Below are 115343 nucleotides of genomic sequence, written 5' to 3' on the forward strand. Positions count from 1 at the left end.
GGCGCCTACTATTCTCGCGATACGCAGGACGGCGCTTACCTTGACCTGGTGACGCAGGGAACCTACTACCGCAACGAGTACAGCAGCGACCACGACGCCAAGCAAACCGGCTACGGCGCGGTGCTGTCCGTCGAAGTGGGCAAAGCCTTCCCATTAGGCAACGGCTGGAGCGTCGAACCGCAGGCGCAGCTGATGTATCAGTATCTGAACCTCGACGCTTTCCATGACGACGTCAGCGACGTCGAGGGCGTGTCCCACAGCAGCGCCCGCGCTCGCGGCGGGCTGCGCATCATCAAGGATATGGAAACCGTGAAGCCGTATGTGACGATGGACGTGGTTCACAGCCTGAACGACGCGCCGGACGTGAAAGTCGGCTCCACTAAGATGAGCTCCGGGTTTACCGAAACCTGGTGGCGCATGGGGACGGGTATCAGCGTGAAGGTGGCGGACAAGGTATCGGTTTATGGCGACGTTAAATATCAGAAGGACTTCTCATCAGACGTTGACGGCTATAGCGGCAACGTGGGCGTGAAGGTGAGCTTCTAACGACTTTTCGGCTAAGAACGCTGGTTTTGCGACGACGCCCGGTGAATTCCACCGGGCGGGGGATCTTGGCAATAACGCCGAACGTTTTTTTGGTCATCGTTCCTGAAGTAAGTGGGAGGGGAACGTAACTATTTACGCTATTTTTATCGCGAAGTTTTGTTTAATTAGATACATGGAATGTTTATATGAATACAACCTGTCATTATCTTGTAGAAAATGCATTGGTTGCTCAGCCGGCCTCTGATGGTTCCCGAGCAAAGAAAAGCAAATCCCCCCAACTCATGCGCTATAGCGCAATGGCGTTAGCCGTCGCGAGCGTCATTTCTTTTTATTCAACGAATGCCAAAGCGGCGACGGAATACAACACCAAACTGGTTGTCGGCGCAGGCCAAACCCTGACGTTGTCTCCTGGAGACCGCGTTGTTCCTACCGCGATCGGAGACAAACAGGGCGCCATAAGCGTATCGGGCGCAGGCGCCGTATTGAATACAAACGGCGCGACGATTATTGCTAACGGTAGTACTGCGCAGGGCATTTTGCTTCAAAACGGAGGGGCGTTGAATTTTGTCGATACCGATATCTCTTCCGTTGATTATGCGATTAATGCTGTCAGCAGCGTTGTTAACCTGTCTGGAGGTACCATTACCACTGGTACTAGCAGTAAAGCCGGGGCCATTACCGTTTATTTTTCTACGCTAGGCATTACGGGGACCAAGGTTTCTGCGACCGGGAGTCAGGCTACCGGCGTTTTTGGTTCCCATTCCACTATAACGCTGGAAGACGTTGATATTTTCGTCAACAGCGCCGGTGGGATAGGCTTCGATGCCAATGTAAAAACCAACAGCACCGTTAAAAATTCAGTCATTAAGACTGAGGGTAACGATACCACTGGCGTCACTATGTACGGTGACTCACTGTCGCTCTTGAACGTCGATATTACCACTTCCGGCAGTACTGCAAACGGTATTAACGTGTATGGTGGCGCAGTCGATATGATCGACAGCGATATATCGACAGAAGGCAAGGAGGCGCACGGTATTAGACTATATGGTTCTTCCTCCTCCTCTGTCACTGCCAATGACGTGCGAGTGACGGTAAAAGGCGAAAACGCAGCGGCGCTTCTACTCGACACCAACAGCGCAGAGCAGCGCGCCACGTTGCAAAACAGCCGCATCAGCAGCGTGCAGTCTGACGGTATCAGACTATACAGGGCCATCGGCACCGTGAATTTGACCGGCAGTTCGGTGACCGGCGGCAACGGTGTTGCCATGAACGTGACGCTCGGATCAACCGGCACGCTGGTTGCCGACGATTCCACGCTAAACGGCGATCTAGTGGTTTCTGCTGACAGTACGGCAGACGTCACGCTAAAAAATTCCTCCGTGTTTAACGGTGCGGCCGATAGCGTAACGACGTTAGATATGGACAACAGCCGGTGGAATTTGAGCCGAGATTCCAACGTGGACGTGTTCAAAGCCGTTGGTTCTACCGTGGCTTTCAATGCCCCTGAGGGCGGCGCGTTCAAGACACTAACGCTAGGCTCGCTTGGCGGAAGTAATACGACCTTCGTATTAAACACCGTACTTGACGAAGGCGGCGCCAATGCGCAAAGCGATAAAATCCACATTACGGGAGACGCCAGCGGCGACCATACGCTGGTGATTAATCAGGCCGGCGGTCTGGGCGCGTTGACCGAAGGGGACGGCATTCAGGTGGTCGCTATCGACGGCAACGCTACCGGCAGCTTTAAACTGGGCAACAGGGTCAGCGCGGACGCATACGAATACCTGCTGTATCAGGGCGGCGAAAGCGATGCCAACGACTGGTACCTGCGTTCTTATGTGCAGCTCCCCGCAGAGCCGACGGATGAAGGCGAAAGCGGCAGCGAGGGTGCGAGCGGAAGTGCGAGTGGCGGTAGTGGTGAAGGCGCGAAGCTGGTGTTGTATCGCCCGGAAGTGGCCAACTACGTTGCCGCGCCGTACCTGAACGAACAGTACGGCTTTGACGCGATTGGCACTCGTCACGAGCGCATCGGCGACGACGTTAGCCGCTCGGCGAACGGCGCGTGGGGTCGCATCAGCGGCCAGCACGTAGAGAACGAATCGGGCAGCTTTAGCTATACGACCAACACCTGGTTTGCTCAGCTGGGCATGGACCTGTATCAGGCCCAAAACGATGCCGACACGAAAACTATCGCAGGCGTGATGATGACCCTTGGCCGCCAGACGACGGACGCCAAGGATAGCGTGCGCAGCCTGATGCCCGATATGTCCACGTCGGTGGGCAATATTGACAGCGATATGTACAGCCTGGGCGCCTACTATTCTCGCGATACGCAGGACGGCGCTTACCTTGACCTGGTGACGCAGGGAACCTACTACCGCAACGAGTACAGCAGCGACCACGATGCCAAGCAAACCGGCTACGGCGCGGTACTGTCCGCCGAAGTGGGCAAAGCCTTCCCGCTAGGCAACGGCTGGAGCGTCGAGCCTCAGGCGCAGCTGATGTATCAGTATCTGAACCTGGACGCCTTCCATGACGACGTTAGCGATGTCGAGGGCGTGTCCCACAGCAGCGTCCGCGCTCGCGGCGGGCTGCGCATCACCAAGGACATGGAAACCGTGAAGCCGTACGTGACGATGGACGTAGTGCACAGCCTGAACGACGCGCCGGACGTGAAAGTCGGCTCCACCAAGATGAACTCCGGGTTTACCGAAACCTGGTGGCGCATGGGTACGGGCGTCAGCGTGAAGGTGGCGGACCGCGTGTCGGTCTACGGCGACGTGAAATACCAGAAGGACTTCTCATCAGACGTTGACGGCTACAGCGGCAACGTGGGCGTGAAGGTGAGCTTCTGATAGTAGCCTGACTGCAACGGCAGGACTTTGTGATAACGCCCGGTGGAGACACCGGGCGTTTTATTTTAAGTGAGTTTTGAGGGGTAAAAAAAAGCCATCTGCACGGCAGATGGCTTTTACGTTTGCTTTTATTACCAGTTGATTCTTAAACCGACATCCCCGGTAACGCCGTGCATGTCGCCATCAAACCCTTGCTTGTACTTAAGGGTGGTATAGAAGGTGACGTTTTTGGTCATGTCGCCGGTAACGCCGCCGCCCACTTCACCCCACTGGCTGCTATAGTCCTGGTTAAACGTCGTGCCGCTGACGGTGACGTCCGGCGAACGGCCAATGACGCTAATCACGTCTGCGGTGACGTAAGGATGAATGTTAGAGGTTGCCGCGCTGTCATACCCGGCGCGCGCGCCTAATCGTGCCAATCCCGAATTATCGCGAGTGCTGGATACAGCGGCAACGCCGTCGTTCATGGCGTCCAAATGCAGGTACTGATACATGATTTGGGCCTGAGGCTCAATAAACCAGCCGTTGGCGTTCTTAAACGGTTTTCCAACCTCGACCGATAGCGTTACGCCGTCGCCGCCCTGGCTTGCATCGTCACCGTAAACGCTGTTATAGCTATTGTGGTAATGGGTATATTGCGCCACGGTATCGATATAGGCGCTGTTTGCCGCATAGCGAGTGTAGTAAGCGCCAACGCCGTAGCCTCTGGAATTTACGCTGCCCGTTTTTTCTGAGCGGCCCTTATACAGCGGACGTAAGGCGTCTTTGGCGTTAGCCGTTACTTGCCCCAGCGTTGCAATGACGCCCGCGTGGGTTCTGGCGCCTGAGTCATCGTAGGACTGATAGAGATCGCCGCCAAACTGTGCAAACCAGGTTTCAGCATCGTAAGTGAATCTATCCTTGTAGGATTTGGTTTGTCCGCCGTGGATGCGGCCCCATACGCCCTGATTGAATTCCTGATTTTTACGCAGGTTTTCCTGATCGCCCACGCGCTCGTGCAGCGTTCCAATCGTATCAAAACCATACATTCGGTTCAGGTAAGGGCCAATGACATAGCCCGGCACCGAGGGATTGTATGACTGAGAGGGGGTAGGCGACGGGCTTGCCAGCTGTGAACGCAGGTACCAGTCGTTGGCGTCGCTTTCGCCGCCCTGATAAAGCAGATACTCATACTCGCCTGCGGTGACGGGCCTTCCCAGCGCTACGGCGGTACCTACGCTGTCGCCGTCCAGCTGAGCGACCCGAATGCCGTCCTCCACCGTTTGCGCGCCGGCGCCGACGGTATTGTTCACAATAAGCAGGTAGCTACCGCTAGTTTTTCCGGTCATGTGCAGCAGGTCTGAACGGGTATTCGATCCGCCGTCGTTCAACTCGGTATTCAGCGCAAACGTTCCGCTACCGCTTAATGCGCTGACGGTTAAGGTTTTATAATTTTGCCCGTCGGATACCAAGTTGACGTAGCCATTGTCAAGCTGCAAACCGCTCGTCGGCTGGCCCGATAGCCCGGTAATGGTTGAAGACGCCGTCATGTTCCACTGTGAATTGCTCAGGCTGGTGGCACTGACGTCCGTCATGCTGCCGGTTACGGTAGAACCGTTGGCCGCGCTAACGGACAGCGCGTCGAAATTAGTATTCCCCAGTCTGGAAATGATATCGCCATTTAGCGTTGAGCTATTAAGAGCGATATCCAGGCTGCCGGAGGCGTCAACGTTGCCCTGGATCTCGGAGCCATTGGTCGCGCTGAACGACATGCTGCCCGTTGATGCGGTCACGATGGCGGCCTCTTTGCCCGACAGCCGGCTGCGGTCGAGGGAAACGGCGCTATCCCCCAACTTGGCGTAAACGCCGCTTCCGCTATCGCTCTTTAGCGTACTGTTATTTAGCGATAAAGAGGCGGTGTGGCCATTGAGCGAGCCGCCAACGATGCGCGCGCCGTCGGCCTGGTCTCCGTGCGCTTCAATTTGGCTATCCGCGATGGCGATCTCGCCGCCGCGAAGGATGGCGATCGCGTGAGCGGATTCGCCTGAGGTGTTGACGGTCAGGCCCGATGCGTCGATTTTTGCATCCTGGCTGACGGCATACAGGCCGTACGCATTCTGACCGGAAGTGGTGACCGTCGCTTTGTTGACGTTGACCATCGCTTTGCTGCTGGTTGCGGTATCGGCCGTGCCGATGTTGTCCTGCAAGCTGTTGGCGCACTCGAGGCCTTCGCCGTGCAGCGAGCATGCTTCTATGCCGAAACCGCTGGCTCCGGTGGTGTTAATGCTGAGGAGGCTGCTGCCGTCGCCGGCGTTAATTACGGTATCGGGCAGGCCGCTTCCGCTCACCTGAGACAACAGCCCAATACCGTTGGCGCCAGAGGTGTTAATCGTGCTTTCGCCGATCAGGTTGATGACGCCGCCAAACTCCGCCACTACGGCGGAAGAGGTGGTGCCCGTAGGTTCCATATTGCCGAACGTCGTGACGCTCACGCTGTCTGCATTAAGGACGCTGCCCGCGTTAATCGCATCCAGCCCGTAAGCGCCGTCGCCGCGGGTCGTGATTTTCGAACGTTGGACGGTTGCTGTGCTGCCATCGTTTCTTACGCCGCCAGAAAGCAGGCCTTGGGTCTCTATGGTAGCGCGGTCGATATTCAGCGTGGCGCCTGAGGCTACGTGCGCACCGTCGCTATTGTCGCCTTCGGTGGCGACGTTTCCGTTAAGAAACGAAATGCGCCCGTTCTGCTTAGCGTAAATACCAAAAGCGATATCACCGGACGTCGCTACGTTAATGCCGTCTGTTAAGACGACAGCGTTAGACGCCGCGTGCAAAGCATGGCTGTAGCCGCTTTTGGTATTAATGCTGCCGTTTTTTAAATTAACGCTGCTGTCGTTTCCCTGAGCGAACACGCCGTTGGCATTAAAGCCGTGAGTATTTGCTTCTATTCCGTTGATCTCAACGGCTCCGCTTTGTACTTCGATTGCCGTAGAAACGTCACCAAACGTATTGATTAAAAGATTCCCGCTGGTAAGAGTTGCGGAACTACCGGCGCCGTTAACGGTAATGCCGTTAGCATTTCGCCCTTCGGTTGATAGCGAAAGATCGCCATCGGTAATGAAGCTGCCGTTATTAAGTATGTTGACGGCCGGGGTATAGTCCGTCGTTCCCATATTTTCTAACGTCCCTGCGGGAGAATGAACCGTAACGCCGTCAACGACGATCTGTGATGATGCGCTGTGAGTACCTGCTATCATGAGGCCAAGCGCTGCCGAAATTTTTAATAAGGTACTGTTAACCTTAAAGTTATTAACTAAATCCATTTATTAGACTCTGAGTTTGCTGTTTTTGAATTAACTAATTGTATTTATTTACTATCTTGGTGGTTAGACGTGGAGGGATTATTGATGACCTTTAATTCCCTCGTTTAAAGAACGAGTAATTGTACAGGATAGCGGTAGCTATAAGTAAAGTCCTAATGTGGACTTTTATGTTTTTTTATTAAAATAAATTTTTTGTTTTTTAATGTTTTTTACATAAGATATGGGTGTTATTTATTGTTTTCTTTATTTTTTTGTTATTTATCATTTTGATTTGTATTGATATTTTTTATTTATTGATTGTTTTGATTGTGGGGGTGTAATTTTCTGTATTATTTGTCACTCATCGTAATCATTAGTCTTCTATAAAACTTTATTGACGATCATATTTAATCTTTTTTATTGCCGATTTATATAATTACAATTTGTTTTTATTACAGGGTGTAAAATTGATGAAAATGAGGTTTTTTATTGATGTTCATTAGTTGATTTTGAAATTATCTATTAATAATGATTTTTCACGCCGTTTTCTTTGTTACCGATATTTATCTTTTTAGAATGATATATTTTACCGTTGCCCCTGATAGTAATCACATTAACTTTGAATGAGTGCTCTGGCCCGCGTTGCTTTGGAATATGGCGGCGTCCATAGCATCAAGCAGGGGAATAATGCTTGATGCTATTGTTGATAGAATATTGGCGATGGGAAGCTTCCGTATCGCAGGCACAACGCGTTTGATGGTTTCGTCGCTCGCTGGTTGAAGAGGGGCGCTTTGAGAGAGAAAAACGCATTTGTTAGGGCGAGGCTATTTTTGCCACACAATCTTGCCGTCAACCATCGTCATCAGCACCTCGCTTGCGCCGATGTCCTCATGTGCCACAGAGAAAATATCGCGATCCAGTACCTGAAAGTCAGCCACTTTTCCGACTTCGATAGAGCCGCGAACGTGTTCCTGAAACTCCTGCCAGGCCGCATTGATGGTGTACATACGAACGCCGTCCTCGACGCTTATCGCCAGCTCCGGTCTGATAACTTTACCGCTGGACGCCGATTTGCGCGTGACCGCCGCCTGAACCATCTGCCGCCAGTTGACCAGGTCCATAATGCCGTCGGAGCCGCCGGCGACCACCACGCCGAGGTCAATAATATCTTTTAACCCTTTACAGATTTCGCCTTTGATCCCACAGGTCTGCGCCCGGCGCTCATAGTCATACGCCGAGCCGCTGGGGGAGGGCTGTTCGGACAGCAGGAGACGGTATTTGGCAGCCTTGACGAAATCTTCCCGATCGCCCATTGAGCCGTGCAACACGTAGTGGCGCCGGTCCGGACCGGGGCAGGTCTGGATCGCGTTGACGAACCCGTTAATGGTCTCTTTTACCGCTCTGTCGCCGACGGCATGAACGGCCAACTGAAAGCCGCGCTCATGCGCCAGCAGGATCATCTTGTGCAGCTCCTGAACCTGTTCCTCCTGCGTGGCCGTCGGGCCGCAAAATACCGAGCGCCCGGAGCAGCCGGGCCTGTCGGCGTAGTCCTGATTCATCCACGCCGTATGCGACATAGGGACACCGTCGCAAAAAATTTTGACCGTGTGGCAGTCGAACCAGTTTCGGTCGGGGAAGGCCGGGAAGGTGTAATTGTCCAGATCGCGTTTTAAGATTTCATATGACTGGACGCCCTTATCGGCACAGTAGAAGGCGACGGACACGCGGGCGGTCAGCTTCCCCTCATCCTGAAGCTGGCGATAGGCAGTAATACCAAGCTCCCCGGCGGCGCCGACCTCGCGGGTATTTTCCCCCGGCCCCATCGCGCCTTCGGTATAGCTGGCGTAGCCTTCGCGGTTCATAAACCGCTGGGCGGCGATGAAGTTTTGCTTAAGCTGCTCCACCGTCAGGCGCGGCATGTTCTGAGTGACCAACTGCAGCGCCGGAATATCAAGGAAGTTGCCGTCCGGTTCGCCGTTTGAATCTTTGCCAATGTGGCCGCCAATCGGATCGGGCGTGGCGCAGGTAATACCGGCATTGGCCAGCGCGTTACCGTTGACCACGCAGGAGTGGCCGTCCCACAGCACCAGAATTGCCGGGTGTTCCGGCGTGACCGGATCGATATCCTGACGCGTCAGCGAGCGGTTCTGCGCCGCGCATTCCGCGATGACGGCAGGGTTTAATCCGCAGGCGCGGATCCATTCGCCGGGCGGCGTTGCCGCCGCGCGCTCGCGCAGCCGCTGATGCAGCTCGCTTAGGGTGCGCACCGCGCTGCAGTTGAGGCACTGCCAGCTGTCCGAAAGCCAACCGATGTGAACGTGAGAATCGTGGGCGGCGGGCAGAATCAGCTTCCCGCGCAGGTCAATGACCTGCGTTTGAGGGCCAATGTGGGCGGCTATCTCTTCGTCTTCGCCGACGTCGATAATCCAGCCGTTTTTCACCGCGATCGCGCGTTTAAAGCTAAAGTGCCTGTCTACCGTCGCGACTTTGCCGTTAATGAATACCGTATCTGCAGCTGCCATAAACTCTCTCCCTATTCCGCTTATGATAGAAAATGCGCTTCCTCCGGTACGGCCGGGGAATGATAATCAAAAGGGTTTTTTTATCGTTGGTTGAAACGACTGAACCGCAATGCTCTAGGGACTCAACGCCCGTAGAAATGTACGGTAAGACTATCGGCGCATTTATTGGCTGCGGGTATTTTACACCCTAAATAATTCGGCTTATATGACAAAGCGTGAGGGATGTTTTAAACAGCGCCGCCAACGCACGGGCCGCTTGAAGTCGGCCGAGCATATGGCGTGATGCCATTTATTGCATTGAATACTCGGCCCAATAAGCGCTATTGGGCCTTGTGGAAAGCGTAAATTAGTCCAAATACTCAAAAACGCCGTCAAAATTACTCTTTATGCCGTCTCTGACGGGCTGCGATCTCAATCCTTCCGCCAGCGTTTTTGCCCACGGTTTATCGACGTTGGATTGAAGCACCACAAGCCCCATCGGGAATTCGCGCGCGTTCTTATCTCTTATCAGAAACGAACGGAAGTCCTTATTTGCATTACGCATATGGGTAAAGAAAACCACCGAGGCGTCGACGTCCGATAGCGCTCTGACCGTCTGGATTTGGTCCATATCCACAAACTTAAAGTTTTTAGGGTTCTCTGTGATATCAAGCAGGCTGACGTCGTCTTTTTTATTGGGATCCAGCTTAATTAAATTCGCATCCTGCAGCATGCGTAGGCCACGATCCATATTCATCGCATCGTTCATGATGGCAATGGTTGCGCCCTGCGGTAAATCCGCGAGCGTTTTATAACGCTCAGAGTAGAGGCCGATACCGGTAGTAAAGGGGTAGGGTTTTACCATCGCCAGCTGGCCGCTATTTTTTTGATTAAAGCTGTCCATAAACTTAATGTGTACGCCCAGCCCGGCGTCAACGCTGCCGTCATTGACGGATCTAAGGACATTGACGTTGTTATCCACGATAACGAGCTCGACGTTTAGCCCCTGTTCTTTCAGCAGGGGCAGCGCCGGGGAAAAAATGGACTCGGAGATTTCCGTGCATGCGACCTTAATCGTTGCCTCTTTTGAACTGTCCGCGCTTTTTTGTTCATCACAGCCCGTTAACGCCGACGTCGCGAATAGGGACAGAGCTAACAACAGTATTTTCTTCATCATATGGTCCTTTCGGGAAACTTATTTTTGATTATTGGCCTGTTTTCGTTTGTGATATTCAATGGTGCCGTAGCCGCCCGTGTAGTAGTTGCTGCCTAGCTGAATATCTACCTGCTCTTCAACGCCGTGTTTTTCGGCTTTGCTTTTTATACTCTTTTTGGTCTTATTATTGTCCATCGGATTGGACGTCTGGCGAATGCCGTCAACGATTTTATCCAACTGATTAAAGGGAATGCCGATACCCATTTCATCGTCATCCCACTTTGATACCTGACGCGTACCTGAACATAGTAATGAGATATTGACCTGATTCATTTCAAACGGGTAAGAGGTACATTCCTGACAGATTGCCTGATTGCCCGTAATCTTGACGTTTTTCAGCTGCCCATAGTGGTATGAATAGCCCTGAATCAAACGCATGGCGTTGGCGGCATTGGCGATGACAATCACCAAGTCGGGGTTGTAATCCGTATAGAGCGCGAGTTCGGCGATTTCTATGCCGTAAACGTGATGGTCGCAGTAGACCATGTCTTTGGCTATCTGGCGGCTGATGGCGTAGTCCGCGTATAGCCCCATTTTATGGTGGCGTTTACCGGAGAGAATATCGTTTGGATTAACGATATCATCCTCCGGTTTTAACAAGCCTAACGCTCTGGCCCCCGACAGGCAGGCCGTTTGTTCCAGGCTCAGCTTACAGGGGATACCGGATGCCGCATTTTTTACCGCTGCACAGTAGGGGAGCGGACCTGATAATTCAGGCGTCGGGCATGAGTCATATTCGGACTTATCGTATAAAAAGCGAATTCCAACCGGAGCTCGCTTTAGCTCCAGCATCACGCTGAGCCAAAGAGCATCATTTCTCACAGAGCACCTCATCTACTCGTACTATTTTATTAATCGATAAACGATTCTTCCGGCATATTGAATGACGAGAACAATGACGGACAGGATACAGACCACTGCGTACGTCATGGCGTCATCAAACCGCTGATAGCCATAGGTTAGGGCCACGGCCCCCAAACCTCCCGCACCCACGGCGCCGGCTAAGGCGGTATTGGCAAGAAGCTGGATGGAAGCAAACGTCATACTGGAAACAATGGTCGGCATAGCTTCAAAAAACATCACTTTACCGATAATTTGCGCATTGCTGGCGCCAAAGGATCTGGCGGCTAAAATCACGCTCTTATCCACTTCAGACAGGGCATTTTCTATTAATCGGGCAATAACCGGAAAGGCAACGATGGTTAAGGGAATGATTGCCGCAACCCAGCCAACGGAGGTGCCGACAATCCATCGCGTTAGCGGCGTGAAGACCACGATTAATATGATGGCGGGAAATGAGCGAATAGCGTCAATGAGCGTGTTCAAAAAGCGATAAACGTACCGGTTGGGCGACAGCCCCTCTTCGCGGGTTAGGGTTAGAACGACGGCGATGCCGATACCAATAACCGTGCTTAAAAGCAGCGAAATCAGGAGCATTGCAAAGGTAGCGTAGCAGGCGGGCCAGATAACCTTGGGTAAATATTCAAACACGCGGGTTTGAGAAAAATCGACGAACATAGCTTATTCCTGTTAAGTAGCATGACATGCCAACTCAGACATCAAGCAACTAGCTTTTGAAACTGAATGTTATTTTGGGTCAGGCAAGCGGTTATTTTCGTATAGTCAGCCTGATTCACTGCTATCGTGTAGTGCGCAATAGTACCAGCTTTACAGCCGTCGGTTCGAGTAAATAATATCCTGAGCTTTTCGCTGGCGAGCTTTGACAGCTGCAGCAGGACGTCCGCACTTTGCTCGATATCGGCAAGCGTCATGTTAAAGCCGACTTCGCCATCCTTCAGAACGATGTCAATATTGCTTGAAAGCTCAGAGAGCGCATCGGGCCTGCGGGAAAACATGTTCTTGACCGTATCGGTTAACGTCAGCTTGCCATGCTCAATAACGGACAGCCTGTCACAGGCATATTTAACGACGTCCATCTGATGGGTAACCATCACGATGGTAATGCCTGATTCTTCGTTAATGCGCTTAAGCAAATCCAGAATAGACTTCGCGGTTGTCGGGTCTAGTGCCGAGGTGGCTTCATCGCATAGCAAAACTTTAGGCCGTAGCGCCAGCGCCCTGGCAATGGCGACGCGCTGCTTTTGCCCGCCGGACAGTTCCGCTATGCGGCTGCCGGCTTTATCTTCCATGCCGACCGACCGCAAGAGGCGCTCGGCGCGAAATCTCATCTCCTGGCTAAACATATTCCAGCACGACATGGGCAGCATCACGTTTTCTATTGCCGTTTTCCTTTCCAGCAAGGCGAAGTTCTGGAAGATCATGCCAATATTCTTACGAAAGGCCCGCAGTTCGGACGGCGACAGGCGCTGTATCTCGGTGTTATCAACCCGGACGCTGCCATTATCGCTAAACTGTTCAATACCGTTGATGCAGCGTAGCAGCGTCGATTTGCCCGCGCCGCTAACCCCAAGGAGGCCGTGGATCTCCCCCTGAGCGACGTCCAGATTAATATTATCCAGGATGGTATTCCCGAAATAGGATTTGCTTAAGTTACGTATTCTGATCAAAATGAAACGCTCTCGGCGTACTGCATTGATTTTAATGGCTAAATGTTATCGTTGGGCGAGTATCAAAACATTTTTGCTGGAGCCCGCCAGTATAAGTAGGGTGGGTGGGTTTATCAATATGGTTGGGGGGCTTGCCCGCGCTGTGATTGTAATAATGAATGTATTCGCCCATGGCTGCCCGTCATTACCGATATTCCCGCGTGTTTCAAGATAAAGGTATTTCGATTTCAGGGGGCACCTATAAGGGGGCTTTTTGTACCTAAAACGCCTTGAGTTTCATTAGGTTTGCGAGCATGATCGCAAAACTGACTCCCGCCGGAAGCGAGCCGCATGAATACGGAAAAGGCGCTACAAGATGCACTTTCTCACCTAAGCGTTTGGCGCAAGGGCGACCAGCGCGCGCCGCATAAGCCTCTGCTGCTGCTGTACGTTCTCTCTGAATACCGTAAAGGGCACGAGCGGCTGTTTAACTACGGTGAAGAAGTCTATTCCCAACTGCTTGAGTTGCTCACGAGCTTCGGCCCGCAGCGGCGGAGCCACTATCCGTCCATGCCGTTTTGGCGACTGCGCGGCGACGGCTTTTGGCAACTGCAAAACGACGAGCTTTGCACGCCGCAGAAGGGCAGCAAAGAGCCGCCCAACCGGGAGTTGATTGAGCACGGCGTGATGGGCGGATTCGATGCGGAAACCTATCGGCTGATCCTCAAAAAACCGGCCCTTATCGATAAGCTGGCCCAGCAAATTCTCAGCGAGCACTTTCCCGAAAGCGTTCAGGAGCTTATCGCCAACCGGTTAGGATTTTCTCTCGTCGACGTTCGCAAGGCCCGCGATCCTCACTTCCGGCAGACGATACTGCGCGCCTACAACTACCGGTGCGCGGTATGCGGCTACGATCTTCGGCACGACAGCACCGTCGTCGGGCTGGAAGCCGCCCACATCAAGTGGAAGCAGTACGGCGGCCCCTGTACGGTAACCAACGGCCTGGCGCTGTGCTCGCTGCACCATTCGGCGTTTGATATGGGGGTGATTAGCCTGGACGGCGACATGAAGCTGCTGGTGTCGGAAGGGGTGAACGGGAGCCAGATCGTTGAGAGACTGTTTTGGGATTTTGCCGGGCGTCAGATTGGGCTACCGAAGAGCGCGGAGAGCTATCCGCTGGAAGGGTTTGTGGCGTGGCATCGGGGGGAAGTGTTTAAAGGAGAAATGAGAAAGTAGCTGTCTGATATCGGCTATACGCAGTATGCGTTCGATAAGGCGCGATCGCCGCCAGGACGGGCAGATGCGGTTGCGCAAACATAAACAGCCCCCACTGTTTTATTAGGAATGAGCACCCTGCTGGTTGGTTAATGCATTCTGTTTTTGCTACTCGGTTCGTGACGTATTGGCGTTTTCTCCGCAGGTATCAATAGGTATCGGAAGCGGCAGCCTCGGCGCCCGCTTTTGCCTTGCTTTGGCATACCTGCTGGGCCAAATCTTTTCAGGGTGAACCCCCAGCGCCGCTGCAATCAGCCACTCGCCCTTCGGCCATGCGCGCGCCAGCGCGTTTGCAAGCGTAGAAGATGCCAAACCGGCCTCCCGCGAGAGCTTTGCCAGGCTGGTACCCCGCTTCTTTAGCGCCGCGATGATGTCGGCAGAGTGCCAGTCTGTGGTTGTCTGTTTATTCATGTTTTCTCCTTGTTAAACCGTGAGGAAGTTTGTTCTCCTATGTAAACATCTTGATTTTTATTGAGTTTGCGAGCATGATCGCAAAAATGATTCCCGCCGGGAGTGAGCCAATGAATATGAAAAAGGCGCTGCAAGTTACACTTGTTCATCTTAGCGTTTGGTGCAAAAGTGATCCGTGTCGGCCACATAATTTTTTGTTATGTAATGGGAAGATCCGATTGTATAACTGGGAGTTGATCGAACATGGCGTGATGGGCGGATTCGATCTCTAAGAAAGCACTTGCCTGAAAGCATTAGGGCATTGCTCGCCAATCGGATGAGAGTCTACCCTTGTCGATATCCGCAATGTTTGCAATTCTCCATTTTGGGAGACAATATTGCGTGCTTACAACTACCGGTAAGTGGCATGTGGTTACGATCTTCGACACAGTAACATTGGCTGTTGTCCTGAAGGTCACTTATGTCACTTGAAACAATATGGAGGCTCCCGTGTGGTAATTAGCGACTTGGCGCAGTGCTCACTGTACTGCTTGATATTTGATATGGAGATTATCAATCTTTTATATTACTTTGTTAACTAAATGTAATGTAAATTATTTTCAGTTTGCTTTTAACGTTTTTTGAAGGGAATGCCATGCTGTCAGTTACTAGCCCAAATGATCTCGTTACAACGAAAGAAGATAGAGTCCAAGGTTTTTCATGGCAAGCTATAGAAAAAGTTAATAGAGCACATACTTTTATTGAGTGTGCTAAGTATTTTAGAGAACATTGTCATACAATAAAAAGTGTAGAATGTATTAGAAATGATTTAATGTTGACTGAATACATTATTGCTTCATGTATGTTATCTCGAAAGAGCCTGAATCACTTACCTATTAATATTCAAAATGAAATTATTGAGAGTTTGGTTGATTTCTCAAAATTGACAGACTCTCAATATTTATTAGAGTTAGAACGTCGATACTTTCTTACTTGTGGCGATTCCCTCGGCGGAACAATGCGTAATGTTGTTGGACAACATGCCCAAGAAATCCTTACAGAGAGTATATTTAATAAGTTAGTTTTATATAAAAAAAATCCAGAGAGAGTGAGGAATAAAGCTGGTAAAACAACTCAAATAATATGGGAAGATAGGAGGGTTTTTTTTGATCAAAAACCTAGATTTATTAATAATTCAATAGATATTATTGTTGTTAGAGGGAAATCAGCTATTTCAGGATTACTAGAGGCGCCAGAAGATTATGTTTGCTGTGGGGAACTTAAAGGAGGAATAGACCCCGCAGGTGCTGATGAGCATTGGAAAACAGCAAAAACAGCATTGCAACGCATTAGTGATGTATTTGATAGGATAAATATTCCAAAGCCTAATCTTGTTTTTTTAGGTGCAGCAATAGAGATGGCAATGGCTAATGAAATATTTTTTTTACTCCAAAAAAATTGGTTAGCTGGAGCTGCAAATATAACTAATGCGCCCCAACTTAATGAAGTTATAGATATTATTATCAAATAACTAAGTTAGGCATAGTTTTCTATGCCTTTTTCCATATATATATACATTTTCTTAGTTCTGATCTCCCATGTTTTTTCATTTGCTGAGAACTATTTCCTTTGCCTTTTGGTAATACCCATATTTTCTCTGTTTTGAGTCCAAATTCAAAAGCTATTTCTGATAGCAAAAGATCTACAGGAATATCTAACCCATTATACTTTACGTTATCGTTTATCATTATATAATAGCTACCAGATTTCATTTTGCTGGCTGCTTGGGATAAGTGAACAGCGCTATCATAAAAGTAGCCTTTAACCATAGTCTGAATCCCTTTATTGTTTAATTTGCCTAACTCAGCTTCACTTTTTAAGAAATTAATTACGTCTTGTAAGCATTTTTGTTTGGAAAATATAATGTCAATGTTTTCAATTGTTTTTCTTTCTATCCATTCAAATTCCTTGGGTTTATTTTCTACTGTACACGTCAACAGTGTCTGTCTTAGTGATCTTATTTTTTCTTCAGTTACACCTAAATATGCCAGTTCTAGTGCATAAGTTCTTGTGTAATCATATCTATTACAATATGGAGGTGATGTGATAATTACATCAATTGATTCGTTATCTATATTATTTATTTCCTTTAAAACTGTACCTTCAATAATATCAATTTTATTATTTTTGGGTTGAGCATCATCGTTACTATTTTTCTCAAGATCATCTATAATAAATATAAGTTTTTCTTTTAAAGCTGAATAAAAATTAAGAATCTCTCCCTTGTCAAATTTTTTCTTTTTATCTGATTTCTCAAATCTAGGTGAACGATGGTCCCATCTTAAATATTGTCCATCTTTTCTTGTAAAACTAAATTTTTCTAAAATGGTAAAGGCTACAAAGTTGAGAAAAACTTTATAGTTTTCATCTTGTAATGATGAAATCCATGTTTTGAATTGACATAGTTCATACTCGCAACTTTCAGAAAATGCACCTTCAGTGATTTTTAAATGATTAAATTTCCAAGATGGTTTTATATTTTTCCATATATCTCTATTAGAGATTGTTTCCTTTGCAAATTTTATTACTTCTTTGCTGGGTAAGCTAGAGAAGGCATTTCTACATTGCATAAAGAATACACCTACAGGCATTAATTCAATAGCAATACCTCTCATATTATTGATATTTGATGCTACAAATGGAGCAACACCAGTGCCTGCAAATGGATCCAGTAGTTGGCCGCCCTGTGGAATGTTTAGTGTATCTATAATATATTCAATTAATTGTTTTGAAAATCCTTCTCGATAGTGAAACCATCGGAAGATAGGTTCGCTCTTATTTGCCTGGAAGCTGACTAAACTTCTATCTAGCGCAGGATTAATCTCTAATATTTCTTTATATTTTTCCTCTAATACTCTGATGCTTTCTTCTGCAAGAATATGCTGTGGACTTTTCTCTTGTAATCCGATACTACTCATAGAGACTTTACCTTGGTTAGGTTAATATATATAAAATGCATAATACGCACTGAGTGCGTCTTTGTCAATAGGATAATGGCTAGTTTATGATTATAAACTTTGTAGAAGAACTAAAGAATGCTCAATTGCGATTAAATCTTACACAAGTAAAGATGTGTGAAGTCTTATATGGTGTTCCATTAAGAACATATCAAAGTTGGTTACTTGGTGAGAAGTTACCTCCTATCTATTATCAGCACCTTATTTTATATCGGCTATCGAATTGTTTTTAAATGAAAATATTGATTTATTGATTTTTATGGTGTTTTTTACAAATGAAATTTATCTGTTTTTTACTATGATTGTGTCTTTTTAACTATAATCATGATAAAAAACATACTGAATTATAAATACGAAACTACCTGTCTATAGTATCTATAGCTATATGAGTTAACTGAATCATATTAGGCTTTTTATAATAAAAAAACCGCAACTCAACGAGTTAGCGGTTTTTGGGTGGATCTTTAGAACTTAATTTGGTGGACCTGGCGGGAGTTGAACCCGCGTCCGAAATTTCTACGCCGTCGGTACTACATGCTTAGTCAGTCTTTACATTCGCACGCCAGCTGCGGACAGACACGCCACTAACGAACTAGCCTGATTAGTTTTAACGTTTCAACCCCAGGCAGGGCATCCGCGCGATCTCTTTTGGGTTTGACCTCTCTTTGATCCCCGTCTTAAGAGCGGAAGCTAGGGAGAGAGGGCTCTAAGCAGGTTATTAAGCTGCTAGTGCGTAGTTTTCGTCGTTTGCGACTATTTTTTTGCGGTTTGTTAACGAGGCCTACCGCACCTCGGCATGCACCTTGGGTTTCGCAAATCCCGTCGAATCCAGAATCAGGCCCAGAGTGTTAAAACAAGTATATCAGAATTTCACACCGTTACGCCAGCGGCTTAGCGGTTGGCGTGCTTCATAATGCGCGCTTTGTCCAGCTGCCACTCGCGCTCTTTGATGTCCGTGCGCTTGTCGTGCACCTGCTTGCCCTTGGCGACGCCGATTTTAACCTTCGCCCAGGCGTTCTTCCAGTACAGGGAGAGGGCGACTATAGTGTAGCCGTCGCGGTTGGCCAGGCCGAACAGCTTGTCGAGCTCTTTGCGGCTCAGCAGCAGCTTGCGGGTGCGGGTTGGGTCGCAGACGATGTGCGAAGAGGCCACGTTCAGCGGAATGATGCTGGCGCCGAACAGGTAAGCTTCGCCGTTGCGGAAAACGACATAGCTGTCGCCGATGTTGGCTTTACCGGCGCGCATGGATTTGACTTCCCACCCCTGTAGGGAGAGGCCGGCCTCGATTTCTTCTTCAATGAAGTATTCGTGGCGCGCGCGTTTGTTCATCGCAATGGTTGCGGAACCGGGTTTGTAGGCTTTTTTCTTAGTCATAGTGGTTTTTATTATACTGAATGATGAGCCGAAAGATATCCCTCGCGCCCGTCGGCCGCGCGATTTTTTACGCGCCAAAGGAAGTGCGGCTACCCCGGATAGGGGAGGGCGTGGCGCATGGAAGGCGTTTGGGCCGGCGGGCGTTAGGTGGTATGATTTGCGGCGTTTTTGTTTTTGCCTTAACTCTTTTTCAAACCCGATTTAGTCAGGAAGTGTCATGCAGCGTATCAAGCGTTCGGCTCTGGTCAACTATAGCGCCGGGCAGATGTATCATTTAGCTAACGACGTGCTCTCTTATCCGCAGTTTTTGCCGGGCTGCGTCGGCAGCCGGATCCACGAGCAGACCGAAACGACCATGGTGGCCTCTATCGACGTGGCGAAAGTAGGGATACGCAAAACCTTCACGACCAGCAACCGCATGGTGGTGGACTCCGTTATCGACATGACGCTGGTGGACGGGCCGTTTAAGACGCTACAGGGCGGCTGGCACTTTACCCCGCTGGGAGACGACGCCTGTAAAATCGAGTTTGCGCTGGAGTTTGAGTTCAGCAGCCGCCTGGTAGAAATTGCCTTTGGGCGCATCTTCAACGAGCTGACGCAAAACATGGTTCAGGCCTTTATCAAGCGGGCGAAGGAGGTGTACGTTGTCGGACGTTAACATCGAGGTCGTTTACGCGCTACCGGAAAAGCAGTTCCTGAAGCCGCTGCGTGTGCCGCAGGGAACGACGGTCGAAGAGGCCATCCGCATGTCGGGCCTGCTGGAGACCAGGCAGGATATCGACCTGGCGGTTAATAAGGTCGGTATCTTTAGCCGAGCTGCCAAGCTTACGGACGAAGTGAAAGAGGGCGACCGGGTGGAGATTTACCGGCCGCTGATTGCCGATCCGAAGGAGCTGCGGCGAATGCGGGCGGAGAAGTCAAAAAACAGGGCCTCATAGAGGCCCTGTTTTTTTAATTCATCGCGACCGCGCTAAAGAAGATCAGTTTTCCTGCTTCGTCATCGAGGTGTCGTTAGTCATGCTGGTCAGCGTACCGCCGCTGTCAAAGGTCAGCGTCAGGGTCTGCTGAGAAACGTCCTGATGCCCCGGCTGTTGGCGGAAAACGTAATACCAGGTTTCAGAGCCAAACGGGTCGTGCAGCATCGGCGTGCCGAGAATATAGGCCACCTGCTGTTTGCTCATGCCCTTTTGCACTTTCGCGACGTCATCGGGCGTTAAGTAGTTGCCCTGGTTGATGTCCGGACGATAGACCACCTTCTCTAACGTAGAGCATCCGGTTGTTACTAGTCCAATCGCCATGACGACGGCAGTCAGCAGTTTGCAGCGCATAGTATACTTTCCTTTAGAACGTAGGCTGACGATGATAATAGACCTTGCGGCATTTGGAAACCTTCATCGTACTGTTTATCAGTCCATTATATAAAAAAACGCACCGGCAGGGCGATGCGTTTATTTTTGACTGCGCTTTTACCAAAAAGTTGGGGCGGGCGACGTTTATTTTTTCAGGCCGCCAGCAGCTCTTTGGCGTTGGCCAGCGTGTTGCGGGTGATTTCGCTGCCGCCCAGCAGGCGGGCCAGCTCCTGCAGACGGGCCGCTTTGTCTAATAGCGTCATGTCGGTTTCCGTCTGCGCGCCGTCGGTGCGCTTGTTGACGTAGAAGTGGTGGTGCCCGCTGCCGGCGACCTGCGGCAGGTGGGTGACGCACATTACCTGCGTTGATTCCCCCAGCTGGCGAAGCAGCCTGCCGACGGTGGCGGCGGTTGGGCCGCTGATGCCGACGTCCACTTCGTCGAAAATCAGCGCCGGCGTTTCCATCTTCTGCGCCGTGATCACCTGAACGGCCAGCGCGATGCGCGACAGTTCGCCGCCGGAGGCGACCTTGGCGAGCGGAGCCTGAGGCTGACCGGGGTTGGTGCTAACCAGAAACTCGATGCGATCGGCCCCTTCAACGCTGAGGTGCTCCGGCTGCCACTTGACCTCAACGGTCAGCTGGCCGTGCGGCATGGCGAGGGCGTGGATGCTGTCAGTAATTAGCGACGCCAGTTCGCCTGCGGATTCGATGCGCAACAGGTGCAGGCGCTTTGCCACTTCCAGCGCGAACCGGTGGTGGCGTTCGACGTCCTGAACCAGCGCTTCGTAGTTTTCCTCATGGCGGCTGATTTGCGCGAACTCGTCCAGCAGCTGTTGGTGCAGCTCCGGCAGCTGTTCGGGCGCAATGTGGTGCTTGCGGGCCAGCGCGATTTGGCGCGAGAGGCGCTGCTCCAGTTCGTAAAGGCGAACGGGATCGATTTCCATCCTCTCTGCATAGTGGCGAAGCTCTTCGCTGGTTTCGCTGACCTGAATAGAGGCCTCTTCCAGCATGTTCAACAGTTCGCCCATTTTGCCGTCGATGGCGGCCAGCTCCTGCAGGCTGTGCTTGGCGTGGTTGAGCATGCTCAACACGTTTTGCTCGTCGTTTTCCACCAGCAGCTGGAGGGCGTCCTGACTGAGGGAAAGCAGCTGACCGCCGTTGGACAACCGCTTGTGCTCTTCGTCGATTTGCTCATATTCCCCGGCCTGAGGGGCGAAGTCGTTCAGCTCTTTTAGCTGGTACTGCAAAAGCTGCAGGCGGGACTCCTGCTCCAGGCTTTGCTGCTGATACTGCGCGAGCTCGGCGCAGCTTTGGTGCCACTGGCGGTAGGCCTGCTTCATCTCGGCCATCAGGTCGGTTTGATGGGCGTAGGCGTCGAGCAGGCGCTTTTGATGATCGGGCTTTAGCAGCAGCTGGTGGGCGTGCTGGCCGTGGATTTGAATCAGCAGTTGGCCAAGCTCGCGCAGCTGGGAGACCGGCACGGCGGTGCCGTTGATAAAGCCCCGCGAGCGGCCGTCGGCGCTGACAACCCGGCGCAGGATGCACTCCTGCTGGTCGTCCAGCTGGTTTTCCTCCAGCCACGTGCGGGCGGCGGGCGCGTCTTTCAGGGAGAAGCGGGCGCTGACGTCGGCCCGGCCGGCGCCTGCGCGCACCATAGCGGCTTCAGATCGGCCGCCAAGGCAGAGCCCCAGCGCGTCGATGGCGATAGACTTACCCGCGCCGGTTTCGCCGGTGATTGCCGTCATGCCGGCGTGAAAGTCGATTTCCAGCTCGCGGACGATGGCGAAGTTGCTAATGGTTAACTGTGCCAGCATGATCCTATTCCCGTATTAATAAAAACAAAAAACCAGCCACTGTAATTACGTACAGTATAAACTGGTTTTTTATACAGTAAAGCGGATCGTGCGCTTTTAGAACAATTTTTTCGACCAGCCAAGCTTGGTGCTTAGCGTATTGTAATAGCTGTAGTTTTTAGGGTGGATCAGGTGTAGCTGGGCTTCGCTTCGCTTAATAATGACGTGCTCATCCTTTTGGATGGGCAGGGCGATTTGGCTGTCGCAGCTGATTTCCAGATCCCTGCTGTAATGGGCAAAGCGCAAATTAATGGTGCTGGTGCCGTTAATCACCAGCGGGCGCGACGTCAGCGTATGGGGGAACATCGGTACCAGCGCGATGGCGTCCAGCGTCGGCGTAAGGATAGGGCCGCCGGCGGAAAGGGAATAGGCGGTAGAGCCGGTCGGCGTAGAAATAATCAGGCCGTCGGAGCGCTGGGAGAAGGCAAAGTTATCGTCAATATAGACCTCAAACTCGATCATGTGAGCCACTTTGCCGGGGTGCAGCACCACTTCGTTTATCGCCGTGCTGGTGCGGGTTGGCTGATTGGCCCGGTGAAGCTGGGCTTCGAGCAGAAAGCGCGTTTCGCTGATGTAGTCGCCTTCCAGCACCTCGGCCAGCTGCTGCTGAACGTTGTCCGGGTTTAAATCGGTTAAAAAGCCGAGGTTGCCGCGGTTTACGCCGATCACTTTGATATCGTAGCGCGAAAGAATGCGCGCCGCGCCCAGCATGTTGCCGTCGCCGCCGATAACGACCGCTAAATCCGCCTCTTGGCCGATTTCCGACAGGCTGCCGGTGGTTGCGCCCTGAAGCTCGAGCTCACCGGCGATCTGCTGCTCGACGATAACCTCGTAGCCTCGCGTGGTAAGCCACTGGTAGAGCGCCTTGTGGGTGGCTAACGCCGCCGGGTGGCGGGGATGTCCAACTAATCCAATGCAACTGAACGCGTTATGATTCATTTATTGTTTCCAGGAGAATATGAACGACTTCCTTGATTCGTCGTTTTTCATCCCCATAATATACAAAAATAAGCAAGCGTAATGCCAAACTGCGGAGATAGACATGAGTAGTAAAGAACAAAACACCCCTAATGAGCAAGTCTCAGAAGAGATAAATGACGAGCATCAGCAAGTGGACGCCGCTGAGCCGGCCGCAGAGACAGATATCGCCAGCCAGTACCTTGAGCGTATTGAAAACCTGGAGGCTCAGCTGGCTCTGGCTCAGCAGCAGGAAAAAGAGAGCGCGCTTCGCGCCCGCGCCGAAGTTGAGAACGCCCGCCGCCGCGCCGAGCAGGACGTTGAAAAGGCCCACAAGTTCGCGTTGGAAAAGTTTGCCGCCGAGCTGCTGCCGGTTATCGATAACCTCGAGCGCGCCTTGAGCTCAACCGATAAAGAAAACCCGGACATGGCGACCTTTACTGAAGGCGTTGAGCTGACGTTGAAATCGCTTTTGGGCGCGGTGCGCAAGTTTGGCGTTGAGCCGGTAGAAGAGGTTAACGTGCCGTTTAACCCCGAGCTGCATCAGGCCATGACGATGCTTGAGTCCGCCGACCATGCGCCTAATCACGTGATGATGGTGATGCAGAAGGGCTACACCCTGAACGGTCGCCTGATTCGCCCGGCGATGGTCGCCGTATCTAAGTAAGTCTTGCTATAAAAAGGCGGCGTTGTGTGAAACGTCGCCTTTTACCGCTTTTCCATCCCGTTTGAAGGGGTGATTCGTTTCAGTAGCCCCTTAAACAACTCATTGAATATAAATAATTTATTGATAGCCCCCTCCTATTCTAACGATAGGTACGACTGCCGGTTGTAATTGATCCCTATCAATTCGCATTTTGCGTCAGCGCCGATAATTTCCCCGCTTTTCTTTTTTCTTCATGAGAGGGATTTTTCTCATAGCACTTATTAAAACGAAGCAGGATGTGGGGTATCTATGATAAAGAAGCTCTTCATAGGCGCGTGTGCCGTCGGCATTATCGGTTACCTGGGAACCGCCGCTTATATTTACAATTATGACAACGATCGAAGCGCTCGACTGATCGCCACCGCAACGCCGAAAGGCGATGCGAAGGTGCGAGAGATCTTCTACCAGCGCGGCTGTGAGTATTGCCACACGGCGAACGCCGATATGCCTTTTTATGCGTCATTTCCCATCGCGAAACAGCTGATGACCCATGACGTCAAGATGGGCTACGTTCACTTTAACCTGCAGGCTACGATGGATAGCCTGGTTGACGGAACGGCCGCGCCGGAGTCCGATCTGGCCAAGATTGAACGCGTTGTTAAAGACGACAATATGCCGCCAACCCGCTATACCGCCGTACATTGGAACGGCAGTATGAGCACGGAAGACCGTGATGCCGTTCTCAACTGGGCAAAAGCGCAGCGGGCCACCTACTACGTCACGAAAGGGGTGAGGGACGAGTTTAAGAACGAAGCCGTTCAGCCTCTGCCTGAGCCGATGAAGGTGAACGTCGAAAAGGTGGTATTGGGTTCAATCCTTTATCACGACAATCGCCTGTCGGGGGATGACACGCTGTCTTGTGAAACCTGTCACCGCCTCTCTTCCGGCGGCGTAGACAACATGGTGACGTCTAAGGGGATCAGGGGCCAAATGGGGCCGATCAACGCGCCGACCGTGTTTAACTCTGTCTATAACGTCGAGCAGTTCTGGGACGGCCGGGCGAAAAACCTGCAAGAGCAGGCCGGCGGGCCGCCGCTGAATCCGATTGAGATGGGCTCAGAGTCTTGGGATCAGATTATCGGTAAATTGGCGAAAGACCCGGCGTTGAGCGCCGAGTTTACCAAAGTGTATCCGGAAGGCTTTACGGCGGGCACCATCACCGACGCCATCGCCGAGTTTGAAAAGACGCTGGTAACGCCAAACTCGCCTTTCGACCGCTATATGAAAGGGGACGATGCCGCCCTGACGGCGCAGCAAAAGCGCGGCTTCCAGCTATTTAAAGACAACAAGTGCGACACCTGCCACGTGGGTAAAAACCTGGGCGGCCAGTCGTTTGAAATGATGGGCCTGAAGGAAGACTACTTCGCCGCGCGCGGCAACGCCATTACCGACGCCGACCTGGGCCGCTTTAACTTCACCACCTTCGACCGCGATCGCTTCCGCTTCAAGGTGCCGACGCTGCGTAACGTCGAACTGACGGCGCCTTACTTGCACGACGGCAGCATTAACTCGCTGCAGGGCGCGGTTGAAATGATGCTGAAGTTCCAGCTGGAAAACGAGCTGCCGAAGAAAGACGTCGACGACATCGTCGCCTTCCTGACCTCCCTGACCGGCGAATACAAGCGCGAATATCCGATGAAGCTGGAATAATCGTTTAGGCGCGAAGTATAAAGCTATAAACAGAAAGAGCCGCAAATGCGGCTCTTTCTAATCCTGAGAGGGATGAAAAGGGTTTTGAATAAAGCTTACAGAGTTCAACGGAGGGAGAGGGTTACTCGCTTCGCTCGCCCTACGGGCCAACACGTTGTGTTGTTCAACGCCTAAAGGCGTTGTCCGTTGGGGTCGACTTGGCGTAAGCCAACGACAAACCGGCAAAGCCGGTTTGAACAGCGCTTGCGCTGGCCCTTTAGGGTGGAGCCCGAAGGGCTCCATAACGGCCCGTAGGAAGGCTATGCCCGACGCTCTCCCAAAGCTAATAAAGGCGCCCTCCCGACCGAGCACCATGCCCATATCGGCACATTGTATTTTCGGTCGGAATATCCTCTGAAGCTTATTTAACAGATTCTCTACCCATCAAAGATCTGGCAACTGCCAATCTATCGGCGTCAGCCCCTGCTTCTCCAGCAGCGCGTTGGCCTGTGAAAAGTGGCGGCAGCCCAGAAACCCTCGGTGGGCGGACAGCGGGGAAGGGTGCGGCGCCGTCAGCACGTGGTGGCGGCTGCGGTCGATAATGCGCCCTTTTTTCTGCGCGTGGGAGCCCCACAGCAGGAAGACGATGCCGTCGCGATGGTCGTTGAGGGCGGCGATCACTTTATCCGTGAAGGTTTCCCAGCCCAGGCTTGCGTGAGAGTGGGCCTGGCCGCGCTCCACCGTCAGCACCGTATTGAGCAGCATCACGCCCTGATCGGCCCAGCTTTGCAGATAGCCGTGGTTAGGAATATGAAAGCCCGGAATGTCTTGGCTTAGCTCTTTATACATGTTGACCAGCGAGGGCGGTGGCTGGATGCCCGGCAGTACGGAAAATGAAAGCCCGTGGGCCTGATTGGGGCCGTGGTATGGGTCTTGCCCCAAAATGACGACCTTAACGTCCGCCAGTTCCGTTGAACTGAAGGCGTTAAAGACGTCCTTCTGAGGGGGATAGATAGCCTTGCCCGCCGCGCGTTCGCAGGCGACGAACTTCAGCGTGTCTTGAAAATAGGGCTGGGTTTTCTCCTGACCAATCACGTCTTTCCACGTCAGTTTATCGCTCATCAGCGTCTCCTTTACTTTTGGGAGCGGAAGTTACCGAAATCATACCGTAAGGCCAAAATAATGATGAGCTTTTTTATCAATTTCCCCACCGTACGGCGCCGGGTTATAAAAAAATTTGAAAATTTACAAAAATAATTAAAGGGGTTAAAATGGTAAAAATTGATGCAAAACAAAAAATTGTAGAAATTGGATGAATTTACGATTTTTTAAAATTGATTTTTATCAAAGAATTCCTCTAATTTCACTGTTATATAAGAGGATATAGCAAGCTGGTTGGTCCTACAGGTGCGCTGCAAAAGAGAGTTTGTTGTTTCCCAGCGCTCAGAGGACGTCGATTTTAAATACTGATGGAGGCACCAAATGATTACTGGTATTCAAATTACTAAAGCAGACAACGCCGCACTGTTGAACTCTTTCTGGCTGTTAGACAACGAAGCGTCAGAAGCTCGCTGCGTTTGTGCTAAGGCTGACTATGTGGAAGATCAGGTTGTGCCTGTGAGCCAACTGGGCCAGTTCGAATATCGTGAAGTTCCGATGGAAGTCAAGCCGACCGTTCGCGTTGAGGGCGGTCAGCACCTGAACGTTAACGTTCTGAGCCGCGAAACTCTGGAAGACGCGGTAAACAACCCGGAAAAATATCCGCAGCTGACCATCCGCGTTTCAGGCTATGCGGTACGCTTCAACTCTCTGACGCCGGAGCAGCAGCGCGACGTCATTACCCGTACTTTCACCGAAAGCCTGTAATTTACTGCGCTTAGGATATGAAAAGGCCGCTTTCGCAAGCGGCCTTTTTTATGCGGTGAGAAAGCGTTAGCTTTGGCTTGACTCAGCGTCCGCGGACGGCTTGCGGCGTTTGCCGACGTTCTTGCTGTCGCGATGGCGAACCTTCACCTTCTTCTCTTTGCTCTTTTCTTTACGCTTCTCCGCCGCTTTGGCCTTGGCCTTTTTAGACGGCTTGTGGTCGCCGGGCTTTGGCGTTTTGGTCGTGGGCCGAAGCTCGTCGATGACCCGCATTTTGACCGGCTCTTTCAGGTAGCGTTCTATCTTTTCCAGCAGCGGGTGGTCGTGCGCTTCAACAAAAGAGACGGCGACGCCCTTTTTCCCCGCCCGGCCGGTGCGGCCAATGCGGTGTAAATAGGTATCGGCAGTGCGTGGCATGTCGTAGTTGAAGACGTGGCTGATGTCCTGAATGTCCAGCCCGCGAGCGGCGACGTCGGTTGCAACCAGCACTCGCACCGTACCGTCCTGCAGGCGCTTGATGGCCTCGTTGCGCTTGGCCTGCACCATCTCGCCTTCTATATAGAAGCACTTGATGTCGGCCTCTCGCAGCCAGCGGACCAGCTCGTGCAGCCTTTCGCGCTTGCGCACGAAGACTATCGACTTGCTGACTTCCGGCTGCTTGAGCCAGTGGCTGAGCAGGGCGGTTTTGTGGGTCAGATCGTCGGCGCGATAGTACCACTGGTGGATTTTGTTTTTCTCGCGGCGAGACGACTCGGCCTCTACGCGAACGGGATCTTTGAGCAGGCGCTCGGCGAAGTCGTTAATCGCTTCCCCTTCCAGCGTCGCGGAAAAGAGCATCGTCTGCTCGCGCCAGCGGGTTTCTCCGGCAATGTGTTCGATGTCCTGAGCAAAGCCCATGTCCAGCATGCGGTCCGCTTCGTCCAGAATAAGGATCTCAACCGCGCGGCAGTCAAAGTTCTCTTCCTTTATATACTGCAAAAGCCGCCCCGTGGTGGCGACCACGATGTCCTGATTTTCGCTGAACACTTCGGCGTGGTTCATATAAGCGACGCCGCCGGTAATAGTCGCGATGTCCAGATGGGTGTGGGCAGCCAGCTCGCGGGCCTGGTCGGCAACCTGCATGGCGAGCTCGCGGGTCGGCGTCAGGATTAAAACGCGCGGCGGGCCCGACTTTTTACGCGGCGAGTCGAGCAGGTGCTGAAGCGCCGGAAGCAGGTACGCGGCGGTTTTACCCGTGCCGGTCGGCGCGGAGCCGAGGACGTCGCGTCCTTCCATTGCGGGCGGAATTGCCACTGCCTGGATCGCCGTAGGGCGAGCGTAGCCTTTGTCGCTGAGGGCGTCTAACAGCGGCTGGTCGAGTTCTAGTGCGGAAAAGTCTAATACGGTCATGGTCTACCTCTGCTTGGGGCGCCGATTATAGATGTATTATGCGGGATCTTCACCCGTTATTGTCGATCTTCCTCTCTTCTTTCTTCGGCATAGGGCCGCCAGAGGCGACGGCGCTTTTATTTAAGCCGCTTGCATATGGCGCATTCGCCCCCATTTTTGGTTAAAATCGACCTTTTACCGCGTTGACGACGGACGATAAAAAGCGAACATTCCGCTGGGCAGAGAGATGAAGACAGAAAAAGGGGCGATAGCGCATCGCCGAGGCGGCTTTACGTTCAAACGCTTTTTTGTTGCACACGACAGGTGCGGCATGAGGGTGACGACCGACGGCATTCTTTTGGGAAGCTGGACGGCGATCGGCGGCTCGTGTCGTCGCGTTCTGGATATTGGAACCGGAACCGGGCTGCTGGCATTGATGCTGGCGCAGCGCAGCGGGGACGACGTCGTACTGGACGCGGTTGAAATCGACGCCGCCGCCGCCCTACAGGCGCAAGAAAACGCGGCGGCGTCGCCTTGGCCGCAGCGCATTCGCGTATTTCGGGAGGATATAAAAGCGTTCGGGCAGGAAAACCTCGGCGGCTACGAGGTGATTGTCAGCAATCCTCCCTACTTTGAACAAGGGTGTGAATGTCGCGATACGCCAAGGGCAAAGGCGCGCTATACGGCGGCGCTCAGCCATCGCGACCTTCTTTGCTGCGCCGACGCGCTGCTGGCGCCGCAAGGGGCGTTTTCTCTGATCCTACCGGTCGCGCAGGCGGCGTCGCTGCAGGAAACCGCGCGAGAGTTCGGATGGTTTGTTCGACGCCGGGCCTGGGTAAGCCATCGCGAAGGGCGTTCGCCCTACGTTACGCTGCTGGAACTGGTGAAAACGCCGTGCTCAACCGATGAGACGCACCTGTTTATACGGGAACCGGACGGGCGCAGCTATACGGAAGCCTTTAAGCACTTAACGCGGGATTTCTACTTATCTTTTTAAGCCGTTGAGCGGGAAGGTTCCAAAATAAATTGAAATAGACTCTAAAATTAATAAAGAAGCGCGAATCCTCTGTGTCAAGACAAGTAAGTTTGCGGTTTAATGGTAAACTTTGTGTTAATCTATAACGCCTTAGGCTGCGGCCTGGCGGGTAAAATGAAAAGTGAAATAGCGGCGCTGGCTGGTTGAATAATTAGTAAACAATAACAGTATCGCGTAACGCTATGGAACTTATTGCAATAATGGGTTTCTAACGATTGCTTGCTCAAAGTGAAGATAAAAAACGGGTCAGCAATAAGTACGCATCGAGATAGTTGAGGAGCATTACCTCGGATGAGCGAGCAAGTAACCGACCAAGCGTTGGTTGAACGAGTCCAAAGAGGAGACAAGGCGGCATTTAATATTCTGGTTGTCCGTTACCAGAGTAAAGTTGCGGGCCTCGTTTCCCGCTATGTGCCGCAGGCGGACGTTTCCGACGTGGCGCAGGAGTCGTTTATTAAAGCTTACAGGGCGTTGGCCTCTTTCCGTGGAGACAGCGCGTTCTATACCTGGCTATACCGCATTGCGGTGAACACGGCAAAGAATTACCTGGTTGCCCAGGGGCGCCGCCCGCCGTCCAGCGATGTAGACGCGGGGGACGCAGAAAATTTTGAAAATGCGAGCGCATTGAAAGAAATTTCGAACCCTGAGAACTTAATGTTGTCTGAGGAACTGAAGAGAATCGTTTTTAGCACCATCGAGGCGTTGCCGGAAGACCTGAAAATGGCAATCACCCTGCGGGAAATCGATGGTTTGAGCTACGAAGAGATTGCGGAAATCATGGACTGTCCGGTAGGCACCGTTCGCTCCCGCATCTTCAGAGCTCGAGAGGCGATTGATAATAAAGTACAACCGTTGATACAGCGTTAGCTGTGTTTTTAGGCAATTGGGATGTTGTAAAAAAGAAAAAGGGTATAAGGCATGCAAAAAGAAAAGCTTTCCGCTCTGATGGACGGGGAATCGATCGACAGTGAAACGATCGAACAACTGTCTCAAGATAGAACGCTTCAACAAAGCTGGCATCGCTACCACCTGATTCGCGATACGATGCGCGGGGATATCGGCGACGTAGTCCATTTGGATATTGCCGATAAAGTGTCCGCTGCACTCGCTCTTGAGCCTGAGCTCTCTGATGTCTCCCAACCCGAGATTTCACAGCCGCATCCGTCAACCTGGCAGAAAATGCCGTTTTGGCATAAGGTTCGCCCGTGGTTTTCCCAGATGGGGCAAGTGGCCGTCGCCGCCTGCGTATCTCTAGCCGTGATCGTCGGCGTGCAGCAGTTTAATCAGCACGGCGAAGAGGGCGCTCCGGATGCTCCCGTCTTCAATACGGTGCCTTTAAGCGGCCAGGCGTCGCCGGTCAGCTTTGATGTTGCGACCGAAGGCGCGCAAAACATTAATCAGCAGGCATCGGAACAGCGTAAGCGCATTAACGCTATTTTGCAGGACTATGAACTGCAGCGCCGTTTGCATGCTGAACAGTTAAAAACGGTACAGCCGTCCGCAAGCTCTAGCGCTAACAACGGTCAGTCTGCACAACAAGGGTTATCCCAGTAGTCGATGAAGTCAGCTGCTTTTATTCTCTGTAGTTTGCTGGGGGGATTAGTCTCCCCGGCATTTGCTAATCCGCAAGGCTCAACCGAAGCGCTGCTTGAGGAAATGACCTCCGCCAGCCGGGCGATGAGCTATGAGCTTTCCTATATCAACGTCAGCAAGATGGGCGTTGAGTCTCTCCAGTACAGCCACTCTTTGCAAAACGGTCAGCCGCTGGTCCAGATGATTAACATGGACGGCCCGCAGCGCGAAGCCATCATGCGCGGATCCGAAGTCAGCTATTTTGAACCGGGCATGGAGCCGTTCAGCATTCGCGGCGATCACATCGTTGATTCGCTGCCGGCGCTGGTGTTTGCCGATATCGCTCGCCTTGAGCGCTACTATGACTTCGTTAAAGTCGGGCGCTCGCGCATTGCCAACCGCCTGTGCGACGTGGTGAGAGTCGTTCCTCGAGACGGACTGCGCTATAGCTACGCGGTATGGCTGGATACGGAAACCAGGCTGCCGCTGCGGGCGGATCTTATCGATCGCGACGGCGACACGCTGGAGCAGTTTCGCGTTATCGCCTTTACTGCCGGCGACAGCGTGCGTGAGAAGATGGCAAGCGGCGCTTTACCCGATATGCCGCCGCTGCTCTCTATCCCTTCCGGCGACAAGCTTTCCCTCAACTGGAAGGCCGGCTGGCTGCCGGTCGGATTTACCGAATCGTCCCGCAGCCGCCACGGCGTACCTAATTTAAACACGGTCGTTGAGTCGCGCCTGTTTTCCGACGGCCTGTTCAGCTTCTCTTTAAGCATTACGCCGACCGGCTATCAGTCCGGCGAGCACCAGCTGCGGCAGGGACGGCGGACAATTCATACCGAAACTCGCAATAACGTCGAAATTACCGTTATCGGCGAGCTTCCTCCCGCTACGGCAAAACGCATTGCCGACGGCGTCGTTTTTAACTAGAGCGCGCCAGATATGCTGAGCGAATGGGCTACCGTCGTCGACTGGCAGCAAGGGGTGGCGACGCTGCGCTGCGAGCAGCGCTCCGGATGCAGCGGCTGCCGTTCCTCCGCCAGCTGCGGAACGCGAGCTTTGAGCAAGCTTGGGCCTAACGGCATCCACGAACTGAAGGTCGACTATGCCCAGCCGCTGCTTCCGGGGCAGCGCGTGGAGCTGGCGATTCCCGAATCCAGCCTGATTGCTTCCGCTCTACTGGTCTATATGGTGCCGCTTTTAGGCATCCTGCTGTTTTCTTCCCTGCTTTATTTTGGGGCCGGAACCGATCTGGCCGCCGTGGTTGGCGCTGCGTTTGGCGCGGCCGCCGGATTTGGCGTCGCGCGCTTTTACGCCGTCAGGCTGGCGAAAAGGCCGACGATGCGTCTGACCATCGTCCGGGTGGCGCTGCCCGGCGTTAACCTGGACGAAGATGCAGTTTAGAAAAGAGAGAATAAAAAACACTCCGCGTGAGCGGAGTGAAAGACAGGAAGTACAGAAAATGATGAAACGTCGTAATGAGGGAAGAGAGTTACGGGACACGCCCTAGGCGTTACTTGTAGATAATCGCCGTGCCGCTGACCCTGTTGTTACCGGAAGCGGAAACGATGTAGTAATAGCTGGCGCCCTGGGCGTCCGCCTTTGCGGCAAGCTGGCTCTCCAGTGCGGTCAGGCTGATAGCGCTGCTGGCGGAAACGGTGCCAATCTTATCCAAATTTTCTGTCTTAGTTCTGTCAACCTGCTCTGCGGCAAAAGAGCTGAAGGATAAAGCGGACAGTACGGCGGCGGCAGCGATTAATTTAACGTTTTTCATGGTAATTAACTCCAGTTGGTTTAAGGAAGAGAGAAGATGTTCTCTCGATGTGTGTCATTATAGGCGTCTGACTCACGATGGATAGCGGAGTAAATTGACAATTTTATTCAATTTTTTTGACTGTTTGTCAGCGAATTTAAGAAATAAGAGGACGGTCGGTAAGGGGCATTCATCGCGTATGTCGCTATGTTTTAACCATCCCGACGTGTAGAATGTCCGCCAGTTTAATATTGACGTAAAATTTTTCGGGGCGCGGTGGGCATGGAGTTTACTGCGTACTCGTGTGTTTCTGTATCAGCCGGATTTAGGTAAATGACTGATAATAAAGTTATCGCAAACAAGAACATAAGAAACTTTTCGATTATTGCCCACATTGACCACGGCAAGTCGACGCTGTCTGACCGCATTATTCAACTCTGCGGCGGCTTGAGCGATCGTGAAATGGCGGAACAGGTTCTGGACTCTATGGATTTAGAGCGGGAGCGCGGCATTACGATCAAGGCGCACAGCGTGACGCTGGACTACAAGGCTAAAGACGGCGAAACCTACCAGCTAAACTTTATCGACACGCCGGGGCACGTTGACTTTTCTTATGAGGTTTCTCGCTCGCTGGCGGCCTGTGAAGGGGCGCTGCTGGTGGTGGACGCGGGTCAGGGCGTAGAAGCCCAGACGCTGGCCAACTGCTATACCGCCATTGAAATGGATCTGGAAGTCGTGCCGGTGTTGAACAAAATTGACCTGCCGGCGGCCGATCCCGATCGCGCGGCGCAGGAAATCGAGGACATCGTCGGCATCGATGCGACCGACGCCGTGCGCTGCTCGGCGAAGACCGGCGTCGGTGTGCCGGACGTGCTGGAGCGCCTGGTAAGGGACATCCCGCCGCCTGAAGGCTCCGCTGACGCGCCGCTGCAGGCGCTGATCATCGATTCCTGGTTTGACAACTATCTGGGCGTTGTGTCGCTGGTGCGGATTAAAAACGGCGTGCTGCGTAAAAACGACAAGATTAAGGTAATGAGCACCGGCCAAACCTACGGCGTAGACCGCCTGGGCGTGTTCACCCCAAAACGTATTGATACCGAGAAGCTGGGCTGCGGCGAAGTAGGCTGGGTTGTTTGCGCGATCAAGGACATCCTGGGCGCGCCGGTGGGGGATACGCTGACCGGCGCCCACCATCCGGCCGACAGGCCGCTGCCGGGCTTTAAAAAGGTGAAGCCGCAGGTGTATGCGGGCCTGTTCCCGGTGAGTTCCGACGACTATGACGCCTTCCGCGACGCGCTGGGCAAGCTGAGCCTGAACGACTCTTCCCTCTTCTATGAGCCGGAAAACTCTACCGCGCTGGGCTTCGGCTTCCGCTGCGGCTTCCTCGGCCTGCTGCACATGGAGATCATTCAGGAGCGTTTGGAGCGCGAATACGATCTCGACCTGATTACCACCGCGCCGACGGTCGTTTACGAAGTGATTACGACCGCCGGAGAAACGGTGTACGTCGACAGCCCCGCCAAGCTGCCGCCGCTGAACAATATTGAAGAGCTTCGCGAACCGATAGCGGAATGCCACATGCTGCTGCCTCAGGAATATCTGGGCAACGTCATCACGCTGTGCGTAGAAAAGCGCGGTGTGCAGACCAACATGGTGTATCACGGCAATCAGGTCGCGTTGAGCTATGACATCCCGATGGCGGAAGTGGTGCTGGACTTCTTCGACCGCCTGAAGTCGACCTCTCGCGGCTATGCGTCTCTCGACTACGGCTTTAAGCGCTTCCAGGCGTCGGACATGGTGCGCGTTGACGTCATGATCAACGGCGATCGCGTGGACGCGCTGGCGCTGATTACCCACCGCGATAACTCGCAGACTCGCGGTCGCGAGCTGGTGGAAAAGATGCGTGAGCTCATTCCTCGCCAGCAGTTCGACATTGCTATTCAGGCCGCGATCGGCAACCACATTATCGCCCGCTCGACGGTAAAACAGCTGCGTAAAAACGTGCTGGCGAAGTGCTACGGCGGTGACGTAAGCCGTAAGAAGAAGCTGTTACAGAAGCAAAAAGAAGGTAAGAAGCGCATGAAGCAGGTGGGGAACGTCGAAGTTCCGCAAGAAGCGTTTTTGGCCATTCTTCACGTTGGTAAGTCCTAAGGAGTTCGCATGGCGAATATGTTTGCCTTGATTTTGGCCGTGGCTACGCTGTTAACCGGCGTATTTTGGTGCCTTGAGCGCTTTAAGTGGGCGCCGGCTCGTCGTCTCAAGATTGAGGCGCTCAGAGTGGAAAACGACGGCAAAATCGACCGCCAGGCGCTAGAAAAAATTGTCGGCGGTTTGGGGTGGAAGGAGTCGCTTGGCTCTCTGTTTCCCGTTTTAGCCGTTGTGTTTATTTTGCGTTCTTTCCTTTATGAACCGTTTCAAATTCCCTCCGGCTCCATGATGCCGACGCTGCTTATCGGCGATTTTATTCTGGTGGAGAAGTTTGCTTACGGCGTTAAAGACCCGATTACCCAGACGACGCTGATTGAAACCGGTAAGCCCCAGCGCGGCGACATCGCGGTATTTAAATATCCTCTGGATAAAAACGTGGACTACATCAAGCGGGTGGTTGGACTGCCGGGCGATACGGTGCACTACGATCCGACCTCGAAAAAGCTGACGATTACGCCAGCCTGCCCAACGGATAAGGACTGTGAGCCGGCGCAGGAGTTAGAGTATTCAGCGCTGGAAAAGAGCAACTGGTTTATTGGCTCTGAGCCCGTAGAAGGGCACTTCGGCCAAATGAGAAACCGCTTCTTCGATCTGGAAACCGAGGCGGAGCGCGCCAGGGGGCTGATTGGCGTAGATATGCAGCAGCGTGAAGAAAAGCTGGGCGACGTGGTTCACCAGACGTTGACCATCCCCAACGTGGTTGCCCGCGCCGGAGAGTACTATCAGCAGCCCGGCTCGCCGGCGAATACCTGGATTGTACCTCAGGGGAAATATTTCATGATGGGCGACAACCGCGACAACAGCGCGGACAGCCGCTACTGGGGCTTTGTGCCGGAAGAAAACTTCGTCGGTAAGGCCACGGGCATCTGGATGAGCTTTGAAAAGCAGGAAGGCGAATGGCCAACCGGAGTGCGTTTAAGCCGCATCGGTGGGATTCACTAGTTTATTTAGGTTATACTGAGCCGCGTATGGTGACACTGCGCGGCGTCTCTACTTCGCTAAAATGCGTGGTAGGGCCGAAGGACGCGGCCTGAACGTCTATTAAAAGACGAGCATCCGGATTTGAGCCCGACTTAAATCCGGATTTTGCTATTAGGCGGGATACAGCCTAACGGGATGCCTCGGCCCACAAAATAAACCGAGCGCTTTTTTTGATTTGAACTAGTTATTGGAAATGCATGAACCCTATCATTATTGAAAGGCTACAGCGAAAGCTGGGGTATACGTTCCAACAGCAATCGCTTTTACAGCAGGCTCTGACGCACCGAAGCGCCAGCAGCAAACATAACGAACGTCTGGAGTTTTTAGGCGATTCCATTTTGAGTTTCGTGATCGCCGATGAGTTGTACCGACGCTTTCCTCGCGTAGACGAAGGCGATATGAGCCGCATGCGGGCCACACTGGTGCGCGGAAATACGCTGGCGGAGATCGGTCGCGAATTTGATTTAGGCGAATGTTTACGCTTAGGGCCGGGTGAACTAAAAAGCGGCGGCTATCGCCGTGAGTCCATTTTGGCCGATACGGTAGAGGCGCTGATCGGCGCCGTCTTCCTGGACAGCGACATTCACCAGGTCCAGACGCTGATTTTAGCCTGGTACCATTCTCGCCTGGAGTCCATTAGCCCCGGCGACAAGCAAAAAGATCCCAAGACCCGGCTGCAGGAGTTCCTGCAGGGGCGCCATCTTCCGCTGCCAACCTATCTGGTGACGCAGGTCAGAGGCGAGGCGCACGATCAGGAATTTACCATTCAGTGCCGGGTCAGCGGTATTAACGACGATATCGTCGGCATCGGCGCAAGCCGCCGCAAGGCGGAGCAGGCTGCGGCCGAGCAGGCGCTTAAGCACTTAGGATTAGAATGACGACAGAAAATCAAACGCCGGAGCAGGAAGCTAACCGCTGCGGCTTTATCGCCATCGTTGGCCGACCCAACGTGGGCAAATCGACGCTGCTGAATCAGCTTTTGGGGCAGAAAGTGTCCATCACTTCCCGCAAGCCGCAGACTACGCGCCACCGCATCATGGGCATTCATACCGAAGGGGCCTATCAGGCGATTTACGTCGATACCCCGGGGCTGCACATCGAAGAAAAGCGGACGATTAACCGCCTGATGAACCGAGCGGCGAGCAGCGCGATAGGCGACGTCGAGCTGGTGATTTTCGTCGTGGAGGGCACCCACTGGACGCCGGACGACGAAATGGTGCTCAACAAGCTGCGCAGCGTCAGGTGCCCGGTGATCCTGGCTATCAATAAAGTGGACAACGTGACGGATAAAGATTCGCTGCTGCCGCACATCGCATTTTTAAGCCAGCAGATGAACTTTATGGAGATCGTGCCCATCGCAGCGGAAGAGGGCATGAACGTAGACGCGATTGCCAAAATTGTGCGCAGCCAGCTGCCGATCGCTGAGCACCACTTCCCCGAAGACTACGTGACCGATCGTTCGCAGCGCTTTATGGCGGCGGAGATTATCCGCGAAAAGCTGATGCGCTTTTTAGGCGACGAGCTGCCTTATTCCGTGACGGTGGAGATTGAGCGCTTCGTCGCCAACGAGCGCGGCGGCTACGACATCAACGGCCTGATCCTGGTTGAGCGCGACGGTCAGAAGAAAATGGTGATCGGCAATAAAGGGCAAAAGATCAAGACTATCGGCATTGAAGCGCGCCGGGACATGGAAGAGATGTTCGAAGCGCGGGTTCACCTGGAGCTTTGGGTGAAAGTGAAATCGGGCTGGGCGGACGACGAGCGCGCGCTGCGAAGCCTGGGCTACACGGACGACCTCTAAGGCGCCCCCGTGGACGGCTGGCAACGCGCTTTTGTGCTGCACGGGCGGCCTTACAGTGAGACCAGCCTGATGCTGGACCTGTTTACCGAAAGCCATGGCCGCATTAAGGCGCTGGCGAAAGGGGCGCGGGGCCGCCGCTCTCAGCTTAAAGGCTGCCTACAGCCCTTTACGCCGCTGCTGGTGCGCTGGGGCGGGAAGGGTGGCGTGAAAACGCTGCGCGGCGCCGAAGCGGTTTCTCTGGCGCTGCCGCTGTCCGGCATTACGCTTTATAGCGGCCTGTACGTCAACGAAGTGCTCTCCCGAGTGCTGGAAGACGAAACGCCATATTCCTCCCTGTTCTTTGACTATCTGGCCTGTATCCAGCAGCTTGCCGGCGAATCAGGCTCGCCGGAGCGCGTCCTGCGGCGCTTTGAGCTGGCCTTGCTGGAGCACCTTGGCTACGGCATCGATTTTCTCCACTGCGCAGGCAGCGGCGAACCGGTCAGCGAAACGATGACCTACCGCTATCGCGAAGAGAAGGGCTTTATCGCAAGCCTGGTGATAGACCACCATACCTTTACGGGGCGCGATCTGGTGGCGCTGTCAAACCGCGAGTTTCCCGATGACGAAACGCTGCGTTCGGCCAAGCGCTTCACCCGCATGGCGCTTAAGCCCTATCTGGGCGGCAAGCCGCTAAAAAGCCGAGAGCTGTTTCGCCAGTTCACTCCGCGCACGCCGGAATCTAAGGCTGACCGTTAGATTGACAGCCTGGTAGCGTCTTCTTTACGTTGATAAATTTCCGACATGCCCTCGGTTTGATTTTCTTTTGCCTCGAAATCCGGTAAAAGGGATACACTGTTTTCAGACTGCTGCGACGGTGCGCGCGGCGGCTAACTTTTCACTTTTGTACGCTCGAGGTAGAAGTCATGTCGGACTTATTGTTAGGCGTTAATATCGACCACATTGCCACTTTACGCAACGCGCGCGGAACCGCGTATCCCGATCCGGTTCAGGCGGCGTTTATTGCCGAACAGGCCGGCGCGGACGGCATTACCGTGCACCTGCGGGAAGACCGCCGCCACATTACCGACCGAGACGTGCGCCTGCTGCGGGAAACTATCCAGACGCGCATGAATCTGGAAATGGCGGTAACCGACGAGATGGTCGGCATCGCCTGCGAGGTTAAGCCCGCGTTCTGCTGCCTGGTGCCGGAAAAGCGTCAGGAGGTGACGACCGAAGGCGGGCTGGACGTTGCCGGGCAGCTGGACAAAATGACGGTTGCCGTAGAGCGCCTGATGGATGCGGGCATCGCCGTTTCGCTGTTTATCGATGCCGACGTTCGCCAAATTGATGCGGCGGTGGCGTCGGGGGCGACCTTTATCGAAATTCATACCGGCCACTATGCCGATGCGACAACGGAAATCGCCCGCGCGGCGGAGCTTAAAAGAATTGCGCACGCGGCCAGCTATGCCAAAGACAAGGGGCTTTTTGTCAACGCGGGCCACGGCCTGACCTACCACAACGTGCAGGCTATCGCCGCGCTGCCGGAAATGTACGAGCTGAACATCGGCCACGCCATTATCGGGCGGGCAGTGATGTCAGGCCTGAAGGACGCGGTAGCGGACATGAAGTCGCTGATGCTGGCGGCGAGAAGGGCGTAGGGAAGAGAAACAAAGCGTCTTTAATAAGGCTGTACTGCATCCCAAAGGTTGAACATCAACTTAGTAAGGTGCAGCTTTTTTATGGAAATATCGGACGAATACTAAGGCAGAGTTTTAGTGTACGTTTGAAATATTAACGCTCTTCTTTTGTATGCCAAACGTCAACGATGAAAATGGCGTTATCTTTGACTTCGTAGTGAATTTCGTAGTCGTCTGGCAAAAATTTCCTGACCTCGCGAGGAGCATATCGCGATTGAGGCGTGCCGATTGCCGGATACGTTGTAAAGAGGGTACTTCCGGTTATCAGACGATCTAAAATATCCTCAGCGTGCAGGTGAGTGTATTGAAGGGCAAAGAGATAGATACGCTCCAGGTCGCTCTGAGCCTTAAGCGTCCAGTAAATCTCCATTTATCAGGCTTTCTTTAGGCGTTCAGCAAAATCCACCATGTCTGAATGGCTCATTACACGGCCCGCATCGACGTCAGCCAGCCCCTCCAGCACGCTTTGATGGCGGCGTTCTCGCTCAGCCAACATGGAAAGCAATGCTTCTTTTATAATCCAGCTTTTTGAACGATCCAGTTCTACTGCCAGATTTTCAACGGCAAGGGCCAGCTCAACGGGGATTTGAGCGCTGATGGTTTGCTTAGCTGAAGAGCCCATAGGAATTACCTCGTTTAATAACTCCTATTAAGTTTAGCATGTGGGTACCTATACAAGTATCGTTTTCATTGCATTATGGATGATGAAAAGCGCGTTGCTAAAAAACTGTCTGCATTATGCGGCGAGTAAAAAAGGAGAAAAGCGAGAAGCAATAAACTAGGAAGATAGCTCGTAGGAAATTACACAGAGTTGCGCTTATTTCATTATAAGTGCGCGTTTTCTCCCAAAATCTGTAACAGCCCACCAAGCAGTGGGCGTTGATAATAAATGGATGCATACGGGACTTGCCTGGAGGGTATGTCAAAATCGCCCAAGCCTCTGGCCTTCTGTACGAAGGTGTTTCTTGATGAATTAATCAATATATTCGCCCGCTTCCTGCCGCACGTTCTCAAACTCGTCCAGCATTTCAAGCCACTCAGGCTCCAGGTCGGTCGCGCTGACGCCGTTTCTCAGCTGGCTTTCCAGATAGTGGCACAGCTGCTTTAACCGCGGCACGCCGCTATAGCTGCAGCTGCCGTGCAGCTTGTGGATGAGGTTGACCATATCGTCGTCCTGCTGCCCGTCCAGTACGTTTTGTATCCGTTCTTCGACTTCGGATAAAAATTCTATCAGGCTTTTTAGCAGGTCTTTCGCCAGATCTTCCTTATTGGCTGCCTGCGTTAGCGCCAGCTGCCAGTCTAAAGAGCGGGGCGATTCAACCACGGCGTCCTGGGTGAGGGCAGGGGCTGATACGGGTTCTTCAATAACGGGCTTTGTCACGGGCTTTTTGGCCTGCGGTGAGACTTTGCACTGCGCCTGCAGGACGTTAATCAGCATTTCCTCATTAATCGGCTTTGCCAAATAGTCGTCCATGCCGCAGCCGATGAGGCGCTCGCGTTCGCCGATCGCCGCGTGGGCCGTCACGGCGACGATCGGCGTTATCAGATGGTTTGGCAATCGATGAATGATTTCGGCTGCCTTGATGCCGTCAATTTCCGGCATCTGAATGTCCATCAGGATAATGTCGAGGTCGTTTTTCTTGGCAAACTCGATGGCTTCTTCGCCGCTGTTGCACAGGATAACGCGGGAAACGATGTCGCTAAGCAAAACGCCGATAAGCTTCAGGTTGGCCGGGTTATCGTCTACCGCCATGACGGTCAGCGGCATCTGAAGCGTATGGGCCTGCACCGGCGCGGGAAGGCTGGCGTCGGAGCGGGCGCTCAACAGCGCGTCAAACAGGCGATTGCGGGAAAGCGGTTTACACAGGGTGGCCTGAGCGCCGACCTGTTTTAACGCTTCCACGTCGATATTCGGGCGGTTAGGGATGGCTAATATCAGGCGAGAGGAGATTTCCAGTGCCCACTTCATCACGGTGTCTTGATAGCGCTGAACGTCGGCCAGATCGACCGGTAGTCCAAGCAGGACAATGTCGTATTCTTGATGACGCTTAGGGACAAGCTCAAAGTTGGAATAGGGGATAACTTCGACCGGCTCATCCCTTAAGATTTCGAGCGTCGCCTGCATGGCGCCTTCATTCTCTTCAATATAGAGGATGCGCTGGCCGGATATTTTCTCAAGGTTAGGCACGTGATGAACGATGCCGCTGCCTTCCAGCTCCAGATTGATATAAAACCAGAAGGTCGACCCTTCGTGCAGCTTGCTCTGGAAGCTGATGTCGCCCCCCATCTCCCGGATCAGGCGCTGGGTGATAACCAGGCCAAGGCCGGTGCCGCCATGGCGGCGAGAGATGCTGGCGTCGGCCTGCCGGAAGGCCTGGAACAGCTGCGACTGCTGGCGTTCGGAAATGCCGATGCCGGTGTCCTTCACCTGCACTTCGATATCCGCACTGTTGTCATACTGATGGCGCAGGGTAATGTAGATGTCGATATTGCCCCGTTCGGTAAACTTGATGGCGTTACCCAGCAGGTTCATTATCACCTGCTGGAGGCGAAGCGGATCGCCGATAACGTTATCCGGCACGTCGCTTGCGATGTGCATCGTCAGCTCAAGCGACTTCTCGTGCGCGCTATGGGCCAGCAGGATCACCGTTTCATCAATCGTGCCGCGCAGAGAGAATTCGGTATGTTCCAGCACCAGCTTGCCCGCTTCCAGCTTCGAGAAGTCGAGAACGTCGTTGATGATGTTCAGCAGGTTGCTGGCGGAACGTTCGATAGTTTGCAGGTAGTCGGTCTGGGTCGGCGTGAGGGTGGTTTTCAGCGTCTGACGGGTAAAGCCTATCACGCCGTTGAGCGGCGTGCGCAGCTCGTGGGACATATTGGCCAAAAACTCCGACTTGATTCGTGCCGCTTCCTGAGCGCGCTTTTTCGCCAGATCCAGCTCGACGTTTTGGATTTCCATCTGCTCCAGCGTTTCGCGCAGATCGGAGGTGGCCTGATCGATATTCTGCTGCATCTCTTCATGGTAGGCGGCGAGCGACATGGCCATCGAGTTGATGCCGTTTTTCAGCATGTCGAGCTCGCCGAGCATGTAGCCCTCAACCCGGCTATCCAACTGGCCGCGCCGGATGCGGTCTACGGTGTTGACCATGTTGCGAATAGGGCCGGTCACGTCGCGCATCAGCCGATAGGCGAACAGCATTGCGATGCACAGGCAGAGGCTGAGCAGCAGGGTAGCGATAAAAATTTCTTTGTACTGCTGTAGGCGAACGGTGCGAAGATCGAGCTCAATGGCGATGTAGCCCAGCGTTCTGTGTCCCGGCTCCAGGCTGACGTCCATATCCGGCAGCTGGTTTTCCGAAACGATAGGCGTGCGCAGAATCAGCGAGTCGCCTTTTGTTGTGACCGTCAGGTCGTCGGGCACCGGCGCGCCTTTCGGTAGCTGCAATAGGGCGTAGTTCTGATGAAAGTTGGAGGTGACCAACAGGTGATTCTGCGTGTCGAAAACGGCAATTGACCGTACAATATTGGAATGGCGGCGGTGCAGCATGCTGACCAGCTGGCGCACCCCTTCGCGGTTGCTAAAGGTCATTCCGTACTCGCTGGCGATAGCGAGAGGTTCAATGATGCTTGAGCCCGAGTCGACCAGTTGGTCTTGCAGCTCGTTGTAGCGGTGTACCACGAAAAATGTGCTGATAAGAAGCCCGATAAGGAGCGTCGGAGCCAGAATCAGAATCATCATTCGGGCGCGAAGGCTATATTTGGTCATAAGGATCCAATATGGGACAATCAACTATCGATAGCGAATCAGGCTATTCAATAACGCAGTGACGGATACTTTTAAATCATCATGGTGCAATTCTACTCGCCCAGCCGCCGGAAGGCGATACAGCAGAAACTTATTGTTACCCCTTACGAGCTTGATACACAAGGTCAGGGCGTCGCTCGTCATGAAGGGAAAACGATTTTTGTGACCGACGCACTACCGCAAGAGCGCGTCGAGGTCAAAATTTACGAAGATAAGCGCAGCTATGCCAGAGCGAAAGCCGTGCGTCGCCTCTCGTCGAGCGAACATCGCCTCGCGCCGCCGTGTCCTCACTACGGCGTATGCGGCGGCTGCAACCAGCAGCACGTCGCGTCAGCGTTGCAGCATAGTAGCAAATCCCATGCTCTGGATCAGCTGTTTGTCAGGGAAGCCGGTCTGAGCGTCTCGCAGGGCGAACCGATCTTTACGGCGGGCTACGGCTACCGGCGCCGAGCGCGCCTTGGCCTACAGTATGTGGCTAAAGACAAGCGCCTGAGCATGGGCTTTCGTCAGCAGATGTCCAACTCTCTGGTTGATATAACGACCTGCCCGGTTTTGGAGCCAGAACTGGACGCGCTGTTGGCGCCGCTTTATCGCTGCCTTTCTTCCCTTCAGTGCGTTAAAAAGCTGGGGCATGCCGAGCTGGTGAAGGCCGATAACGGCCCGCTGTTGGCGCTTCGGCACCTGGCGCCGCTATCCGACGGCGATCGCCAGCGGCTGGTTGCGTTTTCCGAGTCCCACGGCGTCGCCGTTTGGCTTGCGGGCGAGGAGGGCGCGCTGGAGCGCCTGACGGGAGAAGATCCTTTTTATCTCCTTGATGACCTGACGTTAGGCTTTAATCCTCGCGATTTTATTCAGGTGAACGCCGGCGTAAACCGGCTGATGGTTGAACAGGCGCTGGCGTGGCTGGAGCTTCAGCCGACGGACCGCGTGTTGGATCTGTTCTGCGGTATGGGAAACTTTACGCTGCCGATGGCGAAAAGGGCCCAAGAGGTCGTCGGCGTGGAGGGCGTAGAGGCGCTGGTTGCCCGAGGGCAAAAGAACGCGCTTGCTAACGGTCTGGATAATGCGATTTTTTTACACCACAATCTGGAAGAGGACGTCAGTAAACAGTCGTGGGCGAGTCAGGGATTTGATAAAGTGTTGCTAGACCCGGCTCGCGCCGGCGCCGCAGAGGCAATGGCGCAGATAGTCAGGCTGGCGCCCAAGCGCATCGTGTACGTCTCCTGCAACCCGCAAACGCTGGTCAGAGACAGCAAGGCGCTGCTGGCCGGCGGCTATGCTCTCGGGGGCCTGCGCATACTGGATATGTTCCCGCAGACCGGGCATATTGAGTCAATGGCGTTGTTTATTAGTCTCAAATAGTTAAGCTGTGAGGAAGCGTTATGGTTGCGGTAAGAAGTGCCCATTTAAACACGGCCGGTGAGTTTGAGCTGGATAAATGGATTGCCAGCCTGGGAATAACCCATTCTGAGCAGAGTGAGCGTTTAGCCGCGACCTGGCGATATTGCGAACAGCGGGTGAAAGACAATCCCGACGCTTCCCTCTTGCTGTGGCGGGGGCTGGAGGTGGTGGAAATTCTGGCCACCCTCAGCATGGATATCGATAGCATGCGCGCCGCGCTGCTGTTTCCGCTGGCGGACGCCGACATTCTTGATGAAGAGACGCTAAAAGAGCAGTTCGGCAACGAAGTGGCCTATCTGGTGCGCGGCGTGCTTGAAATGGACGCTATCCGCCAGCTAAAGGCCACCCACAGCGGCAATAACGCCTCCGTTCAGGTGGACAACGTCCGCCGCATGCTGCTGGCGATGGTGGAAGACTTCCGCTGCGTGGTTATCAAGCTGGCGGAGCGTATTGCCCACCTGCGGGAAGTGAAGGACGAAGCGGAAGAGGTCCGCGTTCTGGCGGCCAAAGAGTGCTTTAACATCTATGCGCCGCTGGCCAACCGCTTAGGGATAGGCCAACTGAAGTGGGAAATGGAGGACTTCTGTTTCCGCTACCTGCATCCGGACGAATACAAGAAAATAGCCAACCTGCTGCATGAGCGCCGCATCGACCGCGAAGTGTATATCGACAACTTCGTGAAGACCCTTCGTGAATCGATGGCGGAAGAGGGCATCAAGGGCGAAATCTACGGCCGCCCGAAGCATATCTACAGCATCTGGCGCAAAATGCAGAAAAAGTCGCTGGCGTTTGAAGAGCTCTACGACGTACGCGCCGTGCGCATCGTGGTTGAACGCCTGCAGGACTGCTACGCCGCGCTGGGGGTGGTGCATACGCACTTTCGCCATTTGCCGAGCGAATTTGACGACTACGTCGCCAACCCCAAGCCGAATGGCTATCAGTCTATTCATACCGTGGTGTTTGGCCCTAAAGGGCAGGCGGTAGAAATTCAGATCCGCACCCGCCAGATGCACGAAGACGCCGAACTCGGCGTAGCGGCGCACTGGAAGTATAAAGAGGGGGCGGTCTCCGGCCGTTCCGGCTATGAAGAGCGCATCGCCTGGCTGCGTAAGCTCATCGCCTGGCAGGAAGAGATGTCCGACAGCGGTGAAATGCTGGACGAAGTCAGAAGCCAAGTGTTTGACGACCGCGTTTACGTGTTCACGCCCAAGGGCGACGTTATCGATTTACCCGCCGGCTCAACGCCGCTGGACTTTGCCTACCACATTCATAGCGACGTCGGCCACCGCTGCATCGGCGCTAAGATCGGCGGCCGCATCGTGCCGTTCACCTATCAGCTGCAGATGGGCGATCAGATTGAAATTATCACCCAAAAGCAGCCTAACCCGAGCCGCGACTGGCTGAACCCTAATCTGGGATTCGTCAACAGCAGCCGGGCGCGCGCCAAGATCCAGGCCTGGTTTAAGAAGCAGGATCGCGATAAGAACGTGCTTGCCGGCAGGCAGATCCTGGACGAAGAGCTTGAGCGGCTGAATATCAGCTTCAAGGACGCCGAGAAGCTGCTGGTGCCGCGCTATAACGTCCATTCGTTTGATGAAGTGCTGGCCGGCATCGGCGGCGGCGACATTCGCCTCAATCAGCTGGTGAACTTCCTGCAAAGCAAGTTTAACCAACCGACGGCGGAGGAGGCCGATCGCGAAGCGCTGCGTCAGCTTAATCAGAAGACGGCCGCCGCGGCCCAGCGTAACGCCAAAAGCAACAGCCAGATCGTAGTGGAAGGCGTCGGCAACCTGATGCACCACATTGCCCGCTGCTGCCAGCCTATTCCCGGCGATGACATCGTCGGCTTTATCACGCAGGGCAGGGGGATCTCTATCCACCGCGCGGACTGCGATCAGCTGCAGGAGCTGAAAAACCACGCGCCGGAGCGCCTGGTGGAGGCGGTGTGGGGCGACTGTTACTCCAGCGGCTATTCGCTGGTGGTGAGGGTTATCGCCAACGACCGCAGCGGCCTGCTGCGGGACATCACCACCATTTTGGCTAACGAAAAGGTGAACGTGCTCAGCGTGTCGAGCCGCAGCGACGTGAAAAAGCAGATGGCGACCATCGACATGGAAATCGAGCTTTACAACCTTCAGGCGCTGTCGCGCGTGTTGACCCGCGTAAGCCAGCTGCCGGACGTCATTGAAGCGAAGCGACTGGGCAGCAAGTAGCCCGCGCTTCAACCGCTCTTGGCCCTGCCGATAAAGGCGGGGCTAGATTTTAAATCTACCGTAAAGACAGAATAAACAGACATGAGTGAAGCCACCGCAATCGACCGCCTGCTGGGCATTATGGAGACCCTGAGGGCGCCTGAAGGAGGCTGCCCGTGGGATAAGGCGCAGACCTTTGACACCATCGCCCCCTACACGCTGGAAGAAACCTACGAGGTGCTGGACGCTATCGCCCGCGGCGACCTTGACGACCTTCGCGACGAGCTGGGGGACCTGCTCTATCAAATCGTTTTCTACGCCCGCATGGCGCAGGAGCAGGGGCGCTTTGATTTTAACGACGTATGCAACGCCATCAGCGACAAGCTGGTGCGGCGGCATCCGCACGTGTTCAGCGACGGAAGCGCCGCCAATGAAGGGGAAGTGAGCGCCGAGTGGGAAAAGCGTAAAAGCGCCGAGCGAGAGAAAAAGGCGCAGCACTCCGTGCTGGACGATATCCCCGACGCGCTGCCGGCGCTGATGAAGGCTCATAAAATCCAAAAGCGCTGCGCGAACGTAGGGTTTGACTGGACGACGCTGGGCCCGGTGGTGGATAAGGTGCATGAAGAGCTGGAAGAAGTGATGCACGAAGCCAGGCAGGCGGTGGTTGACCAGTCTAAACTGGAAGAAGAGCTGGGAGACTTGCTGTTTGCGACGGTCAATCTCTCTCGCCATCTGGGCCATAAGGCGGAAAGCGCGCTGCAGGCCGCCAACCGCAAGTTTGAACGTCGCTTCCGCCGAGTGGAGGAGATAGTCAAAAGTTCGGGCAAAACGCTGGAACAGGCTTCGCTGCACGAGATGGATATGGTGTGGCATCAGGTGAAAGAGGAAGAGAGCTAAATAAAAAATTAGGGTGCCGCTAGTCCAGCAGCGACGGGGCATACGCACTAATTTTTCGTAGGTTTGGCTTTCATTAATTGTTGTGGCGGGAAGGCTCTGGTATACTGCTTTCCCGTCCTAGTACTCCCTTTTCGTCTTTATAAACCTAACCTTCAGGTTCAGCATGGCAACTAATTATATATTCGTAACAGGTGGGGTTGTATCCTCACTCGGCAAAGGCATTGCAGCCGCTTCTCTTGCCGCTATTCTTGAGGCTCGTGGCCTAAACGTCACAATGATGAAGTTGGATCCCTACATTAACCTCGATCCGGGTACCATGAGCCCCATCCAGCACGGCGAAGTGTTTGTTACCGAGGACGGTGCGGAAACCGATCTGGATTTGGGCCACTATGAGCGCTTCATTCGCACCAAGATGACCCGCCGCAATAACTTCACCACTGGCCGCATTTATTCGGACGTGCTGCGCAAAGAGCGCCGCGGCGACTATCTGGGCGCTACAGTGCAGGTTATTCCCCATATTACTAACGCCATTAAAGAACGCGTCATCGCCGGCGCAGAAGGTCACGACGTAGCGCTGGTGGAAATCGGCGGTACCGTGGGCGATATCGAGTCCCTGCCGTTCCTGGAAGCCATTCGCCAAATGGCAGTGGAAATCGGCCGTGAGAAAACGCTGTTCATGCACCTGACGCTGGTGCCCTATATGGCGGCGTCCGGCGAGGTGAAAACCAAGCCGACTCAACACTCTGTTAAAGAGCTTCTGTCTATCGGCATTCAGCCGGATATTCTGGTCTGTCGTTCAGATCGCGCCATCCCGGCCAACGAGCGCGCCAAGATTGCGCTGTTCTGTAACGTGCCGGAGAAGGCGGTTATTTCTCTTAAAGACGTTGACTCCATCTATAAGATCCCGGCGCTGCTCAAATCTCAGGGTCTTGACGAATTCATCTGTAAGAGATTCCATCTTTCCTGCCCGGAAGCCAATCTGGCCGAGTGGGAACAGGTTATTTATGAAGAGTCCAATCCGACCCGCGAAGTCACGATTGGCATGGTCGGCAAGTACGTTGAGCTGCCCGATGCGTATAAATCTGTCATCGAAGCATTAAAGCATGGTGGACTGAAGAATCGATTCAGCGTTAATATAAAGCTAATCGATTCGCAGGACGTTGAGGCCAAGGGTGAAGAAATCCTCTCCGGTCTTGATGCGATTCTGGTTCCCGGTGGTTTCGGCTACCGCGGTGTGGAAGGCAAAATCATTGCCGCACGCTATGCGCGCGAGAACAAAGTGCCCTATCTGGGCATCTGTTTGGGCATGCAGGTTGCGATGATGGAGTTTGCCCGAAACGTTGTCGGCATGGCCGACGCCAATTCGACCGAATTTGTGCCAGACTGTAAGTACCCGGTTATCGCGCTCATCACTGAGTGGCGCGATGAAGAAGGGAACGTGGAAGTCCGTACGGAAGAGAGCGATTTGGGCGGCACCATGCGTTTAGGCAGCCAGCCGTGCCATTTAACCGAGGGCAGTTTGGCGCGTAAGCTGTATGGCGCACCGACAATTTCAGAACGTCACCGTCACCGCTATGAGGTGAACAACATGCTGCTGCCGCAGATTGAAGCGGCCGGGCTGCGGGTTGCGGGGCGTTCCGCTGACCACAAGCTGGTGGAAATCATTGAGCTTCCGGACCATCCGTGGTTCGTCGCCAGTCAGTTCCACCCTGAGTTTACGTCAACGCCGAGAGACGGTCATCCGCTGTTCTCCGGCTTCGTTAAGGCCGCCGGCGAATATCAAAAGTGCCGGGGCGGCGAGTGCGACTAAGCGCGGTCAGAGAGTTAAATATTTTCAGGAAGGCCCGCACTTAAGGGCAACGCAACAAAACGCCAGCGATAGCATCCTGGCGTTTATTGCCCCAACAGGAGCGGGACGCGTGACGGCCTGGCCGTCGTTGTCTACAGTTTGTTGAAAAATCAACGTGTGACTAGAGGAAAAACCGAATGTCCAAAATCGTTAAAGTGCTCGGTCGTGAAATCATCGACTCTCGTGGCAATCCGACCGTTGAAGCGGAAGTGCATTTAGAAGGCGGTTTTGTAGGTCTGGCCGCTGCGCCGTCAGGCGCTTCAACCGGCTCTCGTGAAGCGTTAGAACTTCGCGATGGCGACAAGTCTCGCTTCCTGGGTAAAGGCGTTCTGAAGGCGGTTGCCGCCGTTAACGGCCCAATCGCTCAAGCCGTTGTTGGTAAAGATGCAAAAGACCAAGCCAACATTGACCGCATCATGATCGAGCTGGACGGTACTGAGAACAAGTCCAACTTCGGCGCTAACGCCATTCTGGCCGTGTCTTTGGCCGCTGCGAAAGCCGCTGCCGCATCAAAAGGCATGCCGCTGTACGAACACATCGCCGAGCTGAACGGCACTCCGGGCAAATACTCTATGCCTCTGCCGATGATGAACATCATCAACGGCGGCGAGCATGCCGACAACAACGTTGATATCCAGGAATTCATGATCCAACCGGTTGGCGCTAAAACGCTGAAAGAAGCCGTACGCATGGGTTCTGAAGTATTCCATCACCTGGCGAAAGTGCTGAAGGCCAAGGGCATGAACACGGCCGTTGGCGACGAAGGCGGCTATGCGCCGAACCTGGGTTCCAACGCGGAAGCGCTGGCCGTTATCGCTGAAGCCGTTAAGGCCGCTGGCTACGTGTTGGGCAAAGACATCACTCTGGCGATGGACTGCGCAGCGTCTGAATTTTACAAAGACGGTAAGTATGTTCTGGCCGGTGAAGGCAATAAGGCGTTCACTTCTGAAGAGTTCACTCACTTCCTGGAAGAGCTGACCAAGCAGTATCCGATCGTCTCTATCGAAGACGGTCTGGACGAGTCTGACTGGGCTGGCTTCGCTTATCAGACCAAGGTTCTGGGCGACAAAATCCAGCTGGTGGGCGACGACCTGTTCGTCACCAACACCAAGATCCTGAAAGAAGGCATCGAGAAAGGCATCGCGAACTCTATCCTGATCAAGTTCAACCAGATCGGTTCTCTGACCGAAACTCTGGCTGCTATCAAGATGGCGAAAGACGCCGGCTACACTGCCGTTATCTCTCACCGTTCAGGCGAAACCGAAGACGCGACCATCGCCGATCTGGCGGTAGGTACTGCGGCTGGCCAAATCAAGACCGGTTCTATGAGCCGTTCTGACCGCGTAGCCAAGTACAACCAGCTGATTCGTATCGAAGAAGCGCTGGGCGACCGCGCGCCGTTCAACGGCCTGAAAGAAGTTAAGGGCCAGGCGTAATTCGCTAACGCCTTAGCTCGCTAATAACGTCCCGCGTTGGGTTTCCCGCGCGGGATTTTTTTGTCTTTTTTTCACCATAGCTTAGCGGGTGGGAAAAAGGGGAGAAAGGCATCGTGCGGAATGCTAAAGCGCGTGAATATCGCCGAGAGTGTGTAAAAAGAGGGCAATTTAAGGGTGATAAAGTGGCATTTCCGTGCGCCATTTCTCTCTATGGCGCAACGCACGTTTCTCTCTATTACCTCTTGAATAAGAGAGGCTGTTATAGCTTAATGGTGATTCCATTAATCGATGAGGTGGACTATGGCGAGCGCAAGAGAGTCAATTCAGCAAATGATTGGTGAAGTGGTCGTAAAGCTGTGCGATAAAAATGTACCGATAGACAGAGATTCCATCATCGAAAAGCTATTAAGGGTAACGCACAAAGAGGATGCGGGTTCAGAACGCAACAGGGTTGCGACAATGGCGCTTGAGTTCTTAACCAAGGCTGAAGCAAAGGTTTAAGCCTTATTCCAGTCGCTCTGATTAGTAGGCCGTCCCTAACGGGTACGGCCTTTATGTTGTTTAACCTAAAAGGCATTGTAATGAGACCGGAGGTTAAAACTTTAACGAAGGCAAAAACTATTCATAAAATTCACTGCGGCGAATGTAATTGGACGCTGGAGGTTGTTGCGAATACGGATGCCGATATCCAATGTTGCCCTTGGTGTGGTTGGAGCGATCTGGAGCTTAGCTGTCTCACTGAACTGGGGGGCTTTCAAGAAATCGAGTGTAAAAAACACGGCAGAATCACCGTTCTTTTGCCTGATGAAAATGCTAATCCAGATGATTTTATGGATAATTTGTTTTGTCCGTATTGTGCCTAGGTGACGTTGGTTTTTTTAGTTTTAGTAAAAACTGGGGAAGATAAATAATTCTTTACCCGACTGTTAACGAAGGCTTTCGCTTCGAAGTAGGATAAACTTATCTGAACTTAGGATGTTAGCTCTCAGTTCAAGCGGTCTGGACGTATCGTTAACGTAAAGAAGATATCTATAGTCCGAAAATTCTACTTCCTCCGGGCTGTCATCAAAGGGATCGACGTTTTCTTTCAGCATAAAGTGTTCATGCCTCCGATCACCAGAAAGAAAATAGATTCCACCCTGATAGGTACCGTCTCTTTCATGGAAATTTATATTTAATAATGAACATAATAAATCACGGGCCTCACTTAAACAATTTCCTGAAAAACCATATAAATCATAATTTGTCATGTGTTACTCGCATATTAGATAGTATTAAAGAAGTATAGGGTTATGAATATCACAGAAAATAAACTATACCAAGCGTTATGCATTATTTATATTAATTCTGAATTAATATAAAGTGCGAGTATTCATAAAATAGTCATTGTTATTTTATGAATGTAATTTATATCCATATCTATTTCTAAATAACTTGCTATTTTAAGTTTTAGTTTTGAATTCCAATCAGCTTGGCTAAAAAATACCCCTCGCGAGATAACCATTTTAAGCCCATTCAGTCAACCGATCTGGTTCTCAAATTTATGATACTCAGTCATTATTTTGTTATTTATATGATATGTAATGATTTTAATTTCATTTCTCAGTGTAAAATATTATGTACATAAAAAATAAGGTGTCGGAACGACATCTAAAATGTAATCACAGTCACGCGTTTAATCTAAAGCATGATCCGGGTCACGAAAAGGGAAGCGATGGAGATAAAGAAAGCGATGCGGCTCGGTATTTAAATGAAATATTATTAGAATGATGTTCGTAATAATAAGGTTACAGGAAAGAGTTAAATGACGTTGCCCCACGCTATTGAAAAGATAACGTAAAAAGCAAGAATGAAAGCGTCCGAAATAAACGTTATTAATAAAATAGCCAATGAGGAAAGTATAATGTCATATCCAGCCGAACCTTATAAAATTAAAGTCGTTGAACCTATCGCAATGACCACCCGTGAGCAGCGCTTACAGTATATTAAAGATGCTGGTTACAACACATTCCTGCTGCAGTCTAAACAAACTTATATTGACCTGCTGACCGACAGCGGCACCACCGCGATGAGCGACAACCAGTGGGCGGGTATGATGCTGGGTGATGAAGCCTACTCCGGCAGCGCCAACTTCTATCATCTGCAGGACGTGGTTGCCGAATACTACGGCTACAAGCACGTGGTTCCGACCCACCAAGGGCGCGGTGCGGAAAACCTGCTCTCTTCGCTGTTGATTAAAGACGGCGACTACGTGCCGGGCAACATGTACTTCACCACCACCCGCGCCCATCAGGAGCGCAACGGCGCGACCTTCGTTGATATCATCATCGACGAAGCGCACGACTCGCAAAAAGAGCTGCCGTTTAAGGGCAACATCGACGTCGCTAAGCTGGAAAAGCTGATTAACGAGGTCGGCGCCGACAAGATCCCCTACGTCTGTCTGGCCGTGACGGTCAACCTGGCGGGCGGCCAACCGGTCAGCATGGCCAACATGCGTGAAGTCAGCAAGCTGTGCCGCAAAAACGGCATTCTGGTGATGTACGACGCAACCCGCTGCGTTGAAAACGCCTATTTCATCAAAGAGCGCGAGCCGGAGTACAAGGACGCCACCATCGCGGCCATCCTGAAGGAGATGATGAGCTACTCCGACGGCTGCACCATGAGCGGCAAGAAAGACTGCCTGGTCAACATCGGCGGCTTCCTGTGCATGAACGACGACGAGCTGTATCAGAAGGCCTGTGAAATGGTCGTGCTGTATGAAGGCATGCCTTCTTACGGCGGCCTGGCGGGGCGCGATATGGAAGCCATGGCGCGCGGCATCGTCGAGTCCGTCGATTTCGCCTATATCCAGCACCGTATCGCCCAGTGCTACTACCTGGCGGACAAGCTGACCAAGGCCGGCGTGCCGATCGTTCGGCCGGTTGGCGGACATGCGGTATTCCTGGACGCCAAAGCCTTCCTGCCGCACGTGCCGCAGGAACAGTTCCCGGCGCAGTCGCTGGCGGCAGAGCTGTACATCGACTCCGGCGTTCGCAGCATGGAGCGTGGCATCATCTCCGCCGGGCGCGACAAGAAGACCGGCAAGAACCACATGCCGAAGCTGGAGCTGGTTCGTCTGACGATTCCTCGTCGCGTATACACCTACGCTCACCTAGATATCGTCGCTGAGTCGGTTATTCGCCTGTACAAGAACCGCGAGAATATCAAAGGGCTGGAGATGGTGTACGAGCCGAAGTTCCTACGCTTCTTCACCGCTCGCTTTGAGCCTCTCAAATAAGGCGTTTTCCCACTAGTGGAGTAAAGGAAGCGCCCTTCATCCGGGCGGATGAAGGGCGCCGTCGTCTGGAGCTGTTGTAGGTCATGAATAGATTTTTTCCACTTAAAATTCGCAATAAAGGAATCGATTATGACGGTCAGCGTAGAGAATCAAGGCTCTGCCCAGAGTAAAAGCAAATCGGTGATCGGCGGGGCGATGATTACAACCGCGACCGTCGTCGGCGCCGGTATGTTTTCGTTGCCGGTGGCCATGTCCGGTATTTGGTTTTCGTGGGCTTTAGTGGTCCTCGTAGTTACCTGTTTTGTTATGATTATGGCTGGTTTCATGCTGCTTGAAGCCAACCTTAACTATCACGTCGGCGCCAGTTTCGACACCTTAACCAAAGATCTGCTGGGCAGATTCTGGAACCTGGTGACCAACTTTACCTTCGCGTTCGTCCTTTATATTCTCGCCTACGCCTATATATCCGGCAGTGCGGCGGTGATTTCCCAAACCCTGACGCACTATATGAACGTGGGGGTGTCGTCTCGCGTCACCGGGGTTATTTTTACTATTGTCGTTGCCTTTATCGTCTGGTGGAGCTCAACCGCGGTAAGCCGCATCACGACTATCCTGCTGCTGGGCAAGTTCATTGCGTTCTTTATGACCTTCGCCAGCCTGCTGGGCTACGTGAAGGTCGACAACCTGATGGACGTCATGGCGCCGGCGGGCACAAGCTATCTGCCGTATCTGCTGATGACGCTGCCGTTTTGCATCGTGTCGTTCGGATTTCACGGCAACGTGCCGAGCCTGGTGAAGCACTACGGTAAAGATCCGAAGCGCATCGTTTCCTGTATTCTTATCGGCACGCTGTTTGCGCTGTTCCTCTATGCGTTTTGGCTTTACTGCACGATGGGCAACATTTCCCGCCTCGACTTTAAGCCCATCATCGCACAGGGCGGCAATATTGACGTCTTTATTACCGCCATGGGCGGGATCCTCAACAGCGCGTCAATGGACGTCATTTTGACCTTCTTTGCCAACTTTGCGGTGGCAAGTTCAATGCTGGGCGCGACGCTGGGGCTGTTTGACTACATTGCCGACCTGTGTAAATTCAAGGACGATAACGGCGGACGTGCTAAAACGGCGCTGGTGACCTACGTGCCGCCTGCCATCCTGTGCTCAATCTATCCGAACGGCTTTCTTTACGCGATTGGCTATGCCGGGCTGGCGTTTGCGGTGTGGGCGATTATCGTTCCGGCGCTGTTGGCGAAGGCCTCCCGCGTCAAGTTCGGCAACCCGATGTTCCGCACCTGGGGCGGCACGCCGCTGGTGTACGTCGTTATCGCCTTCGGCGTGCTGGCCATGCTGGCGCATATTCTCTCTTCGCTGAATATATTGCCGACGTATCGGTAGTGGGTTTTCTTATCGAAAGAGTGGTTGTTTGTTAATAATGAATGCCGTAGCGGATAACGTTGCGGCTTTTTTACTTTTTTGGAAGAGATTTAATGCGACAAATTGTTGCTTAATGCGATGTAACGCGATAATCTGTATGTGTGTTGAACACGCACACAATTACGCACTCATCACAGTAAAGGTATAGATATGGCCACAAGCATCCGTTTAGACGATGACTTCGTTACAGATGTTAAGATCTATGCAGAGGCTTCGAGTCGAAGTGTTCCTAAGCAAATTGAGCATTGGGCTAAAATCGGCCGCATCGCTGAAGATAACCCTGATTTGCCGTATAGCTTCATTCTTGAAACCCTGCTGGCGAAGGGCGAAGTCGATAACCATAAGGTAAGTCGATATGTCAGAAGGACCCCAAAATCAGGAGATTGACGTTTATCAGTCAAACCGTTTTGAAAAGGCGCTGGATAAACTACCTGAAAAACTGCAGCAAATAGTCGAAAACGAGATCGATAAGATCTTAGACAACCCCGAGCTAGGGGAGCAGAAGAAAGGCGATCTCAGCTATTTGAGAGTACATAAGTTTAAGTTAAATAATCAGTTGGCGTTACTTGGCTACAGCTGGATAGAACACAAAATCGAGCTGTATCTTCTTAGTTTGGATTCACATGAAAACTTTTATCAAGAGTAAAAGAAGCACCGAAAGGCTGATTTGAAATTGATGAAATAGCTTTTGGCCCTGGAAATTTCCAGAGCTTTCTTTTTTCTCAAATGGGAACCCTCTTCTAATACTCCACAACAAACATCAGCGTATCGCTATAGCTCCCTGCCGGTGCGGCCGGCTGGTTAGGGTTGATACGGGCGCTGTAGGAAAGGGTCTGGCTGTAGCCCGTGCCGCTGCCTGAAAGCGGCGTGCTGTTACTCCAGACCGTGGAGTCGTTTGGCGCATAAAGGTTGTATTGAAGGTAGCTTTCGGCGTTGCTCTTTTTCATTCTTCTCCACGGCGCGCTGTAGTAAGTGCCGTTATTGATATAGGCGGTGTAGGGCGTATTGAGCGAGCAGGTCAGCGCGACCGTGGGCGTGACGGGCGTAAAGCCGTCGACCAGCGCGCTGGGGGCGAAGGCGATATTTTGCGCGCTGTCGATTTTACAGTCCTTGGTGACAACGACGGTGACCTTTATCGTGCTGATATCGTTGCCGTCTTCATAGCCCAAGCAGAGCAGGGCGGTGCACATGTGGTAGGTCCAACGAACGGTTAGGGTGTCGCTGTAGGTTCCGGCGGGGACCGGTGTCGCCGCGTTAGCGAAAGTTCTGGCATAAAGCGTGACGTTAAATCCGCTGCTGACGAAAATAAGCGACAGCAGGTTAAGCCCGGAAGAGCCGTAGTTTATGGTATTGCTTAGCGTAAACGGGTACTGATAGTTTTTATCGGCATACAGGCCGTAGGGAATTTTGTAGTTGGCGTTCTGCTCGTTGACCAGATTGAACTGCCCGCTGGACGTCAGTATTTTACCGGTTAAGGTGTTTTCCGACAGGATGCCGACGCTAAGGCCGGAGCAGCCCATCCCGCCCGCGCCGGACGACGACAGCGGCGCATTATTGATATTAAAGGCGCTAACCGTGCCGAGGCTGATGGGGGTGGACGGCGACGTGATGCTGCAGGCCGCGCTGGCGACGGGAATAAAAAGCGTCGCCCACAAGAACAGGCCGAAGGCGAGGGACGAAACGCGTAGCGCCGTTTTCTTAGTCATGGCTGAGGCTCTCTTTGCAAATAAGTTCGCCCGGCGTCCAGCCGGAGGGAATAGGGGCAGGAAGGGCGAAGCTCGCCCGGCACTGACGCCCGTCGTCGGCGCGGGTCACCCGCAGCGCATTGTCGGCGGCGGCGTTGCCAAGGTAGGTTTCTCCGTCCCAGCCGACGTAGGCGATGTCTTCTTGCCCCTCCTGACGCACCAGGCTGCCTCTGGGGAGTGGCGTTCTATTTTCATCGACCAGCGTCAAGGTGACGGCGACGACCTTGCGCAGCGGAAATTCGATAACGGTTCCCCCGCTTCCCTTCACCGCACGATGCTGTTCAACCGTTGGTATTTGAACGTCAACCGGCAGGCCCATCGGGTCTATTTCATATTTCCCTTCCGCGTAGGCGGTTACGGAGGGGATCAGCAGGTAGCCGTCGTCGTCGGTTTTTCCCAGCGGCTGGTTTTCGTAGCGAACGGGGACACCGGCATAGCCGTTGGTCGAAACCAGCGCAAAGGCGTCGTTGATGGTTTTTGAAGCGAACAGGTTGCCCTTCACGGCGACCAGCGACCCGCTGATCTCTCCCCAGTAGGTTTCATCGCGATCGCCGTAAATGCCGCCCTGTAGCCGGTAGGCGTTGGCCGCATAGTCGAGGTTGGCCTGCTTATAGTCAGACTGGTCGTTTGGCCGCTTGGCGTAGGACAGCGTCCAGCCCAGGCCGCCGTCGGTAGGCGCGGCTTTGCTGTAGGTCGCCTGATGGCTCCAGCGGTTTTCCGTATCCCGACTGGAGGTGACGGTCGCGCTGCCCATAGCATTGAACGGAATGCTGATAGTGATTTGCGCGCTGTATCCGGACGAACCTATTTCACGGTTCATCGATGCATACAGGCTGTTGTTGCTAAAAAGCGTCGTGCTGTAGGAGACGTTGAGCAGCCGCAGGCGGCTGTCGTCGTACTGCGTGACGTCAAAATAACCGACGCCGACGGAGCCAAAGCGCTGAAGAGAGACGCTGCCGGTCAATTGACGGCTGCGCTTGTCCAGCCGGTAGCCGCTTTGATAGTTGGACAAATCGCCATAGCCGTCGCTGCGGTCTATCTGCTGCGCGTTGACGCTGAAGTAGTTTTGCGTGTAGGCGTAGCCCAGCGAGCGCTGTCGGCCCGTTTGCTTTGAGCTGTAGAACGAGGATTGGCTGGCGTCATCCATTTCTGATTCTGACGCGCTAAAGGCGCCGGGGCGGGAGCGGCTGATGCCGTAAGCGCCGTTGACGACGCCGAGGTTCCCTACTTTAATTACGGCGCCCAGGCCGCCTACGTTCAGCTTTTCCGCGCTTTCTGCCCGAGCTTCCAGCGTCATCCAGCTCGTCAGGCCCGCGCGCCCGATGCCGCTGGCAGCGTTAGCGCCGTAGTCGGCATTTTTAATGCCGTAGTTATTTCTGATTTTACCGGCGGACAGGCTGAAGTCCGTCAGGCCGGGTTTTAGCAGCGAGCTGGAAACGTAAAAGGGGACGACGGTGTTAACCTGTCGCCCCAGCGGGTCGGTTACGACCACCGTCGCATTGCCCGCGCCGTTGATGTAAGGCACGGTCTCAACGGTGAAGGGGCCAGGGTTGACGTTAGCGCTGGTGTACTTGTAGTTGTTCAGATAGACGTCAACGGAGCTGGGGACGGCGGCCTGCCCCGCGAACTGCGGCAAGGGGTAGGTTATCAAATCGGGCCTGGCGGAAAAGTTGCGAGAGATCTGCACGCCGCCGAGGCGAACCGAACTGCTCCACGGCAGCGAACCGGTGATGGCGTCTCCTACGAGATACTTGAGCATGCGGGGTTCGTCGTCATAGCGCCACACCGTATCGTAGCGAAGATAGCGATGGTTATTCTCGTCCTCGCTTTCGCCGTTGATATGCTGATTGTAAACCCCGCTGTTGGAAAGCGAGCCGAACAGTCCCAATACCCTCTGTTCGGTGTAGGCAGAAACCGCATCCGGGCTTGAATCGTCTGACGAATGGCTGGCGTAGATGTCGTAGTTGAGCAAAAGCCCCAGCGGGTTTTCCGCCGCCGCCGCCGACGAGAGCCTTGACGCAGACAGCCGCTGCTCCGGCAGCCATTCTGTCGGAACGCTGATAAACAGCTTCTGGCTTTCGCCTTCGTACGTCACGGTGACGTCTTTTATTTCATCGACCGCTATTTTTTCCGTACTTGACGCATCGACGGGAAGCCCCAGGCGGCTAAGCTCGGAGGCGGAGATATAGTAGTGGCCGTCTTTGTAGTCCACCGCCAGCACGTTCTGGCCGGGCCGACCGTTGATGACCGGCTCCAACATCAGGGACATATCGGGCAGCGCACCGACTGCCCTTGGCGCTTTGACGCCGTCGTCGGAAATCGACGGCTCTTGTTCCGAATTGGCGAAGGCCGCTGCTGTCAGTAAAGACAGTAGCGCGACAGAGCCGACGGCGAGCGGCGATGAACGCCTGAATTGACGGGGCATAGCGTCACATCAACGCGGCGTCAGCCGTACGGGTTCCCGTTCACTGTTTACCGTTGCCTGTAGCGCGCCGCCTGCCGGATTTTTTCCTTTGGGGAGCGGAAAGGCTACGTTTGAATGGGGTAAGACGTAGCCGACCAGGCCGTCAATCAGCACGCCTCCGTTGGCATTAGTCAATTTTGATAATCGGGCGTGCACCGCACCGTCGTTTTTGACCTCAATCTTGCCCTGCGTCAGGCGATAGCTAAGCGCGGGCAGAGCGGAAGTAAGCCCTTTGGCTTTTGCGTATTCCTGACTGGCAGTCAGGCCCGTACCGTAGACAAACAGGGGAATGGAGTAGCGCATTTGAAAGTTGACGCCAGCGCTTGCTCCCCCTTTTTCTTCATTGGCCGCCTGAGGAATTTCATCGATAAAAATGCGGTAAGCTCGTTCCTGACCCGCGGGAGCGGCCTGGTTTTTTATCAGCCGGATAAGCTGGCGCTTACCGGGGGAGATGAGCGCGAAAGGCGGGCTTACGGTGACCTCGCTCTGTTTGGCATAGCCGTTTTCACCGCTGCGCTGCTCCCAGCGAACCGCTTTAATTTCCATGTAGACGGGCTTGCTGTCCTGATTTTCGAGCCAGAGCGATGCGCCGTTTTGGTCGCTTTCAATGACCGGATCGATAGGGGAGATGAGCACCGAGGCCGCGTTTACGCACGTCGGAACCAGAAGGCAGGCCAGAGTCAATGTTTTTAGATTAATCATTATGTTATCCAACGTTCACTGTATTAATAGGTAAAAGTAATAATGACGGTATCGCTATACTGGCCCGCGGCCGGAATGCCGGGCAGCGAAAACAGGCGAGCATAGATAGTGACGTTTTGTTGAGTGCCGTCGGTGGTTAAGCTCATCGACTGGCCGCCGTTGCTGCCGTTGCCCCATATCACGGTGCGCACGCTGTCTTGATAAAGCTGGTATTTCAGCGTGCCGCTCTGAGTGGCGTGCTTCATCGCTCTTCCTGAACCGATGACGCCGCCGGCGTAAAGCCCGCTGTCGATGTCGATTTTTACCAGCGTGCTGGGAGTACACCTTAGCGAGATTGAGCCGGCGTTCGCCGTAGAGGCAACGTCGATAGGGGTGGAAAGGGTGGTAATGCCGTTACCGAAGTTAAGCGTGCCGAATGAAGCGCTCCCCGAGCCGCCTGAGCCCAAGGCGCACCCCGCCGTAACGGTCGCACTGGCCTGCAGCTGCGTGCTGATGGTTTCCCCGTAGGCGCCGTTAAGCAGGGCTGCGTTTAAAAGTGCGAGCGGGAGAGCGCGTCGAAGCGTCTGACTGAACGTAGGCATCGCCGTCTTCTCCTCTTTACCAGCTTACGGTGACCTGAACGGTGTCTTGGTAGGTATCCGCAACGGGAGCGTTTTGCGCGGGGACGCGCGCATAAACCGGAAGCACTTCCGGCTGGCCGGTCGCCGTGCGGGTTACGCCGCTGACGCTGTCCCATACGCTGGTGTAGGCTGCGTTGCTGTACAGGTTGTAAGGCAGCGTTTGTCCGGCGTTTTTGCCAAGCATATAGCGTTGGGCGGTATTGCCGCTGTTGCCGCCGCTGAGCACGACGCGGTAGCTGACGCCGCTGGAGCACTGCACCGTCACCGCGCCGGCGTTAGCCTGGCCGACGACGACGACGCTTTGTGATATGAGAGAGCGGCTGCCGAAGTCCAGCGTGCCAAAGGTTGTAGCGCCGTTGGTGGTTGAACCGGCGCTACAGGTAGCAAGCAGCGTTGCTGAAACTGTGAGCGACGTCGACTGGGTTGCGCTACTGCCTGCCATAGCGTGGAAAAGCAGAGGCAGGCAGAGGAACCCGCGTTTATAGCGGACTCGTATTGGCGGATAAAGGCCGAACACTTTTTGCTGTTTCCGGCGGCTACCAGCTCACCGTAACCTGTACCGTATCGGTATAGGTGCCGGCGCTGGGTACGTCTTGTGGAGGGACTCGTCCATAAATAGCAAGGTTTTCCTGAGCGCCGGTTGCCGTTCTTGAGACGGTTCCGGTTTTGCTCCACTGCGTGTTGCGTCCGGTATCCTGGTACAGGTTGTAGCTAATGTACTCGGATCCTTTAGCCATACGGCGCTGATCGTCCAGATCGTGGGAGCCTGCCCCGATAAGGATGCTGTAGGGTAACGCGCTGGTGCACTGAATTTGGAGCGCGCCAGCTGTGGTGCTGATGGCTTCGCCATCGAGGCTTTGAGACAGCGTCGCCGTACTGCCGAAGTCCAGCAGACCCATATCGGGGCTGGATGCAGTGACGCCGCCCCCGTTGACGGCACAGCCGTTTGTGATGATTAACTTCACGCCGAGCGTACCGTTGACCTCATCTGCAAATGAAGAAAAAGCAAACAGCGCGGACAGTAAGCCGAGCGCAGGTGCTGGCCATATTTTCATGTTGCCACCTTTAGATAATTTTTAAATCAAACGTGATAAACCAGAGAGACTATATTCAACAATAAATTGTTCATCCTGAGATTTATTCATTCAGGTGGAGATATGACCCGAACCTTTTAATTCCTCTTTTTAATAACTATAGCGGGGCGGATACGTAATGCCATAAATTCTTTGGTAATTTATTTTTTAATATTAATCATGGGATTACTGTTTTTCACCTGTACTAATGGCCCATTGTCTTAGCAAGGTTTTATTTATTGTCTATTTTTAAAAGTGGCTTTTTATTAGGAAATAACATCATTGTCTCAATAATAGATCTCGGTATTGACGTTCCTTCATTACGTTATTAGATGCACTAAGATGGATGTGTTTTTATATTTCTTCAATTTTTCTTAATCACACGTGTTTAACGAATATAAATCTTGCCGCTCTCTTCTCCCGTGTTGCTTTATTGAGTATCATGGCTATTGTCCTCACACTCTCGCGATTAAGCAGGAGGCGGTTGTCCATCAATGCCAAAATCAAACCTTTCTGAAATATTGTTTAAACCTTCGTTCAAGCATCCGGAAACCTCTACGCTGGTCAAACGCGTAGTTCAGACCGGCGGCAGCGTTCACTCTTCTCTTGACGGAGAAAGTCAGTCGAACTGGTACCGGATGATCAATAAGGTCGTTTGGGCGTGGCGCGGCGTCGATCCGATTGAGGTAGAAAACGTGCTGGCGCGCATCGCGGCGTCGACCAACGAGCGCACGAATGAGGCGCTGCTTGATACGGTCGTTGGCTATCGCGGCGGTAACTGGATCTATGAGTGGGCTAAGGAAGGTATGATATGGCAGAAAGAGGCGCTCGATCTCGCCTGTAAAGATCCGGCCAAGGCGGGCGCCTGCTGGCTTAAAGCGTGCAGCCTGTACAGTATCGCCAGCTATCCGCACTTGCGGGGCGACAGGCTGGCGGAGCAGGCCGAGCTGCTGGCCGATCGCGCCTATAGGGAAGCGGCCAACTATCTTCCCTATGAGCTTAAGTCGATTGATTTTAAGGTCGAAGGCGGCACATTGACCGGTTTTCTGCATCTTCCCGAGGGCGGCAAAGGGCCTTACCCTACGGTGCTAATGTGCGGGAATCTGGATAACCTGCTTTGCGACTACTCTTCGCTGTTTCGTCAGTATTTGGCGCCCAGCGGCATTGCCATGCTGTGCGTCGATTTGCCCTCGCTGGGCTTTTCTTCAAAGTGGACCCTGACGGAAGACACCAGCCTGCTGCACCGTCAGGTGCTGAGCCAGCTAAATAGCGTTCCCTGGGTGGACGACAGGCGAGTCGTTGCGCTGGGCATCCGGTTCGGCGCCAACGTCGCCGTGCGTCTGGGCTATCTGGAATCCCATCGGCTGCAGGGCGTCGCCTGCATTGGGCCTATCGTCCACGATCTGTTCACCAACGCACAGAGCCAGGCTAAAACGTCGCTCGTCTATCGCGACATTATCGCCAGCCGCCTGAAGCTGGACTCCACCACCGATAACCTGCTGCACAGCGAGCTTAGCCGCTATTCGCTTAAGGTACAGGGCCTGCTTGGCCGCCGCAATCCGCTGCCCATGTGCAGCGTCAACTTTGAGAACGACGTGATTAGCCCGCAGTCGGAATCCAAGCTCATCGTTTCTTCCAGCGCCGAAGGCAAGCTGATAAACGTCGGCGCGACGCCGCTGCTCGGTAACTTAAAAGAGGGGCTGACACAATTGACAGGATGGATCCAACAGAAAATATGTTAACATAGTGTTATTTTCCGCGCGTCGTTTGGGTACGTCAGCGCGGCCAAATACGCGAAAGATGATATACATCCAATAACAGGGGCAACGCGATGCTGTTACCAAATGGTCATTCAAGAAGTCGGTTGATGAAAGAGTTTGTTAGCCTGGGGCCGTACATTAGGGAAGCTCAGAGTAAAGGGCATCGCTACTTTTTTGACTGTTTGGCGGTCTGCGTAAGCAGCAAGCCCGCGCCGGAAAAGAGAGAGTTCTGGGGCTGGTGGATGGAGCTGGAAGCCGACGAGCAGGGATTTACCTACCGCTGTCAGGTTGGGCTGTATGATAAAGCCGGCGACTGGCAGGCTAAGGCGATTAAAGACGCCGCGGTGATGTCTGAAATTGACAGCAACCTGAAGGTTTTCCAACAGCGCCTGAACGACTATCTCTCCTCGCTAAACCTGACGCTTCGTCCGGCAGAACGCTAGGGGCTCGCGCCCTAAAATGCGCCCTTGCGCTCGCCGCTTTAAAACGCCGGGCGCGAGGGGAAACGCCGCCATTCTCCTCCCTGTCGAGGATTTTTATCGATAATCTCATGCTGCCTGTTGGCATAATGCGTTACACCTGCTAAAAAGGTCTTCACTCTTTATTTTCTTGGTGTTAATGACGGCAGAATAACTATGAATAACGGCCAAACGCTGGTTGTCAAGCTGGGTACCAGCGTATTAACGGGCGGTTCGCTTCGCTTGAACCGCGCCCATATCCTTGAATTGGTTCGCCAGTGCGCTCAGCTTCATGCGCAGGGACATCGCATTATTATCGTAACTTCCGGCGCGATCGCTGCGGGAAGGGAACACCTGAACTATCCGGAACTTCCGGCAACCATCGCGTCCAAGCAGCTTCTGGCGGCGGTCGGGCAGAGCCGCCTGATCCAGCTTTGGGAGCAGCTGTTTTCTATTTACGGCATAAACATCGGTCAGATGTTGCTGACCCGCGCCGATCTGGAGGACAGGGAGCGCTTTCTCAACGCCCGCGATATGCTGCAGGCGCTGTTGGATAACGGCATTATCCCCGTCATTAACGAAAACGACGCCGTCGCTACGGCGGAAATCAAGGTGGGCGATAACGACAACCTGTCTGCGCTGGCGGCCATCCTCGGCGAGGCCGACAAGCTGCTGCTGCTGACCGACCAGCCGGGGCTATTTACCGCCGATCCCCGCGCCAATCCTGATGCGGAACTTATCAGAGAAGTGCACAGCATCGACAGCGCGCTTAAGGCGATTGCCGGCGACAGCGTCTCTGGGTTGGGTACGGGCGGCATGGCCACCAAGCTTCAGGCCGCGGACGTCGCGGGCAGGGCGGGCATTGAGGTGGTAATCGCCGCGGGCAGCAAATCCGGCGTCATCGTCGACGTTATCAATAACGTTTCCGTCGGCACCCGCTTTCACGCACAGGTTTCTCCGCTGGAAAACCGCAAGCGCTGGATATTCGGCGCGCCGCCGGCCGGCGAGGTCAACATCGACGACGGCGCCGTAGTGGCCATTTTAGAACGCGGAAGTTCGCTGCTGCCTAAGGGCATTAAAGAAGTGAAGGGGAACTTCTCTCGCGGCGAAGTGATCCGCATTCGCGATAAAAGCGGCCGCGATCTGGCGCACGGCGTTGCGCGCTACAACAGCGATGCGTTAAGAATGATAGCCGGGCATCACTCCCAGCAGATTGACGACATTCTGGGGTATGAATACGGCCCGGTCGCTGTCCATCGCGACGACATGATAGTCAACTAGGAGAAGTAGCCAATGTTAGAACAAATGGGTATTGCAGCCAAAAAGGCCTCCTGGCAGCTGGCGCTGTTAAGCTCGGCGAAAAAGAATCAGGCGTTGGCCGTTATGGCGGATACGCTGGAGGCGAACAGCGACGTCATTCTGGCGGCAAATGAAAAAGACGTCGACAGCGCAAGACAGGCGGGATTAACCGAAGCTATGATAGACCGCCTGCTGCTGACGCCTTCCCGACTGGCGGGCATTGCCAACGACGTTCGCCACGTTTACCGCCTGACCGACCCAGTGGGGCACGTCATCGATGGTTCACTGCTCGACAGCGGGCTAAATCTTCAGCGCCGCCGCGTTCCACTCGGCGTGGTGGGCGTGATTTACGAGTCCCGCCCCAACGTGACGATAGACGTCGCCTCGCTGTGCCTGAAAACCGGCAACGCGGTTATCCTGCGCGGCGGCAAGGAGACGGTTAACACCAATCAGGCGATGGTGGAAGTGATTCAACTGGCGCTGAAGAAGTGCGGGCTGCCTGCCGCGGCCGTTCAGTCTATCGATAACCCGGACCGTGCGCTCATCAACGAGCTGCTTAAGCTCGATCGCTATGTCGATATGATCATTCCCCGGGGCGGCGCCGGGTTGCATAAGCTTTGCAAAGAGAACTCCACGATTCCGGTGATTGTCGGTGGGATTGGCGTGTGCCACACTTTTGTCGACGAGACGGCCGACGTCGATAAGGCGCTGACGGTGATTGAAAATGCGAAAACCCAGCGCCCTAGTACCTGCAATACGCTGGAGACCCTGCTGGTGCAGCGCTCGATAGCGTCTTCCTTCCTGCCGCGCCTGAGTGAAAAAATGGTCTCCTGCGGCGTGACGCTGCACGCAACGCCGGAAGCCCAAATGCACCTGTCAGGCCCTGCGAAGGTGGTTGCGCTTAACGAGGAAGAGCTGAATAACGAATGGCTGTCTTTAGATCTCAACGTCGTTATCGTTGAGGGGATTGACGAAGCTATCGAGCACATCCGTGAACACGGCAGCGCTCACTCAGATGCCATCCTGACCCGCTCTTTGCTTAACGCGGAACGCTTTGTAAATGAGGTGGACTCCGCAGCGGTGTATGTTAACGCCAGCACGCGCTTTACCGACGGTGGGCAGTTTGGGTTAGGGGCCGAAGTGGCCGTGAGCACCCAGAAGCTGCACGCTCGCGGCCCGATGGGGCTTGAAGCGTTAACGACCTATAAGTGGATAGGCTACGGCGACGATTTGGTTCGTCGCTAAGCGATAAAGGCGTTTAACGGCGGCCAAGGCCGCCGTTTGTGTTTTACGATGGGGCAGCCGTTGGGTTCGTTTCTCGTCTGGTCGTGTTTAAATCGGCATTTTGCTATCGATGTGTTGATTAATTTCTGTTTGCTATATTTATCTTTTTATTCTTAAAAACAATGATGGCTCGACAGATTGAACTGTATCAAATCTGTTGTTTTCGCTTGGCCATATCAGATGACGTTTTTATGAATACTCTGTTTTATACTAATAGGCCATTTAGTTATTTTTTTAATTTTATTTTCTTAAACAAGTGGCGTCTTACTCAAGTCGACCCTGTATCCGCTTATCTTTTCCGTAAAAGCCAAACCTGAATATAATTAATTATTTCTGATTGTTACTCATAATTAGATCATTAGATTGATTGAAACCTGATAATTGGAGTATTTATCTGTAGTTTTATGTTTTTTATAATGTATATATTATATAAATGAATTTTTCGATCTAATTTATCTATTTTGACTTTTTTATGGCAAAATCAAAGCCTCTGTTTAAGACTATAATCTTAAATGGATTAGCTTCTTTAAGAATATTAATGCCGCACTTTACTTTATGTTCTGGTAGTTGTTAGGTGGAAGAAAAATAAGTGCTATTTACTCTCAGAGAATTATTGATTGAATAGGGGTTGTTTTTCTTTCTTGTGATCGCCGCTTTGAAAAGCCATTTTATTAGGGAATAATAATTGAACCTACTTATGGACTATATGCACTTATTAAAACGAAAGGAAAAGCCGGCCTGTCGGCACTGTGGGCTGGTATCTGACGTTCGTTTGCATGGAAAAGCCAAATCTGGAATGACGCGTTATCGCTGCATGGCGTGTAAAAAAAGTTTTCAGCTTAAGTACATCTATGGCGCTTATAAAGAGTGAAATAACGGTATAAGGCTGACTATAGAGCCCGCCGCCATTGGCGGGCTCTGGCGATCTTTTACGACGCTTGATTTTGGCGGTGTCTCGGCATATAGCCTAATAGTTGCTGTAGCCCTTTGCCTTCATGCATTCACCCACCTTATCAACCTGCTGCTGTTCCTTCACCAAAAGGCTGTTTATTGCCTCATCGGTACCGCCTCCGTCAATGACGTCGAGGTGATAGCTGGAATTGGCTGACGCTCTGCTTTCCTCTTCGCACTGAATTCTGTCCGCGTTGGCCGATTCTGCGGAGGTACCTTCCTTTGACCAGTTGCCGACGGTTGGCGAGCTGCTACAGCCGGCCAGCATAAACAGAGAGAATAGAGAAATTGCCATTGCCTTTTTCATAGTTGCTCCGCGCACTGTAGTAAGTTTCCAAATGTAGCTTAATCATAGCTGATTATGGCCGCTTATATTTGGTTGCAAAGTAACAACTATAGAAACTTTTTGCAAAGATGTGGCTTATCTTCTCGCCTCAAACGCCATCCTAACGGCAAGGCCCGCCAATACGCCGCCCATTAGCCAACGTTGAACCAGGATCCAGGCGGGGCGGCCGGTTAAAAACTTGGCGATGTAGGCTGCGCTAATCGCGATAGCGGCATTTATGGTAATGCTGGTGACAATCTGAATGGAGCCTAAGATCAACGATTGAGTCATCACGCTGCCGTGGGCCGGCGTAATGAACTGCGGCAACAAGGAAAGGTACATAATGGCGATTTTGGGATTAAGCAGGTTAGTCACCAGTCCCATCATAAACAGCTTTTTGGGCCCGTCTTTGGGCAGGTCGCGCACCTGAAACGGCGAAACGCCGCCGGGCTTTATCGCCTGCCAGGCTAAATACAATAGGTAAATCACGCCGCCAAAGCACAGGGCTTCATAAGCGTAAGGGACTGCCAGCATCAGCGTCGTAATGCCCGCCGCGGCGCAGAAAAGGTAAAAAACGAATCCCAAGGCAACGCCAATCAGAGAGATGAGCCCCGCGGTTCTTCCCTGAGACAGCGAGCGAGAAACGAGATAGAGCATATTGGGGCCGGGCGTTAAGGCCATGCCGAGCGACAGCAGGGAAAAAGCGATAAGCTGGGACGAATCCGGCATGGGAGATCCTTAAGTATGAAGTGGCTCGTTTTCAAACTTATAGCGGATTTCCCACGCTTTTTTTGATGTAACAATCACAAACTTAAGGTTTACCTGCCTTAGGCGCGCCAGCCGCTGATAATAATCAGCGCGCCGCACGCGACGACGGCTGCGCCCAGCCAGTCGTAGGTTGACAGCCTTACGCCATCGACCCAGCGCAGCCACACTAAAGCGGTGGCGACATAGATGCCGCCATAGGCGGCGTAGACGCGTCCGCTGGCGGCAGGGTGCAGGCTTAAAAGCCAGACGAACAGCATTAGGCTTCCCGCTGCGGGAAAAAGCAGCCATGCGGATGCGCCTTTCCTAAGCCAAAGCCAGGGTAAAAAGCAGCCGATGATTTCCGCCAGCGCGGTGGCGACAAACAGCAAAACCGTTTTTATCATGGCGGATTACTGCGCTCCTTTCTCGAAGTTCAGCAGCTTTTCTTTAATGGCAATACCGCCCTCATATCCCGTCAGAGAACCGTCCGAACCGATGACACGATGGCAGGGAACGATCAGGCTGATAGGGTTGGTGCCGTTGGCTCTCCCCACCGCGCGCACCGCTTTGGGGTTGCCAATGCGCTCCGCTAACGTACGATAGGTGATGGTTTCGCCGATTGGAATGCGGCACAGCTCCTGCCAGACGCGCATTTGAAAGGGCGTGCCGTTTAACGCAATGGGGAGATCGAACGTGCGGCGCTCGCCCCGTTGATACTGTTGGATCTGCTCTGCGACGAAGGCAATGCGCTTATCGCAGCGTTCAATGCCGTGCTGCTGCGCGTAGTCTTTGTCGTGTTCCAGATGAAAAGAGAGCCTGACCAACTGGCCGTCATCGTTAATCCAAGCAATTAGCGGACCAAATCGACTTTCTATCAGGCCAAAAGCGACCGCGTTGCGCAGGGGTTTATTACTCTGTTGCATAGGGTGTCCTCAGCGTTTCCCACAGGTGGGCCGTCGCCTGTGTTCTAAAAGGGGTAAAGGGCAGCATCAGCTGCTCGGCCTGAGCCGCGTTGGGGCGGGCTTCCAACGCGTAGAATCGTACCAGCGCTGCGGCCAAGCCGCTGTCGCCGACGGGCGCGCTGTCGGCAAAGCCCAGTCCGCGCATCATGGTATAGCGCGCCGTCCAGGGGCCGACGCCCTTGAGCTGACAAAGCGCCTTTTCTGCCGTTTCGGCAGAGCCGTAGGCCAGCGAATCAAGGTCGAACGAGCCGTCGGTAATAGCGCGAGCCGCGTCAATGAGGTAATTGGCCTTGGCGCGAGAAAATCGAATGCGGGTTAAGCTTTCGGGGGACAGTACGGCAATGTCGGAAGGGCGAGGGTGGATCCAAAGCCCGTCGTCGGAGGCCTGTCTTCCCGCGAGTTTGATTAAATCGTGCCTCAGCGCAGCGGCGAAGGTCAGGTTAATCTGCTGGCCGATAATCGCCCACGTCAGCGCCTCAAACGGCGTTGCCGTAAGAGGAACGTACAGAACGGGCGTCGCGTCGGCTAGCCGCTTGAGCGTCGGATTTTGCTTTGCGGCAGCGTAAAAGGCGCCTGTATCAGTATGCAGCCCAAGCAGCTTCATCACCTGGCGGTGGACCTCCACTCCCAAGTCACTTGCCGACGCCTCTGGGCTCGGGGCCGTTTCCCAACGGCAGTGGGCCTGCCCGTCGCCGATGCGCAGCGTGACAACCGCCGGGCGATCGTCAAGCCACAGCGCACGGGTAAATACGCCGTTTTCAAACCGTTCTGATAGCCCGCTTTGGTCGCGCAGGTGGTAGCGCCAGATCCCGTCCGGCGAATAGTCGGTGGGCAGCTTTAGGCTAAACTCATTCGCTCGGCTAAGCGCCCGATAGGTGCTGGGCGTCATGGCCATATGGGCCAAAAACTGCCGATGAAAGCTTGCCTCGCTGGCGAAGCCGACGGAAAGCCCCACGTTCAAGACGTTTTCAGTCGTTGAGAGCAGCGCATGGCCGGCGGCTCGTACGCGCTCTTTGCCGATAAGGTCCGCGGGGGAAAGGTGAGCGTGGTGGCGCACCAACTCGTTAAGCTTGGTGCTGCTAACGCCGCACAGCTTCGCCAGCGCGGCGACGCCTTTGATTTTCGCAGGCTCTGCGCGAAGGCGTTCAAGCATGGCGTCAAACAGCCGAACGTCGGCGTTTTCTCCCCGATAGAACAAGTCGGGTCGACAGCGTTTGCAGATGCGGAATCCGGCATCAACCGCTTCTCTCTCGTTGGCTAAAAAGCGGATGTTTTTTAACAGCGGTTTTCTCGCCGGGCAGGAAGGCAGGCAGTATATGCCGGTGGACAGTACGCAGGTCAGAAATTTGCCGTCATAGCTGCGATCGTGCCTCAGGATGGCCTGATACATAAAATCGTCGCTCCAGCGTAGCGGTGCCTGTTTCATCGTCAATCCCCGTCTGCCGCCTATAGCGGCGTTGCCGATTTTTTTCGTCATGGTATCCGTTTTTTAAATCTGAGCATAACCAAATGCTGTACGACAGTGTGGCAGCCGGCGGAGGGAAATTCCTCTCATTCATACCGTTAGATATTTATTCTGCCGCTGAGCCGTAGCAGGGGGAAACGTTTTGGGGTTTGCCCGCTTACCCGTGCGATTAGCTGATTAAAATGTGAGCATGCCGCTCGATGATTATTGGTTATTTCTGCGGTTTTGTGTGGCTATATCACCTGTATTAGAATTATCTTTAGATGATTATTCTGTGATGGCCGCCGAGGGTTGTTTTTTAACACTGTTATTGTGTTTACTTAGCGCGTCCTGAACGGCGCTATCGTAAAAAGCGCGTGCGGAATGCCTTTTTCTCCAGACCTTTTTAGGGAAACTTTGCGTCTTTAATCGATGAAAAAGCGTCAATCGCCGTATCCGATGCGTAGCGAAAAAGATTCATTTTTGCCAAATTCCTTATTATGAAACAGTTAAATTCTAGAGATATCATTGCCCTGGGCTTTATGACCTTTGCCCTGTTTGTCGGCGCTGGGAACATCATTTTTCCACCTATGGTGGGGCTAGAGTCGGGTGAAAACGTTTGGCTTGCCTCCCTTGGCTTTCTGTTAACTGCGGTGGGTCTTCCCGTCATTACCGTGATCGCGCTGGCGCGTGTCGGCGGAGGCATTGAGTCGTTAAGCGCGCCCATCGGTCAAAAAGCCGGCCTGCTGCTGGCTACGGTGTGTTATCTGTCCGTCGGGCCGCTGTTCGCTACGCCGCGCACCACCACCGTTTCCTTCGAGCTGGGCATTGCGCCTCTGCTGACGAATAAAGAAAGCCCGCTTCCTCTATTTATCTATAGCCTCGTTTATTTCTCTTTGGTGATTCTGGTTTCCCTCTATCCGGGCAGGCTGTTGGACACCGTTGGGCGCTTTTTGGCTCCGCTTAAGATTGTCTCGCTAGCGATTCTGGGCGCGACGGCGTTGATTTGGCCAGCAGGGCACCATCTTCCTGCGCTAGAGGTCTATCAAAATATTCCTTTTTCCAAAGGGTTCGTTGAGGGCTATCTTACGATGGATACGCTCGGCGCGCTGGTGTTCGGCATTATTATCGTCAACGCCGCCCGTTCTCGCGGCGTATCAAGCTCGATGCTGCTGACGCGCTATACGATGATAGCCGGCATTATTGCCGGCATCGGCCTGACGCTGGTTTACCTGAGCCTGTTCAATCTGGGGTCGAGCAGCGGTTCTCTTGCTGCTAATGCGACCACCGGTGCGGATATCCTTCACGCCTATATACAGTATACGTTCGGCGGTTATGGCAGCCTGTTTCTGGCTATCATGATCTTCGTCGCCTGCATGGTGACGGCGATAGGATTGACCTGCGCCTGCGCCGAGTTTTTCTCGAAGCTGCTGCCGCTGTCTTACCGCTCGCTGGTTTTCATACTGGCTCTCTTCTCTATGGTGGTGTCTAACATGGGGCTTAGCCACCTGATTAAATTTTCTGTTCCCGTGATGACCATCATCTATCCACCCTGTATTGCTCTGGTGCTGCTAAGCTTCATCAGCAATCTTTGGAAATGTGAAAGTCGTGTTATGATCCCGGTAATGCTGGTAACATCACTGGTCGGCGTTTTGGACGCGATTAAAGGCTCTCCTATGGCGGAGATATTGCCGTCATGGGTTGGAAAACTGCCGGGCGCGAGTCAAGGGCTGGCGTGGCTGGTTCCCATGCTGGTGACGCTGGTGATTGCAGGCATCATTGACCGCCTGTGCGCTGCACCGAACAAGACATCCAACGCTTAACTATCCGGTTAGACTAGCGGGCAAAATGACCCGATGCATGAAAAACGCCGCGGCCCTGTCTGCGGCGTAATAATGATAAGAGAAGAGTAAACATCGCATGGAAAAACAGACCAACAAGCTTAAACGGGGGCTGACCGCCCGCCATATTCGGTTTATGGCGTTAGGTTCTGCCATAGGTACCGGCCTGTTCTACGGGTCAGCAAGCGCAATCAAGATGGCGGGGCCAAGCGTGCTTTTAGCCTATCTTATTGGCGGTATTTTCGCTTTTATCATTATGCGAGCGCTGGGGGAAATGTCGGTCCATAATCCGCAGGCGGGCTCGTTTTCTCGCTATGCGCAAGACTACCTGGGGCCCTTGTCCGGCTATTTGACGGGCTGGATGTACTGCTTTGAGATCCTCATCGTCGCTATCGCCGACGTCACGGCGTTCGGCCTGTACATGAGCTTCTGGTTTCCAACCGTGCCGCTGTGGGTCTGGTGCTTAAGCGTTGTGCTGATTATCGGCGCCATCAACCTGGTGCACGTGAAGGTCTTCGGCGAGTTTGAGTTTTGGTTGGCCTTTATCAAAGTAGCGACCATCGTCATTATGATTTTGGCTGGGATCGGCATCATCGTCTGGGGCTTTGGCAATCAGGGCCAGCCGACCGGCATTCACAACCTGTGGACCAACGGCGGGTTCTTTGCCCACGGCGCGCTGGGCATGATCCTGTCGCTGCAGATGGTGATGTTCTCCTACGGCGGAATTGAAATCATCGGCATCACCGCCGGTGAAGCGGAAGATCCGAAGAAGACCATTCCCAAAGCGATTAACTCCGTACCGTTCCGTATCCTGCTTTTCTACGTCGGTACGCTGTTCGTTATTATGTCCATCTTTCCGTGGGATCAGGTGGGTACGCACGGCAGCCCGTTTGTACTGACCTTTGAGAATCTGGGCATTACTGCCGCCGCCGGCATTCTGAACTTTGTCGTTATCACCGCATCGCTTTCCGCGATTAACAGCGACGTCTTCGGCGTGGGACGCATGCTGTTCGGGCTTGCCGAGCAGGGGCATGCGCCGAAGGTGTTTACCAAAGTGAATAAACGCGGTGTGCCATGGGTTACGGTCATCGTGATGATGGTGGGCCTGCTGGTGGCGGCCTACCTTAACTACATCATTCCGGAAGACGTGTTCGTCGTGATTGCTTCGCTTGCGACCTTTGCAACGGTCTGGGTATGGATAATGATCCTGCTGGCGCAGATTGGTTTTCGCCGCAAGCTGACGCCGGAACAGGTGGCTAATTTGGAGTTCCCGCTGCGCGGCGGTGCGACGACGTCGGTGATTGCACTGATTTTCCTGGTGGGCATTATCGTACTTATCGGCTACTTCCCGACGACCCGAGTGTCGCTGTACGTCGGCCTGGCCTGGGTAGCTTTTATGGTGCTAGCCTACTATGTAAATAAAGCCATCAGGCGCAGTAAGTAGCTCAATTGCGTTAATACAGCTCGTAGATGAAAATTAAGTCGGCCAATATTGGCCGACTTAATTGTTTTAGAGACCGTTCTATTACGATATACCCTATCCTTTTAGCATATTTTCCTTTCTTTTTATCTTCTTTACCATTCAAAAAACTCTTGCCTTATTTCTCCTTAATTATCTGTTTTTGACCATATTTTTTGCTTTTGTCTCATGGTGAATGATTTTTTTGGAATTTAATTCTGTAAAATATTTAATTTTCGATCTAAATTTGGACATTAAAAATTAAAATTTGATCTTAATGATCGTACAAATATCGTGTAATATGTCCGCCGCTCAATTTTCTATTTTTTTAATAAGGGTTTTTTTACCTCATTTGAAATAGTTAAACCGTTGGCTAAATACAAAAGTAACCGATTAAACAATGGGTTACTTTGTTTCGGTGGTTGTTGGAAGTATAAGGGAGGAGTGGCTTAGGGAAGAGGTTAAGCGATCGGTAACTACTGTAAATAAATATACCTAGATTGGGATGAATAACTCTCAAAGGGTGGTCGTTCGCCTTTTTTAGGGATTAATATTCAAACAGGGATGAATGTTAGAGCCGTTAGGCACATTTAACACTGATTTTTTATTTCTTGTCTAAGTCTTTCCTGTCTCGCCACCGTGATGTGTTTTCTGCTTCATTAGTGATGAGAGATACGGAATATGAATAGAAATTACAATATTGTTTGGAACGCCGCTCGCAGCATGCACGTAGTGGCTTCTGAGCTGGCCTGTGGAGATAGTCGGATACCGAGTCGGGTTCGTGCCGCAGGCGTCGCTGTGGGTTTGGTTTTATCCGGAATGGGCTATGCGAGCGCCGCAGAAGTCGGCCCGCAGAGCGGCGCCAGCGTTGCATTGCAAAACGGCGATACCGTTACGGTAACGACGGGCGGAACGGGCATTAACAGTACGGTGACCGGGGGCAGCGGCCTGCGAATCGATGGAAAGGCGACCATTAACGTTTCCGGCGACTCTGGCTCCAGCGGCGTGAAGCTTGATAACTCTGCGAGCAACGAGCTAGGCGTCGGCACGGAAATTCACGTCACGGATACCGGAACCTCAACCAGCGCTTCAACGACCGGTCTCTATATTGATAAAAATAACGCCGGAACCCACGTTAATGCTGACGGGCTTGTGGTTGACGTGAGTGCGGCTAAAAGCGCCTACGGCATCTTTAGCGTTGGCAGTGGAGACGCTATCTCTCTGGGTAAAGGGAGCTCTATTACCGCAAAATCAGACACCAGCATTGCCCGCGGCGTTTATCTGAGTAATAGCAACGGCAGTTTTAGCATTGACGGCGGTTTTATCCGGGCCGAGACGGCGGCGGCCGATCAGGCTACCGGGCTTAGCGCGGAGTTTTCAGATCGCGCTGATATTACGCTGGGAAAAGGTACCCGAATTGAGGCTGAAAGCGCACTCGGCTCAAGTACGGGTGTTGCAATGGGCTCAAACGGCACGCTTACCGGTGAAGGCGTTGAGGTTAGCGTTAAGGGTGCCAATACAACCTACGGCGTAACGGTCGGCTCAGGCAGTACCGTTGACTTCGGCAAAGGTAGCTCAATTAACATGCAGGGCAACGCCAGCTATTCCACTGGCATTTATACTGGCGGAACAAATTCGTCTTTTATTGCTGACGGCATCAGCCTCAACATGGAAACAACGCGTACCGGTAGTTCTACCGGACGTGGCATTGAAGTTTACGGAGAAGGCGCCAGCGTGGATTTAGGGAGCGGTAGTACCGTTTCCGTACATGGCTACACGGCCGGGGGCGGGATCACCTTAACCGGTCGGGATTCTGGATATGCCCCCGTTTCTTTTAAGGCCGATAGGCTAACGGTAGACGTAACGGGTAAGGGCGTCAATGGCATTCAGGTTGACGGCGGAACGATGGATCTCGGTTCCGGCAGCAGTGTCAGCGCTAACGGAACGGTAGAGACTATCTGGGTGACCGACGGTGAGCTAAAGGCAAAAGAGCTTACCGTTAAGACGGCGCAGTCGACAGGCATTCTCGCCCAAGGCGGGACGGTAACGATCGGCGAGGGCAGCGTTATCGATGGCAGGATCGTCGGCGCGTCGGGGTCTACCAACGGCATCGCGGCCGGATATAAGGGATTTGGTAATGAAACGGCCACGGTCAACTTTAACGGCACCGAACAGAATCGAAACACCATCTATGGTATGAACGGCTACGGCGCATCCTCCCAGTTTGCGGGGCAAACGGTCAATATCTCCAATACGGACATCGTTATGGGCGGTACATCGCGCTCATACGGCCTGTGGGCCATCGGCAACTACAGCTTTACGCAGGCGGGAGTCATCAACGCTAAAAACGTAGCGATAGACATGACCAGCCTTGGCGCGAACGGTTATGGCGTCGTTGTTCAGCAGGGCGGTATCGTTAATCTGACAGGCGATACGACGATAAAAACCGACGGCGGCGTAGCGATTTGGAACCCGCGCGTTGGCAGCTCCAGCGATCCCGATGTGGTTTATCAGGGCGGTACGATTACCGGTACCGGAAAAATGGACATTACCGGCGATATCGTCAACAGCGGCTGGGGAACTATCGATCTTACCATGGACGCGGGGTCTCTATTTACCGGTGCGACCTCTGTCAATGCCGCATTAGGCGATGATTCAACTCTGAATCTGGCATTGGAGAACCGGGCCCAGTGGACGATGACCAGCAGCTCCAGCCTGAGTAACCTGACCAACGGGGGCAGCATCGTCAGCGGCGGCGCTACGCCGGGCAGCACGCTTTCCGTCAGCGGCGACTACGTCGGTAACGGCGGTACTCTGACGCTCAATACTCAACTGGACGGCGACGACTCGCTGACCGACAGGCTGGTGGTCAACGGCAATACGTCGGGCACAACGACGCTGATGGTCAACAACGTTGGCGGTCAGGGCGCGTTAACGACCAACGGCATCGAAGTGGTGAACGTCAGCGGCAGTTCCGACGGCGAGTTTACTCAGGGTAATCGCCTGCAGGCCGGATTATTTGAATATCGCCTGTACAAAGATGGTGCCAACTGGTACCTGCGCTCATTGGCCGTCGATCCGACGCCCACCCCCGATCCCGATATCGATCCTGATGTCGATCCCGTCACTCCGCAGTACCGCCCAGACATCGGCGCCTTTGTCGGCAACCAGGCGATGATGAAGAACCTGCAAATGCAGACGCTGTACGATCGCGAAGGCAGCCAGTACCAGTCGAAGGACGGTGCGGTGTGGATGCGCTTTAAAGCGGGTATGGCGGACTCCACGGCGGCGAACGGTAACGTGGATATCGACAACCACTACTCGCAAATCCAGCTGGGAGGCGATCTTGCTGCGTGGCGCCTGAGCGAGCAGAGCCTGAACGTGGGCGTGATGGGCAGCTACGTCAAGGCGGATACCGACAGTAAGGGCAACCGCGGTGCGGACGGCAGCCGGTTCTCGGCCACCGGCAGCGTTGACGGCTACAACCTGGGCGTTTACGCCACCTGGTTTGCCAATGCGCAAAGCCATCAGGGCCTGTACGTAGACAGCTGGTATCAGTACGGCATGTACGACAACACGGTGAGCAACGCTGGGCTGAGTTCGGCCAATTATGACTCGACGGCCAACGCGGTGTCGCTGGAAACCGGCTATCGCCACGACGTTGCTATCGGGGAAGGCAGAACGCTGAGCCTGATCCCGCAGGCGCAGATAGTATGGCAAAACTACCGAGCCGATGCGGTAAACGTCGACGGCACGCGGGTTGACGGCCAGAACGGCGACGGTTGGACCTCGCGCCTAGGCTTGAGAGTGACGGGCAAGATGGACAAAGGCCAGAACGTTATTCAGCCGTTCCTGGAGGCCAACTGGCTGCACAGCACCGATGATGTATCGGTCTCGTACGACGGCGCCAGCGTGAAGCAGGATCTGCCGGCGGACAGGGCAGAGCTTAAGGCGGGCATCCAGGCCAACTTTGGCTCACAGTGGAGCGTAGCGGCGCAGGCCGTCGGCCAGAAGGGCAGCCACGGCTACGGCGACGCGAGCTTTGGGCTGAACGTGCGCTATAGCTGGTAAGTCAAAGTTGTAATAACACGCTAAGGCCGGTAATTCCGGCCTTAGCCTTTTTGAGAACCATATTACTCCGAGGCTACATAAAGGTTTTTAAATATTAGGCTAATGTATTTATCCTTAGGGGGCGCTCTAGCTATTTATAAATAGAATTTTTCCCTATGTAGGCTGCAAAAATTGTATGTAGCCATAGGGTTATTTGCGTTTATTTTATTGCTAATAATTTCACTGACTTAATTTATTCTAATTTGTTGAAAATAATTTCATATCCTGGTTGGTATCTGTAATTAATTTGACATACATCAAGTGGAGCATTATCGCTGTCTGAGTGTGTTATTTTAAATCTTAATTTTCTGTTTATTCGATTTTTTTAACTGTAAAAAAGTGATTTAGATCTTAATTATCGTTTGTTTTTTGTTTAAAATAAGATATCGCAACTCTTATTTTATTTGTTAAGGGTTGTTTTTTTATCAGGATGTTATTGTTTTCTCTATTTAATGAATAGAGGGGGAGCTTAGGGATGAGGCACTGGAAATAGTATTATAATAGACTTAAGGTCTATGTTTGGACTTTCAATCCTATTCTTTCAGAACGTGAAAATAGCCCATAAAAAGCCAGATAAGAATGACGGCATATTTCTGCTCATTGAGTTTTTATCACTCACCTAAACGCTCTCAAAAACTTAAGCGTAATCGCATTCAACGCGATTTTTGTTTTACCTAATGAAAGATGCTTGTCATATGAATAAAAGCTATAACATTGTTTGGAACGCGGCGCGGAATATGTATGTCGTTGCGTCCGAACTGGCGCGCGGAGATAACAGAATACAAGGTCAGGTGCGCGCCGTTGGCATAGTCCTTGGGCTGGCAATGGTGGGAACGGGCATAACCTCGATGAACGTATTAGCCGACGAGGTTGGGCCGCAGAGTGGCGCCAGCGTGGCGCTGCAGGATGGTGATACGATAACGTTGACGATGGGCGGAACAGGCGTCGATAGTTCGGTAACCGGCGGTGACGGCGTACAGATCGACGGTAAAGTCGTTATTGACGTTTCCGGCCGCGCCGAGTCTCGCGGAATAACGCTGGACAACGGCGTTGATAACGGTCTGGGGAGCGGGACGGAAATTAGCGTTACGACCGAAGGCATCAATTCAAGAGCAACTGGCCTTTTTATTGGTAGTGACAATGTTGAAACCTCAACCAGCGTAAAAGCCGATGGGCTTAAGCTGAATGTCGCTGGAGAGGAAGTCCTCTATGGTATCCAAAGCTTAGGTAAGGGCAGTTCGATAGATTTGGGGAAAAATAGCGCTATTAACGTGGAGAGTAGCGTAGGTGCTCGATATTACGGTGCTTATGGCGTTTATTTAGACAGCGATACTAAGAGCTTTAAGATGGATAACGGCGCTATTCGCGTTGTTGTAGAAGAAAATTATAGCTACGGTATTTATAGTAAGGGCGGTGCCTCAGTTGATTTAGGTAAAAATACCCAAATCGAGATTAAAAATCAGGGAGACGGGATAGCCATAGGAGAGAACGGAACTTTACAGGCCAGTGGCTTGACGATAAATACCGATATTAAGAGAGGGACTTCAGCCGGTATTCGGTTATATGACAGTAGCAGTGCTGATTTGGGTGAGGGAAGCGCAATTTCCATTACCGGAGCCGCTTCTTATGGCGTAGCCGTCGATTTAAACGGTAAGAATTCTTCTTTTAAGGCGAACGGCCTCAACGTTGACATATCGACTACTTCTGCGGGTACCCCATCTGCTCATGGTATTTATCTCCATGGTAACGGAGCAAGCGCAGACTTAGGCAGCGGCTCAACGATTACCATACGGGGCGCCAATCAAGGATATGGGATTATCCTTTTTCGAGGCGCCGGTTCTTTTAAAGCCGATCGCCTTACCTTGGATGTGAGTAATAACGATAGTACCCACTTATATGGCATCAATGTTCAAGGCGATAGCAATATTGTCGATCTGGGTTCGGGCAGCCGCATCAGCGCAGACGGGCGTGCAGAAACGATTTTTATGTACGGCGGCAAGCTGACGGCGCAAGAGCTTACCGTCAAGACGGCGCAGGCAACGGCGCTTTACGTCTCCGGCGGAAGGGTGTCAATTGGCGCAGGCAGCGTGATTGACGGGCGAGATGCCGTTTCAGGAAAATCGACCAACGGCATTCTGGCCGGATACTCTCCGTCAATTGGCGGCAGCAGCATGGGCTCAATTGTTGATTTTCACGGCAGTGAGCAAAACCGTAACGCTATCTATGCGGTGAAAGGCTATGGCGCATCAGCATACAGCGCAGGGTATACGCTCAAGATTTCTAATACCGACATTGTCGCGACGGGGCAAGGCAGCTGCGGGCTACTGGCAACGGGGCCTAGTACCGCTTCATCGACGTCTGGAATTATTAATGCCAAAAATATGAACATTGAAGTGAATGGCGGCGCCTACGGCCTTTCCGCACAGTGGGGCGGACTTGTTAACTTCAACGGCAATACGACAATTAACGCCAAGGATTCGGCGTATGCTATCTACAGTATGGGGGGCACGATTAAAGGTAGCGGCGTGATGAACATCCGCGGCGACGTGTTTGCCAGCGGCGCATATGAGACCGAACTTGTCATGGACGAGGGCTCGAATTTTAACGGTGGCGCTTTTACCAGCGACAGCATCCTGAATCTGACGCTAAAAGAAAAGGCCCAGTGGACGATTGATTACGCGGGCAGCTTGCAGAGCTCCGCAGTAAGTAAGCTTGACAACGCGGGTACGGTCATTTTTACCTCCGATAGCAGCGGCCGCAGTACGCTAAAGGCGACCGAACTCATGTTAAGAGATACCAGCGAAGTTCACGTCGGCGTTGACGCCGCCGTCAGCGGCCCGCTGATTACCGGCAACGGCGTGACGCTGGACGGCTCTCTTGTTATCACCGACGTCGGCAACGTCACTGCCAATATCGATCTGGCCAGTATGCAGCAGGTAACGCTGATTGATGCCGATACTTCTATCGTTGGCAATTTTGACAGACTGTCTGCGGCAGTGAGTATGCCGGACTACATCGCCGTTAAGGGATGGATAGACGCCGACGACGATACCAAATACCTGTTGAGCACGGGCCTAAGCTGGTATGTGGGCGATGCGCCGAGCGTTCTGTCAACCACCCCGGCTCACGGCACGTTTACGCTGGCTGATGCCGACGACGGTTTCACGGTGACGAGCGCACTGGTTGACGTCGCGCCGGAGGCTGCCACCGATTGGGGCGGTAAAACGCTGACTAAACGCGGAGAGGGCACGCTTACCTTAACGGGCAACAACACCTACAGCGGCGGCACGGTTATCAATGGCGGTACGCTGATAGCGAATAACACCTATTCTTTGGGCTCTGGCGATATAGAAAACAACGCTACGCTGAAGCTGGGCGAAGGCACGCTGAGTGCCCATTTAAGCGGCACTGGCCTGTTAGTGAAAATCGGCTCAAGCTCCCTGACGCTAGCCGATGCGGCCAACTCCTACAGCGGCGGCACTACTATTACTGCCGGCCGGGTGATTGCCAATAATGCGGGTGCGCTGGGTATTGGCGATATTGACAATGAGGGAACGCTGCAATTAAGCGAAGGTACGTTAGCCGGCGCGCTGAACGGCAGCGGGAACCTGGTAAAGAGCGGCGGGGGAGAGCTGACGCTCAGCGACAGCAGCGGCTACAGCGGCGGCACGACGATTAGCGGCGGTACGCTGACGGCCAATAGCGCCAGCGGGCTGGGCGTGGGCAACGTAGAAAATAACGGTACGCTGAAGCTCAATGAAGGCGAGTTGAGCAGCACGCTAAGCGGAACCGGCGAACTGGTGAAGGTTGGTGGCGGCGAACTGACGCTTTCCGGCAATAACGCCTACGGCGGCGGTACGACGATTAACGGCGGTACGCTAACGGCCGCCAACGTTAACGCGCTGGGAGCGGGAGACATCGACAACGGCGGGCGACTGGTGCTAAACGTGAACGATACGTTTACGCTGGCGAACGTAACCACGCGCAGCGGCGGCGCCACCGCGTTGTCTGCGGGCAGCTCGCTGGATGCGGCTTCGCTGACGCAAGAGAGCGGCAGCCGACTGGACATCGCGCTGGATGCCTACTCCGGCAGCCTGATTATCGTCGCTGATAGCGTTCAACTGGCGGGCGGCCTGAACATCACCGGGTTTGGCAATATCGAAGACGAGCTTAACCATGAGTTTCGCACTTTTACCGTTATTGACGCCGATAGCGCCATAGGAGGCGACTTCGATAGCCTGACCGTGGCCGGGATAAGCGCGCTGCAGGTGGATTTTATGGCCGTCAGCGGGCGGATAAGCGCCACCGATAATACGCAGTATGAACTCAGCACCGGACTGAGCTGGTATGCCGGAGGCTACACGTCAATGTCTCCGGCGCACGGCACGTTCACCCTGAAGGAGGGTGAACAAAGCTTTGCGCTAAACGCTGCGCTGATCGACGTTGCGCCAGAAGCCGCCTCCGGCTGGGACGGCAAGTCACTGACCAAAAAGGGCGCCGGCACACTAATCCTTACGGCAAACAACACCTATAGCGGCGCGACGGACGTTCAGGGCGGCACGTTGTGGCTGGCCGACACCGGCGCTATTGGCGCAAGCGGCAGCCGGCAGGCGGTAAACGTGGCGCAGGCGGGAACACTCGGCGGCAGCGGTGTGGTGAACGGCAGCGTCAACAACCGGGGATTGTTGAGCTTTGATTCGCTGCTTACCGTTAATGGCCGCGTCACCAACTCCGGCAATATCGCCAGCGGTAACGGTACGCCGGGGGGCCGGCTGCTGGTGAACGGCGACTACGTCGGCAGCGGTGGTACGCTCACCCTTAACGCACAGCTGGAGGACGACTCTTCGCTCACTGACAGGCTGGTAGTGAACGGCAATACGTCAGGCACGACGACGCTGATGGTCAATAACGTCGGCGGTCAGGGGGCCGATACCACAAACGGCATCGAGGTGGTGAGCGTCAGCGGCAGCTCTAATGGGGTATTTACTCAGGGCAATCGCCTGCAAATCGGACTACACGAATATCGTCTGTATGAAGACGACGGCAATTGGTATCTGCGCACGCAGTCTTCCGATCCCGTTGACCCGGTTGACCCGTCAGATTCAGGCAATGCTGTCACCCCTCAATACCGTTCGGACATCGGCGCCTTCGTCGGTAACCAGGCGATGATGAAGAGCCTGCAAATGCAGACGCTGTTCGATCGCGAAGGCAGCCAGCTTCAGTCGAAGGACGGCGCGATGTGGATGCGCTTCAAGGCGGGTATGGCGGACTCCACGGCGGCGAACGGCAACGTGGATATCGACAACCACTATTCGCAAATCCAGCTGGGCGGCGACCTTGCCGCATGGCGTCTGGGCGAGCAGACCCTGAAGGTGGGCGTGATGGGCAGCTACGTCAAGGCGGCTACCGACAGCACCGGCAACCGCGGCGCGGACGGCAGCCGGTTCTCGGCCACTGGCGATGCGCACGGCTATAACCTGGGCGTCTACGCCACCTGGTTTGCCAACGCGCAGACCCATCAGGGTCTGTATGTCGACAGCTGGTATCAGTACGGCATGTACGACAACACGATAAGCAACGACGGGCTGGGTTCGGCCAATTATGACTCGACGGCCAATGCGGTGTCGCTGGAAACCGGCTATCGCCACGACGTTGTTATCCGCGAAGGCAGAACGCTGAGCCTTATCCCACAGGCGCAGGTGGTGTGGCAAAACTACCGTGCCGATGCGGTGAACGTCGACGGCACGCGGGTCGACGGCCAGAATGGCGATAGCTGGACCAGCCGCTTAGGCCTGCGCGTAGCGGGCAAGATGGACAAGGACCAGAACGTCATTCAGCCGTTCCTGGAAGCCAACTGGCTGCACAGCACCGACGACGTATCCGTTTCGTTTGACGGCGCCAGCGTGAAGCAGGACCTGCCGGCGGACAGGGCGGAGCTTAAGGCGGGCATCCAGGCTAACTTTGGCTCACAGTGGAGCGTAGCGGCGCAGGCCGCAGGCCAGAAGGGCAGCCACGGCTACGGCGACGCGAGCTTTGGGGTGAACGTGCGCTATAGCTGGTAATAGGCAAAATCTGAAAAGGGCAATAGGGGGAGTCAGTCCCCCTATTGCTTTAATTAAGCCATCTTCTCTTACCTACCTGTCAGTATTTACTCCGTAATCCCAACCGTTGGTTTTATTTCATTTTTTTGTCCGTAGCTTTTACCTTATTTTAATTATCCATTTTTGGATCTATTAATATATTTTTTTTGGAAAAAGTAAAAGTTCGATCTCAGCAACGCATCATGTAGCATTGCATTTAACCACTGTTTTCTTATTTCTACCGGGGTAAAAACTATTCCTGTGAAAGGAGGGAATGAGCGGTGTTAATGTAAATTAATCTTATTAAACAACTGATTAATTTTGTCAGCGAATGCTTGAATGTAAAGGGGGGAAGAGGATTAAGGATGAGGTGAAATACGCTGAGGTTGATATATAAATAAGCCTATATCTTTATTAATCAGGATTGAGTCGAGAGCTAATACATTAATTTGTATCGATGCTCGACGTCTATTTAAAGATGCCGATTAAGGATATGGTCGCGTTTTCTTCACTGAACTTTTATTTCTTTTCTATGCATTCTCTATTTCGCCGATGCGGCCGTCGTTGCGGTGCGCTTTGTTTCATTAAGGATGAGAAATACGGAATATGAACAAAAACTACAGTATTGTTTGGAACGCTGCGAGAAATATGTACGTTGTGGCTTCCGAATTGGCGTGTGGAGACAGTCGGGTACAGAACCGGGTTCGTACGGTAGGCGCGGCGATAGGTCTGATTTTATCCGGGCTGGGCTGTGCCAACGCAAATGAAGTCGGTCCCCAAAGCGGCGCCAGCATTGCGCTGCAAAACGGCGATACCGTCACGGCTACGACGGGCGGTACGGGGATCAACAGCTCGACGACCGGCGGCAGCGGCTTGCAAATTGATGGCAAAGCCGTCATTAGCATCTCTGGCGATGTGGGATCCATCGGCGTGAAGCTGGATAACTCGGACGCTAACAGTCTGGGTGATAAAACGGAAATTCACATCACGGATACCGGAACGACAACCAACTCTTCAAGCATCGGCCTTGATATTGAAAAAAATAACGCCGGCACTCGCGTGAATGCCGACGGCCTCGTGGTTGACGTAAGCGCTAAGCAAAGCGCCTACGGTATTTACAGCGGCGGCAGCAGCGACGTTATCTCTCTGGGCGAGGGGAGCTCCATTACCGCAAAATCCAGCAACAATATCGCTCGCGGCGTTTACCTCAACGACAATAAGGGCAGCTTTAGCATCGACGACGGATTTATCCGTGCGGAATCAGCTACCGCACAGGCGACGGGGCTTAGCGCGGAATATTCAAAATATGTCGATATTAGCCTAGGGGAAAATACTCGAATTGAAGCCGAAAGCGGGACGGGCTCGAGTACGGGGGTTGCCGTTGGTACAAACGGTAAGCTTACCGGTAACGGTATCGAGGTCAGCGTTAAGGGCGCCGGCACGACCTATGGCGTAACGGTAGACGCGAGCAGCGCGGTCGATTTTGGCGAGGGAAGCTCGATTGATATACAGGGCAATACCAATTCCTCCTCCGGCGTTTATCTCAGCGGAAAAAGCGCATCTTTTGTCGCCAATGGCATCAACATCACCATGAATACGACGCGCACCGGCACTACCAGCATAACTGGAAAGGGCGTGGACGTTTATGGTGACGGCGCAAGCGTAGACTTGGGCAGCGGTAGCACAATCTCTATGCACGGCTATTACAACGGCGGCGGAGTAACTTTAGCCAACAGAACCACGCCGGTTTCTTTTAAAGCTAATCAACTGACGGTAGACGTAGACGGCGACTGGGTTTATGGGGTCAAGGTCGACGGCGGAAACGTCGATCTCGGCTCCGGCAGCAGCATTAGCGCGACCGGAGTGGCGGAAAGCATTTGGGTGACCAGCGGCTCGCTGAAAGCGGACGCGCTCACCGTTAAAACCTCGCAGGCGACGGGCGTTCTGGCTCAGGGCGGGACAATCACTATCGGCGCGGGCAGCCTGATTGACGGCAGAAACGTCGGCGCGTCCGGAAAGACGAACGGCATCTGCGCGGGCTATAAAGGATACGGCAGCGGAACGGTCGTGGTTAACTTTAACGGCACCGAGCAGAATCGAAATACCATCTATGCGGTAAACGGTTACGGCGCTTCGTCGCAGTTTAACGGACAAACGCTCAATATCTCCAATACGGACATCATAATGAGCGGTTCCAAGCGCTCATACGGCCTGTGGGCTATCGGCAACTACAGCTTTACGCAGGCGGGGATCATCAACGCTAAAAACGTCATGCTGGATATGACAAGCCTTGGCGCGAATGGCTATGGCGTTGTGGTTCAACAGGGCGGCATCGTTAATCTGTCCGGCGATACAACGATAAAAACCGATGGCGGCGTGGCCGTTTGGAACCCACTTGTCAGCAGTTCCAGCGACCCAAGCCTTGTCTATCAGGGCGGTACCATCACCGGCACCGGAAAGATGGACATTACCGGCGACATCATCAACAGCGGGTGGGGAACGATTGACCTTACTATGGACGCCGACTCGCGCTTTGAGGGAAAAACCTCCGTTAATGCGCAGCTTGCGGATAACTCCACGCTAAATCTGGCGATGGCTGAGGGAAGCCAGTGGGCGATGACCAACGTTTCAAGCCTGAGCAGGCTCGACAACGCCGGTAAGGTGATTTTCGCCTACGACAGTGACGCCGGAGCCTACAGCACGCTGAAGGCCGGTAAGCTTACGCTTGCGAGCAGCAGCGAACTGGATGTCGATCTTGGCGCCGCGTCCCTGGGTAGCGATGCCGGTACGCCGCTGATCGCCGGCAATGACATCGCTCTGGACGGCGTGCTCCACCTTAGCAACGTCAGCGATGCGTTCGGCCTCAGCGCCCTGACGTCAGACGCTGATTTGCCCCAGATGCAGGTAACGCTGATTGACGCGGACAGCGCCATTACGGGTAATTTTTCCAGCCTGTCGACGGATCCGATGACGGTACCGGACTATTTAGCTTTCAGCGGCAGGATCAGCGAGGCCGACGATACGCAATATCTGCTGGGCGGCGGCCTGAGCTGGTACGTGGAGCCTTCTTCGACGATGGCCGTCACGCCTGCCCACGGCAACTTCACGCTGGGTGAAGGGAAATCCTTTGAGGTCACTACCGCGCTGGTGGACGTCGCTCCGGAAGCGGCAACCGGTTGGGACGGCAAATCGCTGACTAAAAAAGGTGACGGCAAGCTTATCCTCTCTGCCGACAACGCCTACAGCGGAACGACCGACGTGCAGGGCGGCACGCTGTGGCTGACCGAAACCGGCGTTATTGGCGCAACCGGCAGCCAGCAGGCGGTGAACGTGGCTCCTGCAGGGACGCTCGGCGGCAGCGGCGTGGTAAACGGCAACGTGGATAACCGGGGCCTGATAAGCTTTGATACGCTGCTTACCGTCAACGGTAACGTCGCCAATGCGGGCAATATTGCCAGCAGCAATACTGCGCCGGGTGGAAAGCTGCTCATTAACGGTGACTATGCCGGCAGCGGCGGCACTCTGACGCTCAATACTCAACTGGGGGACGACGGTTCTCTGACCGATAGGCTGGTGGTAAACGGCAATACGTCGGGCACGACGACGCTGATGGTCAATAACGTCGGCGGTCAGGGAGCGGATACCAATAACGGCATTGAGGTGGTTAGCGTCGCCGGGCGTTCTGACGGCGATTTCACCCAAGGCAACCGGCTACAAATCGGGCTATACGAGTACCGTCTGTATAAAGACGGCGGCAACTGGTATCTGCGTACGCTGTCCGACGATCCTACCCCCGATCCCGACGTCAATCCGCAGTATCGCCCTGATATCGGTGCATTTATCGGCAACCAAGCGATGATGAAAAACCTGCAAATGCAGACGCTGTACGACCGTGAAGGCAGCCAGCTTCGCTCGGAGGACGGCGCGGTCTGGATGCGCTTCAAGGCCGGCCAGGCGGACTCGACGGTCGCCAATGGCGAAGTGGATATCGACAACCACTACTCGCAGGTCCAGTTGGGGAGCGACATTGCGGCGTGGGGTAACGGTGCGCAGAGCCTGAACGTGGGCGTGATGGGCAGCTACGTGAAGGCGGATACCGACAGCGACGGCAACCGCGGCGCGGACGGCAGCCGGTTCTCGGCCTCCGGCGATGCGCACGGTTACAACCTGGGCGTCTACGCGACCTGGTTTGCCGATGCGCAAACTCACCGCGGCCTGTATGTAGACAGCTGGTATCAGTACGGCATCTATGACAACGCGGTAGATAACCACGATCTGGGCTCAGTAAGCTATGACTCGACGGCTAACGCCGTGTCGCTGGAAACCGGCTATCGTCATGACGTTGTTATCAGCGAAGGCAGAACGCTAAGCCTTATTCCTCAGGCGCAGATCGTATGGCAGAACTATCGTGCCGACGCGGTGGACTTCAACGACGTGCGGGTCGACGGCCAGAACGGCGATAGCTGGACCAGCCGCTTAGGCCTGAGAGTAGCAGGCAAGCTGAATAAGGATCAAAACGTGGTCCAGCCGTTCCTGGAAGCCAACTGGCTGCACGGCACCGACGACGTGTCGGTCTCGTTTGACGGCGCCAGCGTGAAGCAGGACCTGCCGGCGGACAGAGCGGAACTGAAGGCGGGGGTTCAGACCAGCCTGGGCGAACGTTGGAGCGTGGCGGCGCAGGCCGTGGGCCAGAAGGGCAGTCACGGTTACGGCGACGCAAGCTTTAGCCTCAACGCGCGCTACAGCTGGTAATCGCATAAAGCCAGGGAGCCGATAGCGCTTTGTCTATCGGCTTCCTCCTTTATCGCCTTATCTATTATTGAGTAACTTATCCAGTTCGTTGGACATGAACTTCTATAGAAAATGGAGACTATACGATGTTTACGGGAAAACCCCTCTGCCGCTTTTGCCTACAGGCAAATAAGGTCAGAAAACACGGGACGGCGCGTTCGGGGCATCAGCGCTATCTATGTACCGAGTGTCGAAGGACGTTTCAGCTGAAGTACATTTATCAGGCGTACAAGCATTATGAGGAAAAGGAGGTCGTTATGACCAGTACGGGCGGTATGTCCGGGGGACTGCAAGACGTAACGGTAGGGTATCCCGGTTAAGCTAATTTTTACGCCTAAACTATTATTTAGCGCAAAAGAAAAAGGACCACACCGAAGTGCGGTCCTTTCCAATTTGTTAACGCAGTGCTTAAAATTACAGCGCAGCAGCGTTCTGAGACAGGTACTTGGCCACGCCTTCCGGAGAGTCCTTCATACCTTCTTTGCCTTTTTCCCACTGTGCAGGGCAAACTTGACCGTGCTCTTCGTGGAACTGCAGAGCGTCAACCATGCGCAGCATTTCGTCGATGTTGCGGCCCAGCGGCAGGTCGTTAACGACCTGGTGGCGAACAACGCCGTTTTTGTCAATCAGGAATGAGCCGCGCAGCGCAACGCCTGCGTCCGGATGTTCGATGCCGTAAGCTTTTTGAATTTCGCGCTTAACGTCGGCAACCATAGCGTACTTCACTTCGCCGATGCCGCCCTTGTCAACCGGGGTCTTACGCCATGCGTTGTGAACGAACTCAGAGTCGAAAGAAACGCCGACAACTTCAACGCCGCGCTTTTTGAATTCTTCATAGCGGTGATCGAACGCGATAAGTTCAGACGGGCAAACGAAAGTGAAGTCCATTGGCCAGAAGAACAGAACGGCAGGCTTACCGTTCAGATGATTCTTGAGGTTGAAGTTGTTAACGATTTCTCCGTTACCAAGAACAGCCGCAGCGGTAAAATCAGGGGCTTGGCGAGTAACCAGAACCATAATAACTCTCCTGTCAAATAAGTTAATGATAATGAATGAAACGTGACGGCAAGTATAGGCAGTTGAGCGTCAGTCTTAAAGGACATCTGGCCGATTATTGAGATAGTTTCCACCTATTAGGCCGCGTCGCTATAGCGAATAAATGGCGAGGCACAGCCTGAATGCCGCGATGCGATTACAGCTGTTAAACATACCCATAACATGTAGGGCTGTAAAGGCGTTATACGCTAATTTACTAACCCCAACAATGCGCGCGATTGCAAGGTAATGCCTATAGCTGACGTTTCTCCGCCATCGCCATCATTTCCGGATAGAAGCTTAAAAAGCCGGCTTCCAGCCTGTCGTAGTTTTGTTCAATGTCGCTCATACAGCGCGACAGCGCCTCAAGCTTCGGGCGGCGAACCGCCATGCCGTTGAGCGCATCGGCAACAAACGGCAGCTCGGCGTAGCGCTCAAGCCAGCGGTCTTGCCAGATGTACTGATTCAGCCGCTGAAAGCCGGGCGGCGTCAGGGCAACGAGAGGATCGATGCTGGCTTTGGCCCGCTTGATGAACGTCGGCAGCGGCGTTCTGCCGTCGACGTCTTCCCAGCGGCGCGACAAAAAGTGATCCCACAGCACGTCCAGCGCAATGGCGGAAACGCGGTAGTTGGAGCGGCTAAACAGCGATCGCGCTTCTTTAACCGCCTCCAGGCCATCGGTGAGCCTATCGATGCGGCGGTGCAGCATGATGCCGCTGGCAATCTCCGGAGAGTAGTCCGCGTCGGGCCTTCCGCGAACGAAGTCGGCCATCAGATTGCCGAGCAGAGAGCTTTCGGCAAGCGACGCTAAATGAAGGTGTGCGAGAAAATTCATGGCGCAAGTATAGCCTAATGTGAGTCTGCCGTCTTGGGGGCGCCGCGCGGCTCGCCCGTTCTTGCCGAAAGCGCGGACTTTTCTCGCCTTATTTCTTGCAGCCCGCTAAGGCAGGCTCTAGACTAAGCCGCCTGTTCGTCTCTAAACGTAAATTCATAAACTGCTATGCGCGTATCCGATTTTTCATTTGAACTTCCCGAGTCGTTAATCGCCCGCTATCCTCAGGAACAGCGCAGCGCCTGCCGCCTGCTTGGCCTTAACGGCGAAAGCGGCGAGCTGTCCGACGGCGTGTTTACCGACGTGCTGGACAAGCTTGAGGCCGGCGATCTGCTGGTGTTTAACAATACCCGCGTTATTCCTGCCCGCCTGTTTGGCCGTAAGGCCAGCGGTGGCAAAATCGAGATGCTGGTAGAGCGCGTATTGGACGACCACCGCGTGCTGGCGCACGTCCGGGCGTCTAAGGCGCCTAAGCCCGGCGCACAGCTGCTGCTGGGAGACGATGAGTCGATTCCGGCGACGATGGTCGCGCGCCATGACGCGCTGTTCGAGGTGCGTTTTGACGACGGTCGCGACGTGCTGGCGATCCTTAACGCCGCAGGCCACATGCCGCTGCCGCCTTACATTGACCGACCGGACGAAGAGGCCGATCGGGAGCTTTATCAGACCGTCTACAGCGAAAAGCCCGGCGCGGTCGCCGCGCCGACGGCGGGGCTGCATTTCGACGAGCCGCTGCTGGAGGCGCTGCGCCAAAAGGGCGTAGAAATGGCCTTCGTCACGCTGCACGTCGGCGCAGGCACCTTTCAGCCGGTCAGGGTTGATGACGTCAAAGAGCACGTGATGCACTCGGAGTATGCCGAAGTGCCGCAGGACGTGGTTGACGCCGTGCTGGCCTGCAAAGCGCGCGGCAATCGGGTTATCGCGGTGGGCACCACCTCGGTGCGATCTTTGGAAAGCGCCGCTCAGGCGTCGGGAGAAGGGGTGCTTCAGCCTTTCTTTAACGACACCGCCATCTTTATCTATCCGGGCTATCGTTTTCGGGTGATTGACGCGCTTATCACCAACTTTCACCTGCCAGAATCAACGCTGATTATGCTGGTGTCGGCGTTCGCCGGCTACGCCAACACCATGAAGGCCTATCGGCAGGCGGTAGAAAAGCAGTACCGCTTCTTTAGCTACGGGGATGCGATGTTTATTACGCGCAATCCGCAGGCTATTAATGAAATTCCTTAATTATCGGTATCGATAATCACTTCTTGACGGTTTAGACGCTGCGCCCTTATCTAAAAGGGCGTTAGCATTTCCACTGTAAGGCTATGCGTTTTTTCTTACGCAGTAATAATGAGATGACTCGCCCGTAAGGCATAAAGCGTGTAAAATCTCGCGCTTTAAGCGTGTCAGAATCTATGTCACGGAAGCGGACGATAAGCGTCATGCTTTTTATTCTTACCAGACTGTTTCTCTGGTATCGGAGGTTTTAAGTGAAGTTTGAGTTACAAAAGAAAGACGGGCGCGCGCGCCGCGGGCGTCTGGTTTTCGACCGGGGCGTGGTCGAAACGCCGGCCTTTATGCCGGTAGGCACCTACGGTACGGTCAAGGGCATGACGCCGGAGGAAGTGAAGGCGACCGGCGCGCAGATTATTCTGGGCAACACCTTCCACCTGTGGCTGCGCCCTGGGCAGGAAATCATGCGCCAGCACGGCGATCTGCACGGATTTATGAACTGGGATGGCCCGATCCTGACCGACTCCGGCGGCTTTCAGGTCTTTAGCTTGGGGGATATCCGCAAAATCACCGAAGAGGGCGTTCACTTTCGTAACCCGATCAACGGCGACGCGATTTTCCTAAGCCCGGAAAAGTCGATGGAAATCCAGTACGATCTGGGTTCCGACATCGTGATGATCTTCGACGAATGTACGCCTTACCCGGCGGACTGGGACTACGCCAAGCGTTCGATGGAGATGTCTTTGCGCTGGGCCAAGCGCAGCCGTGAGCGCTTCAACTCGCTTGACAATAAAAACGCGCTATTCGGCATTATTCAAGGCAGCGTCTACGAAGACCTGCGCGACGTTTCCGTCAAGGGGCTGGTGGACATCGGCTTTGACGGCTACGCGGTCGGCGGATTGGCGGTCGGCGAGCCGAAAGAGGACATGCACCGGATTTTAGAGCACGTTTGCCCTCAGATCCCGGAAGACAAGCCTCGCTACCTGATGGGCGTCGGCAAGCCGGAAGACTTGGTGGAAGGCGTACGCCGCGGTATCGATATGTTCGACTGCGTGATGCCGACGCGCAATGCGCGCAACGGGCATTTGTTTGTTACCGGCGGAGTGGTTAAAATCCGCAATGCTAAATATAAAGATGATACTTCCGCACTCGACGAGCACTGCGACTGCTACACTTGTCGTCACTACAGTCGGGCCTATTTGCATCATCTTGACCGCTGTAACGAAATTCTCGGCGCTCGCTTAAACACCATCCATAACCTGAGATACTATCAGCGCTTGATGGCGGGTTTACGTGAGGCCATTGAACAGGGTACATTAGAGCACTTTGTTGCTGACTTTTATGGCAGGAGGGAGAAACCCGTCCCGCCTTTAACACATTCATCCCAATAACAAACGAGGAATCTCATCAATGAGTCTTTTTATTTCTGACGCCGTCGCTTCTGCCGGTGCGCCAGCCCAAAGCAGCCCTTACTCTCTGATTATCATGCTGGTGGTGTTTGGTCTGATTTTCTACTTTATGATCCTGCGTCCGCAGCAAAAGCGCGCCAAAGATCATAGAAACCTGATGAGCTCTATTTCTAAAGGCGATGAAGTTCTGACCAACGGCGGCCTGGTTGGTCGCGTAACCAAAGTCTCTGACACTGGCTACATCGTTATTGCGCTCAACGACACCACCGAAGTGACCATCAAGCGTGACTTCGTTGCCGCCGTCCTGCCTAAGGGCACGATGAAAGCGCTCTAATATTATGAAAGCGCTTCTCTATATCCTGTATAGACGAAGCGCTGTGTTTTTTGTCTTTCCCGAAGGGAAACTATCGTGTTAAACCGCTATCCTTTATGGAAGTATCTGATGCTGGTGTTCGTTATCTGCGTCGGTCTGCTGTATGCGCTTCCTAATCTCTACGGTGAGGATCCGGCGATTCAGATCTCCGGCGCCCGCGGCGGCCAGGCCACGCAGGCTACGCTGGGCCAGGCTGAAGACGCCCTGGCCAAAGAAAAGATCGCCTTTAAATCGTCCGCTATGGAGTCAAACGGCACGCTTTTGCTGCGTTTTGACAACACTGACGTTCAGCTGCGCGCCAGAGAAGTGCTGATGGAGGCGCTGGGCGACAAGTTCGTCGTTGCGCTCAACCTCGCACCCTCAACGCCATCCTGGCTGACCGCCATCGGCGCCGAACCCATGAAGCTCGGCCTCGACCTGCGCGGCGGCGTTCACTTCCTGATGGAAGTGGATATGGAAACGGCGATGGGCAAGCTGCAGGAGCAAACGCTGGACGGCATTGAAAGCGAGCTTCAGTCGCAAAAGATCCCGTTTACGGATCTGGCAAAGGGTGAGAACGGCAGCGTAGTTGCCCGTTTCCCCGATTCCGACAGCCGCTCCAAGGCGATTGACTATCTGACGCCGCGCCATCGCGATTTGGTTTTCACCGCGGGAGCCAACAACAGCTTCTCGGCGGTCATGACCGACGAGCGCCTGAGGGAAGCGCGCGAAGACGCCATTCAGCAAAACACCACCATTTTGCGTAACCGCGTCAACCAGCTAGGGGTAGCGGAGCCGGTCGTTCAGCGTCAGGGCGCAGAGCGCATTGTCGTTGAGCTGCCGGGCATTCAGGACACGGCCCGCGCCAAGGAAATTCTCGGCGCTACCGCGACGCTCGAATTCCGCCTGGTGAATTCCAGCATCGACGCGGCCTCCGTACTGCGCGGCCGCGATCGCAGCAAGTCAGAAGTGAAGTACCGTCAGGACGGCTCTCCGGTCGTGCTGTACAAGAAAGTGGTGTTGACCGGTGACCATATCACCTACGCTCAGTCCGGTATGGACCAGAACGGGCGTCCGAAGGTTGACATCACGCTGGACAGCGCCGGCGGCGACATTATGTCCAACTTCACTAAGGACAACATTTATAAGCCTATGGCGACGCTGTTTGTCGAATATAAAGACAGCGGCAAGAAGGACGCTAACGGTAAAACCATCATGGAAAAGCATGAAGAGGTGATTAACGTTGCGACCATTCAGGACCGCCTGGGCAACAAGTTCCAGATCACCGGCATTTCAACGCCTCAGGAAGCGCGGACGCTGTCAGAACTGCTGCGCGCCGGCGCGCTGATTGCGCCTATCCAAATCGTTGAAGAGCGCACCATCGGTCCTTCCATGGGGCAGCAGAACATCGAACAGGGGCTGGAAGCGTGCTTCTGGGGCCTGATGGTTTCCGTTATCTTCATGCTGCTTGTTTATCGCTTCTTCGGCGTGATGGCGAGTCTGGCGCTGCTGGTGAACGTTATCCTTATCGTCGGCACTATGTCGCTGTTGCCGGGGGCAACGCTGAGCATGCCGGGGATTGCGGGTATCGTGCTGACGGTGGGCATGGCGGTGGACGCCAACGTGCTTATCAACGAGCGGATAAAAGAAGAGCTTAAAAACGGGCGCAGCGTTCAGCAGGCGATTCATGAAGGCTACAAGGGCGCATTTAGCAGTATCCTTGACGCCAACCTGACGACGCTGATTACCGCGGCTATTCTGTACGCCGTGGGTACCGGTTCTATCAAGGGCTTTGCCATTACGCTGTCTATCGGCGTACTGACTTCCATGTTTACGGCGATCGTTGGCACCCGCGCCATCGTGAACCTGATATACGGCGGCAAACGCGTCGCTAAGCTGTCTATTTAAGGAGTCTGTTGTGGCAGAGGAATATAAAGTAGAGCAGCTTAACCACGGACGCAGGGTGTATGACTTCCTGCGCGTGGGGAACGCCGCTTTTGTTGTTTCAATGATTTTGGTTGTCGCTTCGTTTGTCATTATGGGCATGAAGGGCTTCAACTGGGGGCTGGACTTTACCGGCGGTACGGTGGTTGAAGTTAAGCTGACCCATCCGATAGATCTGGAAAAGGTCCGTAACGAGCTGAACGCCCAAGGGTTTAAAGACCCGATCGTTCAGAACTTCGGCAGCAGTCGCGACGTCATGATCCGCATGGCGCCGATTGCAGGAATGAACAGCGAAGCGCTGAGCAATAAGATCCTCGATGCGGTGCACAAAAATGCGGACGAAGGCGCGACCATCAAGCGCATTGAGTTCGTAGGCCCGAGCGTCGGCGCGGAGCTTGCTCAGTCAGGGCTGATGGCCATCATCGTCTGTTTGCTGTGTATCCTGGTGTACGTCGGGGTGCGCTTCGAATGGCGTCTGGCGACCGGCGCGGTGTTTGCGCTGGCGCACGACGTGGTGATCACGCTAGGCATCATTTCGTTCTTCCAGCGCGAAGTGGATCTGACCATCGTGGCGTCCATGCTGTCGATCATCGGCTACTCGCTCAACGATACCATCGTTGTATTTGACCGGATGCGCGAAAACTTCCGCAAAATCCGTCGCGGTACGCCGTACGAAATCATGAACGTCTCGCTGACGCAGACCCTGAGCCGTACGCTGATGACTTCGGGTACTACGCTCTTGGCGGTGCTGTGCCTGCTGTTCTTCGGCGGCGAAATGCTTAAGGGCTTCTCGGAGTCTCTGGCTATCGGCATCCTGCTGGGCACCGCGTCTTCTATCTGGGTTGCTGCCTTTATGGCGCTGAAGCTTGGCGTAAAGCGTGAACACATGCTGCCGACCAAGGTAGAAAAAGAGGGGGCGGATCAGCCTTCTCTGCTGCCGTAACCCAAACGGATTTTCTCTGGTTTAAAACGCCCTTGGCCCTGCGGTCGAGGGCGTTTTCTTTTTGTATGCGGTCGGACGTTATTTTACCGGCGCTTCCCGTTGGGGCGGCGGGAGCCCGCCGCTCTCCTGCACGTACAGCGTCTGGCTGGGAAACGCAAAGTCTGCCCCGTGGCGATGAACGATTTCAATAATCTTCAAAAATACGCTCTGTTGAATCTCCAGCCATTCGGCCCACGCGGTCGTGCGGGTGAAGCAGTAAACCATGATGTTAAGGGAAGAATCGCCAAAGCCGTTGAAATAGACCAGCAGCGCCCTGTTCTTATCGATATCTTCGCTGGATTTCAGCATGGCGCGAACTTCGTCGCTGATGACCGCAATCTTGTCGGCATCTTCGTAGCGCAGGCCGATTACGGTATTGATCCGGCGGTTCGTCATGCGCCCCGGATTTTCTACGCTGATAGCGGCGAAGATAGAGTTGGGGATGTAAAGCGGTCGCTGATCGAAGGTCATGATTTTAGTCGTGCGCCAACCGATTTCCGCCACCGTACCCTCAATGTTGCGATCCGGCGAACGGATCCAGTCGCCGATGTTAAACGGGCGATCGAAGTACAGCATAATGCCGGAAAAGAAGTTGCTCAGGATATCCTTACCGGCCATACCGATGGCGATGCCGCCTATGCCGCCGAAGGTCAGCAGGCCGGAAAGGCTCATGCCGAAGTGCTCGCCGTAGAGCAGTATGATGACCACAATCAGCGTAATTTTCAGCACGCGGGAAATCATGCGGGCGCTGGTAACGTCGCTGCCTTTGTCGATCTGATTTTTTTCCAGACGGTTGATCGTTAAAAACAGCTTATGCAGCAAGATGGCGGCGATGAGCGATACGCTCGCCAGGTTAACCGCCGATGGCGTGATAAAGGTGAGATGGAAACGGGAAATCGCATCGTCGACGTAGCTGCCCAGAATGATAATGATCGTCGACCAGAGCAAGAACTGAATGGCGTGGACAAGAAAACCGCGTTTGAATTTTCGGTGGCTGCGTCCATAAATCCTCATTCCAAGCAGGAACAGGAAGCAGGCGAGCAGCACCACCAGGCTTAATACGTTATCAGTTAAAAATTCGCGATTCATGATGGGCAATCCCCTGACGTTTGGCTGCCCTCTTGTAACCGATCTCGCTTTGCGGTGCAACGCTTTACCGGTTATTTGATAAAACGCCTGGTGGATAGAGTAAGTCCAATCGAATAAAGCGCGCCAAGTTAGCCTGATACGGTTCGGCCAGATAGGGAATATCGCCGACCATCGGCGCATTGAGGCGCTGCTTCAGCGTTTCCAGATAGGCCGCTTCCTGATGCGGATTGGGCGCGGTTCGGTTGGCAATCCAGCCGGCGAGCGGTAATCCTGCGCCAAGCACGGCCTGCTGGGTGAGCAGCGCGTGGTTGATACAGCCAAGCCTCATGTTGACGACCAGAATCACGCCAAGCCCTTCTTGAATGACCCAGTCTGACAGGCACTCCCGCGAGTTAAGCGGTGTGAACCAGCCTCCCGCGCCTTCGACGACGACGGCATCGTAACGCGATGCCAGCCGCGATAGCCCTGACGAGAGCTGACCAAGCTCGATTTCCCTTTCCTCCAGCTCGGCGGCGAGGTGCGGCGACGTTGCCTCTTTGAAAAGCAGCGGGTTGACCTCCTCATAGCGCAGGCGAGGGCTGGCGTTTTGCCAAAGCCTGACGCCGTCGTCGTTTCTTAACCCGCCGTCAGTGGGATAGGCGCCCGAAGCAACCGGCTTGTAGCCGACGGCGCGATATCCTTCTTTCACGCACGCCTGAAGCAGGGCGCAGGCGGCGACCGTTTTTCCCGCATCGGTGTCCGTGGCGGTGATAAACCAGCGTAGCGACATGCTCTTTCCTCAGCGCGCGGCGTTGTAGTAAAGCTCGGTATCGGCCTCTTTTTGCCGAGCCGCCAGGCGATGAAGCCGCTCGTCTTCTTCTCGTTTGACGTCTCCCCGCTCCGTTTCCAGCCCCAGTTTTTCCAGCAGCGCCAGATCGCGATTTTTTTCCGGATTGGGCGTGGTTAACAGCCGGCAGCCGTAAAAAATCGAATTGGCGCCCGCCATAAAGCACATGGCCTGAGTTTGTTCGCTCATCTGCTCTCTGCCGGCGGAAAGCCGAACGTAGGAGGTGGGCATCATAATGCGGGCGGCGGCGACGGTACGGATAAAGTCGAAGGGATCGATATCCGGGCCGTTTTCCAACGGCGTTCCCGCGACGCTGACCAGCATGTTGATCGGGACGCTGTGCGGCGGTTCGGGCAGGTTGGCCAGCTCAACCAGCAGTGCGGCCCTGTCGCTAACGGACTCTCCCAGCCCGACGATACCGCCGCTGCACACCTTCATTCCCGCCTCGCGCACGTGCTCCAGCGTATCCAATCGTTCCTGATAGCTGCGGGTAGTGATGATGTGCGGATAGAAGTCGCGGGAGGTGTCCAGATTATGGTTGTAGTAGTCCAGCCCGGCCTGCGCCAGCCGCTGGGCCTGATGGGCGCTTAACATGCCCAGCGTCATGCAGCTCTCAAGCCCCAGCGCCTTTACGCCGGTAATAATGCGCTCAAGGTGCGGCAAATCGCGATCCTTCGGGTTTTTCCAGGCTGCTCCCATGCAAAAGCGGCTTGCTCCGGCCTCTTTGGCGCGGCGGGCTTCCGCCAGCACCGTCTCGATGTCCATCAGCGGCTCACCGGCAACGCCGGTGTGGTAGCGGGCGCTCTGCGGGCAGTATTTACAGTCCTCCGGGCAGTTGCCGGTTTTAATCGACAGCAGCGTGCTGAGCTGAATGCGCTTAGGGTTAAAGTGCTCGCGATGTACGGTCTGCGCGCGAAACAGCAGCTCCAGCAGGGGCTCGTTGAATAGCTTAAGGGCGGATCCTTGCGTCCAGCGAACGGGTGAAGTCGTCATGTTTTCTGTTTTTCTCAATCGATAAAAAGGATTGGTTTTGAGAAAATGTAATTGTAAACTAAATTTATGTCAAATTGGTTTACATATGATTTTTACATGCGATTTTGATGATAAATACCATGCTTACAAACGAAGAGTTCGATCGGCGCCACGTGTGGCACCCCTATGCGTCAATAACGCGGCCTTTACCCTGCTATGCGGTAAGCGGAGCGCAGGGATGCGAAATTCATTTACAGAGCGGCGAGCGCCTGATCGACGGCATGTCGTCCTGGTGGGCTGCGGTGCACGGCTATAATCACCCGGCGCTCAACCGTGCGGTAGCGGAACAGCTGGAAAAGATGTCCCACGTTATGTTTGGCGGCTTGACCCATGAACCGGCCATTGAGCTGTGTCGTCGCCTGGTAGGCATCGCGCCGAAGGGGCTGGAGTGCGTTTTTTTGGCCGACTCCGGCTCGGTGGCGGTTGAGGTCGCCATGAAGATGGCGCTGCAGTACTGGCAGGGGCGAGGCGAGCCCAGGCGGCGCTTTCTCTCGCTGGCGAAGGGCTATCACGGCGATACCTTCGGCGCCATGTCGGTGAGCGATCCGACGTCGTCCATGCATTCGCTCTATCGCGGCTTTCTGCCCGACGGGCTGTTTGTGGACGGTATGGATATTCCCTTTGACGGTGAATGGCGAGAAGAGGCGATAGCGCCTTTCGCAGAGACGATGGCGCGCCATCATCGCGAACTGGCGGCCGTCGTTCTGGAACCCATCGTGCAGGGCGCGGGAGGAATGCGCTTTTATCATCCTGAATATCTAAGGCAAATCCGTCGCCTGTGTGACGACTACGGCGTTTTGCTTATCGCCGATGAAATCGCCACCGGCTTTGGCCGCAGCGGAAGGCTGTTTGCCTGCGAGTACGCAGAGATTTCGCCCGATATCTTGTGTCTGGGAAAGGCGCTGACCGGCGGCTATATGACGCTGTCCGCCGTGATGACCCGGCGCAGCGTAGCGGAGACGATAAGCGACGGGCAAGCGGGCTGCCTGATGCACGGCCCCACCTTTATGGGCAACCCGCTGGCCTGCGCCGTCGCCTGCGCCAGCCTGAACCTGCTGACGACGGGAGAATGGCGGATTCAGGTCGCCGAGATAGAGGCGCAGCTTAAGCGCGAGCTTGCTCCTTTGGCGTCCTGCGAGTTTGTCGAGCAGGTCAGGGTGCTTGGCGCGATCGGCGTGGTTGAAATGAAGCGGCCGGTCAGTCTTGCAAAAATACAGCGGTTTTTCGTCGAGCAGAGCGTGTGGATCCGTCCGTTCGGGCGGCTTATTTACCTAATGCCGCCCTACGTGATTAGCCCCAAGCAGCTTACCTGTTTGACTCAGGCCGTTTCAAAAGCGGTCACTGATTATCATCTATATTGTCACGCCTAGCGCTTCTGGAGTTTCTATGCCTTATCTTATTGTGACCACCGTTATCTGGTCGTTTTCCTTTAGCCTGATCGGCGTTTATTTAGCCGGGCAGGTCGATCCGTGGTTTTCCGTTTTGATGCGCATCGGGCTGGCGGGGCTGTTGTTTATTCCTTTCTTAAAGCCTAAAGGGCTACGGCTCGTGCCCGCGCTGGCCTTTATGGCGGCGGGTGCCAGCCAGCTTGGCGTGATGTACCTGTTTTACTATCACTCTTTTCTCTATCTCAGCGTCGAAGAAGTGCTGCTGTTCGGCATTACCATGCCGATTTACATTACGCTCATCTATGACGCCCTTCGCGGCCAGGCGCTGCGCTGGCGCTACCTGTTCAGCGCCGCGTTGGCGGTGCTGGGGGCGGGCGTTATCAACTTTAGCCACCCCAAGCCGGGATTTTGGCTCGGCATGGCGATTATTCAGGCGGCGAACTTTTTCTTCGCGCTGGGGCAGGTGGGCTATAAGCGAGCGATGGAGCGCTATGCGCTGCCGCCGACTCAGGCCGGCGCGCTGTTTTACTTAGGCGCACTGTGCGTGGCGATCCTTGCCTGGCTGTGGCAGGGGGACGCAAGCGGGCTTCCGACGACGTCCACCCAGTGGCTGATTTTGGTCTGGCTGGGGCTGGGGGCTTCCGGGCTGGGCTACTTTATGTGGAACTACGGCGCAGGCAAAGTCGATGCCGGTACGCTGGCGATTATGAATAACGCCATGATCCCCGTCGGCCTGCTGGTTAATTTCGCCATTTGGCAGGAGCAGCCGGCGTGGGGAAATACGCTGGCGGGCGGCGCGATTTTGCTGTTTACGCTCTGGTTTCACCAGCGGTGGATAGCGCCGCGGGAGGAAGTAGCTTAGTATGCTTTTTTAAGGGAATAACGGAGATAGGCCATGGATATTGTCAGCAAGCTGCATGAACTGTTTGAAGAAAGCGAAATTCGAGGGAACGAGGTTCATTTTCCCGACTGGAACGTCACAGTGAAGCCGAGTATCAGTGAACTGAAAGAGGGCGCGGCGAACCTGTCTTTCTATGTAACTAGCCCCGTCTGGGAGGCGGCGCTTTATGAATGTTGCGTCGGCATGGGGGACAGCCAGGAAAAGGCCGTCGGCATGGCGATGGGTAGCTTTGCATTTGGCATGATGAGTGGAATTCGACACATGATGAAAGATATGTCGAATTCCTGCGGTCATTGCGGTTGCGAGATGGAAGCAAAGAGCCTGACGTCGGAGTTTGTTGGGCATCACCACGAATGGCGCGTCTATGAAGGCGATGTGGTCACTATGGGCGACGGCCACAAGGAGAGTCGCTCGTTTTGGTCGCTGATTTCAGAAAAAATTGCCCAGAGGTTGGGCAACCAAAGAATGTGCTACATCAAAATATATGGCTGTAAGTTCGGCGATCAAACGATCGGCGAGTGCCGCCTTAATGATGTAGTTTGCTCCGAGCTTAGTGAAGTCATTGCTAACTATGTCGCCGACTGGGAGGTGGAGAACTTCATGTCCCAGAAGCAGTTCATCTTTCTTGCTCAGGAAGAAAGTACACTCATTCCCTATCCGCACAGCGCATCACAAATAGCGAATTTTACCAAAGAGGCTATTGAGCTGTTTAAAAACAGTCAAAGTAATGAAGACTATCAGCAATATCTGCCGAGGCTGGCGGAGCGCATCGGCGATAACGATTTGGCGCAGGAGCTCTCTATGTTTTTACCCGAGATGTGTGCGGAAAGCGCGTTTGAAAATATTACCTATAAGGATCAGGTGACGATATCCGTCCGCGACAGGCAGATGACAGTCTATAAATCGCAAATCGCCAGTTACTACCCTATTTTGAGGGCGCTTCATGCTGAGTTTGGTAACGGAACGTTCACTAACGAGCTGTACAACGACTATATTTCGATAAGCTCAATTTATAGCGTCATTTGCGATGCTACAGAGAAGGGAGTTGATATGGCTGAAACTGGCGGAGATCTGTCCCTTTCTTTTGGTGTCTATGACGAATATCAGTTGCGCTAACAATAAATTGTGAGCAGGCTCTTGGAAAAACATCGACCCAAGAGCCGTTAATTGCAGCGTCTATTAAGTTCGCTTGGCGTGCCGTGCAGTTAAATGGCTGCGTTTATAAGCTAAATAGGCTTGCTCAAGCGCTTTGCTCTGCCGCCTCGCTTTGGTTAAACAGCGTTTGCTCAGCCAGGCGACGGCGCGTCAAGTTCGCCAGCACTTGGCCGCCGGCTTTGTTCCACTTCAGCAGCTCATTGGCGGCACCGTGATAATCTCCCATATTGAGCCTTTTCAATAGCGTCGAGGAGGCCAGCCTGCCGACGCCGACGTTAAGGGCAAAAGAGGCCAGCGCATCGAACTGGTTTTGCGTAAGCGGTACGGAAACCAGCTTGTTAATGCTTTTTTCTGCTGGTGAAAGGTCTCTGCGCAGCAGGGCTTCCGCCTCTTGTTCTGTAATAGGGTGGTCGAAGGTTTCACCGGGGGAAATTAAGTGGCCGTAGCCGATGGTCCAAAAGCCGACGGCGTTACGGCATTTGTTTTGCGATAGCCCTTCAAAACGCTTTATAAGTTCAATTCCATTCTTTCCCGTATAGCTGATTTCGTTAGCCATTTTTTTCCTTATGCTATTTCAAATAGCCATTTATTTTTTGTGGTTTATATAAAGGTAGGCAATAACGTAGCGTTTTTCTACTTTATTTCAAAATAGTGACGTCTTTCTCAAATATAGGTAGGGATGTCGAACTGGTTCATTTATAAATCTCTCTCGTTAAGAGAAATGGTATACGGCAAATGTCGCCTTTATTTTATTGTTTAATGGCGATATTTTCATTTTACAGCATGGGTAAGAGAGAGAGTCATAATAAACACAGGGGAAATATAAATGAATATTTTAATCATTGATACATTGCCAATTTATGTTCATGGATTAAAGTCCGGGCTGGTTAAAATGCTGCCGGAGGCAAAAATTGTTAATACTAGTAATATTGACAGCTTTTGGTTGGCATTAAATGAGGGAGATATCTCAATTATTTTACTCGACGGGGAAATGGAACATATTTGCTGTGTCGATCTGCTCGATGAGATTTTTATAAAATATCCGGAAGTACACGTTATCGTCTCGCTGAGAAAGGTAAAAAAATCGCTGGTGCGCCAATATTTACGGCACCGCGCCGCTGCTGTTATTTGTAAAGATCAGCCGCTGGAGGCCGTTGTACAAGTCTTGCGTGCCGCTGAGACCGGATTGGTGTGCCTGCCCGACAGCTCCGTGCTTGATGATGACCGCTGCCGCTCGGTAGAAACGCTGAGCGAACGCCAGAGAGAAATTCTTAGCCTGCTTGCCGACGGCCAGTCTAACAAGCAGATTAGCCGCTGTTTGAACATTAGTGCTGGTACGGTAAAAGCCCACTTGGAGTCTATTTTTCGGCGGCTGAACGTCAATAATCGCACTCAGGCGGCGATGATGTTTGTTGAAGAGGAATAGCACGTCATGAAAAATGGGACTATTTAATATAGTCCCATCCGTTCTTCATTTTATTGTCTACCAACAGGCTGAGGGTAGGTGGTCAATAAATACCATCCCGAATAGTCATTCTTATAAACAATGGTTGCTCTTTCATTCCCTTGAATAGGTTTTTTACCCTCGGAGTTCTTAATGTAATATTCTCCTACGGCTTCTTTACTCTCCCCGGATAGGGCTATATTACTGGATACTGCTTCATTTCCTCGTTTTATAGCATTTTCGCAGAAAGCTTGAACGTCTTTAGCTATGTATTTCCACATTGTTTCTTCATTGAGCCATGTAGAAGCGATAGCAATATTTCTGTTTTGGAGATATTTTTCATCTTTATTAATATGCCTTTCTTGAGTATGGCCTCCATTGTTCTCTTGTGCTGTTAGCCAGCCAGTAATGGTCATTCCATCTTCCCCCGGAAGCTTTTCACATAAAACACCCGGTAGCCTGTCGGCAAATGAAGAGCCTGAGGCTAAAAGACAACCTAGAAATAACAGGTGGGTAAATAAGTTTTTTACATATTTAGATAAATAAAAATTAGTCATGATTTTCTCCTTTGATATAATGCGAGTTATTTCGCAGGAGAAAATCTAACGCCTTGTTATTTTGGTAAATAGTCGCTTTTTGTTATAGCTGATGGATGTAAATGTCCTAGGCTATTTTAGTGATAAAAATGTCTGGTTATTTTCTGAGTATAATTTTAAAAAAATAATGACTGCTAATTATTGCAATTCCAATGTCATTAAAAATCCATATAGGAAGTGAGTTGTTATATATTTCATAGCCGTAAATTAAATAAGGAAAACTTAATGCCCCCTGTGCCGCAAAGCCGAACGCCGTCATAATGAGCGCCAGCTTATACCAGGCCGGCCGTCGATATATATACGGATGGAGGGCGCTACAAAAAATAAATATCGCAGTAATAATATTGATAACGGCCAGCAGTAAAAAAAATAGCCATTCAAAGGTTATATTCATCGTCGTCCTCTTTCTGCTTCGTTTTTGATGAAGGAGCGCGCCGCTTTGTTTTGGCGGGCGGCGGAGCCCATGAAACGGTGCTTTTTATGTCGCTAACCACCTCGAGCAGGTCGCTGTCTTCACGGTGGCTGAAAAAATTGCCAAGCCAGGCAATGGCCCCAACGCTAATTGCGCCGACGAAATACCCAACGCCTAAGGCAATGTCGATTTCACCTATGTTCATGCCCAGCCAGCGTGAGGTGAGTCCGGTAAAGGCGAAGCTGGCGGAAACGCTGATGCTGCCGATGATCAAACCCGCTGCGAATCGGCCGCGCTGGTGGAGCTTTTTGGGCCGCCAAAAAAATGAGATGCTCAATCCGCCAAGCAGGCCGGACAGCGAAGAAAGCCCTTGATAAAAGATGACGCCGATGCCGGCGTCAATCGGGGTAGTATCCATAGCGCCTCGCGTACGAAAGTCGTGTTGGACGTTGACCCATAGCGAACTACCGTGCGCTATGGGCCGACTTTTTGAGACATTTCGCGATATTTAGTTGAGCCGGATGATGACGCCTGAGAAGTTAATCGTCGGTTTGCCCGCTTCGTCAACGTCGCCAGCGCCGCCGGGATCGTATAAATAGACGCTCTCCCCTCGCTTACCCATCGCAATCCAGTGATTGCCGTCGTTGACCAGAACCAGATAGTAACCGTCCTTCTTTAACAGTTGGTCAAGAGTCTTCTCACTGTCTTCAGTTATTTCTACCTCTTTAGTGATTTCCACCTCTTTATTCAGGCGTCCTTTTTCGGACGTGATGAGCTCAGGGTGCTTCTGGCCGTAGGCTTTTGTTACCGTTAGCTTATATCGGGTAAAGCCATTCTCTTTGGCTGTCTTAATCAGGCTTGAAGGCAGACTTCTGGCTCCTTTCTGGTTTTTTGGCGAAAACAGTGGGATGTCACAGTCATTCTGAAAGGCGATGACTTGATTATATATGTCGCTGCCGTTGGGCTGATTGTCACAGGGGGGAGTTCTGCTGGCGTGTATTAACGCCGCCAGCGCATAGCCGCCGCACTGGTTTACGTTGCCCGTATCGGGCTGCTTACAGGTGTATTTAGAAAACATATAACGTTCCTCTTGTTTGGAATAAAAAGCGTTGTGGCGCCGTATTACCGGCAGGGGACGATCTCCGCCGCGCTTTCATAAAGCTCGGTGGATAAATAGCGGGTTTTGCTGTTTGGGCTGTAAATAAGGCGTTTGCTACTGCGGTGGCCCGACACGGATTCCAGATCGGCGGTAAACCAGCTTCCTTTGTCCGATACCGGCTTACCGGGGTAGGGATCTCCGCCGATGATTTTCTTATTCAGTATGAATTTGCTCCACAGGGAGCCCGTTCCATCCCAGCCGGCCTCTTTTGCCTTTTGGGTGGTGACGTAAGCAATAGGGAGGACGTTATCCCGGTTGAGGATTCTTACCAGCTCGACCAGGTCTTTCTCACTGTTGATTTCGCTGCCGCTTTGCTGCTTGAACGCGACGTTGGCGTTAGCGACGGCCTGTTCGCAGCTGACGACGTCCGGCGCGTCCGCCCGACAAAGGGCGCTGGCCATAGCGAAGAGCAGCGCGGTAATAAAAAGCAAAGAAACGTGACGTACTTTCATGACGAACTCCTTACGATGTTATTGATAAATGGACCTATTGATTAAAAAGCGCTCTTTCAGCCTGGCGGCGACGGGTCAAACCTGGCAGCACGTTGCCGCCGGCCTTGTTCCACTTCGGCAACTCGTCGGCGGCGCCCCGGTAGTCTTGTGCGTTAAGCTTTTTCAACAGCGTCGAGGTGGCCAGCCTGCCGACGCCGACGTTAAAGACAAAAGAGACCAGCGCGTCGAACTGGTTTTGCGTGAGCGGGACGGAAACCAGCCGCCTGATGCCTCGCTCCGACTCCAGCAAATCTTTACGCAGCAGGGCTTCCGCCTCTTGCTCCGTAAGGCTGCGCTCAAACGTCTCTCCAGAGCGAATTAAATGGCCGTAGCCGATGGTCCAAAGGCCGACGGCGTCCCGGTATTTGCTTAACTCGAGCCCTTCAAATTCCTTAATCAGGTTGATACCGGCCTGGCCGGTGTTTTGTGGCAGGTTAGACATGGGTTATTCCTCCGTATCGACAGGCTGAGGCAGTACGCGGTTGGTATACTCGTCAATAAGCCGCATGACGCTCTCGGGGGGCTCCAGCACTTTGAACAGCATCTCGATATCCACGTGCTGGCTGTCTCTGCCGCCTTTGTCCTTGCTGTGGGGCGACAGGCTGACCTGAAAGCGGCCCACGGTGTCGCTGTTCTCGCCCGGCGCGGCTTCAACCTGTTCAACCGCGTCGGTTCTGACGGTGAGGTGAACCTTCATCTCTTCGAGCATCAGCCCGCGAGGCGTCGCCAGCGCGATGAGCGGCAGATCGAAGTTGTGTTTTTCATCCAGCATCATCTGCACCGTGCGGGGCGACAGGCGGCCGTCCGGCATGGGTTCGAAAAACGGTTCCAGCGACTGCATGTACTGGTGCGCAATAAGCTGGTTAGCGGCGGTAGCGGCGTACTGCATTCCGCGCGTGATGTCCGCCAGCGTGATGGGCGATCCGCGATTTTCCGGCGGTTGCGGCGGCTCGCCTCCTCCGGCGCCGCCCAGGTTTTCGCCTGACGTTTCCTGTGCGTCGGGCTTTCCTCGTAACCAGTCTTTCAATGACATAAGGGACTCCTGATATAAAGAGGCGCTATAAACAGCCGCCCCTTGGTAGCGTTAATGAATTGAAGCTCTTCAACGAGGAGGGGTTACGCGGCCTGCTTTTCTTTCTGCTGCAGCGATTCCGTCGTCTGGAACTCTTCAAGCTTTTCGCTATTGGCCTTATGAACCACTGGCTTGGTCGCTGACTCCGTTAAAAAGTCAATGACGCGCATCAGCGCTTCCGGCGGATCCTGGCGCTTCACCTGCGTATGGATGCTGTACTTGGCGCGGGTGTCGGTTTTTCGCGTCTGTTCTGACTTGTGGGAGACGCGGCCGGTAACCTTGGCTTTGAAAGGCCCCCAGCCAACGGAGGCTTTCAGGCCGGCTTCGGCCTCGGTGCTGCTGCTGTCCGATTCGCTTTGCGAGATTTCGAGCTCAAAGTCGATCGTACCCTCTTCGATACAGATGATCGGGTGAGTGACGGCCGCCAGCAGGGGAATGCGCATGGTTTTTGTCATCACGCCCTGCACAACGCCTTGCTCATCAACAACGGTTTCGTCGTAGTCGAACTGGACGGCGTTTGCCTTACCGTCCTTAATGCAGACCGACAGCAGGAAGTCTGTATATGATTTGGTCGCCTGAATCTGCGCTTTGATCATCGCCTGCAGCGGGCCGCCGATCATGTGTTCCAGCGGCAGGGCGTTGATCACCGAACCGATAAATTTTTCGTTCATTGCGTTACTCCTGTTTATGTTGGTTATGGATGCGAATTCGCGAGATAAACTTAACGCCATGAAATAGTGAAAAATATCGGTCTAATGTCGGCGTGATATAACGATAATTGGCATAGGGCTGAGGGGATAGAGCGAGGCTTTTATCAAATGAGAGACAAATGTTGTCAGATTTTGTGTTTTTATTTATCCAACGGTTAGAAAAATATAGCTTCCAATGTATCTGAGGTGTATCGCTCTTTGGCCGGGGCGTTTAGAATAGGGCCGATGCGCCGCCCTGAAGGCGATAATTTTCAGACATTTTCCAGGAGACGTTATGCATTGCCCATTTTGCGCTGCCGTAGACACCAAAGTGATTGATTCACGCTTGGTTGGGGATGGTTCGCAGGTTCGCCGCCGCCGTCAGTGTCTGGTCTGCAATGAACGCTTTACGACGTTTGAAGTTGCCGAGCTGGTTATGCCTCGGATCATCAAGCGCAACGATATCCGTGAGCCTTTCGACGAAGACAAGCTTCGCCGCGGCATGCTGAAGGCGCTGGAGAAGCGGCCTGTGAGTTCTGACGACATCGAGCTTGCGATTAGCCACATTAAATCCCAGCTGCGGGCGACCGGCGAACGCGAGGTTCAGGCGTCGATGGTGGGAAATTTGGTGATGGAAGCGCTGCGCAAGCTCGACAAGGTCGCCTACATTCGCTTTGCCTCCGTATACCGCAGCTTTGAAGACATTCGCGAGTTTGGCGAAGAAATTGCCAAACTGCAGGACTGATATTTTATGCACAACGACGCTGTTTATATGGCTCGGGCCGTTGAGCTCGCTTGGCTGGGGCGTTTTACCACCTCCCCCAATCCTAACGTCGGGTGCGTTATCGTGCGCGACGGGATTATCGTCGGCGAGGGCTACCATCAGCGCGCCGGAGAACCGCACGCCGAGGTTCATGCCCTGCGCGCGGCGGGAGAAAAGGCGCGCGGCGCTACGGCCTACGTCACGCTGGAGCCCTGTAGCCACCATGGGCGAACGCCGCCCTGCGCCGACGCACTTATCGAAGCCGGCATCGCGCGCGTTGTCGCCGCCATGCAGGACCCGAATCCGGAAGTCGCCGGTCGCGGCCTTTATCGCCTGCAGCAGGCCGGCATTGAGGTTGAATATGGCCTGATGATGGAAGAGGCCGAAGCGTTGAACCGCGGCTTCTTTAAGCGCATGAGAACCGGCTTCCCCTACCTTCAGCTTAAGATGGCCGCTTCGCTGGATGGCAAAACCGCCATGGCGTCCGGCGAAAGCCAGTGGATAACCTCGAACGAAGCCAGGCGCGACGTACAGGCCTATCGGGCGCAGAGCTGCGCTATCCTCAGCACCAGCGAAACCGTGCTGACGGATAACCCCTCTTTGAACGTGCGCTGGGAAGAGCTTGGCGACGACGTTCAGGCCGTTTATCCCAAAGAGCGCCTGCGCCAGCCGCTTCGCGTGATCCTCGATGCCAGAAACCGCCTTACCCCTGATTTGAAAGCGTTCTCTTTGCCGGGGCCCATTTTGCTGGTGCGCACCCAAAAGGGGAATGAAGCCTGGTCGGATAACGTAGAGCAGCTTATTGTTCCGGCAGCGTCCGGCGGCGTCGATCTGGTGGTGCTGATGATGCAGCTGGGGCGCAGGCAGATTAACCGCGTCTGGACGGAAGCGGGCGCGACGCTTGCGGGCGCGCTGCTGACTCAGGGGCTGGTGGACGAGCTGGTGCTCTATACCGCGCCCAAGCTTTTGGGCGACGATGCGCGCGGCCTGTGTCGCCTGCCGGGCATCGAGCGCCTGGCGGACGCACCGCGCTTTACGTTTGGCGGCGTTAAGCGGGTAGGGGACGACCTTCGGCTGTCCCTGTTTCCTAATTCGGAGCGCTAACGGCGCGGCGGCGTAAAATCCGCAGCGCAGCGGGTAAAAGAATGTGATAGAATCCGCCCCCTTAACCCAGTGATTAAAGTAAAAACACCGAGGATTACTCGTATGAACGTTATCGAAGGCAATGTTGCTGCACCGCAGGCGCGCGTAGCTATCGCGATTGCGCGTTTTAACAACTTTATTAACGACAGCCTGCTGGAAGGTGCGGTTGACGCCCTTAAGCGTATCGGCCAGGTTTCTGACGCCAACATTACGGTCGTATGGGTGCCGGGCGCCTACGAGCTTCCGCTGGCGGTGCGTACGCTTGCCGAAACCGAACGTTACGACGCGGTTATCGCGCTGGGCACTGTCATTCGCGGCGGCACCGCCCACTTTGAATATGTGGCGGGCGAGTGCAGTTCCGGCCTTTCCAGCGTGGCGATGAACAGCCGCGTTCCGGTCGCCTTTGGCGTTCTGACGACGGAAAACATCGAACAGGCCATCGAGCGCGCCGGTACTAAAGCGGGTAACAAAGGGGCCGAGGCCGCCATGACCGCACTGGAAATGATTAACGTCATCAAGGCGATTAAAGCCTGAAGCACGATGCATCAAGCGTCGTGAGAGTTTGATTGAATTTAAGAGGTAGACCCGTGAAACCTTCAGCTCGCCACCGAGCCCGCGAGTGCGCCGTTCAGGCGCTATACTCATGGCAGATATCAAAAAACGATATCGCCGATGTCGAATTAGCCTTCCTGGCGGAACAGGACGTTAACGGCGTTGATTTAACCTACTTCCGCGAGCTTTTTTCCGGGGCGGCGACGCAGGCTCAGGAGCTGGATAAGCTAATGGCGCCTTATTTGTCCCGCACACTGGACGAGCTTGGCCAAATTGAAAGGGCGATTTTGCGCGTTGCGGTTTTCGAACTGAGCAAGCGCGAAGACGTTCCCTACAAGGTGGTGATTAACGAAGCCATTGAGCTTGCCAAAACGTTTGGCGCGGAAGACAGCCACAAGTTTGTTAACGGCGTACTGGATAAGGTCGTACCGCGTCTGCGCGTCCGTAAGGACGCTCGTAAAGACGACTAACGCCGTGAGGCGATAACGGACATCCTTACTCTCAGGCCGGCATTGCTGGCCTGAATTTTTTTCGCTGGCCTGGAGTACCGTACTTATGTCATGCGGTGAGTTTGATCTGATTACCCGCTATTTTCATAGGCAAAAAGATAACCGCAAAGACGTCCGCTTAGGCATTGGCGACGACTGCGCGCTGCTTATCCCCCCACAGCAAAACGAACTGGCCGTCAGCACCGATACGCTGGTTTGCGCAACCCACTTTCTTCCCGATATCGATCCCGCCGACCTTGGCTACAAGGCGCTGGCGGTGAACCTAAGCGATTTGGCCGCCATGGGGGCCGACCCAGCCTGGCTCTCACTGGCGCTGACGCTGCCCGAGGTGAACGAGCCCTGGCTTGCCGCCTTTAGCGACAGCCTGTTTTCCCTGCTGGACTACTACGAGATGCAGCTTATCGGCGGCGACACCACGCGGGGGCCGCTGAGCCTGACGCTGACCGTACACGGCTGGATCCCGGTCGACAAGGCGTTAACTCGCAGCGGCGCTAAGGCGGGAGACTGGATCTTTGTAACGGGAACGCTGGGCGACAGCGCCGCAGGGCTTGCGATTTTGCAAAACCGCCTGCGCGTTGATGATTCGAAAAGCCGCGACTATCTGGTTAAGCGCCACCTCCGGCCTACGCCGCGCATACTGGCCGGGCAGGCGCTTCGACAGCTTGTCTCGTCGGCGCTGGATCTGTCCGACGGCCTGGCGTCCGATCTGGGGCATATTCTGAAGGCCAGCGGCTGCGGCGCGAAGCTCTTTCTGGATAAGCTGCCTCTATCCGACGAGCTGTTACGCAATAGCTCTCGGGAACAGGCGCAGCGCTGGGCGATGACCGGCGGCGAAGACTACGAGCTGTGCTTTACCGTACCGGAGAAAAATCGCGGCGCGATAGAAACGGCGCTGGCCGCATTGGCGCTGCCCTGTACCTGCATCGGCCAGATAACCGCCAACGGCGGGATGAAGGTGTTTGATGGTGATGAGCCGGTGGAGTTTGATGTCCGCGGGTACGATCATTTCAGATAGGTATCAAAAGAAAAACCCTCGGATTCGAGGGTTTTTCCAGTCTTTTCGATTAATCGGCCACCCACGCCCGATAGCGCTCAACGATCCCCTCGGCGTTAAGCCCTAAATCTGCGCGGATCTCTTCCTGGCCGCCCTGCGGCACGAATGCGTCCGGCAGGCCAACGTTGAGTACCGGCACGTTCAGGCGCTGGGCCATCAGCCATTCGTTGACGCCGCTGCCGGCGCCGCCCATGACGGCGTTTTCTTCCAGAGTGATGAAGGCATCATGCTTGTCGGCGAGCGTGCGCAGCAGGTCTTCGTCCAGCGGCTTCACAAAGCGCATGTCGGCGACGGTGGCGTTAAGGCGTTCGGCGGCCGCCAGCGCTTCCGGCAGCAGGGTGCCGAAGTTGAGGATGGCGACCTTTTCGCCCTGGCGGCAAAGCCGACCTTTACCGATGGGGAGTTCTTCCAGCGGCGTCAATGTGGCGCCGGTGCCGTTGCCGCGAGGATAGCGAACGGCGGTTGGGCCTTTCTGATAGCGATGGCCGGTGTGCAGCATCAGGCGGCATTCGTTTTCATCGCTCGGCGTCATGATAACCATGTCGGGAACGCAGCGCAGGTAGCTTAGGTCGAACGCGCCCTGGTGAGTCGGGCCGTCGGCGCCGACGATGCCGCCGCGGTCGATGGCGAACATCACCGGCAGCTTCTGGATAGCCACGTCGTGAATCACCTGATCGTAAGCGCGCTGCAGGAAGGTGGAATAAATCGCCACGATGGGCTTATAGCCGCCGATAGCTAAGCCAGCGGCGAACGTCACCGCGTGCTGCTCTGCAATAGCGACGTCAAAATACCGTTCCGGGAACTCTTTGGAGAAGCGCACCATGCCGGAGCCTTCACGCATGGCGGGCGTTACGGCCATCAGCCTGTCGTCCGCCGCTGCCTCTTCGCACAGCCAGTCGCCGAAGACGTTAGAGTAGCTGGGGTGAGCGCCGCCGCTCTTTTGCTGGGTGCCGGTTTCCGGGTCGAACTTCGGCACGCCGTGCCAGCCGATCGGATCCTGCTCGGCTGGCGCGTAGCCTTTGCCTTTTTTGGTCATGATGTGCAGTAGCTGAGGACCTTTCAGGCTACGCATGTTTTTTAGCGTTTGCACCAGCCCCTGCACGTCGTGGCCGTCGACCGGGCCAATATAGTTAAAGCCGAATTCTTCAAACAGCGTGCCCGGCACTA

97 protein-coding genes, 1 other RNA gene and 3 pseudogenes (1 of these 101 only partly in view) are annotated in these 115343 nt (G+C 53.7%); 57 read left to right on the forward strand and 44 right to left on the reverse strand.

Annotated elements, in window-relative coordinates; genetic code table 11:
* A partial coding sequence (locus G544_RS0118010) for an autotransporter outer membrane beta-barrel domain-containing protein (protein ID WP_027275869.1) occupies positions 1 to 546 on the forward strand: 546 nt, incomplete at its 5' end.
* Positions 547 to 731: 185 nt separating this feature from the next.
* A complete protein-coding gene (locus tag G544_RS0118015; RefSeq protein ID WP_081650831.1) occupies positions 732 to 3404 on the forward strand; it encodes an autotransporter family protein in 2673 nt (890 codons plus the stop codon).
* Between the two features lie 131 nt (positions 3405 to 3535).
* Here G544_RS0118015 and G544_RS0118020 read toward each other — a convergent pair whose 3' ends face one another.
* The 6 genes from G544_RS0118020 to G544_RS0118045 form a co-directional block, all read right to left on the reverse strand.
* Positions 3536 to 6637, reverse strand: coding sequence for an autotransporter family protein (locus tag G544_RS0118020; RefSeq protein WP_161624131.1), 3102 nt, complete (start codon positions 6635 to 6637; stop codon positions 3536 to 3538).
* Positions 6638 to 7506: 869 nt separating this feature from the next.
* A complete protein-coding gene (locus G544_RS0118025) occupies positions 7507 to 9204 on the reverse strand; it encodes an amidohydrolase (RefSeq protein WP_027275872.1) in 1698 nt (565 codons plus the stop codon).
* 346 nt (positions 9205 to 9550) lie between these two features.
* On the reverse strand, positions 9551 to 10357 hold the full coding sequence (locus G544_RS0118030) for a MetQ/NlpA family ABC transporter substrate-binding protein (protein WP_027275873.1): 807 nt from the start codon (positions 10355 to 10357) through the stop codon (positions 9551 to 9553).
* A gap of 21 nt (positions 10358 to 10378) precedes the next feature.
* A complete protein-coding gene (locus tag G544_RS21020; protein WP_051155829.1) occupies positions 10379 to 11221 on the reverse strand; it encodes a DUF169 domain-containing protein in 843 nt (280 codons plus the stop codon).
* A gap of 21 nt (positions 11222 to 11242) precedes the next feature.
* A complete protein-coding gene (locus tag G544_RS0118040) occupies positions 11243 to 11917 on the reverse strand; it encodes a methionine ABC transporter permease (RefSeq protein ID WP_051155830.1) in 675 nt (224 codons plus the stop codon).
* 41 nt (positions 11918 to 11958) lie between these two features.
* Positions 11959 to 12927 (reverse strand): methionine ABC transporter ATP-binding protein, encoded by a 969-nt coding sequence (locus G544_RS0118045; protein WP_027275875.1) that lies wholly within the window; start codon positions 12925 to 12927, stop codon positions 11959 to 11961.
* A gap of 330 nt (positions 12928 to 13257) precedes the next feature.
* On the opposite strand from G544_RS0118045, the gene G544_RS0118050 reads away from it, so the two are divergent.
* Positions 13258 to 14142, forward strand: a complete 885-nt coding sequence (locus tag G544_RS0118050) for a phosphorothioated DNA-binding restriction endonuclease (RefSeq protein ID WP_027275876.1) — start codon at positions 13258 to 13260, stop codon at positions 14140 to 14142.
* 147 nt (positions 14143 to 14289) lie between these two features.
* On the opposite strand, the gene G544_RS0118055 is transcribed toward G544_RS0118050, so the two are convergent.
* Positions 14290 to 14592, reverse strand: coding sequence for a helix-turn-helix domain-containing protein (locus tag G544_RS0118055; protein ID WP_027275877.1), 303 nt, complete (start codon positions 14590 to 14592; stop codon positions 14290 to 14292).
* Between the two features lie 634 nt (positions 14593 to 15226).
* On the opposite strand from G544_RS0118055, the gene G544_RS0118065 reads away from it, so the two are divergent.
* Positions 15227 to 16102: an AvaI/BsoBI family type II restriction endonuclease gene (locus G544_RS0118065; RefSeq protein ID WP_027275879.1), complete on the forward strand. Its 876-nt coding sequence runs from the start codon at positions 15227 to 15229 to the stop codon at positions 16100 to 16102.
* 19 nt (positions 16103 to 16121) lie between these two features.
* On the opposite strand, the gene G544_RS0118070 is transcribed toward G544_RS0118065, so the two are convergent.
* The 3 genes from G544_RS0118070 to smpB all read right to left on the reverse strand — a co-directional run bounded on the left by G544_RS0118070 (position 16122) and on the right by smpB (position 18962).
* On the reverse strand, positions 16122 to 17549 hold the full coding sequence (locus tag G544_RS0118070) for a restriction endonuclease AvaI (protein ID WP_027275880.1): 1428 nt from the start codon (positions 17547 to 17549) through the stop codon (positions 16122 to 16124).
* Positions 17550 to 18065: 516 nt separating this feature from the next.
* Positions 18066 to 18430: a transfer-messenger RNA gene (ssrA, locus tag G544_RS21905) on the reverse strand.
* Positions 18431 to 18479: 49 nt separating this feature from the next.
* A complete protein-coding gene (gene smpB / locus G544_RS0118080; protein WP_027275881.1) occupies positions 18480 to 18962 on the reverse strand; it encodes an SsrA-binding protein SmpB in 483 nt (160 codons plus the stop codon).
* Positions 18963 to 19179: 217 nt separating this feature from the next.
* On the opposite strand from smpB, the gene G544_RS0118085 reads away from it, so the two are divergent.
* Both G544_RS0118085 and G544_RS0118090 read left to right on the forward strand, forming a co-directional pair.
* On the forward strand, positions 19180 to 19620 hold the full coding sequence (locus G544_RS0118085) for an SRPBCC family protein (protein WP_027275882.1): 441 nt from the start codon (positions 19180 to 19182) through the stop codon (positions 19618 to 19620).
* Positions 19607 to 19900, forward strand: coding sequence for an RnfH family protein (locus G544_RS0118090; protein ID WP_027275883.1), 294 nt, complete (start codon positions 19607 to 19609; stop codon positions 19898 to 19900). The genes G544_RS0118085 and G544_RS0118090 overlap by 14 nt, the downstream gene beginning before the upstream one ends.
* A gap of 42 nt (positions 19901 to 19942) precedes the next feature.
* Here the strand turns inward: G544_RS0118090 and bamE are convergent, their stop codons facing one another.
* The 3 genes from bamE to nadK form a co-directional block, all read right to left on the reverse strand.
* A complete protein-coding gene (gene bamE / locus G544_RS0118095) occupies positions 19943 to 20290 on the reverse strand; it encodes an outer membrane protein assembly factor BamE (protein WP_027275884.1) in 348 nt (115 codons plus the stop codon).
* Between the two features lie 173 nt (positions 20291 to 20463).
* Positions 20464 to 22125, reverse strand: coding sequence for a DNA repair protein RecN (gene recN, locus G544_RS0118100; RefSeq protein ID WP_027275885.1), 1662 nt, complete (start codon positions 22123 to 22125; stop codon positions 20464 to 20466).
* Positions 22126 to 22221: 96 nt separating this feature from the next.
* Positions 22222 to 23103, reverse strand: a complete 882-nt coding sequence (gene nadK / locus G544_RS0118105; protein ID WP_027275886.1) for an NAD(+) kinase — start codon at positions 23101 to 23103, stop codon at positions 22222 to 22224.
* Between the two features lie 103 nt (positions 23104 to 23206).
* On the opposite strand from nadK, the gene grpE reads away from it, so the two are divergent.
* Positions 23207 to 23788 carry a nucleotide exchange factor GrpE gene (grpE, locus tag G544_RS0118110; RefSeq protein WP_027275887.1) on the forward strand — a complete coding sequence of 194 codons (582 nt, stop codon included), beginning with the start codon at positions 23207 to 23209 and terminating at the stop codon, positions 23786 to 23788.
* 288 nt (positions 23789 to 24076) lie between these two features.
* Positions 24077 to 25477, forward strand: a complete 1401-nt coding sequence (locus G544_RS0118115) for a cytochrome-c peroxidase (protein WP_027275888.1) — start codon at positions 24077 to 24079, stop codon at positions 25475 to 25477.
* Positions 25478 to 25900: 423 nt separating this feature from the next.
* On the opposite strand, the gene ung is transcribed toward G544_RS0118115, so the two are convergent.
* The gene (ung, locus tag G544_RS0118125; RefSeq protein WP_027275889.1) at positions 25901 to 26578 is read right to left on the reverse strand and encodes a uracil-DNA glycosylase; all 678 of its coding nucleotides are present in this window, start codon (positions 26576 to 26578) and stop codon (positions 25901 to 25903) included.
* Positions 26579 to 26938: 360 nt separating this feature from the next.
* On the opposite strand from ung, the gene grcA reads away from it, so the two are divergent.
* Positions 26939 to 27322 carry an autonomous glycyl radical cofactor GrcA gene (gene grcA, locus G544_RS0118130; RefSeq protein WP_027275890.1) on the forward strand — a complete coding sequence of 128 codons (384 nt, stop codon included), beginning with the start codon at positions 26939 to 26941 and terminating at the stop codon, positions 27320 to 27322.
* Positions 27323 to 27388: 66 nt separating this feature from the next.
* Here the strand turns inward: grcA and srmB are convergent, their stop codons facing one another.
* Positions 27389 to 28708 (reverse strand): ATP-dependent RNA helicase SrmB, encoded by a 1320-nt coding sequence (gene srmB, locus G544_RS0118135; RefSeq protein ID WP_027275891.1) that lies wholly within the window; start codon positions 28706 to 28708, stop codon positions 27389 to 27391.
* Positions 28709 to 28934: 226 nt separating this feature from the next.
* Here srmB and G544_RS0118140 point away from each other — a divergent pair, with 226 nt between their 5' ends.
* The 5 genes from G544_RS0118140 (at position 28935) to G544_RS0118160 (ending at position 32699) form a co-directional block, all read left to right on the forward strand.
* Complete coding sequence (locus G544_RS0118140) at positions 28935 to 29684, forward strand: tRNA1(Val) (adenine(37)-N6)-methyltransferase (RefSeq protein ID WP_027275892.1); 750 nt, start codon at positions 28935 to 28937, stop codon at positions 29682 to 29684.
* Positions 29685 to 30014: 330 nt separating this feature from the next.
* Positions 30015 to 30590, forward strand: coding sequence for an RNA polymerase sigma factor RpoE (rpoE, locus tag G544_RS0118145; RefSeq protein ID WP_027275893.1), 576 nt, complete (start codon positions 30015 to 30017; stop codon positions 30588 to 30590).
* Between the two features lie 51 nt (positions 30591 to 30641).
* Entirely contained in the window at positions 30642 to 31277 is a 636-nt protein-coding gene (rseA, locus tag G544_RS21025; protein WP_051155831.1) for an anti-sigma-E factor RseA, read from the forward strand.
* 3 nt (positions 31278 to 31280) lie between these two features.
* Positions 31281 to 32225 (forward strand): sigma-E factor regulatory protein RseB, encoded by a 945-nt coding sequence (gene rseB, locus G544_RS0118155; RefSeq protein WP_036037990.1) that lies wholly within the window; start codon positions 31281 to 31283, stop codon positions 32223 to 32225.
* A gap of 12 nt (positions 32226 to 32237) precedes the next feature.
* On the forward strand, positions 32238 to 32699 hold the full coding sequence (locus tag G544_RS0118160; RefSeq protein ID WP_027275895.1) for a SoxR reducing system RseC family protein: 462 nt from the start codon (positions 32238 to 32240) through the stop codon (positions 32697 to 32699).
* A 109-nt stretch (positions 32700 to 32808) separates the two neighbouring features.
* Here G544_RS0118160 and bhsA read toward each other — a convergent pair whose 3' ends face one another.
* Positions 32809 to 33069, reverse strand: coding sequence for a multiple stress resistance protein BhsA (bhsA, locus tag G544_RS0118165; RefSeq protein ID WP_027275896.1), 261 nt, complete (start codon positions 33067 to 33069; stop codon positions 32809 to 32811).
* A gap of 312 nt (positions 33070 to 33381) precedes the next feature.
* On the opposite strand from bhsA, the gene lepA reads away from it, so the two are divergent.
* The 6 genes from lepA (at position 33382) to pdxJ (ending at position 39678) form a co-directional block, all read left to right on the forward strand.
* Positions 33382 to 35199: a translation elongation factor 4 gene (lepA, locus tag G544_RS0118170; protein WP_027275897.1), complete on the forward strand. Its 1818-nt coding sequence runs from the start codon at positions 33382 to 33384 to the stop codon at positions 35197 to 35199.
* Between the two features lie 9 nt (positions 35200 to 35208).
* Positions 35209 to 36198, forward strand: a complete 990-nt coding sequence (gene lepB, locus G544_RS0118175) for a signal peptidase I (protein ID WP_027275898.1) — start codon at positions 35209 to 35211, stop codon at positions 36196 to 36198.
* A 236-nt stretch (positions 36199 to 36434) separates the two neighbouring features.
* Positions 36435 to 37115, forward strand: coding sequence for a ribonuclease III (gene rnc, locus G544_RS0118180; protein WP_027275899.1), 681 nt, complete (start codon positions 36435 to 36437; stop codon positions 37113 to 37115).
* A complete protein-coding gene (gene era, locus G544_RS0118185) occupies positions 37112 to 38038 on the forward strand; it encodes a GTPase Era (RefSeq protein ID WP_036024577.1) in 927 nt (308 codons plus the stop codon). Before rnc ends, era begins: the two co-directional genes overlap by 4 nt.
* Positions 38039 to 38047: 9 nt before the next feature.
* A complete protein-coding gene (gene recO / locus G544_RS0118190; protein ID WP_027275901.1) occupies positions 38048 to 38776 on the forward strand; it encodes a DNA repair protein RecO in 729 nt (242 codons plus the stop codon).
* A gap of 167 nt (positions 38777 to 38943) precedes the next feature.
* Entirely contained in the window at positions 38944 to 39678 is a 735-nt protein-coding gene (gene pdxJ, locus G544_RS0118195) for a pyridoxine 5'-phosphate synthase (protein ID WP_027275902.1), read from the forward strand.
* 133 nt (positions 39679 to 39811) lie between these two features.
* Here pdxJ and G544_RS0118200 read toward each other — a convergent pair whose 3' ends face one another.
* From G544_RS0118200 to barA, 3 genes are all read right to left on the reverse strand, one after another.
* Positions 39812 to 40087 carry a type II toxin-antitoxin system RelE/ParE family toxin gene (locus tag G544_RS0118200; RefSeq protein WP_027275903.1) on the reverse strand — a complete coding sequence of 92 codons (276 nt, stop codon included), beginning with the start codon at positions 40085 to 40087 and terminating at the stop codon, positions 39812 to 39814.
* Positions 40088 to 40090: 3 nt separating this feature from the next.
* Positions 40091 to 40339: a CopG family ribbon-helix-helix protein gene (locus tag G544_RS0118205; protein ID WP_027275904.1), complete on the reverse strand. Its 249-nt coding sequence runs from the start codon at positions 40337 to 40339 to the stop codon at positions 40091 to 40093.
* Between the two features lie 351 nt (positions 40340 to 40690).
* Positions 40691 to 43483, reverse strand: a complete 2793-nt coding sequence (gene barA, locus G544_RS0118210; RefSeq protein ID WP_027275905.1) for a two-component sensor histidine kinase BarA — start codon at positions 43481 to 43483, stop codon at positions 40691 to 40693.
* Between the two features lie 81 nt (positions 43484 to 43564).
* Here barA and rlmD point away from each other — a divergent pair, with 81 nt between their 5' ends.
* The 11 genes from rlmD to G544_RS0118270 all read left to right on the forward strand — a co-directional run bounded on the left by rlmD (position 43565) and on the right by G544_RS0118270 (position 56654).
* Complete coding sequence (gene rlmD / locus G544_RS0118215; protein WP_027275906.1) at positions 43565 to 44884, forward strand: 23S rRNA (uracil(1939)-C(5))-methyltransferase RlmD; 1320 nt, start codon at positions 43565 to 43567, stop codon at positions 44882 to 44884.
* A 20-nt stretch (positions 44885 to 44904) separates the two neighbouring features.
* Complete coding sequence (gene relA, locus G544_RS0118220) at positions 44905 to 47136, forward strand: GTP diphosphokinase (protein ID WP_027275907.1); 2232 nt, start codon at positions 44905 to 44907, stop codon at positions 47134 to 47136.
* Positions 47137 to 47217: 81 nt separating this feature from the next.
* Complete coding sequence (gene mazG, locus G544_RS0118225) at positions 47218 to 48012, forward strand: nucleoside triphosphate pyrophosphohydrolase (RefSeq protein ID WP_027275908.1); 795 nt, start codon at positions 47218 to 47220, stop codon at positions 48010 to 48012.
* 163 nt (positions 48013 to 48175) lie between these two features.
* On the forward strand, positions 48176 to 49822 hold the full coding sequence (gene pyrG, locus G544_RS0118230; protein ID WP_027275909.1) for a glutamine hydrolyzing CTP synthase: 1647 nt from the start codon (positions 48176 to 48178) through the stop codon (positions 49820 to 49822).
* Between the two features lie 176 nt (positions 49823 to 49998).
* Positions 49999 to 51297, forward strand: coding sequence for a phosphopyruvate hydratase (gene eno / locus G544_RS0118235; RefSeq protein WP_027275910.1), 1299 nt, complete (start codon positions 49999 to 50001; stop codon positions 51295 to 51297).
* Between the two features lie 300 nt (positions 51298 to 51597).
* Positions 51598 to 51798 carry a hypothetical protein gene (locus G544_RS0118240; RefSeq protein ID WP_027275911.1) on the forward strand — a complete coding sequence of 67 codons (201 nt, stop codon included), beginning with the start codon at positions 51598 to 51600 and terminating at the stop codon, positions 51796 to 51798.
* An 80-nt stretch (positions 51799 to 51878) separates the two neighbouring features.
* On the forward strand, positions 51879 to 52160 hold the full coding sequence (locus G544_RS0118245; protein ID WP_211218915.1) for a hypothetical protein: 282 nt from the start codon (positions 51879 to 51881) through the stop codon (positions 52158 to 52160).
* A 1040-nt stretch (positions 52161 to 53200) separates the two neighbouring features.
* Complete coding sequence (locus tag G544_RS0118255) at positions 53201 to 54574, forward strand: tyrosine phenol-lyase (RefSeq protein WP_036024623.1); 1374 nt, start codon at positions 53201 to 53203, stop codon at positions 54572 to 54574.
* A 126-nt stretch (positions 54575 to 54700) separates the two neighbouring features.
* Positions 54701 to 55969, forward strand: a complete 1269-nt coding sequence (gene mtr, locus G544_RS0118260) for a tryptophan permease (protein ID WP_027275915.1) — start codon at positions 54701 to 54703, stop codon at positions 55967 to 55969.
* Between the two features lie 189 nt (positions 55970 to 56158).
* Positions 56159 to 56395: a ParD-like family protein gene (locus G544_RS21910; RefSeq protein ID WP_071783424.1), complete on the forward strand. Its 237-nt coding sequence runs from the start codon at positions 56159 to 56161 to the stop codon at positions 56393 to 56395.
* Complete coding sequence (locus tag G544_RS0118270; RefSeq protein WP_027275916.1) at positions 56364 to 56654, forward strand: type II toxin-antitoxin system RelE/ParE family toxin; 291 nt, start codon at positions 56364 to 56366, stop codon at positions 56652 to 56654. Before G544_RS21910 ends, G544_RS0118270 begins: the two co-directional genes overlap by 32 nt.
* A 94-nt stretch (positions 56655 to 56748) precedes the next feature.
* Here G544_RS0118270 and G544_RS21030 read toward each other — a convergent pair whose 3' ends face one another.
* From G544_RS21030 to G544_RS0118300, 6 genes are all read right to left on the reverse strand, one after another.
* Complete coding sequence (locus G544_RS21030; RefSeq protein WP_051155832.1) at positions 56749 to 57714, reverse strand: Csu type fimbrial protein; 966 nt, start codon at positions 57712 to 57714, stop codon at positions 56749 to 56751.
* Positions 57707 to 60178: a fimbria/pilus outer membrane usher protein gene (locus G544_RS0118280; RefSeq protein WP_071783425.1), complete on the reverse strand. Its 2472-nt coding sequence runs from the start codon at positions 60176 to 60178 to the stop codon at positions 57707 to 57709. The genes G544_RS21030 and G544_RS0118280 overlap by 8 nt, the downstream gene beginning before the upstream one ends.
* A gap of 9 nt (positions 60179 to 60187) precedes the next feature.
* Entirely contained in the window at positions 60188 to 60919 is a 732-nt protein-coding gene (locus tag G544_RS0118285) for a fimbrial biogenesis chaperone (RefSeq protein WP_027275918.1), read from the reverse strand.
* A gap of 23 nt (positions 60920 to 60942) precedes the next feature.
* Positions 60943 to 61500: a Csu type fimbrial protein gene (locus G544_RS0118290; protein WP_027275919.1), complete on the reverse strand. Its 558-nt coding sequence runs from the start codon at positions 61498 to 61500 to the stop codon at positions 60943 to 60945.
* Between the two features lie 16 nt (positions 61501 to 61516).
* Positions 61517 to 61981: a Csu type fimbrial protein gene (locus tag G544_RS0118295; RefSeq protein WP_036024629.1), complete on the reverse strand. Its 465-nt coding sequence runs from the start codon at positions 61979 to 61981 to the stop codon at positions 61517 to 61519.
* 94 nt (positions 61982 to 62075) lie between these two features.
* Positions 62076 to 62594: a Csu type fimbrial protein gene (locus G544_RS0118300; protein WP_027275921.1), complete on the reverse strand. Its 519-nt coding sequence runs from the start codon at positions 62592 to 62594 to the stop codon at positions 62076 to 62078.
* Between the two features lie 512 nt (positions 62595 to 63106).
* Between G544_RS0118300 and frsA the strand changes: the two genes are divergently transcribed.
* The 5 genes from frsA (at position 63107) to G544_RS22780 (ending at position 68284) form a co-directional block, all read left to right on the forward strand.
* Complete coding sequence (gene frsA, locus G544_RS0118305; RefSeq protein WP_027275922.1) at positions 63107 to 64354, forward strand: esterase FrsA; 1248 nt, start codon at positions 63107 to 63109, stop codon at positions 64352 to 64354.
* Between the two features lie 89 nt (positions 64355 to 64443).
* Positions 64444 to 64815 carry a sigma factor-binding protein Crl gene (gene crl, locus G544_RS0118310; protein ID WP_027275923.1) on the forward strand — a complete coding sequence of 124 codons (372 nt, stop codon included), beginning with the start codon at positions 64444 to 64446 and terminating at the stop codon, positions 64813 to 64815.
* Positions 64816 to 65007: 192 nt separating this feature from the next.
* The gene (proB, locus tag G544_RS0118315; RefSeq protein WP_027275924.1) at positions 65008 to 66111 is read left to right on the forward strand and encodes a glutamate 5-kinase; all 1104 of its coding nucleotides are present in this window, start codon (positions 65008 to 65010) and stop codon (positions 66109 to 66111) included.
* A gap of 12 nt (positions 66112 to 66123) precedes the next feature.
* Entirely contained in the window at positions 66124 to 67374 is a 1251-nt protein-coding gene (gene proA / locus G544_RS0118320) for a glutamate-5-semialdehyde dehydrogenase (protein WP_027275925.1), read from the forward strand.
* 745 nt (positions 67375 to 68119) lie between these two features.
* Positions 68120 to 68284: an IS1/IS1595 family N-terminal zinc-binding domain-containing protein gene (locus G544_RS22780; RefSeq protein WP_428829223.1), complete on the forward strand. Its 165-nt coding sequence runs from the start codon at positions 68120 to 68122 to the stop codon at positions 68282 to 68284.
* A 96-nt stretch (positions 68285 to 68380) separates the two neighbouring features.
* Here the strand turns inward: G544_RS22780 and G544_RS0118330 are convergent, their stop codons facing one another.
* The 5 genes from G544_RS0118330 to G544_RS21040 form a co-directional block, all read right to left on the reverse strand.
* Positions 68381 to 68671 carry a hypothetical protein gene (locus G544_RS0118330; protein ID WP_027275926.1) on the reverse strand — a complete coding sequence of 97 codons (291 nt, stop codon included), beginning with the start codon at positions 68669 to 68671 and terminating at the stop codon, positions 68381 to 68383.
* Positions 68672 to 68785: 114 nt separating this feature from the next.
* Positions 68786 to 69418 (reverse strand): LysE family translocator, encoded by a 633-nt coding sequence (locus G544_RS0118335; RefSeq protein ID WP_027275927.1) that lies wholly within the window; start codon positions 69416 to 69418, stop codon positions 68786 to 68788.
* Between the two features lie 98 nt (positions 69419 to 69516).
* Positions 69517 to 69840, reverse strand: a complete 324-nt coding sequence (locus tag G544_RS0118340; RefSeq protein WP_027275928.1) for a YnfA family protein — start codon at positions 69838 to 69840, stop codon at positions 69517 to 69519.
* Between the two features lie 6 nt (positions 69841 to 69846).
* On the reverse strand, positions 69847 to 70359 hold the full coding sequence (locus G544_RS22625) for a methylated-DNA--[protein]-cysteine S-methyltransferase (protein ID WP_036024582.1): 513 nt from the start codon (positions 70357 to 70359) through the stop codon (positions 69847 to 69849).
* On the reverse strand, positions 70346 to 71824 hold the full coding sequence (locus tag G544_RS21040) for a DNA-3-methyladenine glycosylase 2 (RefSeq protein ID WP_036024633.1): 1479 nt from the start codon (positions 71822 to 71824) through the stop codon (positions 70346 to 70348). The genes G544_RS22625 and G544_RS21040 overlap by 14 nt, the downstream gene beginning before the upstream one ends.
* A 515-nt stretch (positions 71825 to 72339) precedes the next feature.
* Between G544_RS21040 and brnQ the strand changes: the two genes are divergently transcribed.
* From brnQ to G544_RS21045, 7 genes and pseudogenes are all read left to right on the forward strand, one after another.
* Entirely contained in the window at positions 72340 to 73665 is a 1326-nt protein-coding gene (gene brnQ / locus G544_RS0118355; protein ID WP_134389122.1) for a branched-chain amino acid transport system II carrier protein, read from the forward strand.
* Between the two features lie 97 nt (positions 73666 to 73762).
* Positions 73763 to 75127 carry a proline-specific permease ProY gene (proY, locus tag G544_RS0118360; protein ID WP_027275931.1) on the forward strand — a complete coding sequence of 455 codons (1365 nt, stop codon included), beginning with the start codon at positions 73763 to 73765 and terminating at the stop codon, positions 75125 to 75127.
* A 696-nt stretch (positions 75128 to 75823) separates the two neighbouring features.
* Positions 75824 to 75949, forward strand: a pseudogene (locus G544_RS22785) (ESPR-type extended signal peptide-containing protein); the annotation flags it as partial.
* Positions 75950 to 77863: 1914 nt separating this feature from the next.
* Positions 77864 to 79213, forward strand: a pseudogene (locus tag G544_RS22790) (autotransporter outer membrane beta-barrel domain-containing protein); the annotation flags it as partial.
* Positions 79214 to 79947: 734 nt separating this feature from the next.
* Entirely contained in the window at positions 79948 to 85314 is a 5367-nt protein-coding gene (locus G544_RS0118370) for an autotransporter outer membrane beta-barrel domain-containing protein (protein ID WP_027275933.1), read from the forward strand.
* Positions 85315 to 85938: 624 nt separating this feature from the next.
* Positions 85939 to 90084, forward strand: coding sequence for an autotransporter outer membrane beta-barrel domain-containing protein (locus G544_RS0118375; RefSeq protein WP_027275934.1), 4146 nt, complete (start codon positions 85939 to 85941; stop codon positions 90082 to 90084).
* Positions 90085 to 90209: 125 nt separating this feature from the next.
* Positions 90210 to 90443 carry an IS1/IS1595 family N-terminal zinc-binding domain-containing protein gene (locus G544_RS21045; RefSeq protein ID WP_051155834.1) on the forward strand — a complete coding sequence of 78 codons (234 nt, stop codon included), beginning with the start codon at positions 90210 to 90212 and terminating at the stop codon, positions 90441 to 90443.
* A gap of 94 nt (positions 90444 to 90537) precedes the next feature.
* Here the strand turns inward: G544_RS21045 and G544_RS0118385 are convergent, their stop codons facing one another.
* Both G544_RS0118385 and G544_RS0118390 read right to left on the reverse strand, forming a co-directional pair.
* Positions 90538 to 91140: a peroxiredoxin C gene (locus G544_RS0118385; RefSeq protein ID WP_027275935.1), complete on the reverse strand. Its 603-nt coding sequence runs from the start codon at positions 91138 to 91140 to the stop codon at positions 90538 to 90540.
* 271 nt (positions 91141 to 91411) lie between these two features.
* Positions 91412 to 91993 (reverse strand): acyl carrier protein phosphodiesterase, encoded by a 582-nt coding sequence (locus G544_RS0118390; protein WP_027275936.1) that lies wholly within the window; start codon positions 91991 to 91993, stop codon positions 91412 to 91414.
* A 165-nt stretch (positions 91994 to 92158) separates the two neighbouring features.
* Here G544_RS0118390 and queA point away from each other — a divergent pair, with 165 nt between their 5' ends.
* The 5 genes from queA (at position 92159) to secF (ending at position 97862) form a co-directional block, all read left to right on the forward strand.
* Entirely contained in the window at positions 92159 to 93223 is a 1065-nt protein-coding gene (gene queA / locus G544_RS0118395) for a tRNA preQ1(34) S-adenosylmethionine ribosyltransferase-isomerase QueA (RefSeq protein ID WP_027275937.1), read from the forward strand.
* 248 nt (positions 93224 to 93471) lie between these two features.
* Positions 93472 to 94605 (forward strand): tRNA guanosine(34) transglycosylase Tgt, encoded by a 1134-nt coding sequence (gene tgt, locus G544_RS0118400; RefSeq protein ID WP_027275938.1) that lies wholly within the window; start codon positions 93472 to 93474, stop codon positions 94603 to 94605.
* Between the two features lie 19 nt (positions 94606 to 94624).
* Complete coding sequence (gene yajC / locus G544_RS0118405; RefSeq protein WP_027275939.1) at positions 94625 to 94957, forward strand: preprotein translocase subunit YajC; 333 nt, start codon at positions 94625 to 94627, stop codon at positions 94955 to 94957.
* 75 nt (positions 94958 to 95032) lie between these two features.
* A complete protein-coding gene (gene secD, locus G544_RS0118410; protein WP_027275940.1) occupies positions 95033 to 96883 on the forward strand; it encodes a protein translocase subunit SecD in 1851 nt (616 codons plus the stop codon).
* Between the two features lie 10 nt (positions 96884 to 96893).
* Positions 96894 to 97862 (forward strand): protein translocase subunit SecF, encoded by a 969-nt coding sequence (gene secF, locus G544_RS0118415; RefSeq protein WP_027275941.1) that lies wholly within the window; start codon positions 96894 to 96896, stop codon positions 97860 to 97862.
* A 78-nt stretch (positions 97863 to 97940) separates the two neighbouring features.
* Here secF and G544_RS0118420 read toward each other — a convergent pair whose 3' ends face one another.
* From G544_RS0118420 to bioB, 3 genes and pseudogenes are all read right to left on the reverse strand, one after another.
* Positions 97941 to 98990 (reverse strand): mechanosensitive ion channel family protein, encoded by a 1050-nt coding sequence (locus G544_RS0118420; RefSeq protein ID WP_027275942.1) that lies wholly within the window; start codon positions 98988 to 98990, stop codon positions 97941 to 97943.
* 64 nt (positions 98991 to 99054) lie between these two features.
* Positions 99055 to 99759, reverse strand: coding sequence for a dethiobiotin synthase (gene bioD / locus G544_RS0118425; RefSeq protein ID WP_027275943.1), 705 nt, complete (start codon positions 99757 to 99759; stop codon positions 99055 to 99057).
* A gap of 113 nt (positions 99760 to 99872) precedes the next feature.
* Positions 99873 to 100809: pseudogene (gene bioB / locus G544_RS0118430) on the reverse strand (biotin synthase BioB); the annotation flags it as partial.
* Positions 100810 to 100928: 119 nt separating this feature from the next.
* Between bioB and bioA the strand changes: the two are divergent.
* The 3 genes from bioA to G544_RS21050 are packed head-to-tail and all read left to right on the forward strand — an operon-like array spanning position 100929 to position 104253.
* A complete protein-coding gene (gene bioA, locus G544_RS0118435) occupies positions 100929 to 102218 on the forward strand; it encodes an adenosylmethionine--8-amino-7-oxononanoate transaminase (RefSeq protein WP_027275945.1) in 1290 nt (429 codons plus the stop codon).
* 16 nt (positions 102219 to 102234) lie between these two features.
* On the forward strand, positions 102235 to 103098 hold the full coding sequence (locus tag G544_RS0118440) for a DMT family transporter (RefSeq protein ID WP_027275946.1): 864 nt from the start codon (positions 102235 to 102237) through the stop codon (positions 103096 to 103098).
* A gap of 33 nt (positions 103099 to 103131) precedes the next feature.
* Positions 103132 to 104253, forward strand: a complete 1122-nt coding sequence (locus G544_RS21050) for a DUF6348 family protein (RefSeq protein ID WP_051155835.1) — start codon at positions 103132 to 103134, stop codon at positions 104251 to 104253.
* A gap of 124 nt (positions 104254 to 104377) precedes the next feature.
* Here the strand turns inward: G544_RS21050 and G544_RS0118450 are convergent, their stop codons facing one another.
* Positions 104378 to 104848 (reverse strand): lysozyme, encoded by a 471-nt coding sequence (locus tag G544_RS0118450; protein WP_027275947.1) that lies wholly within the window; start codon positions 104846 to 104848, stop codon positions 104378 to 104380.
* A 270-nt stretch (positions 104849 to 105118) separates the two neighbouring features.
* On the opposite strand from G544_RS0118450, the gene G544_RS0118455 reads away from it, so the two are divergent.
* Positions 105119 to 105718, forward strand: coding sequence for a LuxR C-terminal-related transcriptional regulator (locus G544_RS0118455; RefSeq protein WP_027275948.1), 600 nt, complete (start codon positions 105119 to 105121; stop codon positions 105716 to 105718).
* A 50-nt stretch (positions 105719 to 105768) separates the two neighbouring features.
* On the opposite strand, the gene G544_RS0118460 is transcribed toward G544_RS0118455, so the two are convergent.
* From G544_RS0118460 to G544_RS0118495, 7 genes are all read right to left on the reverse strand, one after another.
* A complete protein-coding gene (locus G544_RS0118460) occupies positions 105769 to 106293 on the reverse strand; it encodes an RNase A-like domain-containing protein (protein ID WP_027275949.1) in 525 nt (174 codons plus the stop codon).
* A 416-nt stretch (positions 106294 to 106709) separates the two neighbouring features.
* A complete protein-coding gene (locus G544_RS0118470; RefSeq protein WP_036024591.1) occupies positions 106710 to 107162 on the reverse strand; it encodes a hypothetical protein in 453 nt (150 codons plus the stop codon).
* Positions 107163 to 107252: 90 nt separating this feature from the next.
* Positions 107253 to 107822: a hypothetical protein gene (locus tag G544_RS0118475; RefSeq protein ID WP_027275951.1), complete on the reverse strand. Its 570-nt coding sequence runs from the start codon at positions 107820 to 107822 to the stop codon at positions 107253 to 107255.
* A gap of 44 nt (positions 107823 to 107866) precedes the next feature.
* Entirely contained in the window at positions 107867 to 108355 is a 489-nt protein-coding gene (locus G544_RS0118480; RefSeq protein WP_027275952.1) for a hypothetical protein, read from the reverse strand.
* Positions 108356 to 108389: 34 nt separating this feature from the next.
* Positions 108390 to 108836, reverse strand: coding sequence for a lysozyme (locus tag G544_RS0118485; protein ID WP_027275953.1), 447 nt, complete (start codon positions 108834 to 108836; stop codon positions 108390 to 108392).
* A gap of 3 nt (positions 108837 to 108839) precedes the next feature.
* Positions 108840 to 109427 (reverse strand): DUF2589 domain-containing protein, encoded by a 588-nt coding sequence (locus tag G544_RS0118490; RefSeq protein WP_027275954.1) that lies wholly within the window; start codon positions 109425 to 109427, stop codon positions 108840 to 108842.
* An 83-nt stretch (positions 109428 to 109510) separates the two neighbouring features.
* A complete protein-coding gene (locus G544_RS0118495; RefSeq protein ID WP_027275955.1) occupies positions 109511 to 110137 on the reverse strand; it encodes a DUF2589 domain-containing protein in 627 nt (208 codons plus the stop codon).
* Positions 110138 to 110450: 313 nt separating this feature from the next.
* Between G544_RS0118495 and nrdR the strand changes: the two genes are divergently transcribed.
* The 5 genes from nrdR to thiL all read left to right on the forward strand — a co-directional run bounded on the left by nrdR (position 110451) and on the right by thiL (position 114137).
* Complete coding sequence (gene nrdR, locus G544_RS0118500; RefSeq protein ID WP_027275956.1) at positions 110451 to 110900, forward strand: transcriptional regulator NrdR; 450 nt, start codon at positions 110451 to 110453, stop codon at positions 110898 to 110900.
* Positions 110901 to 110906: 6 nt separating this feature from the next.
* Positions 110907 to 112022: a bifunctional diaminohydroxyphosphoribosylaminopyrimidine deaminase/5-amino-6-(5-phosphoribosylamino)uracil reductase RibD gene (gene ribD / locus G544_RS0118505; RefSeq protein WP_027275957.1), complete on the forward strand. Its 1116-nt coding sequence runs from the start codon at positions 110907 to 110909 to the stop codon at positions 112020 to 112022.
* Between the two features lie 102 nt (positions 112023 to 112124).
* The gene (gene ribH, locus G544_RS0118510) at positions 112125 to 112595 is read left to right on the forward strand and encodes a 6,7-dimethyl-8-ribityllumazine synthase (RefSeq protein WP_027275958.1); all 471 of its coding nucleotides are present in this window, start codon (positions 112125 to 112127) and stop codon (positions 112593 to 112595) included.
* Positions 112596 to 112648: 53 nt separating this feature from the next.
* The gene (gene nusB, locus G544_RS0118515) at positions 112649 to 113083 is read left to right on the forward strand and encodes a transcription antitermination factor NusB (protein ID WP_027275959.1); all 435 of its coding nucleotides are present in this window, start codon (positions 112649 to 112651) and stop codon (positions 113081 to 113083) included.
* 85 nt (positions 113084 to 113168) lie between these two features.
* Positions 113169 to 114137: a thiamine-phosphate kinase gene (gene thiL / locus G544_RS0118520; protein ID WP_027275960.1), complete on the forward strand. Its 969-nt coding sequence runs from the start codon at positions 113169 to 113171 to the stop codon at positions 114135 to 114137.
* Between the two features lie 49 nt (positions 114138 to 114186).
* Here thiL and dxs read toward each other — a convergent pair whose 3' ends face one another.
* Positions 114187 to 115343, reverse strand: partial view of a 1-deoxy-D-xylulose-5-phosphate synthase gene (gene dxs / locus G544_RS0118525; RefSeq protein WP_027275961.1) — the 3' portion only. It continues 709 nt past the right edge of the window; 1157 of the gene's 1866 nt are visible here — the last part of the coding sequence; its start codon lies off the right edge, out of view; its stop codon occupies positions 114187 to 114189.

Origin of the sequence: Leminorella grimontii ATCC 33999 = DSM 5078 (assembly GCF_000439085.1) — a bacterium.
Lineage (GTDB): Bacteria > Pseudomonadota > Gammaproteobacteria > Enterobacterales > Enterobacteriaceae > Leminorella > Leminorella grimontii.

Bases quoted from the DNA above. Each gene is read 5' to 3' on its own strand.
- thiL (WP_027275960.1), top strand. From the start codon at position 113,169: ATGTCATGCGGTGAGTTTGATCTGATTACCCGCTATTTTCATAGGCAA.
- G544_RS0118050 (WP_027275876.1), top strand. From the start codon at position 13,258: ATGAATACGGAAAAGGCGCTACAAGATGCACTTTCTCACCTAAGCGTT.
- G544_RS0118385 (WP_027275935.1), bottom strand. From the start codon at position 91,140: ATGGTTCTGGTTACTCGCCAAGCCCCTGATTTTACCGCTGCGGCTGTT.
- ribD (WP_027275957.1), top strand. From the start codon at position 110,907: ATGCACAACGACGCTGTTTATATGGCTCGGGCCGTTGAGCTCGCTTGG.
- G544_RS0118485 (WP_027275953.1), bottom strand. From the start codon at position 108,836: ATGTCTAACCTGCCACAAAACACCGGCCAGGCCGGTATCAACCTGATT.
- G544_RS0118480 (WP_027275952.1), bottom strand. From the start codon at position 108,355: ATGAAAGTACGTCACGTTTCTTTGCTTTTTATTACCGCGCTGCTCTTC.
- G544_RS0118455 (WP_027275948.1), top strand. From the start codon at position 105,119: ATGAATATTTTAATCATTGATACATTGCCAATTTATGTTCATGGATTA.
- G544_RS0118030 (WP_027275873.1), bottom strand. From the start codon at position 10,357: ATGAAGAAAATACTGTTGTTAGCTCTGTCCCTATTCGCGACGTCGGCG.
- G544_RS0118040 (WP_051155830.1), bottom strand. From the start codon at position 11,917: ATGTTCGTCGATTTTTCTCAAACCCGCGTGTTTGAATATTTACCCAAG.
- bioA (WP_027275945.1), top strand. From the start codon at position 100,929: ATGCTTACAAACGAAGAGTTCGATCGGCGCCACGTGTGGCACCCCTAT.
- G544_RS0118255 (WP_036024623.1), top strand. From the start codon at position 53,201: ATGTCATATCCAGCCGAACCTTATAAAATTAAAGTCGTTGAACCTATC.
- lepA (WP_027275897.1), top strand. From the start codon at position 33,382: ATGACTGATAATAAAGTTATCGCAAACAAGAACATAAGAAACTTTTCG.
- G544_RS0118025 (WP_027275872.1), bottom strand. From the start codon at position 9,204: ATGGCAGCTGCAGATACGGTATTCATTAACGGCAAAGTCGCGACGGTA.
- crl (WP_027275923.1), top strand. From the start codon at position 64,444: ATGCTGTTACCAAATGGTCATTCAAGAAGTCGGTTGATGAAAGAGTTT.
- recN (WP_027275885.1), bottom strand. From the start codon at position 22,125: ATGCTGGCACAGTTAACCATTAGCAACTTCGCCATCGTCCGCGAGCTG.
- G544_RS22625 (WP_036024582.1), bottom strand. From the start codon at position 70,359: ATGCAACAGAGTAATAAACCCCTGCGCAACGCGGTCGCTTTTGGCCTG.
- G544_RS0118495 (WP_027275955.1), bottom strand. From the start codon at position 110,137: ATGAACGAAAAATTTATCGGTTCGGTGATCAACGCCCTGCCGCTGGAA.
- G544_RS0118370 (WP_027275933.1), top strand. From the start codon at position 79,948: ATGAATAAAAGCTATAACATTGTTTGGAACGCGGCGCGGAATATGTAT.
- mazG (WP_027275908.1), top strand. From the start codon at position 47,218: ATGAGTGAAGCCACCGCAATCGACCGCCTGCTGGGCATTATGGAGACC.
- bhsA (WP_027275896.1), bottom strand. From the start codon at position 33,069: ATGAAAAACGTTAAATTAATCGCTGCCGCCGCCGTACTGTCCGCTTTA.
- rseB (WP_036037990.1), top strand. From the start codon at position 31,281: ATGAAGTCAGCTGCTTTTATTCTCTGTAGTTTGCTGGGGGGATTAGTC.
- proA (WP_027275925.1), top strand. From the start codon at position 66,124: ATGTTAGAACAAATGGGTATTGCAGCCAAAAAGGCCTCCTGGCAGCTG.
- ribH (WP_027275958.1), top strand. From the start codon at position 112,125: ATGAACGTTATCGAAGGCAATGTTGCTGCACCGCAGGCGCGCGTAGCT.
- G544_RS0118015 (WP_081650831.1), top strand. From the start codon at position 732: ATGAATACAACCTGTCATTATCTTGTAGAAAATGCATTGGTTGCTCAG.
- frsA (WP_027275922.1), top strand. From the start codon at position 63,107: ATGCCAAAATCAAACCTTTCTGAAATATTGTTTAAACCTTCGTTCAAG.
- pyrG (WP_027275909.1), top strand. From the start codon at position 48,176: ATGGCAACTAATTATATATTCGTAACAGGTGGGGTTGTATCCTCACTC.
- eno (WP_027275910.1), top strand. From the start codon at position 49,999: ATGTCCAAAATCGTTAAAGTGCTCGGTCGTGAAATCATCGACTCTCGT.
- G544_RS0118140 (WP_027275892.1), top strand. From the start codon at position 28,935: ATGAAGACAGAAAAAGGGGCGATAGCGCATCGCCGAGGCGGCTTTACG.
- G544_RS0118460 (WP_027275949.1), bottom strand. From the start codon at position 106,293: ATGACTAATTTTTATTTATCTAAATATGTAAAAAACTTATTTACCCAC.
- G544_RS0118470 (WP_036024591.1), bottom strand. From the start codon at position 107,162: ATGGATACTACCCCGATTGACGCCGGCATCGGCGTCATCTTTTATCAA.
- barA (WP_027275905.1), bottom strand. From the start codon at position 43,483: ATGACCAAATATAGCCTTCGCGCCCGAATGATGATTCTGATTCTGGCT.
- yajC (WP_027275939.1), top strand. From the start codon at position 94,625: ATGAGTCTTTTTATTTCTGACGCCGTCGCTTCTGCCGGTGCGCCAGCC.
- smpB (WP_027275881.1), bottom strand. From the start codon at position 18,962: ATGACTAAGAAAAAAGCCTACAAACCCGGTTCCGCAACCATTGCGATG.
- ung (WP_027275889.1), bottom strand. From the start codon at position 26,578: ATGAGCGATAAACTGACGTGGAAAGACGTGATTGGTCAGGAGAAAACC.
- proB (WP_027275924.1), top strand. From the start codon at position 65,008: ATGAATAACGGCCAAACGCTGGTTGTCAAGCTGGGTACCAGCGTATTA.
- pdxJ (WP_027275902.1), top strand. From the start codon at position 38,944: ATGTCGGACTTATTGTTAGGCGTTAATATCGACCACATTGCCACTTTA.
- G544_RS0118295 (WP_036024629.1), bottom strand. From the start codon at position 61,981: ATGGCAGGCAGTAGCGCAACCCAGTCGACGTCGCTCACAGTTTCAGCA.
- G544_RS0118205 (WP_027275904.1), bottom strand. From the start codon at position 40,339: ATGGGCTCTTCAGCTAAGCAAACCATCAGCGCTCAAATCCCCGTTGAG.
- queA (WP_027275937.1), top strand. From the start codon at position 92,159: ATGCGCGTATCCGATTTTTCATTTGAACTTCCCGAGTCGTTAATCGCC.
- G544_RS0118335 (WP_027275927.1), bottom strand. From the start codon at position 69,418: ATGCCGGATTCGTCCCAGCTTATCGCTTTTTCCCTGCTGTCGCTCGGC.
- rpoE (WP_027275893.1), top strand. From the start codon at position 30,015: ATGAGCGAGCAAGTAACCGACCAAGCGTTGGTTGAACGAGTCCAAAGA.
- G544_RS0118420 (WP_027275942.1), bottom strand. From the start codon at position 98,990: ATGAATCGCGAATTTTTAACTGATAACGTATTAAGCCTGGTGGTGCTG.
- G544_RS0118375 (WP_027275934.1), top strand. From the start codon at position 85,939: ATGAACAAAAACTACAGTATTGTTTGGAACGCTGCGAGAAATATGTAC.
- G544_RS0118330 (WP_027275926.1), bottom strand. From the start codon at position 68,671: ATGAAAAAGGCAATGGCAATTTCTCTATTCTCTCTGTTTATGCTGGCC.
- G544_RS21030 (WP_051155832.1), bottom strand. From the start codon at position 57,714: ATGACTAAGAAAACGGCGCTACGCGTTTCGTCCCTCGCCTTCGGCCTG.
- lepB (WP_027275898.1), top strand. From the start codon at position 35,209: ATGGCGAATATGTTTGCCTTGATTTTGGCCGTGGCTACGCTGTTAACC.
- G544_RS0118245 (WP_211218915.1), top strand. From the start codon at position 51,879: ATGAGACCGGAGGTTAAAACTTTAACGAAGGCAAAAACTATTCATAAA.
- era (WP_036024577.1), top strand. From the start codon at position 37,112: ATGACGACAGAAAATCAAACGCCGGAGCAGGAAGCTAACCGCTGCGGC.
- G544_RS0118450 (WP_027275947.1), bottom strand. From the start codon at position 104,848: ATGGCTAACGAAATCAGCTATACGGGAAAGAATGGAATTGAACTTATA.
- G544_RS0118285 (WP_027275918.1), bottom strand. From the start codon at position 60,919: ATGATTAATCTAAAAACATTGACTCTGGCCTGCCTTCTGGTTCCGACG.
- G544_RS0118290 (WP_027275919.1), bottom strand. From the start codon at position 61,500: ATGCCTACGTTCAGTCAGACGCTTCGACGCGCTCTCCCGCTCGCACTT.
- grpE (WP_027275887.1), top strand. From the start codon at position 23,207: ATGAGTAGTAAAGAACAAAACACCCCTAATGAGCAAGTCTCAGAAGAG.
- bioD (WP_027275943.1), bottom strand. From the start codon at position 99,759: ATGTCGCTACGCTGGTTTATCACCGCCACGGACACCGATGCGGGAAAA.
- G544_RS0118065 (WP_027275879.1), top strand. From the start codon at position 15,227: ATGCTGTCAGTTACTAGCCCAAATGATCTCGTTACAACGAAAGAAGAT.
- G544_RS0118070 (WP_027275880.1), bottom strand. From the start codon at position 17,549: ATGAGTAGTATCGGATTACAAGAGAAAAGTCCACAGCATATTCTTGCA.
- G544_RS0118240 (WP_027275911.1), top strand. From the start codon at position 51,598: ATGGCGAGCGCAAGAGAGTCAATTCAGCAAATGATTGGTGAAGTGGTC.
- G544_RS0118300 (WP_027275921.1), bottom strand. From the start codon at position 62,594: ATGAAAATATGGCCAGCACCTGCGCTCGGCTTACTGTCCGCGCTGTTT.
- rnc (WP_027275899.1), top strand. From the start codon at position 36,435: ATGAACCCTATCATTATTGAAAGGCTACAGCGAAAGCTGGGGTATACG.
- G544_RS21045 (WP_051155834.1), top strand. From the start codon at position 90,210: ATGTTTACGGGAAAACCCCTCTGCCGCTTTTGCCTACAGGCAAATAAG.
- G544_RS22780 (WP_428829223.1), top strand. From the start codon at position 68,120: ATGCACTTATTAAAACGAAAGGAAAAGCCGGCCTGTCGGCACTGTGGG.
- G544_RS21050 (WP_051155835.1), top strand. From the start codon at position 103,132: ATGGATATTGTCAGCAAGCTGCATGAACTGTTTGAAGAAAGCGAAATT.
- G544_RS0118020 (WP_161624131.1), bottom strand. From the start codon at position 6,637: ATGATAGCAGGTACTCACAGCGCATCATCACAGATCGTCGTTGACGGC.
- G544_RS0118055 (WP_027275877.1), bottom strand. From the start codon at position 14,592: ATGAATAAACAGACAACCACAGACTGGCACTCTGCCGACATCATCGCG.
- G544_RS0118160 (WP_027275895.1), top strand. From the start codon at position 32,238: ATGCTGAGCGAATGGGCTACCGTCGTCGACTGGCAGCAAGGGGTGGCG.
- nrdR (WP_027275956.1), top strand. From the start codon at position 110,451: ATGCATTGCCCATTTTGCGCTGCCGTAGACACCAAAGTGATTGATTCA.
- G544_RS0118490 (WP_027275954.1), bottom strand. From the start codon at position 109,427: ATGTCATTGAAAGACTGGTTACGAGGAAAGCCCGACGCACAGGAAACG.
- G544_RS21910 (WP_071783424.1), top strand. From the start codon at position 56,159: ATGGCCACAAGCATCCGTTTAGACGATGACTTCGTTACAGATGTTAAG.
- relA (WP_027275907.1), top strand. From the start codon at position 44,905: ATGGTTGCGGTAAGAAGTGCCCATTTAAACACGGCCGGTGAGTTTGAG.
- rlmD (WP_027275906.1), top strand. From the start codon at position 43,565: ATGGTGCAATTCTACTCGCCCAGCCGCCGGAAGGCGATACAGCAGAAA.
- G544_RS0118390 (WP_027275936.1), bottom strand. From the start codon at position 91,993: ATGAATTTTCTCGCACACCTTCATTTAGCGTCGCTTGCCGAAAGCTCT.
- G544_RS0118200 (WP_027275903.1), bottom strand. From the start codon at position 40,087: ATGGAGATTTACTGGACGCTTAAGGCTCAGAGCGACCTGGAGCGTATC.
- bamE (WP_027275884.1), bottom strand. From the start codon at position 20,290: ATGCGCTGCAAACTGCTGACTGCCGTCGTCATGGCGATTGGACTAGTA.
- G544_RS0118280 (WP_071783425.1), bottom strand. From the start codon at position 60,178: ATGCCCCGTCAATTCAGGCGTTCATCGCCGCTCGCCGTCGGCTCTGTC.
- G544_RS0118270 (WP_027275916.1), top strand. From the start codon at position 56,364: ATGTCAGAAGGACCCCAAAATCAGGAGATTGACGTTTATCAGTCAAAC.
- G544_RS0118115 (WP_027275888.1), top strand. From the start codon at position 24,077: ATGATAAAGAAGCTCTTCATAGGCGCGTGTGCCGTCGGCATTATCGGT.
- proY (WP_027275931.1), top strand. From the start codon at position 73,763: ATGGAAAAACAGACCAACAAGCTTAAACGGGGGCTGACCGCCCGCCAT.
- G544_RS0118085 (WP_027275882.1), top strand. From the start codon at position 19,180: ATGCAGCGTATCAAGCGTTCGGCTCTGGTCAACTATAGCGCCGGGCAG.
- srmB (WP_027275891.1), bottom strand. From the start codon at position 28,708: ATGACCGTATTAGACTTTTCCGCACTAGAACTCGACCAGCCGCTGTTA.
- grcA (WP_027275890.1), top strand. From the start codon at position 26,939: ATGATTACTGGTATTCAAATTACTAAAGCAGACAACGCCGCACTGTTG.
- G544_RS21040 (WP_036024633.1), bottom strand. From the start codon at position 71,824: ATGAAACAGGCACCGCTACGCTGGAGCGACGATTTTATGTATCAGGCC.
- G544_RS0118340 (WP_027275928.1), bottom strand. From the start codon at position 69,840: ATGATAAAAACGGTTTTGCTGTTTGTCGCCACCGCGCTGGCGGAAATC.
- G544_RS0118475 (WP_027275951.1), bottom strand. From the start codon at position 107,822: ATGTTTTCTAAATACACCTGTAAGCAGCCCGATACGGGCAACGTAAAC.
- G544_RS0118440 (WP_027275946.1), top strand. From the start codon at position 102,235: ATGCCTTATCTTATTGTGACCACCGTTATCTGGTCGTTTTCCTTTAGC.
- nadK (WP_027275886.1), bottom strand. From the start codon at position 23,103: ATGAATCATAACGCGTTCAGTTGCATTGGATTAGTTGGACATCCCCGC.
- rseA (WP_051155831.1), top strand. From the start codon at position 30,642: ATGCAAAAAGAAAAGCTTTCCGCTCTGATGGACGGGGAATCGATCGAC.